We start from the raw sequence: 115,343 nt of genomic DNA, 5'->3' as shown, positions 1-115,343 counted from the left end.
GACTCGTTGCCGGCGAAATGTTTTATCGTGGCACCCACTTTCTTGGACTGCAGACCTTCGATATAGCCGACGGCAAGTTCCGCCGTCAGTATCGGATCCTCAGAGAAACACTCAAAGTTGCGGCCGTTTGTGACGCTGCGCTGGATGTTAACGGTCGGCGCCAACGAGACATGAGCCCCTTTGGAAAGAACCTCGTCACCTAGCGCACTGCCGATTTCCCTGGCTAGGTCCGGGTTCCAACTCGCTCCGATGGCAATGCCTACCGGGAAAGCCGCTGCAGTCACACCCCCGACAAAAGACCCCGCCCCGCGGGCGCCGTTGGGGCCGTCCGTCAAGCGCAATCTCCCTATCCCTAGGCGGTCGATGGGCGGTAAAGACCAGAACGTATCGCCGGAAAGTAGCGAGACCTGCTCGGCCAAGGTCATATTATCGAGCAATGCTCTCGTATCAGTCATCTTCTCTGCTTCCTCAATCTCAACACTTACCGTTCCCAGATCGGGCATCTCTATATGCATATTGGGAAAGCTGGTGAGGTCGGCGTCATCCGTGGAGCCGTCCATCCATGAGAAGGAAGGCCCGTTTGTTCACCAAGGCGCCGTCACCACGACGACGACATGTTCGCAGCCTTCACGTGGCCGAGATGACGTCACCGCTTTCCACTGAAAACAAGGACATCGCGGTTTGATCGATGTCAGCGGTGAAAGTTGTGCCGGCTGCGGCAGCGCCGGTTCTGGAGTTATTCCTCCGCAAGTTCGCGAGACAATTTGAAAACCTGAACATGCTATCAGACAATCTGTTGACAGACAATCCTCAGTCGCGCAGCCTCGTGTCGTCATTGATGATTCGATGTCTCCATCGGAGGCGGATCCCGATTGATGAAGCTTCTTCACCGCCTATGGACAAGGATGGACCACGATGGACAGGCTGTTGTCCCGTTTCCGGCTACAGACAAAAGTAATCATTTTCGTACTGCCTTTCATAATCAGCATTTGCGCGGTGGGATTTTTGGGGCACTACGCCGCGGGTCTCCTACAAAGCCGCCTGGAAACCTCGAGCCAGGTGATGCAGGTGCTCTCGGGTTTCCGTGACGTCTCCGCCTCGATGAGAGAGTTTCTCGATGAGGCGTCGGAAGAAAGGCGCGATCGCGTGAAGGCTGACCTGCTCGCCCAGCAATCGCATCTGCAAGCTTTAGTGACGAATGCCGGAGCTACGGGGGAAAGCGAAGGCCTCCTGTCGGCAAACGCGATTATGCGGGACGTGGTGGACAATTTTGGCTCTCTCTGGAGCATCCATGAAAGCGAAGAGCAACTGATAACCTCGATCGCCAATCATTCTGAATCGCTGGTTTGGTCGCAGGATGAAATGCTCAGGCTAGCTGACGAGTTGAGGAAGTCCGGCGAGCAGTCCGAGGGCGCCGCCAAATCGATGTTGCGCGATGCCGACAGGGTGACAGGCTATGCAACCTTCTTCCTTGATTTTGCCGCGGGCTACCAATCCGCCGGAACGACCGAGCTGAAACTCGAATATTTGCGCGGCAAAGTGGGCGAGTTGCGTCGAAGCGCCCGAAATCTGCGGGCTTCCTTGCCGTCGGACGCTACAAAACTGTCGAGCTCGGTCGACGGCGCGGTGAAAAGCGTAACAGAAATTCTGTCGCAGGGCGCCGCATCGGACAACGCCGTAGGCCTCGACACCGCAATGTCCGCGTTCAAGGAAATCTCCGTCGGGATTAACGCGGTGGCGAACCAGCAAACAAAGAAAGCAATCGTCGAGTTCGCAGGTCTCGACCAACGTTTGGCCAAGATCAGCAGCGCCTTGGACGGCAGCCGAAGACTTTCGGACTCCAGCTATCTCATCAGGATACACCTTGCGCGCTTCATAGCCGACCCTACCGAACAAAACCGCGCGCAACTCATCCAGAACTTCGACAGAACGAAGAAGGAGATATTGGACATCTGGAGTGCCGCTTCCGATCTCGACCTTTTCAAGGCAGTCCAGAATACGGTCCCTCCGGCGGTAGAGGGTATGACGCAGGACAGTGCGAAGCTCGTCGAGATCTCGGAAGTCAGGCGTGCGCAATATAGGCAAACGACAGACCAGTTGAACACCATATGGGGCCACCTCACGACGTTTGCCGACGCCCAGCGTGCCAGGGCCATCGAAGAGACGGCCCGTGCGAACGGCATTGCCCTCATCACGATATTTGCAGGCGTCCTCGTCGCGCTTCTCGCTGGCTTCGGGATGATTGCGACTTTCAAGAAACCTGTCGTCCGGTTGACCGACGACATGCGGCGTTTGTCCGAAGGGGACCTTGACATAGAGATCGGCGGTTCTGAGCGCGCTGATGAGCTCGGAGAAATGGCCCGGGCACTCTGTGTCTTCAGGGAGAATGCCGTAAGGAAAATCGAGATCGAGAACGACGCGGATCGTCAACGATCAGCTTCCGAAGCTGAACGTCGGCACAACGAGGCGGAGAAAGCCCAGATCGACAAACAGATCGGCGACGCCGTCGACAGTCTTGCCGCTGGGCTGGAGAGGTTATCCAACGGTGATGTTTCGAGCACGATCGATCAACCGTTCTCCGGGCGGCTGGAACAGTTGCGAAAAGACTTCAACAATTCGTTGCTGCGCTTGCAGGCGACGATGTCGGAACTTCGCGGCAACATCGTGCTCATTCGGCAAAATGCAGACAATCTCAGCAGTGGCGCCGATGATCTCTCCCGCCGCAGCGAGCGCCAAGCCGCGTCGTTGGAGGAGACAGCGGCTGCGGTTCATCAACTCACCGCGACGGTGCATTCGTCGACAGAGCAGGCGCAGGCCGCAGCCCGGCTTGTAAAGGAAACCAAGCAGGCCGCGGATGCGTCTGCTTCAGTGGTCACGAACGCGGTCGACGCTATGGGCCGAATAGAAGCGGCTTCCGGGCGCATTTCGCAAATCATCGGCGTAATCGACGAGATCGCTTTCCAGACCAATCTCCTGGCACTCAATGCCGGCGTCGAGGCCGCGAGAGCAGGAGAAGCCGGGCAGGGTTTCGCGGTCGTCGCCCAAGAAGTCCGGGAACTTGCCCAGCGGTCGGCTCTAGCCGCCCAGGAAATCAAGGGACTCATCGCAAGATCGACCGAGGAAGTCGCCTCGGGATCGCGATTGGTGAACGAGGCGGGCAGGGTGCTCATTGCAATATCGTCGAATGTTGCCGGAATTTCCGAAAGGGTTGAGCTTATCGCTGCGGCAAGCAGGGACCAGGCGGCTTCGCTTATCGAAGTGAACCAGGCCGTCGGCGAGATCGATGACAGCACCCAGCGAAACGCTGCCATCGCCGAGCAAGCCCACGCCGCCACTCAGGAACTCACAAAGGAGACCCAGCGACTGATGCAGCAGATAGAACAGTTCAACATCGGCAGGCCGAGGGGTCACATGCTTTCGATCGTTTCCTGACGACAGACTATCATCAATATTCTGTTGACAGATTTTCATACAATCTGTCAAATGGTACAGCCAATCTGGGAGGATATCCGGCGTGCTCAATGACCAAGCGCATCAGACTAAGTTGCCCTATTTCTATCCGTTCAAGTTCGGAACCGGCGAAATAACGGTGCTTTCGGACGGACCGTTGGAATTGGGCGACCCGCGGGAGAATTTTCTCGGAGTCGACGCGGCCACAGTGACGGAAATGCTCGACAGGAACTTCCTGTCCAGTTCGTCGGTAACCCTCGAGCAGAACATCCCGCTGGTCAAAATTAACGGAAAGACCATCCTGTTCGACACCGGGATGGGGACGTCGAAGATTTTCGGGCCGACGACCGGCCGCTTGCTGAAAAGCATGCAGGAGGCAGGCATCGACCCCTTGGAAGTCGATGCCGTGGTGTTGTCCCACGCACACATCGACCACACCGGCGGACTTTGCGATCAGGACGGCAAGCTTAATTTTCCGAACGCGAAGATCTTCATAAGCGAAAGCGACTTCGATGACTGGACCGACGGAGGCAAGCTTGATGCCGGTTTCAAGGCTCAGGTGGAAAATGCCCGGAGAAACCTTCTTCCACACCGTGATCGGATAGCGCATTTCGTGGACGGTCAGGAGTTCCTGCCGGGCGTGCAAGCGGTGCACGCTCCAGGCCACACCTTGGGCCACTTTTGCTTCCTCATGCAGTCTGACAACGATCGGCTCTGCTTCCTCGGCGATCTCACCCATCATCATATCCTGCTGATGGAACGCCCGTGGATGGAGTTCAAGTACGACACCGATCCCAAGCTCTCGGCGCGCTCGCGCACCCGGGTGCTGGATATGCTCGCGACAGACCGCATACCAGTGATGTCCTATCACTTTGCGTGGCCCGGGCTCGGCAACGTCGCCCGGGAGCGGGAAGGCTTCCGCTACGTACCCGCCGCCATGCAGATGCTCTCGAGATAGGAATACACGACAATGCAGATGAAATCCGTCATTCTCCGAGAGTCAGGGCTTCCCAAGCCGTATGCAAGTTCGCGACCTCTCAGTGTCGAGACCGTCGATCTGACGCCTCCGGGCAATCTTGAGGTCCTGGTCAAAATCAAGGCCGCTGGTGTGTGCCACTCCGACCTGTCGGCGATAAACGGCGACCGGCCCCGCCCGCTGCCTGTCGCGTTGGGGCATGAAGCATCCGGCATCGTCGAAGAAATCGGACCCGGTGTCGATACAGTGAAGGTTGGCGATCACGTCGTGATGTCGTTCCTGCCGATCTGCGGACACTGCGATTACTGCGCGGGAGGACGCGCTAGCCTCTGTGAGCCTGGCTATCGCGCAAACGCCGCCGGGACATTGTTGAACGGTAGCAAGCATATCCGTCTTCGCGGCTACGATATCAACCATCACAGCGGCGTATCGGCGTTTTCGGAATACGCGATCGTGTCGGCGCACTCGGTCGTCAAGATCACCAAAGATGTGGACGTCACGATGGCGGCCCTGTTCGGATGCGCCGTCATGACAGGCGTCGGTGCGGTCGTAAACACGTGTGGCGTGAAGCCGGGACAGTCGGTCGCCGTCATCGGCCTTGGGGGCGTGGGCTTGTCGGCGGTCCTCGGAGCGGTGGCCAGCGGAGCAAGCGAGATCGTCGCCATCGATTTGATGCCGGAAAAGCTTGAGCTGGCTAGGTCGCTGGGCGCGACGCGTACCTTCCTGGCAACCTCGCCGGATGTGGTCGGCGAGGTCAAGGAAGCGACACGCGGGGGAGTGGACTACGCCATCGAGATGGCAGGGTCGAGCAAAGCGTTCGAAACCGCTTATGGCATTACGCGGCGCGGCGGCACGACAGCCACAGCGGGTCTGGCGAACGTGAACACCAAATTCGAGATCTCGCCGCTTCCTCTTGTCGGGGAAGAACGCATCATCAAAGGCAGCTACATGGGGTCCTGCGTGCCTTCGCGCGATATTCCCCGTTATATCGACCTGTTCCTCAAAGGCAGGTTGCCCGTGGAGAGACTGCTGTCCAGCACTGGCCCGCTTGAGGAAATCAACGAGGCCTTCGACCGGTTAGACCGTGGCGAGGTGATCCGGCATCTGCTGGTTCCCTGAGCCTGCGGAAGGAGCGAGAATTTGAACGACTGGAAAGTCCTGGCGATACATTACGGCACTGCGGTTCGGCCCGTTAGCGAACTCGGCCTGGAAGCAGGAGATCCCCACGACGCCCCGGGCAGGATCGAGTATTTCGTCTGGTTGATCCGCCATGGTGAACGTCTGATCCTGGTTGACACCGGGTTTAGCCCGCAGGAGGCTGAAAGGCGCGGGAGGACCATGTTGATCCATCCGGTCGAGGCGCTTCGCCAGCTCGGGATTTCCGCATCGTCCATTACCGACGTCGTTATCACGCATCTCCACTATGATCACGCGGGAAACCTTGTGGACTTCCCCAAAGCCCTGTTCCACTTGCAGGATCGGGAGATGGCCTACGGTACAGGACGATGCATGTGCCATGATCGTCTTCGGCGTCCCTTCGCAGTGGACGCCGTCGTTGATGCGGTCCGCCTGACGTTTTCCGGCAGAATGCGCTTCCACGACGGGAACGGCGAGATTATGGAGGGACTCACCATCCATCTCGTCGGCGGTCATTCCAAAGGCCTTCAGGTCGTGAGGCTGGACGATGGCGATGAAGTCGTCGTCATCGCATCGGACGCACTCCATTTTCAACGCTATCTGGAGCATGACGACGTCTTTCCGCTTTTTGCCGATTACGCCGACGTACTGGAGGGATACCGAACGCTCCGTGAACTATCAGGACCGTCCGGCTTACTTGTTCCAGGCCATGATCCCGCAGTCCTGACGGGTTTTCCATCGCTGTCACCCGATCTCGCTTTTGCAAAGGTTCTACGGTAATGGGGACGCGTGGAATGTCCGGTAAGAGATAAAGCTGAGGCGTTCTTCGCTTTTGTCAGACAATCGGGTTGTCTCACCAGGATAACCCACCATATAGTACCATGACTTGCACGGCCGCTTTCGGCCTTGGTAAAACGGACTTTTGGATCCAATGGGTGATATGGATTTACAGATTGCACGACAGAGTGCCACATTGCGCACTCAGGTAGAAGATAAACTGCGGCAGGCGATATCAAGCGGCCGTTTCAAGCCGGGTCAGCGCCTCGTTGAGCGAGAACTCTGCGAGTCGATCGGTGTAGGACGGACATCAATCCGCGAGGCGCTTCGACAACTCGAGGCCGAGGGCCTCATTACCAGCTATCCGCACCGCGGTCCCGTCGTCAGCACTATCACTTACGAAGAAGCCGCTCAGCTCTACAGCGTCAGGGCTTTGCTAGAGAGCTATGCCGGAAAGGAATTCGCTGAAAACGGAACCGCCCAGGATATCCATACACTCAATGAGGCGGTTGCTGAGTTTGCGGAAGCGGCGGCAAGCGGCGGTGGGAGCAGGCTCATCAAGGCGAAAACCGCGTTTTACGATTGCCTGATGCAAGGGAGTGGAAACGTCTTCGTCAAGCAAATGCTGACATCGCTCCACAATCGGGTGACTCTTCTGCGCATGACGTCGATGACGCAGCCGGGGCGCTTGAACCACAGTGTGGAAGAGATAAAGGAGATCGCTGCGGCCATTACTGACCGAAACGGAGCGAAAGCCGCCGCAGCCTGCAAGTACCACATCGACATGGCGGCTAAGGTCGCACTGGACTACCTTCGTAAAACCTCCGAAAACGACGGCGATTAAAGGAAGCGGCAACAGCCGGTATTGACAGATTGTCTGATAATCTGCTTATTCGAAGTCATGGCGCTGCCGACGCGTGCGGCCTGGCGCTCGTTCGAACAGGGAGGTTGCTTTGGGCACTTTTAATGAATTGCGGTCCCGCATGGCGGAGGCTCTTGGGGATCCGGAATTGCCCCGGCTCACTCCGGACCTGACAATGGACATCGCCTTCTACGTCGGCGATCAGGTGATCGCCCTCAATTTCGCTGAAGGCGGCGCGGCGATCTGGGGGGAAAGCGATGACCCCCAGGTGACAGTGAGGGCCACTGCAGACGCCTGGGAGCAGCTTCTGATGACGCCGCCGCCCGCCACCTTTCATTCCTTCACGGCGTTACAGCTTGCAAACCCTCTCTTCGAGATCGCCGGCTCACCGCTCGCCCTCGCGAAAGCACGCCCGGCTCTGGAACGGGTGATTGAGCTCGTCGTAACGTCCCCCGAGATGAAAGCGGAGCATGCGCAACGCGACCTGCGTCAAATCCGGGGGCAGTATGCCGTCGTCGATATCGATGACGTCCCCCATGAAATATATTACGAAGAAGCAGGCGAGGGGGTGCCGGTCCTGTTTCTCCACACCGCCGGAGCGGATAGCCGCCAATTCTTGCCTCAGCTGGCGGACACCGAGCTTGCGAAAAACTACAGGCTGATCGCGGTTGACCTACCATTCCACGGTCGGTCCATGCCGCCGCTGACATGGGACGGCGCACCCTACAAGCTCACGGCATCGCTGTACCTGAAATGGTGCACGGCCATACTCGAACAGGTGGTTCGCGAAAAGGCGATTGTCGCGGGTGGGTCCATGGGCGCGGCAATGTCGCTGGTTCTCGCCGCGGAACGGCCGGAGCATGTCCTCGGGATCGTGGCGATCGAGCCACCTTTCCGCTCCAAGGGACGCCGGAACCCATACCAGCACAACGTAAACGTACACGGCTCACTTCATAACTCGGCGTATGTCAGAGGGATCATGAGCCCACTCAGCCCCGCAGGGGACCGCAGGAGGTCAAGCTGGATCTATTCGCAGGGAGCACCCGGAGTTTACCCAGGCGATCTTTCCTTCTACAGCGACGAGTTCGACGGAGCAGTGACAACTCCCCGGATTGACCCGTCGCGCACCCCGGTGGCGCTGCTCTCGGGCGACTATGACTACTCAGCCACTCCGACGGATGGGGCCAGGCTCGCCGAACTTATTCCGGGATGCCTCCACCTCGTCATGGATGGGCTGGGTCATTTCCCCATGTGCGAACACCCGAATTTCTTTCGGAGCTATCTTGTAAAAGGGCTCGAGTTCGTACGGCAAGCCGCGCGCTAAGCGGTCGCAGTGACTCTGGTCGCTCGGTGCAACACGCCGGGCGATCAAATTTGAAAGTGGGCGGGCGCCTACCGAGGCTTCGCAATTGGCGTCCCGGCGATGACACAGCCGGCATCGGGGGCGGCATCCTCACGCTCCCGAGAAATTCCGGTAAGAAATTGGAAAAATTCCCGCGATATCTGAGTGAAGGATCAGGCGCGGCGATGCGTTTAAAAAATGCCGTAGCGGCGCCTCATCGCAGGGTCCTGATCACGCAGCCTTGCGCGTGATCTCTATCTTCCCGCCGCGGCCTCTGTGTTTCCGACATGTAGTTGCCACAGTAAAGGTGCCTCCCCTTGGTCAAGAAGGAGGCACCCATCAGCACCCATGTGCTTTAGCGCACCAAGTGGTTCCCGATCGACGATCCTCCGTCGACGGTGAGAGTGCTTCCGGTCGCAAACCGCGAGCGGTCCGAAGCTAGAAAAAGCATCGCCTCGGCGATCTCTTCCGGGTCGCCCATCCGGTGCAGGGCTGCACGGGCGTTGAAGTCTTCCCGCAGGGCTTGCGGGTCTGCCGCTTCGGCGAAAATCTTGGTGAAATAGGGAGAGTCGATCGTTCCGGGGGCGACAGCGTTGACGCGGATCCCGTCTTTTGCGTGGTCCAGTGCCATGGCTCTCGTGAGTGCCGAGATCGCGCCTTTCGACGCCACGTAGGCCGTGCGGTTAGCGATGGCTGACACGGCCGTGTATGAGGTCGTGTTAATAATGGATCCGCTGCCCTGTTCCGCCATGATGGGAACCACGTATTTCGAGCATAGGAATATCCCCTTCACGTTCACCGCCATGATCCGGTCCCAGTCGGATTCGGCGATGGTCGTGACGTTTCCGGTCATTCCGAACCCCGCGTTGTTGACGAGAACGTCGATACGCCCCCATTTTTCCTTAACTGACCTAACCATCGCCTCTACTTCGGCGGACAAAGACACATCGGCCTTTAACGCGATCGCACCTGTCCCCATTTCTCGCGCGACGTCTCGTGCGGCATCGATGTTGACGTCGACGACGCCAACCTTAGCGCCCTGGCGCGCAAACAGTTCAGCTGTAGCGCGCCCGATCCCGCTGCCAGCCCCCGTCACCACACATACTTTCGATTCCAGATCCATAATCGTCTCCTCTTTCGCTGTATCGAGAAAACATTTTCGCAGACAATCTGTCAATGACGAATAAAACGTGTTGACAGATTGTCTGCTAATCTGCTTATCTTGGCTATCAAATGACTTGGGGAGGTAACCATGGCTGGTGCTGAAATAGCAGCGCAAGCGGCGTTCAAGACCGCTTTGCGCCGGTTCACATCGACAATTTGCCTGATCACAACGGAATGGGAAGGTGCCCGTTACGGAATGGCTGCAACCGCCGTCCAGTCGGTGACGGCTGACCCGCCGACCCTCCTGGTTTGCATCAACCAATCTGCTTCGATCAGCGGCCCACTCAAGCTTACGGGAAAATTCGCGGTCAACATGCTGCATCTTAGCCATGCGCCTTTGGTTCCGCTGTTTAGTGGAAAACTGAAGGGAGAGGAGAGGTTCGCGCATGGTGAGTGGATCACGGCTGGCGGCGTTCCCATCCTCGGCGACGCCCAGGCCGCATTCGTCTGCAGCCTCAACTCCGCAGTCTCCGTCGGCACCCATGATGTCGTTCTAGGGGAAGTTATCGAGGCCCGGTTTATCGAGAATATTGCCCCGCTCCTCTACGAGGACGGGAAATTGGTTAGATCGGCAGCGCTGATCGATGCTGCCGCCTGAAACGTTTGGCCGAGCTTTTTCGGCCTATCACATCCACCAGCCTTTCGGCCGATAATGAGGAGTTTGATCCGTGACTATTGCCACCGATGTGAAATCGCAAGTGAATGGGCGTCCCGTCAGTGAACGGTTCGAAAAGGGTCTGCAGACCCGTCGGGAGGTTCTCGGCGGTGCATATGTCGACGCTTCGGTAAACAAGGCGACCGAGTTCAACTGGCCGATGCAGGAGCTTGTCACCGAGTATTGCTGGAACGAGATCTGGAACAGGCCCGGCCTCGACCGCCGTTCACGCAGCCTTCTCAATCTGGGCATGATTTCCGCCCTTAACCGCCCCCACGAGTTGAAGCTGCACGTTCGCGGCGCGATCAATAACGGCCTCAGCAAGGACGAGCTTCGTGAAGTTTTCCTTCAGGTCGCGATCTATTGCGGCGTGCCCGCGGCGATCGACAGCTTCCGCGTCGCACAGGAAGTCTTCGAGGACATGGGCATCTAATCGGTGCCCCGACCTTCGGGCCGGGAACAGACCAACTCTGTGGAGGAGACTTCAATATGACGACCAGCGATGATTTCCGCGCCGCCGGAAACCCGATGTTTAACAGCAACAAGCTGAAGCTTGGCGTATTTGGAACAAATTGTTCGAGCGCATGCGCCATCACCACCGCGGAATCAACGTTCGAACCGACTTTCGAACATAATGTCGAAATTGCCAAAAAGCTCGAAGCGGCTGGGTGGGAATGCATGGTGCCGATCGCCCGGTGGCGCGGTTTCGGCGGGCCGACGAACTTCAACGGCGTGAACATGGACACGTTCACCTGGGCCGCGGCCCTGGCTGCCGTGACCACGAAGCTGCAATTTTTCTCGACGACGCATATCCCGACCCTGAACCCGATCGTCGCGACGAAGATGGCGACGACGATCGACAATATTTCGAAGGGCCGATACGGCCTGAACCTGGTGACGGGTTGGTTTACCCCGGAAATGGAGATGTTCGGCGTTCCGATGATGGAACACGACACCCGCTACGAATATGCCACGGAATGGATGGAAATCGTTGACACCTTGTGGAAGAAGAACGGTGTCACCTATGACGGCCAGTTCCTCAAGGTGAAAGACGCGTTCAGCGAGCCGAAGCCCTATAACAAGGAGACGGGCCGCCCGGTCCTCATCTGCGCCGGCTCCTCGGGCAAGGGCCTGCACTTCACCGCGAAGTTCTGCGACTTCAACTTCGGCTTCATGCAGGACATGGAATCGGGCGCAGCCTGGGTGAAGAAGGTGAAGGAACTGGCTCGCGAGGAATACAAGCGCGAACTCGGAACCTTCACCGCGTGCCCGGTCGTCGTTCGCGAGACCGAAAAGGAAGCCCAGGACTACTATGACTACTACGTGAACCAGAAGGGCGATTGGGAAGCCTGCGAAAACATCTGCGAGGTTCTCCAGGTTCAGTCACAGAACCACTCGGCGGAGATGTACCAGAAGTTCAAGGAGCGCTTTATCGCTGGCTGGGGCGGCTACCCGATCGTCGGAACGCCGGAACAGGTCGCCGACAAGCTCGTCGCGTTGAGCAATACGGGCGTCGACGGCGCGCTTCTCACAATGGTCGACTACAACGAAGAACTGCCGTTCTTCAACGACCGCGTCATGCCCCTGCTGAAACAGGCTGGCCTCAGGAACTGACCGTTCCGCGGGCGGCTAAGCCGCCCGCCACCGATCCGAAATCGAAACACGTTTCACCAATTCCGTGGCTCGACGCCAACGGCGTCGACTGCTGTAGCGGATGTACGAAGGGGAGGAGACCCTACACATGCTGAAGAAGGTTTACACCGCATTGAGCGTGATCATCGGGCTAGGCCTGATGACCACCGCCGCATTCGCGGACGGATTAGACTCGCTACCACCGGACCAGAAGCAGCTTTACCAGCTCGTGGACCCGGCAATTCCCCTCGGCGGTACGCCGCTCAAGGATTTTGTGGCGAAGCGGCCGCCGCCGTGGAAAATCGGCTACGCGTCCACTTATGCCGGCAACACGTGGCGTGCCCAGATCCTCACTGAAATGAACGAGGTTCTGCTTCCCAAATACAAGGAGGCTGGACTGGTATCTGACCTTGTCGTCACGCAGTCCGACCTGAAGGACGCGACGCAAATCCAGCAGATGCGCCAGATGGTCGACGACGGCGTCGATGCCATCATCATCTGCTGCTCGAACGTGACGGCCATCAACCAGACCATCGAATACGCGCATTCCAAGGGCGTCCCGGTTTTCTCCTTCTCGGGTTACGTGACATCGCCCTACGCGATCAATGCGACCGAAAACAACACCCAGGGCGGTTACACGGCCGCGAAATGGCTGGCGGAGGAAATCGGCGGTAAGGGCAACGTCCTGACGGTTTCAGGCATCCCGGGCTTCGCATCGTCCGACAGCTTCAATGTCGGTGCCAAGAAGGCGTTCGACGAGTATAAGGACATCACCGTCGTGGGCGATGTCGCTGGCAAGTGGACCGATCAGGTCGCCCAGGTCGAAGTCCAGAAATTCCTCGCGACCAACCCTACCGAAATCGCAGGTATCCTGGTCCAGTCGGCGTCGGAAAACGGTGTCGTCAACGCGGTCCAGCAGTCCGGGCGCGACATGATGCCAATCGTCCTCGGCGGCGAGGCGTCGGCGGCGTGCTACTGGCGCAACAATCCCGACTTCATCAGCCAGAGCTTCCATTTCTGGCCGCCGCGGGCCGATGCTCGCCTGGTGTGGGACGTGATGATGAGGACACTCCAAGGCCAGGGGCCGAAGATCCAGTCGATCCTGCGACCGGCTCTTCCCTACACGATCGACGATGTGAAGGAAGCAATTCCGGAAGATTGCGATCCGAACTCCACGGCGTGGATCGAGCCCAAGGGCGACGCATGGTGGCCCGCGGACGTAGCAGCACAGTACTTCGAGCGCCCGGAAGATCCGCTGGCCTGGCGCCCGAAGAAGTAATCGACGACCTCCCAAGTTGTCCAGCGACCTCCGCGCCGGCTTCATCCGTCGGCGCGGAGGACCTACGATAAGGAGCCAGAAGTTGGAATTCCACAAGATACAGCGTTTGCCTCCTTACGTCTTCGACCAGGTGAACCGTCTCAAGTCCAGCGCGCGCGCGGCCGGAGTCGACATCATCGATCTTGGAATGGGCAATCCCGATCTTCCCACGCCAAGCTGGGTTGTGGACAAGCTATGCGAAGCGGTGCAGCATCCGCGCACGCACCGCTATTCGGCTTCCAAGGGCATTATCGGGCTTCGCCGCGCCAAGGCTGCGTATTACGCCCGCCGGTTTAATGTGAAGCTTGATCCGGATACCCAGGTTGTTGCAACGCTCGGGTCCAAGGAGGGGTTTGCGAACATGGCGCAGGCCATAACCGCCCCCGGGGATGTCATTCTCTGTCCGAACCCTTCCTATCCGATTCATACGTTCGGATTTGTCATGGCAGGGGGCGTGATAAGGTCGGTACCGGTCGAGCCGGATGAGACCTTCTTCCAAGCTCTCGAAATGGCGGTGCGGCATTCGGTACCGAAGCCTCTGGCGCTCATCATAAGCTACCCGTCGAACCCCACCGCTCGCGTCGCGACGCTCGACTTCTATAAGGACGTCATCGCCTTCGCGAAGAAGCACGATCTCATCGTTCTGTCGGATATCGCCTACGCTGAAATCTATTTCGACGGTCCGCCGCCGCCGTCTGTTCTCGAAGTCCCCGGCGCGATCGACGTGGCCGTCGAGTTCTCCTCGATGTCGAAGACATTCTCTATGCCCGGTTGGCGCGTTGGGTTTGCGGTGGGCAACGAACGCCTCATCCGGGCGTTGACGCGCGTGAAATCGTACCTGGACTACGGAGCATTTACGCCAATCCAAGTCGCCGCCGCTCATGCCCTAAACTCGGACGGGGAGGACGCCGCGCGGGCCCGAGACATTTACAAGACGCGCAGAGATACACTGGTGAAGACCTTTGCCGATGCCGGTTTCGACGTTCCAGCTCCTGCGGCGACGATGTTCGCATGGGCTAAGATACCTCCGGATTTCCGACACCTTGGCTCGCTGGAGTTTTCGAAACTCGTGCTCGAGAAGGCACAGGTCGCGATTTCGCCTGGTATCGGTTTCGGCGAGATGGGTGACGAATTCGTACGGCTGGCTCTCGTGGAGAATGAAGACAGAATCCGGCAGGCTGCACGGAACCTGAAGCGGTGGCTTTCCGCGAGCGCGCGACCGCCACAACTCGATAAAGCAATGAAAGGATTTTGAAGATGCCGATCCTCGGATCTTGCCAATGTAAAGCGGTCCAGTACGAAGTGTCGGAACTGGACGGCCCGATGTGGAACTGCTTCTGCCAGACGTGCAGAAAGTCCCATGCGGCCGATCATAACACTGCCGCCAAGGTGAAGAGTGAGAACTTTAATCTGATTTCCGGCGATGACGTCCTTCACAGCTTTGAGTCGACGCCTGGAAAACTGAGGTGGTTCTGCTCACGGTGTGGTTCGCACGTTTATGCCGAACGGCCTGCCAACCCGGAGATGAAGGTGCTGCGGGCAGGCACTTTTGACACTGATCCTGGTTCAGTTCCTATGTCCAACGTCTGGCTGTCCCACGCCACGCCGTGGCTTGCCCACGACCCCGCGAAGGAAAACTTCGAAGAATTCCCGTGATCCTTTCACGGTTGCGCGCCCCTATGGGCTGATCGACAATGAGTGCGGTTTGCCCGGGCACGCCCGTGAAGGGGCTAAATCGAGTGGCACTTGCCGCGTTCGAAGCGTGGAGGTTGGGCTGTGACGTATCCCCCAATTGAAACGGTCGCCTTCATCGGAGTGGGTGCGATGGTAATTCCCATGACCGGACACCTTCAACAGCGCTTTGGTCTTGGCTTGATAGCGGAGGCCGCCAGATCGCTTCCGATCTGGCGGACGAGTTCCGGTTGAGAACCACTGACCGGACGTCAGGTGCGTGCCAACGCGCTTTCGCAAATATCGGGGCGTCTAGCGACCATATCATCGTGATTTCATCGAAACCAACTCGACATCCCGACAAGGGCATGACGTCTCTATTGACAGATTAGCAGACAATCTGTCATTCTGCAGTTCGCCGGGTGAGTACTCGGAGCATTCAAAGACGGCAGTCACAATCCAGCAAGAGGCCGGGCATCGGATGCCCTGGCGCGATTTGCTGCTGCCTAAAGGGAGGATGGGCATGACGAATGACGTCGCCGTAAGCATGACGGCCGTTGCCAAATCGTTTGGCGAAACGAAGGCTTTGAAGAAATGCGATTTTGTCGCCAGGGCAGGAGAGGTGCACGCGATCGTTGGCGAGAATGGCAGCGGCAAGAGCACCATGGCGAAGATCATGTCCGGCGTTATCGCTGCCGATGGAGGATCTGTCCTAATCCTTGGCAAGTCCATCACCTCGCCAGTCGATGCCAAAGAGGTTGGTCTCGCTACGATCTTCCAGGAAGTCCTTGTCGCCGATGAGGCAAGTGTCCTCGACAACCTTTTCGTGGGAAGCGAGGACCTGTTCTCGCTTCGGAAATCCTCCAAGGAACGTGGAAGCGTTGCGCAAAGCCTTCTGGACCGCCTGGTCGGAAAGCATATCGATCTCAGGCAGAACGTCGGTGATCTTCCGCTCAGCATCAAGCAATGGATCGTTATCGCCCGCGCCGTCCTGAGGAAACCCAAGGTCTTGATCCTGGACGAGTCCTCGGCTGCACTCGATCTCGACGCGACCGTCCGGCTCCACGAAGAGATCGATCGGCTCCGGTCCGAGGGGTGCGCGGTAATCATCGTCACGCACCGCATCGCTGAGCTCGTCCGTATCGCCGACCGGGCGACAATACTGAGAGACGGTTTCACCGTCGGTGTCCTTGAGAAATCCGAGATCACCGAGGCGAACCTCCTCCGCATGATGACCCCTCAAGACCGCCAGATTTCCGCCGCCGCTTCAACGTCTGCAGCGGGCCTGTCGGGTGATCGCAAGGAGGTTCTTTCCGTGCATGGCGCGCGCCCCCAAGAGGCATCGCAACCCTTCGACTTCGTCCTTCCGCAGGGATCTATCGTGGGCGTTGCGGGTCTGGACGGCCAGGGCCAGGACGCGTTCGTGCGACTGGTCGCCAGGATTATGTCGCCGTTCGGAGGGGAGGTCCGGATCCTGGATCGGGAAAGCACCGGTCTCGTCAAAGTCAGCACGCTCGACGACGCCGCGAATAAGGGCATTGTGTACGTATCCGGAGACCGGAAGCGGGAAGGAATTTTCCCACAGCAGAGCATTTTCGAGAACCTCGCCATCGGTATCTACCAAAAGAACCTGGGGCCGTTCGGTGTCATCAGGCGTAAAAGGCTGAAGCAGACGTTTGCCCGGGAGGTCGAGCGGCTCCGCGTCAAGATCGGGCACCCGGACAACCGCATTACGTCCCTTTCCGGGGGTAACCAGCAGAAGGTCCTGATCGGTCGTGCCTTCGCCAATGATCCCAGAGTGATCGTTCTTAACGACCCTGCTCGAGGCGTGGACCTCAACACCAAACGCGACCTGTATCGCGAGCTTCGGCTGTTTGCCGAAGGTGGCGGCTCGGTAATCTACCTTTCAAGCGAGATCGAAGAGTTTCTCGGTTTCGCCGATCGCGTTGATGTCTTTCACAAAGGGAGCATCCATCGTTCCCTCGACGGCCCCGACATCAACGAAGAAACCATTCTCGCTGCAATGTTCGGCCGCTCGGTTGCCGACACCATGGAATTCTCCAAAGAGAGAAAGGCACACTGATGTCGCAACGTTTTGGATTTCCTGCGCTCGACAGGTCGCTGACCGTACCGCTCGTTCTTTTCGGAGTGTTGCTCGTCGCCGCAGCCGTGCTCTCGCCGCGGCTGTTCACCGCAACCGGAATGGGCGGAGCAATCATCGTCGCAGCACCTTTGATCCTCACGACGCTGGCCCTGACACCGATCGTGATGGCAGGCCGCGGTTCGGTCGACCTTTCCGTTGGCCCGCTGATGGGTTTCGTGAACGTCACCCTGATCGGCTGGCTCTCAGCAAGGGGTTACACGTCTCCGCTCGCAGTGATTTGCTGGGTGGTGGCAGTCGGCGCACTGTATCAGTTGCTGCAGGCGCTCATCATCATCTACGTCCGGGTCGCCCCCATCATCGTCACGCTCTCCAGCTTCCTCGTCCTTTCAGGCTTGAACCTCATGGTCATGTCAAGGCCGGGCGGCGTTGCGCCGGACTGGATGATGACGTGGGGAGCAGGAACGACGATCTTATCTCCGGTGCTGATCATCGTCTTGGCGGCGTTGGCTCTTTGGGCCGTTATGCGCCGGACCACCTTTTACTCCCACCTTCGCATGACAGGCGCTGACGAACGGATGGCCTACACGAGCGGGGTGAAAGTCGACACCGTACGCATCTGCGCCCATCTCCTCGGCGGCGTCTTCGTCGGCCTTGCCGCGCTCAGCTATACGGCATTGATCTCTTCTGGCGATCCTACCCAGGGAAGCAGCTACACGCTCCAGGCGGTTACCGCCCTGGTGCTCGGTGGCGCAAACCTGGCTGGCGGGAGAGGAGGAGCTTTGGGGGCCACGCTTGGTGCGCTGAACATGTTCCTCATCTCGTACCTGCTTTCCGCCTTCAGCTTCGGAAGCGTGACGGGGTTCGTGACGCAAATGGCTTTCGGCCTGATCCTCGTGGCATCGCTCCTCGTCAACGTATTCATGACGGCCCGGCGCACGGCTTTCTAGAGAGGACTGGTAATGACTTCACTCACAACGGAACAGACGATGAGCCAAATCACAGGACGATCGGTAAAGCTTCAGCGCAGCATCGTAATTGGCTTTGGTCTGCTTGCCGCACTTCTCGTGTTGGGTACGATCCTTGTTCCGGGGTTTATCTCGCCCCGTAACGCGCGTTCGATATTGCTGCTTGCCGCTTTCCTGGGGCTTGCATCGTTGGGACAGACGCTATGTGCCATGGTTGGCGCGCTTGATCTCTCCATTCCATATGTCATCGGGGGAGCGAATATTCTCTTCCCAAGCCTGTTGGTCACCGGGATGCCTGCCTGGCTGGCCGTGATAGCGGTCGTTCTCCTGGGAGCAGCAATCGGGCTTGCGAACGGCTTTTTGAGCTTCAAGCTGCAGGGCCAGGCTCTCATCATGTCCCTTGGGGTCGGCTTCGCATTTGTCGGCGCGGTACAACTCTACACCTCCATCGGTTCCGACTACGGCGGAACGGTTTTCGCCCCCGTACCGGACTGGCTCCGCAATATCGCCGCGTTCAACGGGAAGACCTTCGGGCTGCCCCTGCCGCCAGTGGTACTGGTGTGGCTCCTCGTCACGCTCGTCACCATCTGGGCTCTGTATAACACATGGTTCGGCCGCTCCATCTACGCCGTCGGCGGCAGCAGGACTGCAGCGGCACGGCTTGGCATTTCCGAAACCAAGGTCTGGACCAGCATTCACGGTATCAGTGGGGCGATGTCGGCACTGACGGGCGTATTGCTGCTCGGGTTTTCCGGCGGCGGCTTCGTTGGCGTCGGAGACCCATATCTCTTCACCACCGTTGCGGCCGTTGTGATCGGCGGCACCTCGTTGCTCGGTGGCGCAGGCGGATACGGGGCAACCGTTCTCGGGGTACTCGTATTGACGATATTGACGTCCCTGCTGGTCGGGCTCGGCCTCAGCTTTGCCGCGCAACAGGCGATCGTGGGTTTGCTGATCGTGCCGATGGTGGCCGTCTACGCGCGTACCCCGCATATCCGCAACCAGATCTGATCGGAGGGCCGGCAAAATGAAGATTGTCGCGATAACCGGCAATGTCTCGCGCCCCTCCAAGACGCGGGCGCTCGGGGAATACGCACTCTCGAGCGTCTCGCCCGGCCACGGCCGGTATCTCTTTGACCTGGTCGATGTTCTCCCGGTGTTAGGAACCACGCTGTGGCGTTCGGAGGCTCCTGCTGGACTTGCGAACGTTCTTGACGCAATCCAATCTTCAGACGTCCTCGTTGTGGGGACACCGGTCTTCAAGTCCTCGATGACCGGTCTTCTCAAGCATCTTTTCGACCTCTTCGAAATGACAGCCCTGCAGGGTAGACCCGTTTTGATATTCGCAACGGGCAAGGCCGAGGCCCATGGCGAGCATGTCGAGGCTCACCTGCGCTCATTGATGGGCTTCTTCAAAGCCGAGGTTCGCGGTGACTTCATCTATGCGATGGACGGCGACTTCCCGGATTCGGCACCATCTGCGGAACTTCGGGAGCGGGTCGACCGCCAACTCGCACGCACTCTGGGCCATGGTTAGTTCAAGGAGAAGAACATGAAGTTTGCTTCCATCGAGAGCGCGGTTAAAGCAATCGCCGCCGGAGAGATGATCATCGTCGTGGACGACGAAGACCGGGAAAACGAGGGCGACATCCTCGTTGCCGCGGAGAAGGTGACGAACGATCATGTTGCCTTCATGATGCGTTATGCGCGCGGCCTGATCTGCGTTCCCTTGACCGGGGAGCGGTTGGACGAACTGGATATCCCGCTCATGGTGGAGCGCAACTCGGATTCCATGCAGACGGCGTTCACGGTCTCAGTGGACCTGATAGAAGGCGTATCGACCGGTATTTCCGCAGAAGACCGCGCCAAGACCATCAGGGCGCTTGCCAACGCATCGACGATGCCGGAGGAGCTGTCCCGGCCAGGCCACATATTCCCCCTGCGGGCAAACCCGTCGGGTGTTCTCGGACGCCCCGGCCATACGGAAGCCGCGGTGGATTTCGCTCGGCTCGCCGGGCTCGAGCCAGCGGGTGTTATCTGCGAAATCGCCAACGACGACGGCACTATGGCGCGTCTTCCCGAACTCAGCGAATTCGCCGCGCGCCACAACCTTCTCATGGTGACCATCGAAGCCCTGATCGATTATTGCCGCGAGATCGATGAACGCGGCCCTCGTTTAGAGGACGCGGGCGCGGCGGCGGCGCTGTCGAATGTTTCGTATCTGGCAAGCAGACGTACTACATGCCCCCAGCGGGAGAGCGGAACTACTGCGTTCGCAGTCTCTGATACAGCACAAGAAAAGTGCGTTTCGCAGGTGCCAACGGGGGGAACGGACCTTGGGTTCGCTGTGCGATGATTGGGCATGACAAACCGTGACCCGCTTTATCGCCCCCGCCGCTTTCCTGCTGAAATTATTGCGCACGCGGTGTGGCTTTCTTTCCGCTTTGCTTTTGCGCCTGCGGGTGATCGAGGCCATGCTGGCCGGTCCTGGGATCATTGTCTCGCACCAGACGATCCGCCTGTGGGCAGAGTAATTTGGTCATACCTCCGCCAACAACAAGCTTCGATCCTACCACGCTGTAAAACGAGAGTTCATGCCGGATGTAGCGCTTCGGCTCCACCCTGTTCCACACCCCACCCCATGACCTCACCACGAGCCATCGTCGCGAACTGGGAGTAGAAGCGATGAACCTATGGGCCCAAATTGCTCGCGCATCACTGACAAAATCGACCGGCGTCATGGGCTCGTCTCTTTGCCCTTAAGTCTAAGATTCCCGTCGAAGTGACGGCGAAGGACCGGCTGCAAACCCTCAATTGCCCTGTTCGCCCGTCGATGGCGAAAGGCCGACCTCATGCTTGGAAACCGTTTCGGGAAGGAAGTGATGATGTGGAGAGTTGAGAGTGTCCCCTCCAAGATTGACCATTTCTCGCTCAAAGGCACTTGCAGCGAGGAACTCGCGGAAGCGCTTTCCAGGCTTTCCCCGCAATCTCCAGCGCATGTACAGGGCGACAAGACGATCGCCTACGATATACATGCGATTACCAATGGCCCGATTGCAGTTATTGCCGCGCATTACGAGGGCGACCTAACGGTCCAGCACCAGGGACCGGCGGAGGCAAACATTATCATGCTTCCACTATATGGGCGATCGGTCGTTACCGTGGACGGCAGACAAATCCTGTCAGAGGGAAGGCGTGGCGTTTTCGTGAACAGTATGTCGGCGAGTACAACCCAATTCATTGGGCCCAGGAAACATTTGGGTCTTAGGATCTCCCATGATGAGCTGACGCGCCGTTTAGCACGTCGGCTCAATACGCCAATAAGAGGCAGCCTCGATTTTTCGCCAGAAATCGACCTATCGGTCGGGTTCGGCTCCCTTTTGGTGCAACTGGTACCAGTGCTTTATGCTGGATTACGAGACGGAACCCTCCTTCAATCGCCGATAGCACTTAATCTCCTCACCGAAACGACGATAGAGCTTTTGATCGAAGCTGCGCAGCATCGCTACTCACCTGAGTTATGCCGCGTTGCTGAACCACCCTTACCCAAGGCCGTTAAGCGGGCGGTCGACTATATGCGTGCCAATATTGCTCGGCCGCTATCTCTTGAGGAAATCGCAACGGCTTGTGGCGTGAGCCGACGCACTCTTCAGAGCGGTTTTCGCAACTTCCGAAATACGACCCCTCTGGCATTTCTGCAGCACCTACGGTTGGAATCAGTGCATCAGGAACTGATGACAGGCGAGCCTGGCATCTCGGTCAAGCAGGTCGCTCTGAAATGGGGCTTCATTCATAGAGGCAGATTTTCTGCGGACTATCGCAAGCGCTATGGAGTATATCCCTCTGAAACATTGCGTATATCGGAGGCGGATTGCGCCGACTGATCTACGATCAGTCAGCGCGCTCGACCGTCTTCGAGGCTTGATAGCAACAGAACTCTCCAGCAAACCGACTGGCTCGGCCCAAGATCTGTCTTGCAGATGATCCCCTGAACGCAACGATGTTCCGATCTGCGCAACGCAGTTTCAAATCAGTACAGGGGTTAATCATATGGTAAGTCTGCCGAGCTCATCTCATATGTAGCGGTCGATTTCACAATGTTCTTGACCGCGTCGCTAATGGAATCCGGTGTAATTTATAGTCCATGAGGAACGTATGTCCAGACTGCCGCTATCCCTACTTTTAATGATTTTGGCAATTATTCCGTTGACGGCGTTCGTACTCATCGGAGTATCAACATCACTGGGATATTACCACGAATATTCTATGTTCCGAAGCGCACAAACAACGCAGCAACTTGGGCGGGAAGGCGGATTCCTCGCCCAGGCTATAGCGGCGGAAGCGTTTGCAGGCGCCGACGTCCGTCGGGCGAAGCGAGCCGCATCGGACAGGGCTTTTACAGCGGTCTTTTCCGCTTACGACTCTTGGAAAAAGGCATTTGACGATCCGGCCATAGAACGGGCAGTGCAGATCATTCGTGAAAGGCGAGACAATATCGATAGCTTCCGCCGGCGCATCGATGACGGAACGGCGGGCGAGGCGGAGGGAGCCGTTGCCTTGCGCCCAGCTGCCGTTGCGGGTTTGGAGCTCGTCCGTCGCACTGGGGCGACTGTCAATAATTTGAATTTGGCACGCCAAATTACCGGTTTTCACGCGCTGATGCAGATCACGGAAGCTAGTTTGCTGGAGATCAGGCCCGGCCGAGCTTTCATCAAAAATTCAGCGATCTCCGTCGATCTATTTTCGTCCCTCTTACAATCAAAAAATCTAAAGCAGCTTTATGTGCCTACGATGCACGAATTTCTCCCTGCCGATCTCGTCAAATCTTATGACGACTTCGAGGCCAGCGCCGCAGGCAAGTTCATCGCGGGCGTTCGCGATCAGATGTATGCGAACCAGCCGGGCGTTTCCTTCCCCCCCGAGACGTTGGATCGATGGAATGAAATCACCCAACAGCGGGCTGCTTTGTTGACCGAGCTCATAATGCGCACCGGCGACAAGTTGGACGAGATGGCATTTCAGCGGTACGCCGATCTTCGCAATGCCTTTATCGGCTACTCCGGCGCCACGCTTCTGATCATGTCTACGGTACTCATTCTGTGCATTTCGGTCGTTCGGAGAATTTCAAATTCCATTCGGACTCTGACAAGCCGAATGAAGGCACTCGCAGAAGGCGATACGTCGGCGCCGGTACCCTTGACGATCCGACGCGACGAGATCGGGGACATGGCGCGTTGCCTTGAGTTTTTCCGCGGCGCGGCCATACAAAAAAATCAAATGGAGACATCCGCGGAAGCTGAGCGCATTCGTTCTGAGAAAGAGAAGCTGGATATTCAGATAAGGGCTGAAAAAGAAGCAGATGAGCGCCTCGTTCGAGCGACGACGGCATTGGCAACCGGGTTGAAGCGGATGGCGGATGGAGACTTGATTTATGAGATTGAGGAGCCGTTAGCGCCACAGTTTGAAAGGTTGCGCGGCGATTTCAACGCTTCCATTCGTCAGCTCCGGGACGCGCTTGTTACCGTCGGCCATTCAGTCGAAACGGTCACGAATGGCAGCTCGGGCGTCTCGGCCGCATCTGAAAATCTTTCAAGACGCACCGAGCAGCAGGCGGCTTCGCTCGAGGAAACTGCAGCGGCGTTGGAGGAAATAACCGTCAACGTTGCATCGACGACAAAGAGGACGGCCGAGGCGCGCGGAGCCGTCCAACAGATGCGAGATCATGCGGAAATGTCCGGTCGGGTTGTACGCAATGCTATCGGAGCCATGCATCGCATTGAAAACTCCTCCAAACAGATTTCGCAGATCATCAGCGTCATCGACACGATCGCCTTTCAAACGAACCTCCTGGCGCTGAACGCCGGCGTCGAAGCAGCGCGTGCTGGCGACGCGGGAAAAGGCTTTGCGGTTGTTGCCCAGGAGGTCAGGGAGCTTGCGCAGCGCTCAGCGACAGCGGCAAAAGAAATCAAGGATCTCATCGGCAATTCAGCTCTGGCCGTCGACGAGGGCGTAAGGCTCGTGAGCGAAACCGGATCGGGCCTGAGAACGATTGAAGAGCTTGTGCAGGATGTAAATCTTCATATGGACGCAATCGCAACGGCCTCCCAAGAACAATCGTCGGGCCTGCGCGAGATCAACGGCGCGGTTAATCATATGGACCATGCCACTCAAGAAAATGCGAGCATGGTCGCGGAGATGAATTCTGCAGGATCACACCTCGCCCAAGAGAGCCAAAGCCTAGCCGCGCTGTTGAGACATTTCCACTTCAAAGACGAGAGCGGGGATTTCAAGCCACAGAAGGTCTCGGGCGAACCTGGCAAGAGTTTCCCGGCCGGTCAGACAATGGTTGACCGCGGAAACTATCCGATGCGCCGCGGTAACCTGGCGCTCGCGCCTTCGAATGATGATTGGCAAGCGTTCTAAATCATATGGGCGGCGTCGCCGACCACAGTCAAATACACATCTTTGATGATTGTGAACGAGAGCGATATCCCGGTGGGGTAGCGGCATGGTACTCCGCCAAATGACTTGTGCGGTCCTAACAAAACCCTGGCTTGACGCATGATTGTTCAGCCACGTTACAAGAGGACTTGGCACATGAAACAGATACGTCAATCGGAACTAACATCCCGCCTCGGACAGCCTGTAGAAACGCAGATGGCGACTGATGCTCAAAACATCCAGGGGCGTCACGCCTTACGCAATGCGGTCAATGCCAGTCCTCCGCTTGCTACGGGCACGGCACCGCCATTTTCGGAGGCCTCCATTGTCCGGCCATCGCCCGGTCACGACGAGGATGTCGCGAGGCTTGGGCAACCCTTTGAGAAGTCTTTTCGGGCGCCCCCCCGGCAACCTGAGACAAACGTCGACATGCCATTCAACGCCGAAGAGATGTCCAGTGCCGTCGTACTCGACGCGATCCCGCTACCCGTCTTCTTCAAGAACAGAGATGGGGTACACCTTGGTTGCAACAGGGCGTTTGAAAGCTTCTCCGGTCGCTCAAGAGCAGAGATTATCGGAAAAACCGTTTTCGATTTGGTACCCGCACCCATAGCCGAGACGTATGCCGCGTTGGACGAGGCGCTTTTTGCAAATGGCGGTGTTCAGCAATATGAAGCAAAGGCCACCGCCGAAGATGGTGGCGTAGTTGATCTTTTACTCAGCAAAACAGCGATCACTGATATAGCTGGCAATAGGGTCGGCTTGGTTGGCGCGATGTTGGACATCACAGAGCGGAAACGTACGGAGCATGATCTCAAAGAGGCTCTTGAATTCGCAGAGGGAATTATCGCCGCCATTCCTGACGTTCTGTTCGAGGTAGATGCCGACGGTCGCTACCTGCAGGTCTGGGCCAGGGATCAGGAGCTCCTGGCGCAACCAAAAGAAGTGCTGCTCGGCAAGCTTGTCCGCGATTCGCTCCTTCCAGATCAGGCCGACATCGCTATGCTGGCTCTTGAAGAAGCCGATGAAACCGGCGCCTCCTACGGTCGATGTATCCGTATCGCCCTTCCAAATGGCGAATCCCGTTGGTTTGAACTGTCGGTCGCAAAGCGACCAAGCAGCAATCACTCAACCGTCACTTTTCTTGTGTTATCTCGCGATATTACAGAGCGAAAGCACGCCGAGGGAACAATCATTGAAGCTCGGACTCGCCTCTTGAGTGTACTGCAGACCATTCCGGACATGGTATGGCTGAAAGACGTAACAGGCAAATATCTGTTGTGCAATCATGCCTTCGAAGGATTGGTCGGCAAGGCAGAAGCGGAAATCGTCGGGAGAACGGATTATGATCTGTTTACTCCCGAACTCGCCCAGTTTTTTCGGGACAAGGATAAAGAGGCCATGCAAGCCGGCCGTATTCTCATCAATGAGGAACGGATCACCGATCACGAGGATGATCGATCAGTGCTTTTGGAAACTCGTAAGGTTCCGGTATTCGCGGGGGGAAAGCTGACCGGGATTCTCGGCGTGGCCCGCGATATCACCGAACTGGACACGTCCCGTAAGAAAATCCGTCAGATGGCATTCTATGATTCTCTGACCGGCCTCCCTAACCGGACACTTTTCAATGAGCAGTTACGCGAGATGATCAGGGACGCGGCTTCGGCGGGCCAGCGAGCCGGGGTGATGCTAATCGACATGGACCATTTCAAAGCAGTCAATGACACTATGGGACATCCCGTCGGTGACGAGTTGCTGCGGCAGGTGGCGACCCGCTTGAGAGAAGGCGTCCGTACTACCGACACAGTGGCGAGACTCGGTGGCGATGAGTTTGCTGTCTTGCTTCCGAATGTTAAGGACACTGAGGATTTGGCTCAAATTGCCAGCAGAATGCTCGCCGCATTCGGAGAACGTTTCATGCTTTCCGACAGGGAGTTCTTTGTATCCTGCAGTATTGGGATATCGGTATTTCCAAATGACGGCGACGCACCCGACGATTTGGTGAAATATGCGGATTCTGCGATGTATCTGGCAAAGCGTTCTGGGCGTAGCAACTTCCGCTTTTACTCAAGAGATCTCACGATTGGGGCTGAAAAGCGCCTGGCGCTCGAATCAGACCTACGCCTTGCTATGAAACGTGGGCAACTTGAACTCCATTATCAGCCAAAGGTCCTTTTGGACAACGGAAAGGTGATCGGTTCAGAAGCCCTGCTTCGATGGCATCATCCGAAGGTGGGAATGATCCCTCCGGGCGAATTCATAGGTGTCGCCGAGGAGACCGGATTGATCATCGATCTGGGACGCTGGGTGCTGCATGAGGCGTGTCTGACGGCTGCCGCCATGAACGCAGATGGACTGTCCCCGCACAAGATCGCGATAAATTTGTCTCCCAAGCAGTTTCAATGCCCGCATTTGTCGCAAACGATCGCGGACATATTACAGGAAACCGGTTGTCGTGCGGAGTGGATCGAGGTCGAAATAACTGAGAGCCTCCTGCTCCACAACTGTGAGGGCGTTTCGACGACACTCTCTCAATTGCATGCGAGCGGAATTTCCATAGCGATCGATGATTTCGGCACCGGCTACTCATCTTTGAGCTATTTGGCCAACTTTCCCATTGATACCCTCAAGATCGACCGGTCATTCATCAATCGATCCGACAAGCGTAGTCGGGAACTGGTGAAGGCAATTCTCTCGATTGCGCGTTGCCTAGGGCAAAATGTGGTCGCTGAGGGCGTGGAGACGGTTGAACAAGAAAAATTCTTGACTGAAAGCGGCTGCGCTGTGGCACAGGGCTTCTACTATAGTAAGCCCATTCCGAAGTCCGAACTTCTCGTCGCGAACGCACGCCCCTGAGGGCATCGTGACGGCAACGGACCTTGGGATTTGTCGTGCGATGATATGGCATGATGGATCGTGACCCACTTTGTCGCCGCGAGCCCTTCTTGCTGAAATTATTGGCTACGCGGTGTGGCTTTAGTTCCGTTTCGTTTTTGAGCCTGCGGATGGTCGAGGACATGCAGGGCCGCTCGTGGGATCATTGCCTCGCACCAGACGATTGGCCTGTGGGCAGGGCACTCTGGTCGTACCTTCGCCAACGACATTCGCCGCCGCAGTTCCGGTCGGCTCGCCCACAAGTGGCATCTGGATCAGACCGGTGTTTCGATCCGTAGCAATAAGCATTGGCTCGGACGAGCCGTAGATCAGGACGGATTTGTTCTGGATGTGCTCATACAAAGCCAGCGACGTACCAGACGGCCATGCGGGCCGCACATCAGCCGGCTGATGACCTCGTTCCATTCCAATCCTGATTGTTGCCGTGCCGCTGTTGATTGTGCGCGTGAAGCATGCGCTCGAGGCCGAAGCATAAATCTCACGGAATTTGATGTTCCGGCGTGAAGGGCGCGCCGGGACCATCAGTTCAGAGCGCAAATAAATGGTTATTTCACCCTTAGTTTCAACAGGTTAGAAAAAAGCAGATAAGGGTTATTATGGAACAGGATCAGTAATAGCCAGTAGAATATCCCCAGCATCCGGGGCGAGAGTGCCCAGGCCGGGCACATCGTCGTTCCTTCGGAACCGGATCGTTTCTAGAATTCCTGCTGACGCGACCAGCGGCATCTCCCATGTCATCAACCCCGCCCGAGGCCGGCCGGGGTAGCGTTTCACTGCCTACACAGCACGCAAGATCAGTTGGTGGGTCTCCAGGAAAGCGGATCTGCTGGATTGTCGAAAAATTTAGCGGCAGCGTCAGCAGTCCACCAAGCTGCATCCTTCGGTTCGAGCCAGTCTTCACTATTAGGGTCGCAATCAGCTGGCAGATCCGATTTTACATCATCAATCGTGTAAGGAATCGCCGGTCGCAGAATAGACTGTATCTTCGGACCTTGACCCTCCAGAGTGCGCATCATCACGTCCCATACGAAACGAGCCTCGGAGCGCGGCGGCCAGAAGTGGAAGCTCCTGCTTACAAATTCAGGATTCTTACGCCAGTAGCATGATGCCGAAGCCTCTCCGCCAAGCACGACCGGCACAATCTCGCGCCCGGACTGGCGGACGGCGTCGATCACACCAGACTCGGCTCCCGACTGAACAATAATACCATCAATTCGGCCAGGGTTGGCGGCAAGGAACTTCTGAACTTCGGATTGTGCGACGCTGTCTGTCCATTTCCCGTCAACTTGTCCCACGACGTTGATCTCGGGATAGTACTCCAAGGCTTTTGTGGCGCCGGCCTGAAAGCTGTCTGAGGAGGCGAAGCCAGTGATTCCGGACACAAGCAGCACATTGCCGCTACCTTCGATCTCTTCCGCCAACCACTTTGACGCCTCAAAACCGCCCTGCATGTTATTCTCTGTCGCATTGATTGCGAACGGCGACGTCACATAACCGGAGTATGAGATAACAGGCACGCCCTTCGAATGGGCGTACTCTATTGTCGGGTTGAGCGCTGTAAGGTTGGAGCAGCATATGATTATGGCGTCGACACCATCATCTACCATCTGCCGCATTTGGCTGATCTGGGCGCTATCATCGAGATTGGACTGCGTAACGACGAGCTCGGATACCAGCCCAGCCTTCTTGAAAGTCGGCAGAAGCTTGTTTGTAAATTCATCAAGGACGTTCGCACGCCATGTGTTATCAGCGTAGCTCGAGGCGTAACCAATTTTCCACGGTGGCGCTCGCTTTGCTCTGAAATTCCGAAACACAGACTCTCCCGTGGGCAACCGCGGGTCCAATAACTCGTAGGTCTTCCGCTCTTCCCGCGGCAGTTCACTGAGCCCGCCAGCCTTCGCCGTCAGCGGGATGGCCAGGGTTGCAGCGAGAAAAAATCCAATTATCAACTCACGTACGCACACGGATAGGCACCTTTCAAAGTCTGAGCACTGGATGATAGTTTCGTTGTCTTAAGGTTGGCCCGGGCCGTGCTGAATCCTGCGCGACGGAGAGCGACAAAGAGCTACCAGGAGAGAGACCGGCGCATCGAAGCGAAATCGTGCGCTGGGGTATGTGACTTTCATTCGATCGAATGGCGGCATGGCCCGCCATCGGCATGCTTCGAATCTCACTACGCCTGCCTTATGCAGCGAGACTTACCCGATGAGCTGGCCTGTCATCTGTCAACTTGAACCCAGCAAGCCGTTCGCTGAGTTCGACAGTCTGATCAGAAAGCGTCTTCGTTGCAGCGTTTGTCTGCTCAGCCATGGCTGCATTCTGTTGCGTCCCCTGATCAAGAACATTGACGTTGTTATTGATCTCGGCCAGCGAAGTCGCTTGTTCGCGGCTGGAACTCACAATCTGGTCAATGCGATCAGAAATCTGCACGATGGATGCCGCTATACTGTGCAGAGCCTCCCCGGTCTTGCCGACGTAATCCGAACCGACGGCCACCTCTGACGAAGATTCTGAAATCAACTGCCGGATCTCGAGCGCTGCGGCTGACGATCTTTGGGCGAGCTCGCGCACTTCTTGTGCGACTACCGCGAAGCCTTTTCCAGCATCGCCGGCACGAGCTGCTTCAACGCCGGCATTCAGCGCAAGCAAGTTCGTCTGGAATGCAATGGTATCGATCAATCCTATGATCTGACCGATCTTGTAAGATGCATCCTGAATTCGTGCCATGGCGCTTATAGCATCAGTTACAATGATGGCCGCGCCCTCTGCATGTTCCTTGACTGCAGAAACAAACGCTTGTGTCTCGCAGGCATTCTCCGAAGAGTTCCTCACCGTCGCAGTCACCTGCTCAACGGCTGCTGCGGTTTCTTCGAGAGAAGCAGCTTGTCGTTCAGTCCGTCGTGACAAATCATCAGAGGCTTTGAAAAGTTCGTCGGTTCCCCATTTGATTTGTTGGGTGTTTTCGTCGATATGGGACACGGTTTCCCTGAGGACGCACAGTGAGTGGTTGAAGTCACGCCGCAGTTGCTCGAGATTGGGATGGAAGTGGCGGTCGATGGTCTGCGAGATGTCTCCTCGCGCCAATCTAGAGAGTGCCTCCCCGAGTGTTTGTACAGCGCTGGACACTTCTTTCTCAAGCTGAGCACGTTCAAACTCACGATCCGTTCGCTCCTGATCAGCCGTTTTACGGTCGTCTTGCGCGCGGGCTTCAACCTCGAGCTTCGAGACCGCATTTCCGCGAAAAACTTCAAGCGCGCGAGCCATATCGCCAATTTCGTCTTTCCGCTGGCAGCCAACGATGTCTGATTGAAGATCACCGGTCGCTAGCCCCTGCATGCGCCTTGCGATCCGTTCGATTGGAGCGCGCAATGTCACCATCAGGCCGGCTCCGGCCAAGAGGGCGACCAAAACACCGGAGACGGTAGCAGCTGCGGACAATAGTCGGGCGAAATCACTTTCCCGGTGAGCGTCATGTTCCTGAGTCGACGCGAACGACACGAGATTTTTCCATATCGACTGGACGGTTTTATCCGCCTCTGCGTATTGCGCCTGCCGCCCTTCCGCGATCTTGACCAACTTCTCGGTATTCTGTTCGATGGCATCCCCCTGTAAGTAGAGGACCTCCTCCATTTTGGGGAAGTCTGGCAATGAACCGGCTACGCCTCCAACCGCTACGGTGTCACGAGTCAGTTTCGTAAGCTGCTCAATGAGTCGCTCCTGGTTTTCAGTGCTGGCCGCCCGCAACAGGTTGTTTATCTCAATTTCTATCGAATCGGCATCCTGGCCTACCGATGCCACTGCCGCAATGAGCGTCTCCGATTCCGCCAATGGCTTATCCAAGGCTCGAACTGCTTGGGTTCCCTCGATCATATGCTGTATGGCGTCATCTCGCAGTCGCGGGGCAAACGCACTAAGGTCGATCCCTAGGCTGTGAAGGAAAGCGCTATCCAGCCCGGAATTGGCGACGACGCTGGAGATTGCCTGTTCCAAGTTTGCGACTGCTTGTCCACCATCGCCCGTTGCAACGACGCGCTTGACGGTTTTCATCGCCTTTTTGATCATGAGCGCCTGTTGCTGTGCCTCGGGGGTTTGCATCGCGCTGGCCGGCAGATTCACCAAATTTTCCGACAACCGCTGCATAATTGCCGCCGTGTCGATTGAGCGGGTAGCCTCTCTGAGCATCGTTTTGCCAGAGTTTTCCTGGTTGCGGACCTGCGCACGGACTTTAACCGCGGCCAGCTTCAGGTCGGCCGCGACCTGCTTGATCTCGGTCAAGCTTGCGGCAACGTCACGACGAATGGACAGCTCATCGTTGTGCAGGGACCACATGCGGTCCATGCTGTCAGAAATCGCGGACATTGCGGACTCACTGCTTTCAAGAGCACGAGTGTCACTACCAACGTCAGTGGCGACTTCCTGAAGCGACAGCATCGTGGCGCCCTGCCCCCTTAGACTTGCCAGGGCCTCATCACGGTTCTCCGTAGAACTCTGCGCCAAAAACCGGTTCATGCTCTCAGAGACGTCCCGAAATCCGCTCAAAGTCTCGAGAACTTCGCTCGATAGCCGAAGGCGAGATTGCAGCAATCCGGTCGCCTGTAGGCTCACGACACCGACGGCCGCCAGGATCATGACCAGCGGCACCAGTACTAATAAGACTTTCGCTCTGATGCTGAAAGCGGATAGCAAGCGATCGACGAACATAAAACCTCCAGATGACTAAAGCGGGCACTGCCACCCATTTCTGGAGTTTTAGTTATTCGACCTAAACGAAGAGGAAGAAAGTTCGACTGCGGAAATGCAAAGTGCTTTACATCTTGTTAGGATTTCCACGTCGAATTGACGCTCAAACTATCAACCTTAACGACAGGTTAATGTCTTCTCGAATTATCGTCGGAAAGGACTATCGTCAGGTTTCAGGTCGATGTGCAGGACGTTCCCCGTGAGCTTTCCAGACAGTTCTGGATTTGCGAGGAATTGGACAGCTTGAACAAGTGTCCTAAGCGTCTCACTTTGAACGTAAGATGTAGAACGCGCATTTCTGGTATGAACAGCGTTTATACGAAGCCCCGAGTCGAAATACTTCTTCGCCATCGCACTCGTCGTAGTTCGTAAGGCCGCTTGGAGCACAGCTTCGCGGTCGGCCTCTAGCAGCGACTTCTCGTCGAACCAGGCGATATTCACAACAGCGAGTTCCTCTCCCTGGAGGCGGGAGCCGAAAGCACTTGTCACCCTTATCAGGTTGGAGACGGCATCAAGCCCAAGATCCGTAGCGGAAAGCGGTTCGGCGCATTCACGGCGACGGAAGGCTATGTTCACCAGAATATCGACCCGGCTCCAGCGTAGGTAGACCTGATCGACCATTGAATTGACATACACGTCCCTATTCAAATTGACCTTAACCGGAAACAAATTCGTCCCCGAGACTGCGGTTAAAGAACTGAAGTCTGAAGGGTCGAGGTCACCTACGGCGACACGGTAGCCAGTTTCGAGGAAAGACTGCGCAAGACAGAAACCGACCGGGTTTGACGCGCCCACCAACACGCATACTTTGCCTGCATGAGAGCCGGCATCGGTTTGTCCTCCTTCGATAAACCCTTCCGTCGGCGGTGTCCGGCAAGCGTTGTGAGTCTTAGATCCTGGTTTCACGCGGAAAACGGTCCATGTGTGAAACCGTGAGATCTAGCAACTCGTTCGTATCTCAACAGGGAGACCACCACACACTTATCTCCAAATTACGTTGTCTCCCGCCTCTCCGACCCCAAGCCAAGAGGACATGGAAGATGATCGACGGACAATCCATCGATCCGGTTTCACGAGGTCTTTGGCGCGCGCCGGTTTGGTCTCGCCGTGCCACAGTTGGACCTTCCATGGAACAGCCCATGGATGTCTCTGGGGAACGGCATCTTTCCGGAAAGTCCTACGCTTTCACACGCGGCTCTCTGACGCGTATGGCATTCGTTTGGCCCTCAACGCTTGCACGCGCAGCATCGTCGAGCGCGTCAACGTCTATTGCAGACTGGCCTTCAGATAGGCACTCGCCATTCTCGCGTTCCACGGTCGAGGTCGGTGGAATGATAATGCTGTCTTTCAAAAACTCGCTCATGTTTCGTTCCTTCAATAGCTGCAGGTGACAAGGTCGTTCCGCGCAATGCCCACGAAAGCGTGGCGTGCTTCCGCCACGTCACTGATAAATCCCTGCTAGACCTCGTCCTTCAGCGTCTCCTTCTGGGTAATAAGGCGGGCAGAGTGGTGTCCGGAGGTAAATGCCCAAAGCCAGCTCAGCGCGACCGCCATGCGGCTCCGTGTTCCGATCAAAAAGTAGATGTGGGCAAAGCCCCAGATCCACCAGGCGATGGAGCCCTTGAGCCGAAGCCTGCCGAAATCGATCACCGCGGAGCTTGGCCCTATGGTGGCAAGATTACCAAGATGCCTGTACTTGAAGGGAAGCGGCGCTGAGCGCTGCTTAAGGCGGGCCTTGATCACCTGGGCGACGTATTTTCCCTGCTGCTTTGCGGCAGGAGCGATACCAGGAACCGGCATTCCCTCGCCGGTCTTAACGCTCGCGGTATCGCCGACAACGAAGATCTCCGGGTGTTCTGAGATCGTGAGGTCGGGCTGCACGATAGCCCGCCCTGCTCGATCTGTCTCCGCCCCGACCCATACGGCGGCCTTGGATGCCTGCACGCCCGCCGCCCATATGACCGTACGGCTCGGGACGAACTCGTCCCCGATCGATATACCTTCCTCGGTGCAGTCGGTTACCGGCCGTCCCGTGCGAACCTCGACGCCCATCGACGCAAGGGATCGCTCGGCGTATTGCGATAACGCCTCGTGGAAAACAGGCAGAACACGCGGTCCTGCCTCTACAAGAAGAATACGCGCCAAAGTCGTATCGATGTTTCTGAATTCCTCGACAAGCGTCCTTTGAGCCAGTTCGGCGATGATCCCGGCCATCTCGACGCCTGTCGGTCCGGCGCCGATTATCGAGAAGGTCAGCATTGCGGCCCGCGCTTGGGGATCGGTTTCCAGCTCCGCCTTTTCGAACGCCAGGAGAAGACGACGGCGGATGGTGGTGGCGTCTTCCAACGCCTTCAGTCCGGGCGCGAAAGGCTCCCATTCATCCCGGCCGAAATACGCGTGACGGGCCCCTGTTGCGAGAACAAGGGTATCGTAGGGAATGGCATGACCGCCCTTGAGCGAGACAAGCCGCTTCTCGACATCGACGCCCACGACCTCGCCAAGAAGCGTTGTGACATCTTTCCTTCCACGGAAGACCGCGCGAATGGGCCAGGCAATCTCGGAGGTTGCCAGGACGGTCGTTGCGACCTGATAGAGCAGCGGCTGGAACAGGTGATGATTGCGTCTGTCGACGATCGTGATCGAAAGGTTTGGACATTTGAGATCCTTGGCCAATTGGAGGCCGGCGAAACCGCCTCCCACGATGACAACTCGATGCTCCATTTCGTCCTCCCGCGAGCCTTTGGAAAAAAACCCGCCTCGGATCGAAGCGCGTCCTTCGGTGTTGCACGATCGCAAGCTCAGTCGCTGATGCGACTGCTCACAATGATGGAAGGGGGGCTTACCAGCAACGGAAGCAGCGGTTCGAGAACACGCTTGACGTTCGCAGATTCTCCGTGACGCGCGGCTGCCTCCTCGTTTGCCCAACCATCGAGAATGAAGAACGTATTCGGCTCGTCGGAGCGCTGGTAGAGATTGTAGTAAAGGCAGCCCTCTTCCTCGCGGGCAGGGCCGACAAACTCCTGGAGCAGTGTGTTGACACGGTCCCGGTTACGCGTCGATGTTTTAAACTCAACGATGAGATGCTGTTCGTCGGACTTGCTCGATGGCATGTGGGAAGCTCCTATTGAAGACGATGACGGGCTTGATCACGCGGCCAGCTTCGGCATCGGCGATGGCCTCGTTGATTTTCTCGAACGGGTACTTTGTGATCAGCTTCTGGAACGGAAACAGGCCGGCCTGGTTTAGTTCGACCAGTTGGGGGATGAAGAGCTGCGGGATCTGATCCCCGAGGATGGCACCCTGAATTTTCCGGTTGAAGACCATGAGGTCCAGCGGGATTGGAATATCCTTGCCGAGCGCGTCGAGCCCGAGGAGGACGACATGACCCCCTGCCCGCGTGCATTTGATCGTGTTCAGGATGACGGGAACGATACCCACGGCGTCGATCGCAAAATCGGCACCGCCGCCCGTCAAGGCGTGGATCTGCTCCACGACGTCTGGGTCCCTGCCGTTGATAGCGTGGGTCGCGCCCAACGTCTCAGCCATGGCCAAACGCTGCTCGTTCAGGTCGATGATGATGATCTTGCTGCACCGCCGGACCTTGGCGGCCATCACCGCAGCCATGCCGACCGCTCCCGCGCCGAACACGGCAATGGTTTGACCGATCTCCGGCTTCATGGCGTTGATGACGGTACCTGCTCCCGTTGCCATGCCGCAACCGAGCGGGGCCGCATTCGTCAGGTCGAAATCCTTGGGAAGCTGCGCGGCGTTGTTTTCAGTCGCCAGGACATGGGTCGCGAAGGATGACTGGCCGACAAAGTTGCTGCCGATGCCGACTTCATCACACAGCAAGGCCTTCTTGCCGTTCGGACGAAGCCCCGTCAGATTGTACTGGGTGTAGTTCTGGCAGTTCATCGGGTGAGAGCGCCGGCAATCGCCGCAGAAGCCACATGAACTCTGGCTGAGCGCAACGTGGTCGCCCACCCTTAAACCTTGGACGTCCGCCCCGATGGCCTCGACGATACCAACACCTTCATGTCCTGGTATGACCGGGGCGGGAGGCCCAAATATCCCATCACGGAGCAACAGGTCGGTATGGCAGATCCCCGTGGCGACCGTCCGCACGAGAATTTCATTGCCTTCTGGATCCGCCAGCTCAAGTTCACGAAACTCAAGCGGAGCTTTCGGTTTTGCGGCCACGGCCGCCGTTATCTTCACCATTCTTATCTCCTGCATTCTCCCGCGTTGACACCGGGAATGACCTGTTTGGCAGATCCTTGCGGCTAGACGCGACCGACGCGTGCTCCGTAAATGATCGCAGCAAGCGCGATGATCCCGCCCTGGACGATCAGCTTGCCGGGCTCCTGGATGCCGAACACCGTCAACATCGCGAAGAGGAAACTGAAGGCGACGACCGCCACGAAAGGCCCCGCGACGCCACCGCGGTCGACGCCGAACGTCACCCCACCGAGGATCGTCGCGGCGAGAGCGTTCATGAAGGTGTCGAAGCCGGGCTTGATCGTGCCAACGGCCAGAGCCGACACCTGAACCAGGGCGGCGATGCCTGTCAGCGTGCCCGCAAGTGTATGGGAGACAAAAATCGTGCGGGCCAGAGGTATGCCTGTTATCTCCGCCGCCCTCGGATTGTCGCCGACAGCGCGGAAGTAGCGCCCGAGGATCAAGAAGCGGAACGCTAATGCGACGAGAACGGAAATCCCGATCCAGACGATCACGGAGTAAGACAGGCCGTAGATGTTCCCGCTCGTCAGGACGCGAAGCCAGCTTGGTGTCGAACCCGGTGCACGGCCCGAACTCATGAATTGGATGATCCCGATGAGGATCGCCGATACGCTCAGCGTCGCGATGACCGCGGAGGCGCGGACATAGGCCACGAGGGCGCCGTTGATCAGACCGACGGCAAGGCCGATGACGATCGGCATCAGGACCGTGACGAAGGGCGGGTAACTGTTGAGGAGCCCGGAGCTGGCGAGATAGATCGAAAAAGCAAACACGCCACTGACCGAGAGATCAATAGAACGCACCCGCATGACAAGAGATTGCGCCAGCACCGCGATCCCAAGCGGCGCTGACTGTTTCAGGATCACGAACCAATAGTTTGGATTGATCAGCGTCGCGCTTACAGCGGGGGCCACAGCGATCAGGATTGCGAGCACGTAATATGCCGGGGGCAAACCGAGCACCCAGGAAAGTATGCGCCTGGCGGTGAGAGTGCGCGATGGCGTCTCAATTTTCGCATCCGTTGTGGTCATCGAGAGGTCCATCTCTTTCAAAGTCCGATCGTTTTGCGACGCTGTGAGACGACGAGTGCTAGCAGCAGAAGGCCCTTCACGACCGACTGGAGGAATGCCGAGACGTTAGCGAGGTTCATCACGTTGTTGACGATGCCGAGGATAGCCGCGCCGGCTACAGTGCCGAGGATGCTGCCGATACCGCCAGCCAGGTGAACACCCCCGAGCGCTGCTGCGGTAACGGATTCAATTCCGAATGTGGCGCCCCCCTTGGGATCGCCCGAGGCAAGGCGACCTGCGAGGAACATCCCGGCAGCGCAAGCAAATAGCGCCGACAGGATGTAGGCCTTGATGACTGTGCGCTCGACCGGGACGCCATTCATGCGGGCATTGAAGTCGTTACCACCCGAAGCGAACAGGTAAAGGCCAAACGGTCTGCGATAAAGCAACCAGGCAGCAACGAACGTGGCGACGATCAGCCAGAGCAGCGAGTTTGGCACGGGCCCAACGGAACCCGCGACTGACGCCGAAAGCCATTCGGGCACCTTCCCGCCGGGGATAGGAAGAATGATAAGCGCCAATCCCTGGCCGATACCCATGGTTGCCAGGGTCATGATGATCGGATGGACGTTGAGCCTGGCTACGCCGTAGCCATTCGACAATCCGAATGCGATCGCAACCGCAATGCAAAGCATGACACGGACAACCTCGGGCATGTCGAGTGTCATGATCGTAGTCGTCACGCTGATGATCGAACCAACGGAAACGTCTAGGCCGCCCGTCAGGATCACAAAGGTCTGGCCTAGCGCAGAAATAACAAGAACAGTGGATTGGGCCAGCAGGTTCGACAGATTCTCCGGCGCCAGAAATTGTGGAAGCAGGATAACCGAGGCGACCACCAGCACGAATAGCGTCCCGATCGACAGCCGGATCGCACCCGCCCTATAGGGTGCCTTCAGGAACTTTGCGACGGTATTCATGTATCCTCCTCAATGAACAGCGGCGCGCGGATCGTGCGCGGAGTTCGAACCGAGTGCGGTTCCCAGGATGGTTTCCTCTGTGGCATCAAGCGCGGGCATCTGTCCGACGATCTTTTTGTCGTGAACGACCAGGATGTTGTCACAGAGCCCGATCAGTTCGGGGTGCTCGCGTGACGAGACGATCACTGCACCGCCACGATCGGCAAAATCGCGAAGGAGCTTATAGATTTCCGCTTTAGCGCCGACATCGACGCCACGTGTCGGCTCCTCGATGACAAGGATATCAACCCCCGAAAGCAGCCAGCGGCCAAGAAGGACCTTTTGCTGGTTTCCGCCCGAAAGTTTGCCGACGGGCGAGGCTGGGTCGGCAGCCGCAACACGGAGCGACTTTATGACATCGTGAACCCTGGAGATGGAACGCCATGCAACGCTCGCCATGTTCCGGTTCAACTGCTTGCCAAGTGCGATGTTATCGTAGATCGGAAGCCGAAGAAATAAGCCTTCCTGCTTGCGGTCTTCAGGAATGAAACCAATGCCGGCTGAGATCGCACTCGAAAAGCCGGAGGATACGTTCACACCGATCATGCTATCGTCGCGGCGACGCCGGACGGTCACAACTGCGGCGGTTTCGACCCCGACGACCGCACGCATGATTTCGCGCTGCCCCTGGCCTTCCAGCCCGGCCAGTCCGATGATCTCGCCCGTGCGTACGGAAAAACCGACTGGCGGGCCATGGTCATTGAGACGAAGCCCTGCCACGTCGAGCATCGGCGACCCAATGGTCTGCGCCCTCGGCGGAAAGAAATTCTGAAGCTCGCGTCCAACCATGTTTGCCACAAGCGTTTGGAGATTGAAGTCTTCTGCCCTGGCTGTCTTTACCCAAGCCCCATCCTTCATGACGGTGATGGTGTCGCACAGTTCGAACACCTCGTTCATCCGATGCGAGATGTAGACGACAGCCTTCCCTTGCGCCTTCAGATCGCGGATGACCTTGAAGAGATGAGCGACGTCCGTCGAGTTTAGTGCCGCGGTCGGTTCATCGAAAATGAAGACATCGGCATTGGATGTCAGACCTTTGGCGATTTCCACTGCCTGCTGCTGGGCAACCGTCAGCGTTTCCACAATCGCCGTGGCGTCCAGTTGAGGGAAAACGTCGACAAGCAGCTTGCGGGATCGCTCGACGACCTCGGCGGTGTCTATCGACCCGTCGGCACGCCGCGGTTCGTGTCCAAGAAACATGTTTTCGGCGACCGTGAGATTGGGGATGAGGGTGAACTCCTGAAACACTGTCGACACCCCGGCGAGACGCGCTTCCTTGGGGGAACGGAAGGTCACCTCTTCTCCTCGCAGACGGATGCGTCCAGCGGTCTGTTGATAGACGCCGGCCAGAATTCGCATCAGCGTGGATTTTCCCGCCCCGTTCTCGCCCATCAATGCGTGGACGGAGCCGCGTTCAAGCGAAAATTGAACATTCGACAGGACTTTGGCCGCACCAAAGGACTTGTTTATGCCGACCATCTCGACAAGCATACTCATGAACACTTCCATCTGCGAGGGTGAAGAGGGCGCGCTTTGTCCGCGCCCTCCATGCGTCAGGCCTTGAAGTACTCGAGGAGCTTCTCATTCGGCATTTCTGTCGGAGCCCAGTAAGCGTCCGTGAGATCGGAGCGGTAAAACTGTGCAAGATTGTCGTCGACGATCGGCTTGGGCCGGTTGGTCCAGTTGCGCTGGATCGGCTTGCCTTCGAGAAGCGCGAAGGCCGCACGCAGGGCTGCCGTCGAAAGAGCCGGAGGGCAAATGGGCCCAATCGAAGAGAGCTTTTCGTCATTCCAACGACGCATCCAACCGTTGAGCGCTTCTCCCGTGATCGGTGGAATGGTGGAAGCCCCGGCTTCCTGCAGCGCGTCCAAGACCCCGAGCGACATGTTCGCGCCGTCAGTCCAGACCCCGGCGACATCCGGATCAGACAGATAGAGGCTTTCGGCTATCTTCTTTGAGTCCTCGTAGGACCAGCTGCCGTGCTGGGTTGAGGTGATTTGGAGACCGGACTTGCTGAAGACCTCGATCGCCCCGGCGTAACGATCAGCATCGATCGGATGTCCGGCGACGCCACGCAGCACCCACACTTTTCCCTTGTTGCCGAGCTTATCGACCAGGAACTGCGCCATCACCCGGCCAAAGTAGAAGTCGTCGCCTTGGACCTGCACCGTGAATTCGTCGGTGTCGACGCGACCGAGATAGACGACCGTCGGAATGCCGGCAGCCTTCGCCTTCCTGATGCCTTCCACGGCCGAGCCTGTCGTAAGCGGCGCAATGATGATTGCATCTACCTTTTGTGCGATCAGATCCTCGATGTCGGCGACCTGTTTTGAGGCGTTGAGGTCGGCGCTTCGGAATTGATAGTCGCCGACACGGGCCTTGTTCCTGCTGATTTCGTATTCGGCCTCGAATGCGGTTTGATAGGTGTGCGTCGAACCGGCCAGGCCATAGTGGCTGTGACCAATCTTCCAGGGACCTGACTTGGCAAACTTACCAGCGTCGACGACGGGGTTTTCCCCTTCGGACGGCCAAGTGTCGGGCAGCAGGGTGATCGTATCCTCTGCCCGCAGGATGCCCGGTATTCCGAACGCGCCAGCTGCAATCAAGGCACTGCCCGTCTGTAGGAATGTACGTCTTTTCATCGAAATTCTCCTCCTCTTGCCACCCAACGTGGTCATTTTGTCTGCGATCTGGAGCGCCGCTATCCTCCAGACATCGCTGAATTCTCCCCACAAACGGCAGATCGCATCATTATGAATAAGCAGACAATCTGTCAATAAACTATATTGAATTTCAGCTTTTTGACGTGTCTTCTGTGTTATCATACTGATTTTTTTATTCTTTTATTGCTGCTTGGTTCGATATAGCAATAAGACAAAGCAGCCGCCCGTCACCTCACCCACGAGCACGCCAACAGGAACCAGAGGAGACCGCGCCTCGCCGGCGAGGTTCATAAAAAGGAAGTTGGGAGCCATAATCGCTACCATCACCCGGAAAGCGAGGCCGCGAGGCAGGAAATACGGGCACCACCGTCAGCCGGCGCGTTCGATGAATGCCACTTCTGAATCAGTCAATCTGTCAAGCGAATTCCAGTTTTAAGACAGCCAACAATTCGGACCAAGATCTAGATCGGCCGAATACCCTGAGGAAGCAATTGATATTACATCGATTTTTCTCTTTACATGTCCGTGTAGCGGGCTGGGATGGCCTCAGCGACCATTTTGGTTCACTGAAGATAATTGACTGATTGTCTGCGAACGCCTACAAGTGTCACCTACCGGCCGAGCGCGCACTGATGGAGTCATTTTATGAAAGAAGCATACGCTGCAATTTCGCGCGAAAAGGCAAAGCCTCTTGTTCTGGAGTGCATCGGTATCGATCAACCTCGCCCCGACGAAATCCTCGTCCGGATCGTGGCGAGCGGTGTCTGCCACACCGACATGGTTGTTCGCGACCAAGGATATGACGTACCGCAGCCCGTGGTTCTCGGCCATGAAGGCTCCGGCGTCGTGGAAGTGGTCGGGGCCGATGTAAAAGAGCTTTCGCCCGGCGACCACGTGGCTCTAAGCTACGCATATTGCGGGAAATGCGAGAAGTGCCGGGGAGGCACGCCTTATTATTGTGAAGACTTTTTCGGCAGAAATTTCCGTGGCACCCGGCCGGATGGCAGTTGCCCGCTACATGATTCACACGGTACCCAGATCAGCGGGTGCTTCTTCGAGCAGTCTTCTTTCGCCACCTATGCCATCGCCAGCGAGCGCAATGCGGTCAGGGTTTCCAAAGATGTTCCCCTCGAACTCATGGGACCGCTGGGCTGCGGGCTGCAAACTGGCGCCGGAGCGGTTCTCAACTGCCTCAAGCCCCAACCGGGATCTTCCATTGCAGTGTTCGGCGCGGGTGCGGTCGGCATGGCAGCCGTCATGGCGGCGAAGATTGCCGGATGCTCGACCATTATCGTGATCGACCTTAACGATGAACGTCTCGAACTGGCGATTGAACTGGGTGCAACCCACATCATAAACGCCCGCAATAGGGATAGCGTCAAGGCGATCAGGGAAATCATTCCCGAAGGCGCAGACTTCAGTCTCGAATGCACGAGCTCGCCGAAGGTGTTTCGCCAGGCGGTCGATTGCCTCGGCACCCCAGGAACCTGTGGACTGGTCGGATCGTCCGCGCTCGGAACGGAAGGGATCGTCGATATCGGCAACTTTCTGTTCGGCCGTACGCTCGTCGGTGTGGTCGAAGGCCAGAGCATTCCCTCCAAATTCATACCCGAGCTCATCGAATACTGGCAGCAGGGACGGTTCCCGTTCGACAAGCTCGTCCAGTTCTACGATCTCAACCAGATCAACGAGGCAATGGCCGATTCCGAGAGCGGCAAGGTCATCAAGCCAATCCTGCGCATGAAGCACTAAGCTCTCGTCACGAACATTGTCCAGAAGTCAGCCTCCCAAGGCAACGTCCGGCGGGGCCGTGGTCGTCACGGTCTCGCCCGGACACTCTGGAACGCAGGTGTGAGGCGCAACCCCGTTTCATCATTGCAACGCGACCAGGTCGCGGTAACGGTAGTGGGCTCTTCCAGGTCAAAATATTAGTCTGCGACGGCGCAATTTCTCGGCGATCCGTGACCCCCTCATCAAGGCCTTGCGGCAGTTGACGACCGCACGTCATTCAACTGATGCTGCCCTTGGGCCATAAGAGCACTCGGGCCGGCAGGCCGAGCGTCCCCCGACACGTGCGCCTTGCGTCGACGTGCCACCAGCAAAATGCCAGACAATCGGCGATGATCTTGCCAGCGAGTGGCCAGTGGCGCGCTTTCTCCGTCCCGTCGAAAAATACCAACGAAACTTTCGAGATGGGTCATCAGGCGTTGGGCCAACGGAAGCCTTAAGCAGACAGACCCACGACAAAGGCGAGTCTCGCCCCTGCCTCTCTCCGCACGTTCCGACGTTCCATTGCCGTTCTGCCCTCGACGTTCGCCTGGGCAGCGTGATCGGCCGGGTCCTGCTCGCGGTCGGCCGCCTCGTTTTGAAGGCTGTCGGCGCGGTCTTGACCAAGACTCTCCCCGCCTTCTGCAGAATGTGTCATCGGGCTTCCGTGACGAGCTCAAACCTTGCTGGTGGCGAGCCTTAAGACCCACCACCAGCCGTTGGACTATGACTGTATGCCGCCCATGCAGACGTATTTCATGGAAAGGAAGTCATCCATGCCGTATTTCGAGCCCTCGCGGCCGAACCCCGACTGCTTGACGCCGCCGAACGGTGCAACCTCCGTGGAGATCAGGCCCGTGTTGACGCCGACCATCCCGTACTCCAGGGCCTCCGTAACCTTCCAGACGTTTCGAAGGTCGTTGGCGTAGAAGTAGGCGGCGAGACCGAACTCTGTGTCGTTGGCCAGTTCAATGACCTCTTCCGTCGTTTTGAACCTGAAGACAGGAGCGAGCGGCGCAAAGGTCTCCTCTCGTGCGACCTTCATTTCCTTCGTGGCTTCCGAGAGAAGCGTCGGCTGGACGAAGGTGCCACCACGCTCGTCCCTTGCGCCGCCCACAACGATCTTCGCACCCTTACCGACCGCGTCATCGATGTGACTATAGAGCTTCGCCACCGCATCGTCGTTGATCAGCGGACCGATGGTGGCTCCATCCTCGAACCCGTCAAGGACCTTGAGCGCGGAAACCCGCGCCGCGAGTTTCTCTATGAAGCGGTCGTAGACCCCGCTCTGGACGTAGAGACGGTTGGCGCAAACGCAGGTCTGGCCGGCATTGCGGAACTTGGACAGCATCGCTCCTTCCACGGCCTCGTCGAGGTCGGCATCGTCGAAGACGATGAAGGGAGCGTTGCCGCCGAGTTCGAGGCTGAGCTTCATGATCTTTTGTGCGCCCTGCGCCATCAGGATGCGGCCGACCTCGGTAGACCCTGTGAAGGTCAGCTTCTTGACGACGGGGTTCGAGCAGACTTCTTCACCGAACATCCGGGCGTTGTCTGTCGGCAGGACGCTGAACAGGCCGCCGGGTATTCCCGCGCGCTCAGCGAGTATGGCAAGAGCAAGGGCCGACAATGGGGTTTCGGCGGCCGGCTTGAAGATGATGGCGCAGCCGGATGCCAGCGCCGGGGCGATCTTGCGGCAGACCATGGCGGAAGGAAAGTTCCAGGGCGCGATGGCCGCCACCACGCCGACGGGCTGTTTGATGACTATCAGGCGCTTGTCGGCCTGATGCCCCGGAATGGTGTCGCCGTAAACGCGCTTGGCTTCTTCCCCGAACCATTCAATGTAGGAAGCGCCGTAGGCGACCTCTCCGCGTGCCTCGGCTAGAGGCTTGCCCATCTCGGACGTCAGGATGATCGCGAGGTCCTCGGTGTTGGCCGTGACGAGGTCGAAGAACTTCCGCATGACGCCGGCACGTTCCTTGCCCGATCGTGCGGCCCACTTTTTCTGGGCGAGTTTGGCGACGTCGATGGCTTCGCGGACGTCCTGGAGTCCTGCGCTCGGGAGGCTCGCAATCACGTCCCCGGTCGAGGGATTGTGGACCTGGATCGTCTTGCCGCTCGCGCCCTCTTTTCGCCAGTCGCCTCCTACCAGCATTTCCTCGCGTACCAGGGAGGGGTCTTTCAGGCGATCCAGTAGAGCGGTGGAGATAGCCATTGGTATTCCTTTCGATGCAACGTTCAAATCTGATTACGGATGTGTGGTGAGCGGGCGTAGATCGCGACCATGGGGACGATCAGCAGCCCTACGACGGCCTGTTGTGCCGGGAAACTGAGCCCCAGGCCGACGAGAAGCGAGGTCAGGACAGTAAGGACGAGGACGCCGAGGACCGTCGCTCCATACCCGCCGGCACCGCCTAGAAGAGACGTTCCGCCGATAACGACCGCCGCCACGGTGGTGAACAGATAGGGATCACCGACCCCGACAAAACCGCCGCCGGAGAAACCGAGGAGCAGCATTCCGGTGAGTGCCGACATCGCCCCGCTGACGCTGTGAATCACTGTCCAGATCTTGAATTCCGAGATTCCGAGGCGGGCGGCGGCCGTGCGGCTCCCGCCAACAGCATAGAGGCTCCGGCCAAACCAGGTGTTGTGCATTATCCAGCCCAGAGCGACGGCGATGAAAGCCCATATGACGATAACCGGTGGAAACGGCAGACCGAAGAACCTGCCATTGAACGCCGAAAGGTTGCGAAGCCATCCGGGGACGGGCGCAAAGACGGTACCGCCGAACTGCGATCCGAGCGAGGTGTAGATCTGGACCGCCCCGACGGCGGCAAAACCAAGACCGAGCGACATGATCAGCGCCTGACCCTGCAGCCGGAAGCTGAGGGCGCCGTTGCAAGCCCCGACCAAAATGCCAAGGAGAAGCACGACGATCATGGCGACGGGGGCGGGAAGACCCGCCACCATGAGGCTTGGAAGCAGGATATTGGCGCCACCGATGATGTATGGGATGGAAAGATCCAGCGCTCCAACGAGCGCGCAGAGCGTCTGCCCAACAGACGCCAGCCCAAGGAAGGCGGCGAGAAGGAGGATCGATCGCGCGTTCTGCGGCGACACGAAGCCCGGCACGAGCAGGGCTCCAAGAATGAGCAGACACGCAAGGAGACAGAAGCCGATCGAAATACTCTTGTGCTTGCGCAAAGGGCTGGCGCCACGGGTCGCGCCGATTTCTGTGTTCAAGACAGTGGAGATCATTTCCTTACTCCTCACGCGACAGTGCGGCGGCTGATGACGAAGACGTTCACGAGAAGTGACCCAACGAGGATCAGGCCAAAGGCCATTTGCGTGACGAAGCCGGAAACCGTCCCGAAGTTGAAAGTGGACAGAAGATACGAGATGAGGAACATGTTGATCGCGCCGAGCGTCGAGCCGAGCGCACCGCCGCGGCCCCCGGAGAGACTAGCTCCGCCAAGGACCAGCGCCGTCACCGCTTGCAGCGTGTAGGTGCTGCCCTGGGTCGGGTCGCCGGATGAGATCAGCGCGGTGTAGCTCAATGCGGCCAGCCCGGCAAAAACGCCGCCGACCGTATGGGCGATGATGCGCACGACGTCGACCTGCACACCGCTGGTATAGGCCATCCGCTCGTCAGCGCCTGTCATCCGCAGGTTGCGGTAAAACATCGTGCCCCTCAGGACGCCCCAGATTGCGAAAGCGCCGAGCAGAAGCAACAGGACAGGCGAAAATATGCTCGTTCCCGCGCCCCAGCTTAGCATCCAGTCTGGAGCGACACCGCCGGGACGCGACATGACCATCAGGTTGACGCCCGACAGAACGAGGAAACCGGAGAGCGTGACGATGATGGGCGCGACGCGCACATAGATGATCACAAGTGCTTGCACCAGCTGGAACGCTGCTCCCAATCCCACCGCCCAGGCAATGATGGCCAACGGGTGCGTGATGCCGTTGCCGACCAGCCACGTAATGAGCGTGACGTTGACGAAGCCCATGAGCGGGCCCACGGAAAGGTCCACCGCTCCGCGGCCCGCCATGACGATCGGTGTTATCGCGAGCGTGGTCAGGATCAGCGGCGTTGCAACCAGAATGGCTCCGGCCAGACCATTGTTCGTGAACAGACCCTGGCCCCGGAAGGCGACAGCGCAAAGGAGGACGAGGAAAAGCCCGGCCGGAACGAACAACGAGCGGTCCTGCGTGACTTGACGGAAAGCGGTTACGGACATCATGCGGTCCTTTCCAGATCGAAATCAACGGAAGCGTCCCGGGCTTTCCCGAACATAGCGGCGAGGATTGGTGCCTCGGCGATTTCCTCGCCGGTCAGGGATCGAAACAACGTTCCCCCGAAGAACACGTCGACGCGATCGGCAAACCCGATGAACTCCTCGATCTCACTCGAGACGTAGATGACACTGCCGCCTTTTTCAGCGAACAGACGTAACTCCCGGTAGAGGTCACGCTTAGTGCCGAGATCGACACCGCGCGCGGGGTCATTCAGGAGGATGACTTGGGGATCGTTTGCGAAGGCGCGCCCGATAAGCACCTTCTGCTGGTTGCCGCCCGACAGTGAGGTGATCCTGTTCGACGGGCTGCCGATCTTGATGCGCAGACGATCCACTTCGCGCTTAAACATGGATTTCAGCGTGGGCTTGCGGATCACGCCCAGGGGTCCGAGCGTCTTCCTGTAGACACCGATGGCGAGGTTTTCGAAGATGCTTTGTTGCGGGAAGATACCCTCGCGCTTGCGATCCCCGGAGACGTAGGAAACACCGAGCTTCGCCGCATCGTCGAGCGATTGCAGCGCGATCATCTTGTCCGTATCAACCGAGCGGACCTTCACCTCGCCACCGAACGGCTGGATGATGCCGGCCAAGACGCGGATAAAAGCGTCCTGCCCCTGCCCATCAAGCCCGGCTACGCCGACGATGCTCCCCTTGGGAAGGTCGAAATCGAATAGGCGCGCCGACCTGTGCGCGGCGAGACCCGTCGCGGTTAGTATGAGAGGGGCCGATAGCGCCTTCTTTCGGGAGGCGTATTCTGTCGCATCGCTGGCGCGCCGATCTGCCGGCGTCATCATGGACAGCAGGTTTTCCTCGGTAATCTCATCCTTTCCGAGCGTACCGACAGTTATCCCATCACGCAGGATCGTCGCACGGTCGGCGATACGCACGAGTTCCGCGATCCGGTGGGTTACGATGAGGATCGTCGCGCCCTCGGCACGAAGGCGGTCGATTTCCGCGTGGAGCCGGAGGGTCGAGTCGAGGTCGAGCGCGGCCGAAGATTCGTCGAGGATCAGCACCTGCGGCCTGCGAAGAATAGCCCGTGCGATGACGATCCACTGTTTGATGCTGAGCGGCAGGCTGCCTGCCAGTTGATCGAGGTCTACGGATTTTCCAACGAGCCGCGCCAGGATTTCAGCTGCTTCGCTCCGCCGATCGCCGGTCGACTGCGAACGAAAGACACCGTCACGACCGACATAGAGGTTCTCGAATACGCTAGCCTCGTCAGCAACCAGGACTTCTTGGAAGATGGTGGTCAGGCCGGCCCGCTTGGCGTCGACGGGCGAGGCAACCTTTTCACCCAGGATCGTGACCTTGCCTGCGTCCGGGTGCAAAACGCCCGACATGATCTTGGCCATCGTGCTCTTGCCGCTGCCGTTTTCGCCAACGATGGCGTGCACCTCCCCGGCGCGGGCCTCGAAGTCGCACTTCTTGAGTGCCTTCGTCTCCCCGAACGCCTTGGCGACATCTACCATTCTGACTGTTATCTCGCTGCCCATCGCAGACCTCCCACCCGCAACGTCCGCCAAGGCGGCTTTTACGATCTTCCAACGGTCGCCCGGCAGTTAAGCCACCGGGCGGATCCGGCTTACTTGGCTACCGGCTTCCAGGGATCGGCAGGACGCTCGAAGTACTGGTCGGCAATCGCACTTGGGAACCATCCGTCCGCCTTCGGTTCGACGAAATCCGTCGAGTTCACATCGCAATCCTCGGGGATCGAAGCGCGAACGTCATCGATGGTGAACGGCAGGACAGGGCGCAGGAAGGACTGTACCTTCGGCCCCTGCCCTTCGAGCGTGCGAAGCATGATCTCCCACATCTGCTGCATCTCGCGGCGCGGCGGCCAGATATGGAAGCCAGCATCGACCCATTCTGGATTCTGGCGCCAGTAACATGCCGCCGAAGCCTCGCCGCCCAGCGTAATGGGCACCATGTCACGACCCGACTGGAGCATGGCATTCAACACGCCGTTCTCCTGCGCGCCCTGTGTCAGAATACCGTCAATCTGAATGGGGTTCGTCGCCAGAAATTTCTGCACCTCGACCTGTGCTACCTGGTCGGTCCACTTGCCAGCCACTTCGCCGACAATCTTGATGTCGGGATACTTTGCCAGCGCTTCTTTGGCGGCCTTGTCGAAGCTGTCGGATGAGGCGAAGCCAGGGATGCCCGACACGAGAAGCACGTTGCCTTTCTTGCCGATCTTGTCTGCGAGCCAGGTCGCCATCTCGCCGCCGCCCTGCGCGTGATTGGCAGCGCCGTTGATCGCGTAAGGCGACGTCACGTATCCCGAAAACGAGAAAACAGGAACGCCTGCCTTATAGGCGTACTCGATCGTCTGGTTGAGGGCGGTGACGTTCGAGCAGCAGATGATGATGGCATCGACCCCATCATCAACCATCTGGCGCATCTGCTGAATCTGGACGGCGTCCTTGAGGTCGGACTGAGTGACCACGACTTCAGATACAAGCCCCGCTTCCTTGGAGCGCGGCAAGAGGTCATTCATGACGGCATCGAGGGCGGCTGCGCGCCACGTGTTGCCGGCATAGCTACTGGCGTAGCCGATCTTCCACGGCGGTCCTTTCTTTGGCTTGAAGTCCTTATAGGCGCTCGCTCCGAGCGGAACCTGCGGGTCGACGACCTCGTAGATTTTCTTCTCGTTGGGGGGGAGCTGGTCGACGCCGTCAGCCCAAGCAGTGGTCGTCAGGGCGCTGACCGCGATCAGCGCCCCCATGGTTCCGGTTAAACTCCGTCTCATTGGATGCTCCTCCCAAGAGATTGTTTCAGGCGACCTTCGCCCTGGTTGCGGATGCCTGCTGGATTTCCTCGAGGATCGGCAGCAGGTATTTTCTGAACTCGGTGTAGTCTTCAGTGACCGGGAAATGTCCGAGCTTCTCCATCGTCCAGAACTTGCTGCCCTTGACGAGATCGGCGGCGATCTTGGTGTCGGCCGGGGAGGTATTCGGATCGTATTCGCCCGTCAGGAAGTACAGCATGCACTTCGACGTATCGATCTTGCTCGCCTCTTCGGGCGAGACATTGTGGTCATAGTAGTAATAATAGAGGTCACCTGCGAAGACGCCCGGACCGCCGCAGCTATATTCCCATTGGATTTCGCGGACATTGGCTTCTGGTGAGTAGGGCGAGATATTGAGCATCATGGCCGCGCCGATGGAGGTGCGGTTCACGTTTGGGTTGTCGAATTCTTTCCGAATGCCTGCCATGCCGACATCGACATATTCGGCAGCCGAGCGCAGTGCGCCTTCGACGGAGATAGTAGCGCGGAAGTTGTCGGGGTAATTCGATGCGAGATCGATAGCAAGATGTCCGCCCATCGAGCTACCCATATAAACGGGGCGGTCCAGACCAAGGGCCTTAGAGAGTTCCAGTTGGAAATCCATCATGAACTTCTTGGTCATGTTGTACTCTTTCTCCCACCAGCGAACGCCGTGGGGAGGAAGAGACTTCCCGTGATAGGGCAAGTCGAACGCGATGACGCGGAAGTTCTTGGTCACGTCTTCGTCGCAGAGCGTGTGCCGGTACTGGCGGCCGTCGGAGCCCGCCGTGTGACCGACAAGCAAGGGAATGCCCTCTCCGGCTTCCTCGTAATAGACGCGATATTCGATGCCTTCGATCGTCAGGTAGACGTAACGGCCCGTGATTGGATCATGCCTAGTCATGCTGCTACTCCTTCCGGGCGGGCTTCGCGCATCAGGTTCGTCATGCGATTGAGCGCAGGGAGATACGCGAAGGTTTCGTTATTGTTGCTAAGGTACAGACCGTGTTTGATGTTTGACGACTGCAGGCACTGATAAAACGGCCGCGGCTTCTTCTGGAGAAGCGCATCCCACTGTTCACCCGTGCCCCGGATGACGATCTTGCACGTCTCGTCGTCGTAGGCGGCTTCTTCGACCTTCACCATCTTGCCGTCTTCGAAGTGGAGTGCGACGCTGCGGGTCGGAAAATCGCATTTGATAATGCCGTTGAGATAACGGGTTTCGCGCTTGAACTCGAAGTCCTCCAGCGCCAGTTTTTTGAACTTCTCGAGATCGATGGCCAAGTTCGGCTCCTCCCTAGTTAAAACGGCGCGGCCGATCCACGCCCTTCAAAATTTTCCGCCACGCCTAGCGGCGGCGGCTTCAGATGCCCATTTCGTTGAAGACCTCCTGGGCGTTTCGGAAGCTGTCGATGCCCGCCGGTACGCCGGCGTAGATCGCGACCTGCAGGAAAATCTCCTGGATTTCCTCCTTGCTAAGGCCGTTGTTGATCGCGCCGCGCACGTGGCCCTTGAGCTCATGCGGACGATTGAGAACAGAGATCATGCCAAGGTTCAGAATGGACCGCGCGCGCCTGTCGAGGCCTGGTCGATTCCAGATCTCGTTCCAGCAATACTCAGTGACGAGCTGCTGCATAGGCCAGGTGAAGTCGGTCGCCTTACCGAGTGCTGCGTCGACATAGGCATCGCCCATGACTTCACGACGCGTCGCCAGCCCTCGAGCGAACTGTTCCGAAGGGACAGGCCGCTCCTTGCCGTGTGTTTTCACTTTCGTTTCTTTCGTGGCGGTCATTCGACAACGCTCCTAGCTCTACTGTCTACGACAAGATAAACTGATTATCAGACAATCTGTCTGTTTCGCCCGAATTCGCGAGTTTCCGAGGCTAATTGTGATCTTCGACGTATCGGATGATGCGGGTGTGGTCCTCGGATGGGCCTAGCGCCTTCTGTGCAGCATCCCAGGCGTCTGCCGTGCTGGCGAGAGCATCGAGGCGAAGACCAAGCGTCTTGGCGAGATCGGCGGCGATGCGGATATCCTTGGCCATCAGGCCAATGGCAAATCCCGACCCGAACGTCTCAGAGAGGATGAACTGCTTCATCTTCACTTCGGTGGCGTTGTTCTTTCCAGACGACGAGTTGAGAATATCGACGATCGTCGCCGGCTCCAGGCCGAAGGCACGTCCAAGAAGGACACCCTCGATCGCCGCCAGCACACCTGCACCGGATACGAAGTTGTTAATCGCTTTCATCGCGTGACCCGAGCCAACTGGCCCCGTCCGGAACACCTGTTGTCCCACTGCCTTCAGCAGCGGCTCGGCCTCCTCGATATCAGCATCCTCCCCACCGGCCATGATTGTCAAGGTGCCAGAAACGGCGCGCTTGACGCCTCCGGAGACCGGGGCGTCAACCAGCCGAAGGCCACGAGAAGCAAGTTCGAGACCGAGCTCCCTTGTGTCGTTTGGAGCAGACGAACTCATGTCTATGACGACGGCATTCTGCTTCAGGCCGCCACAGGCGTTTTCGCCCAGCAGCGCCTCGCGCACGATCTTGCCGTTCGGAAGCATGGTGATCACGAAACTGGCCCCGACCATGGCGTCAGAAATCGTTTCGGCGGCTCGCCCGCCCGCATCAGCGAGCTTTGTCTTGGCGTCTTTCGAGAGGTCGAAACCGACGACATCGAAGCCCGCCGAAATGAGATGTTGAGCCATAGGTTGGCCCATCGCGCCCAGCCCTATAAAGGCCACGCGCGTTGCGTTGAGTGTCGATGACATTTTTTCCTCCGGACGCGTGCGAGCAATGAAACCCGCCTTCCTTCAGAGAGGATTAAAAAGATTATCAGACAATCTGTCAATCGAAATTTTAAGTTTCTAGCGCTGCGTTCTTCCGGAGGTATTCAAGTGCGACCTTGGCAGCCTGGTCGATATGGAATTTGCAGGCCGCCGCCGCCAACGGCCCGTTGCGATTCTGGATTGCGTTCGCAATATCCTTGATTTCGGCAATGCTGTGCGCAAGGCGTCCCGGTTGCGTCATGGTTGTCATTCGAAGGAGATTGATCCGATTGTGCAGAGCTGTCAGCATTTGCCTTACGAACACGTTTTTGCTGCCGTCCATCAAACAGTTGTAAAATGCGTTTTTCGCATCTATGAGGCGCGCACCGACGCCACTTTCGGCGGCGGCTTCGAATTCGACCACCGCGGCTAGAAGTGTCGCTATGTCGGCGGCAGTGCCATGCTCAGCGAACTGCTGGCCCGCGAATCCTTCAAGAAGAGCCCGAACGGTATAGAGTTGCTGCGCTTCCTCGTAGGTGATCGTACTGACGACCGGTCCCTTATGGGGATAGCTTGTGATAATGCCTTCAGCTTCGAGCTGTCGCATTGCCTCGCGAACCGAGGTCCTGCCGACGCCCAGCATTTCGCAAAGTTCTCGCTCTACCAGTCGCTGGCCGGGCTTAAATCGCCCACTGGCTATCGCCTGACGTAGAGTCTCCTCAACTTTTACGCGCAACGTCGCACTTTGTCTGGATATCTGTAGGTCTGTCTGCATCGCCCGCCAACACCTGTAATCGGCTCACGCCGCGCTAAATCATTCTCTACATATGGAGGCATTCGCTCTTAATATCAATCCAGATTGTCTGAGAGCTGCCAGTCTCAGTTGATCTCTTCGCGACAGCTTTGCCTGCTCGTCGTGTCTGACAGCCATAGACTTGCGGGCTCTTAAGTCGCGGATAGCGCCGCCCGGAGCGCGATCTGACACGGTCCTACAGCTATGGCCTTGAAGTTGTCAGCGCATAGACTGGTGAGAAGGACAGAAGACGGCGCATATCGCGCTCGGTGGCCGCTCCCCTCGCAATCGCAAAAACTTCAAAAAATCTCGAGGCATGGCTAAGAGAAGGTTGGGCATCACGCATATTGCTGTCTCAGCGTTTCAAAGAACGCCGGACGATCTTGCTGCCCGTCAGAGGTTCGATCAGCCTCGCGCCCGCATTTCAGCCGAGGCAGCGTCTTCAAGCCATACGTTTTCCAGCCATTGCTTGAACGCGTTGACCTTTTCTGATCTGAGCCGCGAGCGGACATATGTGAGCGTGTGGCAACGAAGGTTGGGGCCTGTCATCCCGAACGGAAGGACGAGGTTACCTCTTTCCACATCCCGTTCAAGAAGCCGGTAGCTCTCCAGGCACACGCCGCGTCCTTCGACAGCGGTCGCGATCGCCATAAACGCATCGCGAAATCGAGCGCCGCGATTGACGTCAATCGCCAAGCCGTGGTCCTTCGCCCATTGTTGCCAGCTGTAAAGCGTCTGCTCCGACTTGATTAAGGTGTGGCCCACCAGATCCGATGGCTTGCGTATGGGCCGCTCGCCATTCGCCACCTCGGGAGAGCAGGCTACGACGATTGTCTCAAGGGGGAACTCCTCCGCCGCGATAGAGCCCAGTCGAGGAGCGCTGCCGTAGCAGATATCGACATCGACCGAGCCATCGGACAATTTTGCAGGATCCGATGTCGACAGAAGCCTGATTTCGATCGAGGGATACAATTCTTCGAACCGAGGCAATCTTGGCATAAGCCATAGCGAAGCCAGACTTGAAGCACAGCCGACGCTCAGGACGTCGACGCTGTTGCGCCGGCACACCTCATCGGTCGCCTGCTCAATCATCGAAAGCGCTTCTGAAAGATCACGGTGGTATCGCTCGCCAATCTCGGTGAGCGACACGTTCCTTCCAATGCGGTGAAAGAGTTTTTCCCCAAGGTCGTCTTCCATCAGCCTGATTTGGTGGCTGATCGCCGACGGAGTAAGCTGCAGCTGGGCAGCAGCCTCGAGAAATGAACCCTTTCTGCCGGCTGCGACGAACGACTGTATTGCACGAATGGATGGAAGTGACGTCATCACGTTCTCGATCCATAGACATCTGATCTAAGAGCACAGCGGGTCATAGCAATGCTACCTTGCGCGCGGCACGGTGGCCAAACTCGGACCGAATACTCTCACCTGCAGCAATCCGCTTGATGTCTCCGAGAACTTGCGAGAAGTCTGCGAGGCTCGAGGTGCCAAAGCCCATATAGACCTGCTTGAACAGCTGATAGAGGGTCTCATAACGTCCGCGCGTGCTCGGATCAGGCTCAAACTTTCTGTAGCCCACGCACATGGCTGCCTGAGCGCTCTCGATTGATCCATGATCTTTGGCTGCAAGAGCGGCGAATATTCCCGAACCGAGACCGGTCGGAATACCGTCGGGGACCAATATCGGCTTGCCTATAACATTGGCGTAGATCTGGTTGAGGATGTCGTTCCTTTGCGGGATACCTCCCCCATTAATGACGCGGTTCACTGGAACGCCGTGCTGCTCCATCCGCTCCAGGACAACCCGTGTGTGGAAAGCCGTACCTTCAATCGCGGCATACAGTTCGTCCTGCGCTGTATGGCCGAGATGCCAGCCAAGCGTCATTCCACCAAGGTCGGAGCGGACGAGAACCGTCCGGTCCCCGTTGTCCCAGGGGAGACGCATCAGACCGGTCTTTCCGCCTTCGATGCTTTCCAGGCCTTCAGCGAGCCTGGACACCGTCGTGCCGGCACGTCGTGCTATTGCATCGAACAGGTCGCCTGTCGCAGACAGGCCTGCCTCAACTCCCACAAGGTCTGGATGTGCACTCCCTGGGACGACGCCGCAAACACCGGGGATTAGCTTCACACGTTCACTAACGGCAATGATACAGGTCGACGTACCGATCACATTGACGACGTCCCCCAGACGGCAGCCAGCGCCAATTGCATCCCAATGGGCATCAAACGCACCCGTGGGAACTGGTATCCCGGAGGTCAGGCCGAGTCGTTCGCCCCAGTATGTGCTGAGCCCACCTGCGATCGAAGCAGAGGTCTGATATGTTCCGCCAATCTTCTCGCGCACGCCGTCGAAAAGCGGATCGACGCGGGACAAGAAAGCCTGCGAGGGCAAGCCACCCCATTTCGGGTTCCACATCCACTTGTGTCCCATGGCGCAGACGCTGCGCACCATGCGAGCCGTGTCGGTCACTCCGGTGAGGACCGCGGCCGCCATGTCGCAATGTTCCACGGCGGTCCCAAAGCGCTCGCGCTGGTCGGGATTGTGGCGCATCCAGTGGAGAAGCTTGGCAAAGCCCCACTCGTGGGAATAGGTTCCGCCGCACCATTCAATTGCTTCAATGTGCATGTCGTGCGCCATCGCCGTTATCTCTTCGGCTTCCGCTTTGGCGCGGTGATCACACCAGAGGTAGTAGTCCCCCAAAGGCTGCATATTTTTGTCGACAGGCAACACCGAGGACCCCGTCGTGTCGACCGCAATCGCACGGATCTCCTTGGAATCTACGCCGCATTCGTCGATCACTCGATGCATCGCCAGCACAAGCGCTTCCATATGATCTACGTGGGACTGCGTTGCCAGGTCGGGATCGGAACGACGCCGCTCGAGAGGATATTCCGCGACGCAGGTTCCAAGGGAACCCTTCTTGGAATCAGCCAGCGTTACCCGCACGCTCAAAGTTCCGAAATCAACTCCTGCTACAATCGACATGATAATCCTACTTGGAACTGTCTGGCTGGCCGTAGGTCGCCGACTGGCCGTGCTTGCGTTGATAGTGGAGGTCCAGCAAAGCGTCGGAAATTTCTGGATCGTCCTGGTTCAGTTGCCGGGCGTGGAAGGCAATCTTGGCGACAGCCTCGAGCATCTCCGCGTTATGAACGGCGTCGGCTGCGTCCTTGCCCCAGCAGAAGGGACCGTGATCGTTAACCAGGGCTGCGGGGACGGAGAGCGGCGCATTATTTCCGAGTGCCTCGACGATGACCTTGCCCGTGTTGCGGACGTAACCGTCTATGATTTCGTCGTCGCGCAGCTTGCGAGTAACGGGGATCGTTCCGTTGAAATAGTCGGCATGGGTCGTTCCCATGGCAGGGATACCCCGGCCGGATTGGGCCCACACCGTCGCGAAGAACGAGTGCGTGTGGACCACGGCACCGATAGACTTGAAGCTTTTGTAGAGTTCCAGGTGCGTATCGAGATCAGACGATGGTCGCAGCGTGCCCTCTAGGATATTGCCATCGAGGTCGGTTACAACGATATCTGCGACCTGCATTGCCTTATAGGAAACGCCACTCGGTTTGATGGCGACAACACGCTTCTCGCGGTCGATAGCGCTGACGTTACCGAACGTCGAGATGACAAGGCCGCTATCGTAGAGCGCGGCATTTGCATCAAGAACGGACTTGCGGAGCTCGGAATATTTAATCATCGTCTCCTCAGGCCTTTTGGCGGCGACTGAAACGATCGGCTGCCACGGCGATCAGGATGATCGTGCCGATGACGACCTGGTGCCAGAAGGTGTTCACGTTGAGCAGGTTGAGCGCGTTGCGGACGACCGCCATCAAAACGGCACCTACGGCGGTTCCAAAAAGAGTGGCGCGCCCGCCGGACAAACCCGTTCCGCCGATAACCACGGCAGCTATGACATCCAGCTCGTACCCCTGGCCGGCTTCAGGCATGGCGGCTTCAAGGCGCGAGGTGAGCAGAACGCCCGCGAAGGCCGACAGGACCCCGACCAGCACGTAAACGGCGATCTTGACCTTGTCCGTGGGGATGCCGACCAGCCGGGCAGCGTCCGGATTGCTGCCGATCGAGAGAACGAAACGGCCGAAACGCGTGTAATAGAGAAGGTAGAAGGCGATCGCGAAGACGATGGCGGTCAGAATGACCGGAACAGGAACACCGCCGGCATAGCTCTGGCCGATCATTCGGAAGGCGGGGTCGGAGGCTCCGACGATCGGAATACCCTGAGTGTAGACCATCACGATACCGCGGCTGATGACCATGATGGCCATTGTGGCGATAAAGTCCGTGATCCCGACCTTGGTGATCAGGATGCCGTTCACCAGTCCGATCACCGCACCGACCGCAATCCCCCCTGCGCATGCCAGAGGAACGGGATAGCCAAGCACAATCAGGTTTGCGGTCACAAGACCGCTCAGCGCAAGTGTCGAACCGACGGAGAGGTCGATGCCCCGCATCCCGATCACAAAGGTCGCTCCAAACGCGGTCACGGCAATGGGGACCGCCTGACGAAGAACGTCAGTCAAGTTGCCGAAGGTGAAAAACCGCGGAGCGGCAAAGCCGAGCGCCACCAGAAGAACGACGAAGGCCAGATAAACGCCGGCATTGCCGCCGCTGCGTGCGAGCGTAAGGGGCGAGCGCGGGCGTGTAGCTGCAATATCAGCCATGGATACCTCCCTGAAGATGATGGCCTTGCGGCGGCCTCACCGAATGAAGAGCGAGTGTTTCTTCCTTGGAGGTCGCCGCATCGACGACCGCCGAGATCCGTCCTTCGAACATGACCGCGACCCGGTGACACAGTCCAAGAAGTTCCGCGTTGTCGGCGGACACCACGATGACAGCACAGCCGTCCTTCGCAGCAGCCTGGATGAGGGTGTAGACCTCGGCCTTGGCACGCACGTCGACGCCACGCGTTGGCTCCTCAAGCATGAGCACCTTTGGCTGGGTGAGCAGCCAGCGAGCAAGCATGACTTTTTGCTGGTTACCGCCGCTCAGCGATGTGATGTCGGCACCGGGGCCGTCGCATTTCACGCCGAGCTTGGCGATGTAGCCGGAGGCAATCTCGCGCTCCTTTTTCGGCATCAACGTGATTTTGCCGAGCGTTCGAAGGTTGGCGATAGAGAGGTTCCAGGCGACATTGTGTTGTGGAAAAATCCCCTCGGTTTTACGTTCGGCGGGCAAGAAGGCGACGTGTTGACGAATAGCGTCCGTCGGGTCCGAAATCGCCGCTTGCTTTCCGTCGATCAGAATCGAGCCGGTCTCATGCGGGATCTGCCCGAAGATCGCCCGCAGGAGCGCGCTCTTGCCTGATCCTTCGAGACCCGTGACGCCGAGGATTTCACCCTGGGCTACCGAGAAGGTGATGTCTTCGAAGACACCCCTTTTCGTCAAACCGCGAACGTCCAACGAGGGTTCGGACCTTGCCGGGACGCGGGGAGGAAACTGTTTTGCGAGAGAGCCGCCGATCATCGCACTGACGACCTTGTCTACGTCGAGCTCCGATACGGGCAGGTCTGCGACCGCGCTGCCATCGCGCAAGACCATCACGCGGCTGACGATGCCGAGGAGTTCCTGGATCCGGTGAGACACATATATGAGAGCTTTACCGGCCTGCTGAAGCTTCTTGATGATGGCGAACAGCTGTTTGCGTTCGACCTCCTCGAGCGCTTCGGTCGGCTCGTCCATGATGATGATGTCGGCGTTGCTGCTAATGGCTTTGGCGATCTCGATCATCTGCCGATGCGAGAGGCTAAGCTCTCGAACTGGCCTGTCGAGAGGTACGTCGACGCCTAACTCGCCCTTCAGGATACGCGAGGCGGCTGCCCGCATGGCCGAATGGTCAAGCGGTGATGCACTTGCACGCCCGTGCCGCAGCTCCCTGCCCGCGAATATATTTTCGGCGGCGTCAAAGTCCGGAAACAGGCTCAGCTCCTGGTAGATGATCGCGATGCCGGCCCTGGACCCGTCTTTGGGATTGTTCAGATCGACCCCCTTACCTCTGACAGCAATGGTGCCTTCGTCGCGTGCATATGCACCAGAGAGGATTTTCATGAGCGTCGACTTGCCTGCGCCGTTCTCACCGACCAGGCCGAGAACCTCGCCGGGATTGAGTACGAGCTCGATGCCATCAAGCGCCTTCGTGTTGCCGAAGCGTTTGGCAATGCCTTTCATCTCGAGCAGCGGAGCGTTTGTCATTCAGGTCGCCCTTTTTGAGTGGGCGGCCCCGCGCGAGGCGGGGCCGCGTACTGTCACATCTACTTCTGCTGGACGTAGACGTAGTCGTTCTGATCGAAGGTCTTGATGTTCTTCGCATCGTAGGTTTTGGGCGCCACGAAGATCTTCTTCGGCAGGGCGGTGCCCTTCATCACGAACTCATCCACCGCTCGAATGATGTTGCGACCTTCTTCCTTGGCCCCGGTGTCGACCGTTGCTGCAAAGTCGCCGGTGAGGATCGCGTCGTTGGCTTCCTTCATATTTTCGTAGCCGACGATTGCCACCTTGCCGTTCAGCCCCTTAGCCTTGAGGGCCTGCAGACCGCCAAGGGCCATCTCGTCGTAGAGCGCGACGAGGACTTCGATATCGGGGTTGGCGGTGAACATGTTTTCAGTCACCGACAGGCCTTGGGCACGCACCCAGCCAGCCGGCTGCTGAGCGACGATTTTGAAGTTGGGGTGCTTCGAGATGACCTCATTGAAACCCTTCATGCGCTGGCTCGTATGCGGACCGGGCAGGCCCTCCAGGATCCCGAGCTTGACTTCCTTGTCGCCATAGGTGTCAACCAGCCATTGCGCCTGCGCACGACCACCGTCACTCTGGTCGTAGCCGATATCGCTGACATAATATGGGTTGTCGGCGACGGGTGAATTGAAGAGGAAGATCGGAATGCCCGCCTCGGTGGCGCGCCGGATGGAGGGCAGCAACGCGCCTTCGTTGTATAAGGCAACCGCGATCGCATCCACACCGTCGTTGATCCAGGCTTCCATGGTCCTGATCTGGTCGTCCGTGGCAGACTGGCTGCTCGGAGCTTGCACGAGAAGCTGGATAGTGCCGTCGCCACCGCGCTTATCGATTTCTTCTTTCACGCCAGCCAGAACACGCTGATAGTAGGTGTCCATCGCCGTCGGCAGGAAGCCGACCTTGAGCGGGCGGTTATCCTTCTTAGCGGGTTTGACTTCCTGGCCTGTGGGCTTGATGTCCTTGTCCATCAAGATGCCAGGAAACACCTTCGAATAATCCAACTGCTGTGCAAGCGCTGGGCTGAAGGAAAGCGAAGCGGTGAGCCCGAGAGCAGCACCGAAGATTAACGTCCGTCTGAAAATTGTCACATGATCCTCCCTGGTGGTGACAAGACAAAGTTTTCCCAACCGCGGAACGGGTCCGCGGCGAAGCTTGGCAATCTGAGATTCAAATCTTCGGCTTACAGTCCCGGTGCGATCGTGAAGACCATCCGGATCGGGTTGGAGCCGTAGTTTAGGCACTGGTAGCTGATGCCGCCGGGCAGGAAGAAAGACTCGCCGTCACGGATGTGAAAGGTTTCGTCGGTATCCGCCAAATAGAAGGTTGCGGGGCCTTGCAGAACGTAGAAGACTGCGTCCCCTCCATGGCTGTCGGGTTCGCTCGCGCGCGGTCCAACGCCACCCACAGGGATAGTCAGCTCTCCGACGTGCATGTAATCGTTGCTGACGCAGAACTGGACGAGAACGGGATGATCGCGGCCGGAGACGATGTTCAGACGATCGCTTTTTGCGACCTTCACCAGGTCGCCCCTCTTGCGCGCCTGAGCGCCGTCTACTGGATAGGCTCCGAGTTTCTCAAGGCTCATCACGCTCTCCCTTCGTGCTTATAGAGGCGCGTCGGCCCGTCATAGCCGGTCGGAGGGCCATTCTCGTCCCAGATACGCGGTGCGATGCAAAACAGGATAACTGCAGCCTTGTCGCTGAAGTTATAGCCGCGATGCGGAGCGCCCTTGGGGATAAGCACCGCGTCACCGGGTCCGAGTTCCTCTGTCTGCCCGGTTTCGGGGTTTAGGAGATGCACAACACCTTCGAGGACATAGTACACCTCGTCACCCGCGTGAATGTCGGCCGGGTCGAAGTTGCTTCCCGGCGCGAGCTGATAGATGCCAGTGGTCTGCTGGTCCGTGCTGGCGAGCAGGTAGTTGAGGTCGCTCGAGTACGGCTTCGTCCCCGTATAGATGAACATCTTGTAGCTATCGCGCGTCAGATGGACCGGCTTCTTTTCGCTGGGCGGATGTGGGAAATTGCCGAAGTAGCTTGGCAGTTTTGGCATTTTAGTACCTTAGGTCCGGAGTTCGCGGAGCAGCGACTTGAGAAGCCGCCAGGTCGGATCGACTGTCGTGTGGTTGAGGCGCTCGCGCGTGGTGTGGACGTCGAACGCTTCCGGTCCGATCGACAGCATGTCAATGTCAGGAACCTTCTTTCGAAAAAGGCCGAGCTCGAGACTGGAGTGAGAGACTTCCACATGTGGCTGCTCGCCGAACTCGCGCTCGTAAGCGGCTTTGGCGGCGTTGAGCATTCGCGAATGAGGATTGTATGGCCATTCCGGGCAATCCGCGAATGTCTCCACGCTCGCGCCGTTGCCGATGAGTTCTGACAGCTGCCGGATTTTGTCGACGATGTTGTAGCGACGGGAGCTGACGGCGCTTGGGACCGTATTGACGATTTCGATGGCCTCTTTATCGCTTGAAAGCAACGCCACGGTGTTGGAGCTCTCGACGAGGCCCTCGACTTGAAGGCTCTTGCTCTGGACGCCGTTGGGAAGCAGGTTCAGGGCATCGACCAGCGCCCGGGCGGACTGAGCCGAGAAGACTTCAGTAATCTGCCTCCCTGACTCGCTGACTGTGACCTTGAGGTTGGGATCGCTTGCTTTGTACTCAAGCGCAATCGAAGCCGCTTCCGCTTCAATTCTCTGTCTGAGATCGACAATCCGCGAGGCATCGATCGAAATGATCGCCTCCGCCTCACCCGGGATAACGTAACGGTTCACGCCACCCTTGACTTCGGCTACGCTGGCCCCAGCATCCCGGATGGCAATCCGGAGCAGCCGTCCGAGCTGGACGATCGCGTTAGCGCGTTCAAGATGGATGTCGAATTCGGAATGACCGCTGCTCAGGCCGGAGATCCGCAGCGAAAGGGCGGCCTGCCCCGAAACGCGCGGTTCCCACTGAACCGGAATCTTGAAGCGCACTGAAATATCGCCAGCGCAGCCTGCGAAAAGCGACTTGGGATCGTGCCAGTTCATGTCGAGAAGGCGCTTACCGCTAAGCTTTGTGCCGTCGAAGTGTTGTGCGCCGCCCTTGCCGACTTCTTCTTGAACCGTCAGGATGACTTCAAGCGGCGGATGCGAGATATCGTCGGATGCCAGCAACGACATTGCGAAAGCCACACCAACGGTGTTGTCCGCCCCAAGGGTTGTCCCCGTCCCATGGATGAAATCGCCGATAACCTGAAGTTTGATGCCTTCGTTCTCAAAGTCGTGGTCAACACCCTCGTCGCTCTCGCAGACGATGTCGGTATGCCCATGAAGAATGACGGTCGGCGAGTTTTCGTAGCCGGGTGTGCCCGGCTTCTTGATGAGGAGATTGTAGATCTCGTCCTGGTAAACCTCGAAGCCGCGTGCCCGGGCAAAATCGGCGATGTGATCGCTGACCTGCTTTTCGTTGTAAGAACCGCGCGGGATCGCACTCAGCTCTTCGAAAAAGCCAAAGAAGATCGCCGGTTCGAGACCAGCAAGAATAGAATTGTCGCGTTTATCTACAGTTTTTCCAGCGGGGAAACTCATTCGGCCCTCCTCCTAATACGGCATCTGCGCAATACTTCTTCCCTCGCCGAACATAGTCCGGCGACCTCGTAAACCGTATTGCATCTCATCTTACGCGCTAAGGCGATCCAGGTTCAGATGCCCTCCACGCATCGAACCATCTCTGCTTTCAGCTCCTATTTCAAACGCAATATTTCATAAAATAGATGAGCTTTTTTCATCTGAATTCGTTATAGTATAAGCTAACGCATCCATTGAAGCGCAGGCCGAAACCTCTACGAGTTTCGGATACCATGTAGGCATCTGCGTAATTTGGAGCTGGCTCGCGAGGTCGCTTCAATCGTCCGGAAGCGGCGCCTTAAGGTGGTCGAGAAACGTCCGGAGCGCGGACGGCACCTGTCGGTGCGAAACGTAGTATGCATGAAAACCCGGCCCAGTAGACGACCAGTCCGGCAGCACCACTTCGAGCAGACCAGCCGCCAGTTTGTCCTCGACGCGTGCGCGCAGGCAGTAAAAGAGACCGCCCCCCTCCTGCGCCATGCGGATGGACAGTTCTGAATCCCCGAGCGTGAGCAGTCCAGGGACGTCTAGGGTAACCATGCGGTCTCCGTCGCCAAGTTCCCATTTGCAGACGTGGTCTGTACCGGTTCGGATCCGGATGCACTCGTGCGTCAAGAGATCTTCCGGCCGCTCCGGCCGCCCTCGTTCGTTGAGATAGGTTGGAGAGCCGACGACGATCCATTCAAGTTCGGCAGTCAGACGCGACGCGATCATCCCCTCGGGAACTGTTCCTCCATAGCGGATGCCCGCGTCGAAACCCTCGGCGACCATATCGATAAAGCGATCCTCGACGCTGACTTCGATCTCGACATCTGGGTAGTTGCTGCGAAAACTGTGCAGTCGAGGAGCGATCAACAGCTCGGCGGCGTCACGCAGCGTGGTCACTCTCACCCTGCCCGTAGGACCGCTCCTGAAACTGTCCAGGAGATCCATCGCAGCCTGGATGCCGAGGAAACGGGGCTCTAGTTCGGCAAGCAGTACTTCGCCGGCGGCGGTGAGACTGATGCTCCTGCTTGTCCGATGAAACAGACGGACGCCGAGACGGGCCTCCAAACCCCTGATCGAGTGGCTGAGAGCGGAGCCGGAAACGCCGCGAAGCGCGGCCGCCTTTCGGAACCCCCCCGCCCTCGCGATCGCGACGAAAGTTTCAAGGTCGGCCAGATCGGCCCGCGTGGATACCATGAGTTATGGATACTCCCACTTCGACTGAATAAGATCGCCCTGGCCGACGCCGACCTTGCTTCAGACGGCTGGTATCTTCAATCCTTATTCATCTAACCTGGCTTTGGTATGTGATGACCACGGAAGCAGTCAAAAATTTGACATTAGTTGATCCATGTCGGATCCGGGGAGCTACGACGGGAGATGGGCCGGGTCGCTGAATAATAGCACCTCCGGGATTAATCGTCATGCAATGAAGATCATCTTGTCCACAGCCACGAGAGACGGCACCGGTTGGAACGGATACCACCTCCGCGCGGGCGGCCTGACGGTCCCGGAGGTTCAAGTTCTGAGCTTTCGAAAACGCCGGCTACCAGTCCTGCCGGGTTGGATGGACGACAATGTCGTTGATCGTGATCTCCGGGGGCTGATCTAGGGCATAGACCACGGCTTCAGCCACCGACGACGGCGGAATACCTTGCTTGTTGAGCTCTCCGGCGATCTTTCTGCCCGTCTCGTCATGAACCTTGTCGGCCCAGCCGGTATCGATCACGCCAGGGCTGATCATAGACACCTGGATCCCACTTCCCACGCCCACCTCCTTTCTGAGGCTTTCGGTGATACCGCGTATAAAGAACTTCGTGGCTCCATAAACGCCTGCCGCCTCGCCGACATGAACGCCGGCGATAGAGCTCATATTCAGGATGCGGCCGGACCGGCGCTCCAACATCGACGGCAGCACGGCGGCAATCGCATGTAGATAGCCACGCAGGTTGGTATCGATCATCTTGTTCCAATCGCCGACCGCGGCATCCTTCCAATAGGAAAAGAGCATGAGGCCCGCATTGTTGACCAATATATCGACCGGGCCGTACGTCGTCGTGGCGAACGGGACGAGGGCCTTGGTACTCTCAAAATCCGTGGCATCGGCAACCTTGTAGCTGGCAATACCTCCGGAACCGGCGATGTCTTCGACAATCTGACTGAGGCGTTCCTCATTGCGGCCGGCAAGGACGACGCGCGCACCTTTTTCCGCCAATCCTTTGGCGGTCGCTGCTCCAATGCCCGAGGAAGCTCCCGTGACGATTGCGACCTTGTCTTTCAGATGTGCCATGATGTGCTCCTTCACTGCGGTTGGGTCAGTTCGGCTTGCCGGGCGGCTTTAACAGGCTCCGGGGTCGTCCGGTTTTCCAACACCTGCCGCTTGGTTTTCTGGTCTCCGCCGACGACATGGTCGATGTCGTTCATGAGGGCCTCGAAGCCCTGCTTGGCGACGAGCGTCTTGTCGTTTTTCTGCTGGCCACCGAGCTTAGTATCGCCCATCCCAGCGTTCGCGTGGAAGTCGCTGTTGGTGGCGCCCGGAAGGAGTGCCGTCACCGTGACCCCGGTCGAGCGCAACTCCTCGCGCAGAGATTCCGCGAACATGTAACCGAATGCCTTCGACGGGCCGTAGACGGTTTCGTATGGCGTGGGCAGGGTCGCCGAAACCGAGGAGGTGATGAGGATCCTGCCGCGGCCGTTCTTGACCATATGTTGGACGACGCGTTTGGCCATATGGACGGTCCCAGTGACATTGATTGCAAGCAGGCGAAACTCATCCTCGAGATCGTTATCGACGAAGGCGCCGCCGATACCGATACCCACGTTCAGAGCCGCGGCTTCCAGTGGGCGCCCCAGCCCCTGCGTGAAGGTCCAGAACCCCTCAACGCCATCGTATGTCGAGGCATCCGCTTTGAACGGATACGCTTCGGCGTCAAGGCTTCGTAGCGCATCGGCGGCCTCGTTTACCTTGTCGCTTGAGCCTGAAATAGCGACGTCAAATCCATTCTTGGCGAATTGTTTGGCAAGCTCGAAGCCTATTCCAGATGAGCCGCCCGTGACCATTGCGAGTGGTTTATTACCAGTCATGATTTCACTCCTTTGGTTTTATCAGCACCTCGATCGCCTCGAGGCGCTGGTGACCTAATGCCCGTGGAGCCGGTTGGTTACATGAGCAAAATCGATCGGGGCGGTGAGCAAAAATCAACCACCGATCTGGCAGACACCAGAAGTGAGGGACCTTTTGGTCGCGTCCGCAGCCAAATTGACGAGGCATTCCCGACGTCACGAAGGCACCCAAGAGTGAACACGGCTCATCGGTGCGTGCGATCCAGCTCACTTCAAGTGGTCGGCGGAGTGCCCTATGTTGTTAGGGAGGTTGAGCTGTCGTTCGCAGCCAGCAGATATGGTCCGAGCACACAAGCGCCCGCGTAGCGCTGACGCACTTCTTGCGATGGTGCCGTCGGCCGAGAAAATCCACGCGACGGCGTGTCCGGCCCACCTTCCAGCGGTGACGGCCAATGACGGGAAGACAATGATGAGCGAGAGAATGAACAGCATCGTTGCTCCTGGCCGCGTTGCGGTCATCACGGGAGCTGCGAAGGGCATCGGCTTGGCGATCGCGAGGGCTCTCGCGGCCCGCGGCATGAAGCTCGCATTGCTGGATCTCGACGCCGACGCACTTGAGGATGTTGCCTCGGCACTCGATACGGACATCCTGATCGTGAGCGGCGACGTATCAGATCTGTCGGCACTAACTAGGTTGCGGGACAAAACGATTTCGCGGTTTGCTGACGTCGCCGTCCTTGTCAACAACGCGGGCATTACGCAAGGAGCCGGCCCCTGGGATGATCCTGCAAAGTGGCGACGCCAAATCGATGTAAACTTCGGAGGTGTTTTAGCCGCACAACACGTCTTCGTGCCCCACATGATCAAGGCAGCCCGACCATCGGCGGTCGTCAACCTCGGCTCCAAGGAAGGAATTACAACTCCTCCGGGCAATGCCGCCTATTCGGTGGCAAAGGCAGCTGTCAAGGTCCTGACCGAACAGCTGTCGCACGCGCTTTTGAAGGAGACGGGAGGTCGTGTATCGGCTCATCTCCTCGTCCCTGGCTACACGTGGACGCCCATGAACATCGCACTCAAGCCGCATGGCGCTGCCAAGCCCGATGAGGCATGGACCGCTGAGCAGTTGGTGGAATACTTCCTGGCCCGTCTGCTCGAGGAGGACTTTTACATCATTTGTCCCGATAATGCGGTTACGTCGGAGATAGATGCCAGACGGATCCGCTGGGCGGCCGACGACATGATCCTGAACCGGCCGGCGCTTTCACGTTGGCACCCCGACTGGATGGATAAATTCGCAGCCTGGTTGAAGGCAGACCACTGACGGTGGAATGTTTGTAGAGGAGTAATCCAATGCCCAGACCCCATGTAATCTGTCACATGATGTCGCCACTGGACGGTCGATTGATCGTCAATGATTGGGCTGAGGCGACCGGCCATTCGGTGGAGGAACTCGTGAAGGTCTATGACGACCTGCATGAGAAGATTGGTGCCGACGCCTGGCTTTCGGGAAGAGCGACAGGCGAGGAATTCGCAGACGCCGTCGACCGTCCCTATGAAACAACCGGCACAGTACCGCGGCCGATCCATAACGCCAACCCGGATGCCAACGAGTTCGCTGTTATCGTTGATAAGGACGGTCGGCTACGCTGGGACAAGAACGACATTGAGGGTGCTCAACTTATCGTCCTGACAGGATCTGACGTGGATGATGCTTACCTGGCGGGCCTCACCCAGGCTGGCGTTTCCTATATCGTATCCGAGAAAGATGGCGTCGATCTGAAAAACGCGCTCGATGTTCTCGGCACCGAATTCGGTGTGAAGCGCTTGATGCTGGAAGGCGGGGCGCAAACCAATGGCCATTTCTTGAATGAGGGTCTTGTTGACGAGGTCAGCCTAGTCATCTTCCCTGCGATCGGAGGCAAGTCGGATACACCGGCCATATTTGAGGGCGGCGAGGATGGGCTTGCCGGCGGGGCGAGGCTCACGTTTATGAGCGCCGAAGCCGCTGGCCTCGGCTCCGTCCATCTGAGATATCGCGTTGAACGTCCATAGGAGAAGCCCACAGGAGAAGATTGTGGAAGGGCTCCCCCCATCAAGGGCCGAACTTGAGATTCGGGGACGGGTGCCGCCTTGCGCGGCATCTACCCGAAGGATCGTTGGCCATATTCACTTCCTCTCCTGCGATGCCACTCTAAGCTGCACATTGGATCCTTCCAAAGCCGCGCGGACGTCGATTGTCGGTTCCTGGTCGGTGATGATAACTTCGAACTCGTCAATGGTGGCCAGGACATGAAGAGCAGTATGATTGAAGCGCTTATGGTTTAAGAGCAAGCAGCGACGCGCGGCGCTTGCAATCATCGCTCGCTTCGAGCGGACAACGTCATCATCCATATGGTAGACGCGCAATCCAGAAACTGCCGGCGTTGAGATAAAGGCGATGTCGGCGCTGAGACGCGACAATGCCTGTTCGGCGACGACGCCGAAAAAACCATTGAACTTCATCGAATAGCGTCCACCGACCGCAATCAGGTTGATCCCTGATTCCGTCTTGAGCCGATCGATGACCGCCGCATTGTTGGTGATCACCGTCAGCGGTCTCCTCTGTGGCAGCAATTCCCCGAGCACCGACGCCATAGATCCGTCGTTGACCATCACCGTCATGCCGGGCTCGACGAGTTCAAGGGCGGCCTCTGCCATCCGGCGCTTGGCCTCGCCCTCCTGCTGCTGGCGAAACCGGAAATCGCTTTCGAAATGGCCTCCTGCCTCGATCGTTGCCCCGCCGCGGACCTTGCGAAGCATCCCTGCCTGCTCAAGATCATCCAGATCCCGGTGGATGGTCATCTTGGATACAGCGAACCGATCGGATAGGTCGTCCAGATCCACTACCCTCTGCGCGACCAACAGGTCCATAATGGCCTGCCTCCGATCATCTCTCTTCATATTCTAGTCCTCCGGCGCACTAATCCGATCCTTTAACATCAAGATCCGACGCTACAAATCACATGCAAACATCATTTTTCGTTAGTTTGTGTTGCTCTATTCGACAACGCCCCTGACGCTGCTGGCATGATGGGACACGTGAAGACGCATGATGGTGCGATTGCACCACTCCATGCATGGCCGAAGGCGCTCATTTTCTAACGAAACAAGGATGGTTTGGAGGTTCAAGCGCAAATGTCGTCGCCATGGAGAATGGTCCCGCGCGTCAGCCGCGCACGGAAGATGGAGGCCTTGTCCTCCAGGGTGAACATCGCGGACTACCGGGCCGTCATCAAAGCGGGCGCGAATATAGGGCTTCTTCACCGGGCAGATCACCGTAGCGGGCAAGGTGTTTGGAAAAGGCCGGAGTCACTGTGAACTGACACCCGGCCTTTTCTCTGCTTATCGCCTTGGGAGGACGATTGTGAACGATGCAGCTTGGCGTTCGCGCTGCTTCAAATCGATCAAACTCTTGATACGTCTCCGTCGGCCACACAAATCTCGACGAGCATGAGCTGGCGAGCCGTCAGACGCGACGGATAGATTTTTGACAGCTGCTCCTCGTGCATGGGAACAATTCGTCGTTCGTCCATACCAACGATTTTGAGCATCTCCTCGGCGGACTCGATCAGACGTGTCTGGCTGCCATTGGCAAGGCCCGGCGGCACAAAGCAGGGATCGGTGGCGTCCTCACCCGTGAGGTTGCTGTAGGTGTAGATGACGTCGCCGGACAGGATAAACTTGCCGTCTCCACCGCCGGTCTCCACCACCACATATTGCGATCCTGCGGTATGGGTGTCGAATGCCGGATAGACGTGAACGCCTGGCACCAGGTTTTCCCGCTCTCCCTCCACCAGCTCCAGGCGGCCTTCGATATTTGCCTGGGTCAGATAGAGGATATCCGCCGGATTCAGTCCGGCCTGCAATGAACGGAAGCGCCGACCCTTTGCCAGAATCCACATCCAGGATTCCAATTCTTTCTTCTGAATGAAAATCTTAGCATTTGGGAAGAACTTTAGGCCGCCAATGTGATCGAAGTGCGCGTGCGTGAGGATGACATGCGTGACGTCCTGGGGCCTGATCCCGCATTCCCCGAGAACGATTTCCGGAGGCGTCCAACCGGTAACGCCAATCGAATTGGCGATCTGGCCTCCGAAATCGGCGGCGTCGTGACCGGCATCAACCAGAACGACTGCATCTCCTGTCTTGATGAGAATGTATGCGAACGGCAGGTTCATCGTGCCCTGATTATGGGCGCCGTAAAAAACCCCGCTGACCGGGTGCACCGGGCTTCGAGAGTATTCAAGCACCCAGATCGAATGCGTTCCCATGGTCTTCCTCCCCATGTCCAAGGGACCCTCCACAGCATGCTGTCGTGTCGAAGGTCGACGTGCCTAAGATGGCGGCCGATCGTTTCAGCTGGATCGCCGCATTTGAAAGCAGCCCCAGCAGGGATGCATCTGAAACCAGGACACCGCGCTGCAGGTGCTCCTCCGCCTCGACAAGCAGGCCATCTGCCCGTCCAAGATGGTAGACTGCGTGGCCCTGTCCTGCGAGAAAGCGCGAGCCCGCAAGCGAGGAACGGACGGATCGCTTTATCTCTGTGGCGCGATCGGCGAGTTCTCCAATCAAGAGGCGCATGCTCTTCTCCCTCAATGCCATATGCATGAAGGAGTAGATCGCGAGAAGCTCGCCATAAGTCCTGACGAGCGCCTCGAGGCATGCGCGCGCCTCCGGCGATGGAACCGAACCCACGAGCGCTTCGCAGCGGAAGCCGCCGAAAACGGTGCCTCCGCGGGCCATCATCGTACAGCCGTCGGCAGCGGAGCGTTTGACGGAAGAAGGCTCGCTTCAGTCAAAGCGTCCCAAAATGCAGGGGGTATTGTCTCGTTGATCGCCTTGACGTTCTGCTCGACTTCCAATGCGCTCTTTGCACCCATGACCAGCGTGGCCACTGCCGGATGCGCATAAACGAATTGCATCGCCGCTGCAGGCAAGCTCACCGCAAATCTCGAGCAAATGCTCTCGATGGCCTTGACCTTTTCGACGACGGCCGCAGGAACCTTGCCGTAATCGTAAGTGGCCGCGGGACCGCCGACGCCTGTCGCCAGAATTCCGGAATTGAAGATCCCGCCGGCGATCACGGAGACGTTCCGCTGGAGCAACTCGTCGAACGCGGCCTCAAGCGGGGCATGATTCAAAAGGGTGTAGCGGCCGGCGATCAACGAGCAGTCGATCGGAAATTCACGAGCGACACCGACCACGGAGTCGGTTTCGTTGACCCCCAAGCCGATGGCTGAGACGGCTCCGCTGGAGCGAAGCTCGTCCAGTGCCTTATAACCGGAGGCCCGCAGCTGATTCCAATAGAACTCGCTTTGGTCGCCGTGCCATGCCCGACCAACGTCATGCACGAGAAGAACGTCGATATAGTCCAATCCGAGGCGCTGCTGGCTGTCTTCGAATGCGCGCATCACGCCATCATAGGTGTAATCGTAGGTATCGAGAAACGGAAGCGGGTCGATCCACTCGATGCCGTAGACGGTTTCAAGCTTCTTTGTCCTGCTGGCGGGCTTCAATACACGACCAACCTTGGTGCTCACCACCACGTTTTCGCGCAGCTTGTTCGCCCTGAGGGCATGGCCAAGATAATGCTCCGATTTCCCAAAGCCATACATTGGCGCGCAATCGAAGTAGCGGATTCCGACCGCGTAGCCAGCGAGGATCGTCGCTTCGAATTCGCCGTAGGAGACATCGGCGTTGAAGCCAGAGAGCGGCACCGTGCCTAGCCCCAGCGAAGTTACCCGCACTTTGCTTTTTCCGAGCGGTCTAGTTTCAAGTTCGGTCATGTGATCATCCCTAGATGTCGGTAGGAGGCGTCGAAGCGATGTAGCTTCCGCCATGCCGTCATTGTTTGATTAAAGCCCGTGCCCCAATGCGTGCCAGGTCGCGCCGGCGTCTGCCGCCAACCTCACCAGAAGGACCTCCGTGGCCTGACTCCTCAATCAGCAAGGTGTAAGGTATAAGGTCATACCTATAGAGGCAAGCGTTTTTTGCATGCCGCCATCCGCATTTGGCGAATCGCTTAAAAATGCCGCCTACGCGCAACGGGGCGCGGCAGCTCGTCTCAGCCGATCGTTGATTGCCCTGCCAAGGCCAATCAGAGGCACAGGGGCGAATGCAATCACGTCACCCGCGCCGGCCAAGGCGTCGGCTTCACTCATGGCGGTGTAGAGGTTGCGGGCAGCTTCCTGAAGGTCACCGGAAGAAGACAGCGTCATTTGACAGCCCTCGCACCCCGGTCCGAAACCGACCCAGACCATATTGGCGGCAGGACGGTCGACATTCATCTGAACGGCGGCTTCCGGAGCATAATGGCTCTTTAGCTGGCCTGGTGCCGAGACCTTTTGGGGGCCAGTGTCCTCGTCAATCGGGCCGAGTAACGCTTCCAGTGCCTCCCGCGGAACTGACCCGTGGCGTAGAATGATCGGAGATCCGACCAAAGACAGAATAGTCGATTCCAGGCCGTGATCACATATGTCTTCTTCCACGATTCCCGAAATCCGTCCGTCCAACTGGCGGACAACTTCCACGAAGCGGGTCGAGGTGACCTTCCCGGAACGATTGGCTGAAGGCGCTGCCACCGGAAATCCGACGGCCCGGATCAGCCGTTGGGCGACACTCGACGAGGGAAATCGGATTGCGACATTTTTCATGCCCGCGGTAACTGCGGTTGCGAGCCCCGCGTCTTCCCGCTTTGGCAGGAGCAATGTCAGAGGTCCCGGCCAAAAGCTGGCAGCAGCCAACTCTGCCTCCGGATTGAAATGTGCCATCCTGCGCGCCATTTCCACGTCCGAAACGTGGATAATCAGGGGATTATGCCGCGGGCGTCCTTTGGCTTCATAGATGCGCTCGATCCCGGCGGGGCTGCTGGCGTCCGCGCCGAGCCCGTAAACCGTCTCCGTCGGAAACGCGACAACTTCGCCATTTCGCATGAGCCGGGCGGCAGCTTCAATCGCGCTGTCGCTGACGTCAAAATGACGGGTGGTGGTCATCTTTTTCCTCGCGCTGGTTCTGGAAGGGAGCAGAGATCGATAGACCAAAGCCATTGGCTCAGGAGGCCCGGTTCGGCGTGCCTCCTGACAGCCTCAACGTCGTCCCCGCTGAGCCAAACTCAGTTCAAGCCGACTACGCTATGCGGCACGTATGGCTCCTCGAGTTCGCGGACCTCGTCGTCGCTTAGCTTGACGGCCAAGGAAGCGACGGCATCCTTCAGATGCTGTAGCTTCGTTGCGCCGATTATAGGAGCCGTCACGCCCGCCTTTGTGTTAAGCCACGCCATCGCAACGAGGGATCGCGGGACGTTCTTGTCGTCTGCAATCTTTGCGACGACGTCTACGACGCGGCGATCCGCCTCGTCCGCGTGACCGTAGAACCGAGCGGTGACATTGTCGGTCTCGGACCTCAAACTGCTTTCCTCCCAAGGCCGGCTGAGGCGCCCGCGAGCCAGCGGACTGAACGCGATGATCCCCACCCCTTCAGCTTTACAGAGCGGCAACATCTCCCGCTCTTCCTCGCGATAAAGGAGGTTCATCTGAGCTTGCATCGAAACGAAACGCGACCATCCGGCAGCGTCCGACTTGTAGAGCGCGCGCGCAAATTGCCATGCGTAACAATTGCTGGCTCCGATGTAGCGAACCTTGCCGCTTCGAACGAGATCGGTCAGCGCTTCCAGCGTCTCTTCGATCGGGGTCGAATTGTCCCAGAAATGAATTTGGTAGAGGTCGATGTAGTCGGTCGCCAGCCGCTTGAGGCTGGCCTCAGCCTCCGCGATGATTGCCTTGCGGGAAAGTCCGACCGCATTCGCTCCGTTGCGCATCTTGCCGTAGACCTTGGTGGCAATGACAACCTCATCACGCTGCACCATCTCCCTGAGCAGCTTGCCGATGATCTCCTCGCTGGTGCCGTCCGAGTAGGCATTGGCCGTGTCGAAGCAGTTTATGCCCTGTTCGAGTGCCTCTTTGATAAATGGCCTACTGTCGTCTTCGGACAATGTCCAAGCATGGTTGCCGCGATCGGCGACGCCGAAACTCATGCAACCGAGAACCAGTTGCGAAATTTTGAGACCTGACCGGCCAAGCTGACGATATTCCATCTGTCATCTTCCTTCTGATACGGTTTTAGAGCCGAACTTGGCGAGCGACTGCGCCAGCTCTGGATGAGATTTGGCATATTCATGGAGATCGATCCCGGCGACCGCGGCATCCCAGGCCGCACGAACCGCTCTGACACCCGCCGACGGCCCGCCGGGATGGCTGACGACGCCACCACCACAAAGGTAAAGGTGGTCAAGCGTCTGCTCCGTCCTTCGATAGGTCTCAGGCGCCTGTCCACCCCATTGACCCGAACAAACGACCGGTAACGGGCGGTCGGCATCACTGAAGATCGGTTTCTGGAGATCATGGAACGACTGAACGAAAGACGCGTCCGGCTCCCAGTATTTGGCGGCAATGCCGTTGATCTGGAATTGGTCGACGCCGAGAAGTCGCCAAAGCTGTTGGTAGACCGAGAAATCGAACCCAAGACCAGGATGTCGGGTGAGAAGATCCCAGCCGTTGCGATGGGCGTGCAAGACAAGGGACGACCGCCGACGCAGGAACAGAAAAGCGCCCTTGCCGATCGAATTGATGTTGATGACGGCGGCGTTTCCACCCTCGCGCACGACCAGGTCGTGCTTGCGAACCATCTCGTCGGGATCGACGTCGGAAATGCCGAAGGCATACATCACCTTCTTGCCGGTGCGCTGCTCCTGATCCCGGACGATCGGCATGATCGCTTTCACCCGCGCCTCCAACGAGGAGTACGGTGGCGACATCAGTTTCTCGTCGTCCTTGATGAAGTCGACACCGGACGCGACGAGTTCAGCAACCACCTGCGCCGTTTCGTCCGGGGTGAGGCCGAGCGCGGGCTTGATGATCGTGCCGATGATTGGCCTATTGTAGACGCCGGTCAGACGCCGGGAGCCTTCGATCCCAAATTGAGGCCCCGGGTAGACGCCTTCAAACTCTGGAGGCAGCTGCAGGCCGACGACCCTCAGCCCGGTGAATTCCTTGATCGACCAGACCCCGCCCAATGCAACCGTGGTGACTGCCGCGAGGTCAGTTCCGACGGCCTCCAGGGGATAGGCGATTGTTGTCTCCGCTCGGTTGAAGACTTCGCCCGCTGCAGGGAGCGAGGGAACCTCGACAGAGTCCAGTTTCTCGAAAGCGACCACGCGCGCGGCCGCGCGCGCCTTCAGTTGCGGCGTCTCTCCGGGCAGGTCAACAAATGTACCCGTCGACTGGTCGCTTCCGATCTTGACCGCCAAGGCCTCAGCGCTCCCGGCGGTCTCAATCCGATAGGTGACCAGAATGTCCGAGGGCCTGCGCTGAGCCAGATCCATCGCGATCATGCCTCCGGAACTGGCGCGGCTTCAGGGATGAGGCCGGACGACTTCAGGTCGGCCCAGAACGCAGCCGGAACCGGCGTCGAGATCGCGGCGACGTTTGCGACGACGTGTTCGGGCGCCAGCGCTCCCTGTACCACCGCGGTCACTGCAGGATGTGCGTAGACAAATTGTGTCGCTGCAGTCGCAAGCGAGACGCCATGGCGCTCGCAGACGGCTTCGAGCGCCTCGACCTTGCGGACGATCGCTTCAGGCGCGGGCTGGCAATCGTAGGTGCGGGTGGTTGTCATCGACTTGCTACCCTCGGCGAGGATGCCGGAGTTGTAGATGCCAGCCGCAATGATACCGATGCCGCGACGCTGCATTTCTGGATAGAAATGGTCGAGAGCGCCGTGGTTGAGCAGGGTGTAGCGCCCGGCGACCATGGAGCAGTCGAGATCAAATTCCTCTGCCACCTGCAGGACCGACGCGGTTTCATTGACGCCGAGGCCGATGGCCTTCACGGAGCCTGTGCTGCGCAGCTCGTCACACGCCTTGTAACCGCTCGATCTCAGCGCCGAAAGGTGGGTGCTATACGCCTCGCGGTGCCATTCGCCGCTCACGTCGTGGAGATAGAGGATGTCAATGTGGTCCATACCCAGGCGCTGCTGGCTATCTTCGAAAGCGCGCATGATGCCGTCATAGGAATAGTCGTAGTCATCGACGAATGGCAGCGCCTTCACCCAGTCGATGCCGTAAAGGCTCTCGGCGCGCTTTGCGCGGCTTTCCGGCTTGAGTATCCGCCCCGCCTTGGTGCTGACCACGACCTTGCCGATGAGATCGTTGTTGCGAAGGACATGGCCGAGGGAATGCTCGGACTTTCCAAGGCCGTAAAGGGGCGCGGTGTCGAAATAGCGGACACCCAAGTCGTATGCCTTGAGGACGACCGCTTCGAAAGTCTGGAAGCTCACATCGACATTGCACCCACCGAGCGGCGAGGTACCCAGCCCTAGCGAGGTCAGCGTCACATCGGTCTTTCCAACTTTTCTCTTCAACATGATGGTCGATCCTATTTCCCTGGTGTAAGGCGGACGGCCGTACGGGCCGTCCGCCGTTGTCCGATTACATGTACTTCTCGACATTGGTGGAATCGAGCACGAGCCACGGCACGACGTAGTCCTTCTCGGTGCCGCCCTTCCATTCCATCAGCGAGCCCCAGATTTCGGACTGCGGCTTGTAGCTCTCGCCCTTGATCGCCCGCAGTGCGAGGTCGACCGCGCCCTGGCCTTCGGCGCGGGCGTACTTGTAGAGGCTGACCGCCATCTCGCCCTTCTTCACGGCGCGCTTTGCGTCCGGAATGCCGTCGATCGCAAGAACGGGAACGGTCTTGAGATCGATGCCGGCGCTCTTCATGGCTTCGATCGCGCCAAGCGCCATCTCGTCGTTTTCCGCAAGGACGCCGTTGATCTCACCCGGGTGTGCGAGCAACCAGTTCTCCATGAGCGCCTGACCCTCGGCGCGGCTCCAGTTGCCTGTCTTGTCTTCGATGAGCTTGAGGTTCGGGAACTTGGCGAGACCAGCGTCTATGCCTGCGCGGCGCTCGATCTGGGCCGACTGGCCGATCGGACCCTCCATGAGGACGACGTTGCCGCCGTTCGGAAGGCGCTTGGCGAGTTCCTCAGCGATGATCCGGCCGCCTTCGGTATCGTTAACGATGATGGACGCGGTGTATTTCGTCGACTTGGTCTTGAGCGCCGACACGATAAGCGGGATTTTCGCTTCGGCGGCCTTTTCGATCGGCGGCGCCGAGGCCTCGAGGTCGAAGGGTGACATGATGATCGCGTTGAATTGTTGGGTGATCGCTGTGTCGATCTGGTTCGCCTGTGTCAGTGGATCATACTTGCCGTCGAAAACGGTGATCTCGACCTCGCCCGATTTGACGGCGGGATGGTTCTGGATTTCCGTCGACCAAGCCTTCATGTACTCGCCGGACTCACCGAACGAGAGAGCCGCGATCCGAATTTTGTCCTGCGCGAAGGCGAAGTTCCCGCCAGCCAACGTCGCTACGGCGATTGCCATACCCACACCCGCATTGAGCAGGTTCCTCCTAGACATCTGCATTTCATATTCTCCTCTGGTTTAAGATACGTCCGGACGCGACACGCTGGGCCGGACATTGTCGCCGGCCTTCCCCGGCGGCAATTTCGGGATTGGTCTTATTTGCGGATTTGGTCGGCGATGACCGCGACCACGATGATCGTGCCCTTGAGGACCTGCTGGTAGTATGAAGACACGCCCATGAGGTCCATGCCGTTGTTGATCGTGCCGATGATGAGCGCGCCGATCAGTGTGCCGAGCAGCGATCCGCGGCCGCCCGCAAGGCTCGTCCCGCCGATCACGACGGCGGCGATCGCGTCAAGCTCATAACCGATGCCCGCTTGCGGCAGCGCAGCGGTGGTGCGAGCCGTCAGGACAAGCCCCGCAAGACCAGCCAGGAGGCCCGAGATCACATAGGTCGCACCGACGATCACCTTGGTGGAAATGCCGCTCGTGCGAGCCGCCTTCTCGTTGCCGCCAACTGCGTACACATAACGGCCGAAAGTCGTATAGTTTAAAACGGTCCATCCAATCAGGAAGACGACGAACAGGATGACGATCGGTACCGGGATATACATGATCTGCCCGGAGCCGATCCACTTGAAGGGATCCGACAGATTCGGGATGGGGCGTCCTTCCGAAAAGATCAAGGTGAGACCGCGGGCCACGCTCAACATGCCAAGCGTCACTACGAACGGCGGGACCTTGACCGCGGCAACAAGCACGCCGTTCACCAAGCCGAGGCCGGCTCCCGCCGCGAGGCCCGCAAAGATACCGAAAAGCACGAACTGCTCGTTGGTCTCCGTTACGAGGCTGGCGGCGATCATGCCCGCGAGCGCCATTACGGAGCCGACCGATAGGTCGATGCCCTTAGTAAGGATGACGAAGGTCACTCCGATCGCCAGAATGCCGTTGATCGACGACTGGCGAACGAGATTCAGCCAATTCAACCATGTCATGAAGTACTGGTTCGCGAACGCGAAGAACGCGACGATCAGGAAAAACACGAGAACGATGCTGAACTGCCTGATCATTTCCCCGGCGCGGAAGTTTCCGGGCTTCGCCGCAGCGATGGTATTCATTACTCAAGTCCTCCCGTGAATGGGGCTATGACCGCTCATCAGCTCGCCATGTCCATAAGCGTCTGTTGCGTTGCTTCGGCACCGTCGATGATGCTGAGGAGCTGCCCCTGTTTGAAAATCGCGATCCTGTCGCTGAGCTGCATGATCTCCGGTGCCTCCGAGGAGACCACGAGGACGCCGTTGCCCTTTGCCGCGAAGTCTCGCAGGAACGCGTAGATCTCCTGCTTGGAACCTTCGTCGATGCCACGCGTCGGTTCGTCGCAAATGAGAAGCTTTGGATTTGTCAGAAGGCACCGGGCCAGCACGACTTTTTGTTGGTTGCCCCCTGACAGAGTTTCGACGGCAACATCTGGCGACGCCGACTTGATCCTCTGTGAGACGATCATGTCTTGAACTGCGCTGCGCTCTTTGTCCCCGCGGATGAAACCGCTGATGGCCATCAAGGCCAGCGATGAAAGCGTGATGTTGTGGGCGATCGATGCCGAGAGCACGAGACCACTGTCCTTGCGATCCTCGGTCACCATCGCCATTCCACGTTGAATTGCGTCCTTAGGACTGCCTGGCTTGACCTTACCGCCGTTGAAGACAACTTCGCCTCCCGTTGGTGAGTGCAGCCCGAATATTGTCTCGAGGAACTCGGTTCGTCCGGACCCAAGCAGCCCGTAGATTCCGACCACTTCGCCGGACGCCACGTCTAGCGAGATGTCTCGGAAATGAGGCCCGCGCGCCAAGTTCGAGACCGAAAGCAGGATTGGCGCGTCTTCGAGAGGCTTGCCCTTCTCGACCAGCTTGACTTCACGGCCGACGATCTGTGTCACAAGATGACGGCGGTCGATGTCTTTGATGTTTCCAGTCTCGATGAAACGGCCGTCGCGGAAGACTGTGTACTCATCCGCGATCTCGAAGATTTCGGTGAGTTTGTGAGACACGTAGATAATTGCGGAACCGCGCGCGGTGATCTTGCGGAGCGCGTTGAACAAGACATGGACTTCGTGTTCGCCGATAGCAGATGTCGGCTCGTCCATGATGACGATATGTGCCCGATAGCTGAGAGCCTTCGCAATTTCGACGAGCTGAATCTGGGCGAGGCTCAGCTCCCCCATCTTCTTGGCAGCGTCGACTTCAAAGCCGAGTTCATCGAGGAATGCCTGGGCGTCCCTGCGCATCTGGCTAAAATCGACGAGCACGCCAAGTCGCTTCGGCTCGCGGCCAAGGTAAAGGTTCTCGGCGACGGTCATCTCGGGGACGGGGGAAAGCTCCTGCGTGATGATCGCGATGCCGTGACGCAAGGCGTCAGCGGCGCTTTTGAAGTCGACCTGCTCGCCATCGATCTCCACTATCCCTCCATCGCGGCGGAGCAGTCCCATCGTGATGTTGAGGAATGTCGACTTGCCGGCGCCGTTACCGCCGCACAAGGCATGGACGGTCCCGGCCTTTAGAGTTAGTCGGCCATCAACGAGCGCTGGGACGCCGTTGAACGACTTTTCCACGCCCTCGGCCCGCAGAAGCACGCGTGCCGAAGACGACTGCGCGGTTCCCTGAACTGTTATCTTCTCAGTTGCGTTGACCATGATATGACGTCATACCTCGTAAAAATCCAAATCTATGCCTCGTGTGTGCGGATCGCATGCCTTATTGGATCTACGCGGCGTCCAGTTCGAGGATCGCGCGTGCCTCCTGGGGTGTAGCGGGCTCACGTCCGACCTTTTGGGCAATCTCAACAGCGCGCGATATGACTTCCGCGTTCGTGGGTGTGCCGAACTCGCGATAGGGATAGTCGCCTATTCCAATAGCCATGTGGCCGCCCAGACGGCAGATCGCAGGAGCAATGTTCAACAGATTGCCCCCAAGGCAATTGACCGTCCATTCGATCGGCCGGTCGTCGGGCAGAAATGCAAGATGCGCCATGAGACCCGCCTCGGTCGGCGGATGCCCGGTAATGTATCGCCCTCCCGTTAGGTGCAGGAGAAAGTAGGCGGGCCCCCTCACAAGGCCCGCGTCCATCAGAGCGATCGCGCGGCGCGTGAACCCGACAGACCAGGAAACCAGCTTCGGCTTTACGCCCTTTTCGGCCAAGGTACGCGCGTAGTGCGCGAGACTTTCGGTCGTGTTGAGATACAAACGTTCTGGATTTTCGAACCTGCGCGTCTCGGCATCCCAAAGCTCGAGATTGGCCGAACCGGTATCGATGGGCGCAATATCGGGCTTCGTAGCAGGGTCCAATGCCAGGGTTGCGACCGTGTCGATGCGCTTCATGGCGTCGGCATCATTCGAGATAAAGCCGAGCGTGGGAAGGATGAGTAGATCGGTCGCCTGCCTGACTTCGCGGATGATTTCGGCGTTTGCCTCAACGGTGTTTGTCGCACCGCCGTCGGCTGTCCTGGCATGATAGTGGAGAATCGCCGCTCCCGCCTTGCGGGCTGCAACGGCGGCCTCAACGATCTCGTCGGCGGTGTATGGGATATTAGGGTTGGATGTGCGCGGCGCGTACTCGTTGACCCTGGCTTCGAGGATGATTTTCTTTTGCATCTTTCGCTCCTTACGCCGCCAGATAACCCGAGGTGCCCGCCTTTGCCCGCAGGAAGAAGTCATCGGCACCAATCTGCCCGCCCTTCAGCATGACTTCGAGGCCATCGACTTCGGCGTCGCCCGGCGCATCCAGGCGGCAGACATGGCAATTTTGAACTTCGTCAAAAACGGCGATCTCGAGCGCTTCGGCGCCGATTGTCCGCACCGCATAGCTCGAACTGTCACCGCCCGAAAACACGATCCGCGGCAAGGAAACCGCGCGGCGCACGGCACGCGCAACGTCACAGTAGATGGCGCCCAAGCGTTCCGCGGGAACATCGCCGCCGGCCAGACGGCCGGTTTCCCCGCGAGCCGTGTAGATGATTGTAGATCGACCGCGCACAAGGCTCTCGATCGCCTTCAAAGCAGCCTCCCGCGCAACTGCCTCAGCATCATCATCGGACCGGACTGTCGAGACATCCAAGTGGACAAGGTTCCACCCGGAAGCTTCGGCCACCGCAATCTGGCGCCCGGTTTGCAGGGCGCAACTACCTGATAAGACGAGTAGATTTTCGACGCCGGCAATCTCCGTCTTGACGGGCTCCGCCGACGATAGCAGGCCCAAGCGGGCCCAAAGAGCGCCGAGTTGTTGCGCCAAGCCTTGAGCTGCTAGCGCGAACATCGGACGTGTCGGATACCGCGCCCAGAGCAGATCGGCGACAGCCGCAAGATCCGCATTTTCGAGCCCATCGAAAATGACCCCTGCCCCCTCTTGGAAGGCCTTGAAGACACGCTCCTCCATTGCCGAGCGGTTCCGGATTGCGGGAAGCGTGACGTTGACGAATTCCTTATCTGTCTGCCCAGCCAGATGCATGCGCAGATCCGCCTCGTGCATCGGCGTCCTGGGGTGGCGCGACATGCTCGGGTGCCGGTCGAGCCGCTCAATCCTGTCGGCAAAGCGCGCGAAATGATTTCCGAAACAGGTGTAGCGCCCGAAGTCCGGGGTCGCGGCGAGGACTGGAACGTCCCTCTTGCCGAAGTGAGCCGCAGCGCGCGCCAGAACAGCACCATAGCTTCCAACGGTGGGCGACGAGTCGAACGTCGAACAGATCTTGTATTGGATAAGCGGACTGTTGAGGGTGCGCATGATCGAAAACGCGCTGTCAAGCTCCTCGTCGAGCTCGACGCCGGACAACGCCCTTGCGGTACCGGCGAAGCCAAGCACATCATAAGACAGAGCATCTGTTGACGCCGTCTGTGCTGAAGGGCGTGCGAGATAGAGTTTTCCCTTCACACCACTGCGATGGAACTGCGCCAGGTTTTCGGAAGAACCCGTGAAGTCGTCGCCGTAAAACACGGCCTTGAGCTTGCCAGCTGATGTCATCGGATCCTCCCAATATCCCGGCCGAGGATATCTTCCTCCATACATCAGCCGGGCTTCACTCTTGACAATACTCATAGAAGCAGCTCATAACTCTGTCAAGGTCATACCTTATACCTTATACCTCATATCGAGAAAATTGGAGGACGACGAGATGAGACTTTCTGGACGCACTGCCGTGGTGACGGGCGCTGGCCGGGGCATCGGACTGGCAATCGCTGAAGCCTATGTTCGCGAAGGCGCGAATGTCGTTATCGTCGACCGCGATCTGGAAGTGGCGAACGAAGCCGCCGAGCGGCTTGGGGAGCGGGCTTTGGCCGTCCGCGCCGATATTTCCGTCAACGAAGACGTTGAGACGATCGTTAAGGAAACGATTGGCCGATTCGGCACGGTCGACATACTCGTGAACAACGCGGGCGTGGGCGCAACCACTCTGTTTCTCGAAAGCTCACGGGAGGAATTCGAACGCGTCGTCCGGATCAATCTGACCGGAACATTCCTCGTGGCGCAAGCCTTTGCTCGGATCATGGCCGCCAAAGGCTATGGGCGGATCATCAATATCGCTTCGCTGTCCGGTCAGAAGGGAGGTGTCGGGCGTTCGGCCTATGGAGCCTCAAAGGCCGGCGTCGAACTCCTCACGAAGGTTATGGCGGTCGAACTCGCGGAATCGGGAATCAATGTGAATAACATCGCACCGGGCCCGATATTGACCGAGGTCTCGAAAGTCATGCACACGGTCGAAACGCGTGACGCCTATCATCGGCTCGTTCCGCAACGCCGTTATGGCGAACCATCGGAAATCGCTGATGCCGCGGTGTTCCTGGCGAGCGACGATGCTGCCTATATTACGGGGCACACCCTGAACGTCGACGGCGGCTTCCTGGCCGCTGGCCTCATGTTCCCATTCGATCCAAAAGCCTCGAAGCGGCTGGGACAAATCAGCGAATAACCTGGAGAGGTGGCCAGTTCGACGTTCGGCATTTGTCGCAAGCGGGAAAACGCGGTATGACCTCGTACCTTTTCGATTTCTGATTGGAGCGTGACCAGGAATGCTGTCTGTTGACCCAAAGAAAATCCCAAGCCGGCTGGACATAGCGCTCGACTACATTACGGGCGAAATTGCCAAAGGCAACCTCGGGCCTGGTGACAAACTTCCCAATGAAAAAGAGCTGGCCCAGCTTCTCGGGATCAGTCGCACTCCAATCAGAGAGGCGATCAAAACGCTCGCGGTCTCGGGTCTTGTCGAGACGCGTCATGGCTTTGGAAATTACATCCGTAAGGACGAAGGCCTTCCGGCGATGCCGCTCGCGATGTTTCAGCTCTATCTTCAGAGCTCGACGCCTGAGATGCTGATGGAACTGCGATACATTTTCGACCGCAACTGTTCAGAACTCGCGTCGCTGCGGCGTACGGACGAAGACCTCGCCACGATGAGAGAGTGCATCGACCGACTAAAAAGGCTGTCGGAGGATGCGAACTCCGCGATCGAAGATCTCCTCAAGGCCGATCTCGATTTCCACCGAGCAATATACAAAGCCGCCGGAAACCCGTTGATCGTCGTGATCGCCGACTTCGTGCTGACGATGGTCGCGCCTTGGGTGCAAAAATCGCTAGAGGTCAGTGGCAAATGGCGCGCAGTCGATCTCCACGAACACATGTTTCAGATGATCCGGGACAGAAAGACCGGTGACCTCAGCCGCGAGAGCGTCGAGGAAAACATGGAACACTTCCGCACATCCCTGCTGAAATGACAGCCAGGGCATCACGTCAAGGCGTGGCGCATCTTACATTTCCCGCAGGTCGCACTGCGATCATCACCGGCGGCATCTGAAGGCGGACGCGAAGCCCGGATACCGTATGCCGCCCGGCCTATTCGCCGGGTTCTGAAAATTGCCAGAAAACGATAATGCGCCAGGCTGATTGCGCCTGGCGCATCGACCGCGAGCAATGCATGCCCAGCCTTCCAACTAGCGGGCGTGGTATTTCGTATCGACCTCGTCGATGGCGGCAACATTGCTGGCCGAGCGACCGTTCTCGTCGAACCTCTGGGCGAGGAATGAGTCGACGATCGTCTTCGCAAGTTCCGATCCAATGACGCGGGCGCCCATGGTAATGATCTGGGCGTTGTTCGACAACGCCGCCCGCTCGGCGGAATAAGTATCGTGTGTGAGGGCTGCCCTAATACCCGGCACCTTGTTTGCCGAAATGCAGACGCCGATCCCGGTGCCGCACACCAGGATGGCCTTGTCATAGGTGCCGTCGAGCACGCCGTTGGCGACCCTGTCGGAGAGGTTCGCATAGAAATCGTCGAGACCGGCGTCCGTCCGGGAGACCTCGAACACCTCAAAACGGTCCTTGAGATAATCGGCGAGGACCTTGGCGAGGCCCTCGCCCGCGCTGTCGCCTGCTACTGCAATTTTCATCTTCATCACTCCTCAGATTTTGGCCGCGCACTTTTCGAGGATGTCGAGGTAGCCCTCGATCTTCCAGGCCGAGCGGCCGATGAACAGCCCATCGACATGAGGGCAGGATATGAGCTCTTCGCAGTTGTCTGCGTTGACCGAACCGCCGTAGAGGCAGGGAATGCGCCGGCCGAGCACGGCTTCCGCGAACGCGATGATCTCGGCCTGGCGGGCGTCGGCGTAGTCCGCTGTCGCGGGGATCCCATCGACGCCAATGGCCCAAACAGGCTCGTAGGCAAGCAGTATCGGTTTGTGCTTCTGGTCGGTAGAAAGGCTTCCCAACGCGCCACGAACCTGGCGCTCGAGGACGTCGCGGGCTCGCCCGGCCTCGCGTTCGGAAAGTGTCTCCCCTATGCAGATGAGCGGGATCAAGCCGTGGCGAACCGCCGCCTCGACTTTCAGTCCTACCGTCACGTCCGTCTCACCGAAATGTTCACGCCTCTCGGAGTGACCAAGCTCGACGATGTCGAGGTTGCAGTCTGTAAGCATCAAGGCCGAAATCTCGCCCGTCCAGGCGCCCTCCTCGTCCCAGTGCATGTTCTGCGCGCCGACCTTTACCGACGTGCCCGCCAATGTGGTCTTCACTTCCCGGACAACAGTGAAAGGAGGGATGACAAAGCGCTGGATGCGCGGATGGGACGTGATGTCTGCGGCCCTGAGACCGTGCGCAAATTGCGCGGCATCGGCAAGCGTCTTGTTCATCTTCCAGCTGGTGCCAATCCAGAGGGTTTTCTTCTCGGTCATGTCCCGCTTCACCACGTTTGCGTTCGAACTGCTGTGACCTACCTAGAGCGAGCCGGCTCGATACCGCTTCGCCATTTCCGCGAGTGGCACGACGTTGATAGAGCTTGCGCGCCCTGCCGTTCCGAAAGCTTCGAATCTTTCGCGACAAAGCTTCGAAAGCGCCGTCATTGCGGGCTTCAAATATTTGCGAGGGTCGAATTCTGTCGGATCTTCGGACAGCACTCGGCGCACCTGCCCGGTCATTGCCATGCGGCAATCCGTGTCGATGTTGACCTTTCGCACACCATGCCGAATGCCGCGCAGGATTTCCTCGAGCGGCACGCCCCAGGTGGGCTTCATCCGCCCGCCGAAGCGATTGAAGATTTCCTGCAACTCCTCCGGCACGCTTGACGAACCGTGCATGACGAGATGGGTATTCGGAAGTTTCCGGTGGATCGCCTCGATAACATCCATTGCCAGCACGTCACCGTCCGGCCGGCGTGAGAACTTGTAGGCGCCATGGCTGGTGCCCATTGCGACGGCAAGCGCATCCACCTTGGTCTCCGCGACAAATTTCGCCGCCTCCTCCGGATCGGTCAGAAGCTGATGCGGATCGAGCTTGCCTTCGACGCCGTGACCGTCTTCCGCCTCGCCCGCACCGGTCTCAAGCGAGCCCAGAACGCCAAGCTCCCCTTCCACCGAAACCCCTGCCCAATGGGCCGTGTCGCTGACGCTTCTCGTGACCTTGACGTTGTAGTCCCAATCCGCCGCGGTTTTCCCGTCAGCAAGGATCGATCCGTCCATCATTACGGACGTAAAACCATGCTGGATCGCGGTGACGCAGGTGCTCGGTTCGTTTCCGTGGTCAAGATGGACGCAAACGGGGATATGCGGATAGATTTCCGTCACCGCCTCCATCATGTGCTTGAGCATGATGTCGTTGACATAGGCTCGCGCCCCACGGCTCGCCTGGAGGATGACAGGCGAATCCGTTCCGTCGGCCGCTTCCATGATGGCAAGCGCCTGTTCCATGTTGTTAATGTTGAACGCCGGGACGCCGTAGCCGTGTTCGGCGGCATCATCCAGCAGCTGGCGGAGAGTAATCCTGGCCATGACATGTTACTCGCTGGTTGGATTGGAATTGAGATAGCTTGCGATCACGTCGACCTCCGTCGCCGAACCGAAAACCAGCGGCGTGCGGCAATGGTGAGAGGTCGGGATCTTGTCCAGGATGGCGGTCGTGCCGTCGGTGGCCCGCCCCCCGGCCTGCTCCATCAGGAACGCGATCGGATTCGCTTCATACACCAGTCGAAGGCGCCCATTTTCAAAGCCGGGTCGCTTGTCGCCGGCGTAGAAGAACACACCGCCCCTGATCAGGATCCGGTGGAGCTCTCCGACTGCCGATCCGAGCCAACGCATGTTGAAATCACGGCCGCGCGTTCCCTCCTTGCCGGTCAGACAATCCTGAAGATACAGGCTCATGGCAGGGTGAAGGTGACGGTGGTTGGAAGCGTTATATGCAAGCTCGGACGTGTCGCAAGGTATCAGAACCTGCCTTTTGACGATCAGGAACTCGCCGGTTTGGGGATGCATCGTCGCCAGCAGCACACCCTCACCGACCGAAAAGCCCAAATCGACGGTGTTGCCGAATGAGACATAACCGGCCGCGGCCTGGCGCTTTCCAGGGGTTAAAAAGGGATCTTCAGCTTCGCAGAAAGGCATGATCGAGAAGATCGTGCCGACGGGCGTGCCCAGCCCGACATTGCCTGAACCGTCGATCGGGTCGATTGCGACCGCAAAATGCTGGCCATTGAGCATAACTGGCGCGTCGGCCTCCTCGGACAGGACCCTGGCAGCGCCTGCGCGTGCGAGTATTTCGATGAACAACTCGTGCGACGCGATGTCGATTGCCTTTTGCGCATCACCGTCGGTATTTGATCCGACAAGGTGGGCCAGATCGCCCTCCAGGGAACCGGCTGCGATGCGTGCGGATAAAAGACAGGCGGCATCCAACACACCGTTGATTAGAGCCGCCACCCCCTGACGGGACAAATCTTCACCAGCCCAGGTCGAGAGGTACTCATCGACAGAACCATACTGGACGCCCGCTTCGTCATTTCCGGGTGTCGCCGGCGCGCTCATTGCTTGCCCCTTATCCTTGCTAGGGCGCGCGTGACGATTGCGTCACGCGTGATCCCAAATTGCTCGTACAGCGTCTCGGCCGGCGCAGACGCTCCGAAGCCGGACATCCCGATCACGTCGTCTTCGCTGTCGACATACCTAGTCCAGCCGAACTTCGAGAGCGCTTCCACGGCAATGCGCGGCGCGTTGCCGAGGACCGAGCTGCGGTAATCCTTGGGCTGCTTTTCGAAGAGATCCCAGCTCGGCATCGAGACGACAGCGGCGGGAACGTTTCTCGCCTCAAGCTCGTCGGCAGCCTGGATCGCAAGCGCGACTTCCGTTCCAGTGGCGATGATTGTGACGGCACGTTCGCTGCTCGCTTCCCGCAGCACATAGGCTCCCCGTGCGCAGCGATTGATGCCGTCACGCTGGGCGCGCAGTTGCGGGACATTCTGCCGCGAGAGCGCCAAAACCGACGGCGTGTTCTTGCTGGTTATTGCAAGATCCCAGCATTCCAGCGTCTCGATGGTGTCGGCGGGCCGGAATACATGCAAGTTCGGCATTGCCCTGAGGCTGGCAAGATGCTCGACCGGCTGGTGCGTCGGACCGTCTTCGCCAAGACCGATCGAGTCATGCGTCATCACGAAGATAGAGCGGACGCCCATCAGAGCCGCCACACGAATGGCATTGCGGCAATAATCCGAGAAGACGAGGAACGTGCCACCATAGGGTATGACGCCGCCGTGAGCCGCCATACCGTTCATCGCGGCGGCCATGGCAAACTCTCTAACGCCATAGCTGACATACCGCCCGCTTGCAGCGGCGGTGAAATCGCTGTCGACGGCCGGAACCCGGGTCAAGTTTGAGTGGGTGAGGTCAGCGGACCCGCCGATCATTTCCGGAAGCAGCTCCGTCAGCGCTTCCAGTGCGATCTGGCTTGCCTTACGCGTTGCCACTGATTGCGGCTTGTCGAGCAGCTTTGCCTTGGCGGCGTTGACCGCTTCCTCATATCGCGCTGGCAATGAGCCGGCGGTGCGGCGTTCAAACTCACTTCTGACATCTGCGCCCGCTGCTTCGAGCCGCGCTTGCCAGTCCTTGCGCGCCTTGGCGCCCTTCGCGCCGACTTCGCGCCAAGTTTTGAGGATTGGAGCAGGAATCTCGAAAGTGTCCGCCGTCCAGCCATAGACTGCCTTCGTCGCGGCGGCTTCGCTGGCGCCGAGCGGTGCACCATGTACGGAGCTTGTTCCTGCCCTTGACGGAGAGCCGTATCCAATGATGGTTTTCAGGGCTATGAGGGATGGTCTGGATGCTTCCGCCTTCGCCTGCGAGATCGCCGCGTCGATCGCATCCGGATCATGACCGTCAACGCGCTGCGTGTGCCATCCGTACGCGTCGAACCTCGCGAGCACATCTTCTGAAAACGCGATTGCGGTCGAGCCGTCGATGGTGATGGAGTTGTCGTCGTAAAGGACGATCAACTTGCCGAGCTGCAGGTGGCCGGCCAGCGAAGCAGCTTCCTGACCAACACCTTCCATGAGACACCCATCTCCACAGAAAACGTACGTCCGGTGATCGACAAGCGCTGCGCCAAATTCGGTTGATAGGCGCCGCTCCGCAATAGCCATTCCGACAGCCGACGCGATCCCCTGTCCGAGCGGCCCGGTGGTCGTCTCGACGCCAGCGGTGTGCCCATATTCGGGATGACCTGGCGTTTTGGAGCCCCATTGGCGGAAGTTGCGAACCTGCTCAATGGTCATGTCTTTGTACCCGGTGAGGTGCAGAAGGCTGTAGAGCAGCATCGAGCCATGGCCGTTCGACAGGACGAAACGATCGCGGTCCGGCCAGCCAGGTTCGCTTGAATCGAACTTGAGGTGCCGGCCGAACAGCACCGCCGCCGCATCAGCCATGCCCATGGGCATTCCGGGGTGCCCGGACTTTGCGGCCTCAACCGCGTCGATCGACAGGACACGGATAGCGTTCGCGAGATCGCGGATCGAAACTGCTGCTGTCAATTCTTCCTCCCCATAAACCGCGACCAATGTGGCGCATTTTTCTGGACATCACAATATCAGAACACAAAATAACGCAATACACACGATAAACATAACAATATCACATTCCGCTGCGACTGCGAAGAGTCTGCCCATCGACATCATACCTCATACCTTATACCTCTGTATTTGCGCAATAGCTTTTATTTGGCTACCGCGTCCATCGGGAGCCGGAAGGATCGTCCCGGGTCGCTTTCACGGGGGCGGTCTGCCTCGATCCGTTTGGTGGCAAACGGACAAGACGACCACCGTGATGACTACCGCGTTGGGCACTCACGGGTGGTTGAAACCATTCCAAATGCGGAATGCTCGATGCGGCTCGCCGATGTTTCCCGACATTTCTTCAGTTGACAGCTTTTACAAATGCATTAACGTATACGTTATTGAACTCAATAGGCCTTAAAGGGAGGAACCGAAATGCCTTTGACGATGCGCAAGTCCTTACAGATGATCGCCCTTGCCACTGCCCTCGGCGGTAGCGCTGCCTATGCGCCGAGCGCCTTCGCGGTCGATATCGATAAACAGATCAAGGATATTGAAAGTCACCCGGCAAGCGGGCCCAACGGCGAAAAAGCGACCCTCGCGAGCGACCTGAAGCTATCCGCCGAAGAGATCGAAAAGATCAAGGCGAAGCATGCCAAAGCGGCCATTGTGATGCACTACACGGCGTCTGACTGGGCCAAGGCCCAGATGGCCGGGCAAAAGAAGGCCCTGGAAGAGCTCGGCGTCGAAATCGTTGCGACGACTGATGCTGGATATCGCGCGGAGCAGCAAGTTTCAGACATCGAAAGCGTCATGGCGCTCAAACCTGACGTCATGATTACCGTTCCCGCCGAGCAGTCAGCCACGGCCGCAGCATACAAGAAAGCTGCTGCCGCTGGCATTAAGATCATCTTCCTTGACCAGACCGGCGCCGGGATGAAGGCTGGCAAAGACTATGTGAGCCTCGTCTCTTCCGACAACCGCGGGATGGGAAAGGTCGCCGCACTGCTCATGGCCAAGGCGCTCGACGGCAAGGGCGAAATTGGTCTCATCCCGCATGCGTCCGACCTTTTTGCCACCAAAGAACGCGTGGTCGGCTTCGAGGAAGCGATCAAGGATTATCCGGATATTAAGGTCGTCCAGGAGACCGGTGTCGGAGGCCCTGATTTCTCAAGCGAATCCGAGCGCGTCGCCTCCGCAATGCTGACGGCCCACCCCAACCTCAATGGCATCTGGGCCGTGTGGGACGTGCCAACAGAAGGCGTCCTGTCAGCGGCGCGCGCAGCGGGCGCGTCCAAGAGCCTCGTCATCACCACTTGCGACCTTGGCGTCAACATCTCGATCGACATGGCTAAGAAGGGTTACGTCAAGGGAACCGGATCCCAGCGTCCGTACGGCGCCGGTTATGCCGAGGGCATCCTTGCCGGATACGCCCTTCTCGGAAAGGACGCACCTCCCTACGTCGTGCTCCCGGCCCTTGCGGTGACCCGCGATAACCTGATCGAGGCGTGGCCGCAGTCGAACGGCGACCAGGCACCGAAGATTCTCACCGACGCAATGAACTAACGGTGCGCGGGAGCGGCTCCGACCGCTCCCCGTGCCCCAGCGGCGGACAACGACCATGAACACTCAAGCAGTCACCGAAACCCTCGCCGCCGTCAGGATGAGCAACGTGAGGAAATCGTTTGGCGGCGTGCACGCATTGCGCGGTGTCAGCCTGACGATCCAACCCGGGACAATCCATGCGCTGGTCGGCGAAAATGGCGCCGGCAAGTCTACGCTGTTGAAGATCCTGCAGGGCGTGGTCACACCCACGGAGGGATCCATCGAGGTTTTTGGCGAGCACATGTCGTCCAGCTCTCCGGAGAATTCCCGCAGGCTCGGCATTGAGATGATCTTCCAGGACCTCAGCCTGATCCCCACCCTCTCGGTCGCCCAGAACATTTTCCTGAACCGGGAGCCCCGCCGCCTGTCGATCTTGGTCGACGAACGCAGGGAAATCGCACAGGCAGCCGAGATCATCGGCCAGCTCAACCTCAGGGTTGATCCGAGGACGCCTGTTTTTGAACTCAGCCCCGGCCAGGCCCAGCTGACCGAGATCGCCAAGGCCATCCACCAAGACGCCAGGATCCTTATCCTTGACGAACCAACCTCGTCGCTGAGCGCACAGGAAGCCGACACTCTGTTCGGCATGTTGAAGAAGCTCACTGCGGCGGGAACAGCCGTGATCTACGTTTCCCATCGCATGACCGAGATCATGACGATCGCCGACGAGATTACAATTCTCCGCGACGGTCAGAACGTGACCTCCGGGAAGACATCCGAATTCACGCTCGACTCGATCGTGCAGCACATGGTCGGCAAGCGTGTCACCGGCTTCCAATACCAGGCGCGCGCCATTGATCGCAGCGGCAAACCCGCGCTGAGCGTACGTGGCCTTTCGGGCCCTTCGGGAAAACCCAGCGATGTCAGCTTCGACGTCCACAAGGGCGAGATTGTGGGAATAGCAGGCCTCATGGGCGCTGGCCGGAGCGAGCTTGCCCGCCTTCTTTTCGGCGTCGATAAGAAAACTGCGGGAACCGTAGAACTCGGCGACACTGCCGTTGAGTTCAAGTCACCTTCGGATGCGATCAAGGCAGGCATCGTCCTTGTTCCGGAGAGCCGCCACGAGGAAGGTCTGGTTGTCGAGCACAGCGTCGGCGACAATCTTGGACTGCCGCAGATCGGTCAGCTCGTCCGCGGTCCCTTCATCGATCGTCGACGCGAGGGAACACTGACCTCCGATCTCATCAAGCAACTGAGGATCAAGACGCCGTCCGCTGACAACAAGGTCAGGAACCTTTCCGGCGGCAACCAGCAGAAGATCGTTATTGCCAAATGGCTAGCGATTGATCCTTCGGTTGTCATTCTCGACGAACCGACAGCAGGCGTAGACATCGGTTCAAAGGCCGAGATCGTAGAACTCATTCGGAGCGTCGCCTCCTCCGGAAAGTCCGTCATCGTCATCTCGTCGGAACCAGCCGAGCTTCTGGCAACGAGCGACCGCATCCTGGTCATGAACAACGGACGTCTCGCGCGCGAAATCGAGCGCGACGAAATCGAAAGCTGGGCCACGATTGCCGGCGACGAAACTCAATCTCCGCTGATCCGCACCGAACTCGGTCTGCAGGTCGCGATTCAGAAGGCAACCCAAAATGTCCACTGAAGCCAAGACATTGAACACAGAGACGGATGCAACCCACATGCGGCCGTGGCACAGCAACTGGCGCGACTACGTCGTCTACATCGGCTTCGTCGTCATCTTCATCGTCTTCGCGATCTTGCTGCAGGATCGCGGATTCCTATCTTCAAACAACCTGCTCAACATCCTGCGGCAGACTGCGATCGTCGCCATCGTTTCCATGGCAATGTCGTTCGTACTCTCGGCGGGCGAGATCGACCTCTCGGTCGGAGCCATTGCCGGATTGTCGTCGGTGGTCGCTGGCCTGGTGCTGAGCAAGTACGGTCTATTCCCCGGCATTCTCGCGGGCTTGACCCTCGGGCTGCTGGTAGGCGCCATAAACGGCGGCCTGACTGCCTATCTCAACATCCCGTCGTTCTTGGTGACGCTCGGCATGATGGGGATCGCGCGAGGGGTCGGAATGTGGGTAAGCGGCACTTCGCCTGTTCCAATTATCAACGACCCGTTCATTTTCGTCTTTGGTTCCGGCAACATCGGCCCTGTTCCTGTCCTCGTTGTCTGGGTCGCCGTTCTGGGCATGATCGCCCATATCGCGCTCCGAAAGACACCGTTCGGCCGCAAGGTCATGTCGGCAGGCGGAAACTCGGTCGCAGCTCGCTACAGCGGAGTCGATGTCCGGAAAATCAAGTTCCAGGTGCTGCTACTGACGGGGATGGCCGCTGCGATCGCTGGCATGCTCTATGCTGGACGCCTGCAGTCTGGACGCTTCCAGCTTGGCGAAGGTGATGAGCTGTCTGTCATTGCAGCCGTGGTTCTCGGCGGTACCAGCCTATTCGGCGGACGCGGCACCGTGATCGGTTCCATCGTCGGTGCCCTGCTCATCGGTGTCATCAACAACGGTCTTATTCTTGGCGGCCTCGACTACAGCCAGCAGCTCATCGCGCGCGGAATGCTCATCATCCTGGCTGTGGCGGTCGGCCGAAGCCGCTAACCTGGAAGGTTCTACGGAGGTATTAGGATATGAGAGTTTTAGTCACAGGCGGCAGCGGCAAACTGGGTAGAGCCACGATCAAGCATCTGGTTGAGAGCGGCCACGACGTCATCAACGCGGATACGATCGCTCCGCCAGAAAACCTCTGCCCCTTCGTCAAGGTCGATTTCGAGGATATGCGCGCCACGATCGAGGCGATCAGTGGCTTTGATTGGGACCACAATCGCAACACTGAAGCCGTCGTCCATCTGGCCGCTGTGCCGATGCCGGGGCGCGTTGCTCCTGCGGATGTTTTCCGGGTCAACACCATCTCGACGTTCAATGTTTTCGAGTCATGCCGCTTGCTCGGCATCAAGAACATCGTGTGGGCGTCGAGCGAGACCCTGCTCGGCATTCCTTACGAGATCAAGCCTGACTATCTGCCGGCGGACGAGAATTATCAGTCGCGCCCGGAAACCTCCTATTCCCTCTCGAAGCATCTCGGCGAGGAGATGGCAAAGCAGTATTGCCGCTGGGACAGCGAGCTCAAGATCGTTTGCCTACGCTTCTCCAACGTTATGGACGAGAGCGAGTATGCCGACTTCCCGGCCTTCGAGCAGAACCCGGGCAGCAGACGCTTCAACCTTTGGACCTATATCGACGCCCGCGACGGGGCACAGGCGATCCGTCGCTCGCTCGAGTGGAGCGGCAAAGGTGCCGAGGTGTTCATCATCGCAAACGACGATGGGGTCATGACCACCTCCAACGAGGAACTCGTCAGGAGGTGGTATTCGGGGGTCCCGTTCAAGAAGCAGATCGGGAACAACGAAACCTTGCTGTCAATCGACAAAGCAAAGAGCGTTCTCGGATACCAGCCTGAACATAGCTGGCGAAAATATGTAGGCTCCTGAGAAATCAGCCAGCTTGAAGGGAAAGAAAATGCCGACCAGGAAACAGACAGCACCGGTCTCAGAGATCAAAGAGGACGCCTTCGCGAAAACAATGACCGCGACAGCGCACCTTCGGTTGCGCCAGCTCATCCTGGATAACAAGTGGGCGCCCGGTTACCAGGCGACCGAACAGGAAGTCGCCTCCCAGTTGGGAATGAGTCGGACGCCCGTGAGGGAGGCGCTCATGCGCCTCCAGCAGGACGGACTTGTTTCGGTTATCCCGAGGCATGGAATGCGGGTCCTGCCGATTTCTATTTCTGACATGAAGGAAATTTACGAAATCCTGACGTCGCTGGAGAGTACGGCTGCAGAGCTGGCCGCCAGCCGCCAGCTTTCCGAGGATCAACTCCGGGGTCTCGAAAAGGCTACCGCCGATATGGACCATGCGCTTTCGCAAGATGACTTGGAGCGCTGGGCGCAGGCGGACGCGAGATTTCATGAGCAACTGCTCGAACTTGGCGGCAACCAGATGCTCAAGTCGGTCGTCCTCAATTTCATCGACCGCGCACATCGCGTCAGGATGGTGACGCTGAAGATGCGTCCTAAGCCCGTCAACTCAACCCGCGAACATGCAGAACTCGTGCAAGCAATCCGCGAAGGCGATCGCGAAAAGGCACGAAACATTCACAAGGCGCACCGGGAGCGGGCAGGCAAGGAACTGCTCGACCTCCTCGAGCGCCTCGGCCTCAACCACCTCTAGGACAGGTTTCAAATGTCATCGTTGAACAACACTCTCAAGATCGCAGTCCTTCCCGGCGACGGGATCGGCAGGGAAGTCATGCCTGCCTGCATGGAATTGATCGACGCCGCCGTCGGCCAGGCGGGCGCGCCACCGCTCGTGTTTGAGACGCATCAGGCCGGTGCGCAGCACTACGCGGAGACCGGCCAGGCCCTGCCCGCCGCCGCGCTCGAGGCCTGCCGGACATCCGACGCAATCCTCTTCGGCGCGATGGGCTGGCCCGACATCCGCTTCCCGGACGGGACGGAAATCATTCCGCAGCTCGACCTGCGCATGGAGTTCGGCCTGTTTGCAGGTGTCCGTCCGATCCGGTGGTTTCCGGGCCTTCCGAAAGTGCTGTCCGATCCTCGCGCCGAAGGAATCGACTTCGTGCTGGTCCGCGAGCAGACAGAAGGCCTGTTTTATGCGCGCGGGCGCGGCGAGGTCCTGAACAACCAGGAGGCCTACGACACGATGCAGATCACGCGGGCCGGCACCGAGCGCGTTACCGAATTCGCTTTCCAGCTCGCCGCCCAGCGCAAACGTCGCGGCAAGCCCGGCACGGTGACCTGCGTCGACAAGGCGAATGTCTTCAGTTCGATGGCTTTCTTCCGCAAGGTCTTCGATGAGATCGCTGCAAAGCACCCTGAGTTGCACAGGGACTATGCCTACGTCGACGCGCTAGCGCTCAACATGGTGAAGAAGCCCTGGACGCTCGACGTGCTGGTGACAGAGAACATGTTCGGCGACATCCTTTCCGACCTTGCGGCCGGCCTGATCGGCGGCATGGGGATGGCCCCTTCGGCGGACATCGGTGATACCCACGGCCTCTTCCAGCCGGCACACGGGACCGCTCCCGATATCGCGGGTAAGGGCGTCGCCAATCCGGGCGCAATGTTCCTGTCAGGAGCGATGATGCTCGACTGGCTAGCGGTAAAGCACGGCGATCAGCGGCTTGCTGACGCCGCCGGGCTGATCGAGGCGGCGGTCGAGCACACCTTGTCGACAAAGATCGCGGTTCCAATGGAGTATGGCGGAAGCGCCAATTGCGCGGAGATGACGCGCAGCGTGATCGGCGCTCTGGGTGCCGTCCGCGAGGAGGTCGCATGAGTTCGGCATCCACAGGCTTCGTCGTGGTCGTTGAGTTCGTCGTTCGGAGCCAGTTCGCCGATAATTTCCATGCGGCGATAATCGAGAATGCGGCGACGTCGCTGCGCGACGAACCAAACTGCGAAGTGTTCGATGTCTGCCGCGATCCTGAGCGGCCGGAGCGCACCTACCTCTATGAAGTCTACGGCTCAAAAGCCGATTTCGACTTCCACCTGAAGACGCCGCACTTCCTGAGCTTTGATGCGATGGTTCGAGACTGGGTGGCCGAAAAGCGAGTGGAAACGTTCGAGCGCGTTTCGTCCCACAAGAAGGAGGGCGCTAGATGACCAATAGCGTCAAGGCCATTGTCTTCGACACGTTCGGCACGGTCGTCGACTGGCGGGGTTCAATCATCCGCGATCTCACCGGCTGGGGCGCGACGGAAGGCGTGGAGATCGACTGGCCCGGCCTCGTCGACCGCTGGCGAGACCGTTACAATCCCCAGAAAGCGCGGGTGCGCAGCGGCGAGTTGCCGTGGACGAACCTGGACGAACTTCACCTCGATGCCTTGAAGGCAGTGTTCGCAGAGATGGGGCTGGCCGAACTAGACCACGACCGGATGATGCACGTCAACAAGGTCTGGCATCGCCTGGACGGCTGGCCCGACGCATCGCGCGGGCTACACCGGCTGAAGTCGAAGTTTATCATCGGCCCGCTGTCCAACGCCAATGTCGCGATTCTCGTCAACATGGCAAAGCTTGCCGACTTGCCGTGGGACAACGTGTTCTCCTGCGAGCTTTTCCAGCACTACAAGCCCGATCCGGAGACCTACCTCGGGGTCTGCAAACTCCTTTATCTGGAGCCCGGGGCCGTCATGATGTGCGCTGCCCACAACTACGATCTTGCCGCCGCGCGCAGCCTTGGCCTTAAAACCGCATTCATCGCACGACCCACCGAATACGGCGAGGGTCAGACGACCGACCTCACAGCCGAGCAGCGCTGGGATTACGTCGCCGACGATCTCGAAGACCTCGCCCGACAACTCGGATGCTAGAAGAGAGAAAGACAATGCAGACATACAAGATGTTCATCGACGGCAAGTGGGAAGACGCTGCCAATGGAGATACGTTCGAGACGAAGAACCCTTTCAACGGGCAGACCTGGGCCGCTATTCCGAAGGGCGGCAGGGAAGATGCGGAACGAGCAGTCGAGGCTGCGCACCGCGCCTTCACGAGCGGTCCGTGGCCGAAGCTCACCGCGAGCGCCCGCGGACACCTTCTTCGGCGTCTTGGCGACCTGATCGCCGAGAAAGCGGAGCATCTCGCGACGATCGAGGTTACGGACAACGGCAAGCTCATCAACGAGATGCTGTTTCAGCTCAAGTACATCCCGCAGTGGTACTACTACTTCGGCGGGCTGGCGGACAAGATCGAAGGAGCGGTCATCCCGATCGATAAGGCGGACACCTTCAACTTCACTCGTAATGAGCCGCTCGGCGTCTGCGTCGGGATTACGCCGTGGAACTCCCCTCTCCTGCTGCTCGCCTACAAGCTGGCACCGGCACTCGCCGCAGGGAACACCTTCGTGGCAAAGCCCTCGGAGTTCACGTCTGCTTCGACCCTTGAGTTCGCAAAGCTCGTCGAACAGGCTGGCTTTCCCGCGGGCGTCTTCAACGTCGTCACAGGGTTCGGCGCGGATGTCGGCGAGACGCTGACGACCCACAAGTACGTCGCCAAGATCGCTTTCACGGGAAGTGAAGGCACCGGGCGCAAGATCGGCGAGCTTGCAGCGCGCAACTTCAAGAAGGTTACGCTTGAACTCGGCGGCAAGAGCCCGCACATCGTCTTCGACGATGCGGAGATCGACAATGCCGTCAACGGGGTGATCTCCGGCATCTTCGCTGCCACCGGTCAGACATGTATCGCGGGCTCACGGTTGCTCGTGCAGCGAAAGATCCACGACCAGTTTCTCGAGAAGATCGTCAACCTCGCAAAAACGGCGAGAATGGGCGATCCGCTATTGACGTCGACGCAGGTTGGCCCCGTGACGACGCCGCCGCAACTCGAGAAGATCCTCGGCTATATCGACATCGCAAAAGGCGAGGGCGCCGAATGCGTTCTCGGTGGGGGGCGGCCGGACAATGCCGAGCTCTCCAGGGGCTGGTTCGTCGAACCTACGATTTTCTCCGGGGTCCGAAACGACATGCGCATCGCGCAGGAGGAGGTCTTCGGCCCGGTTCTGGCGGTCATCCCCTTCGACAGCGATGAGGAAGCCGTGCATATTGCCAATGACACCAATTACGGGCTGGCCGCGGGCTTCTGGACCCAGGACATGCGTCGTATCCTGAAAGTTTCGGCCGCCATCCAGGCTGGCACGGTCTGGGTCAACACTTACCGCGTCATCAGCTATATGTCGCCTCTTGGAGGCTACAAGCACTCCGGCATCGGTCGCGAGAATGGCATCGCGTCGATCCAGAACTACATGCAGACGAAGAGCGTGATGATCTCGACCGCTGACGACGTCGCCAACCCCTTCATCATGAGGTGATCCGTGGTGGCCGCCGGAAAGTTGCTGGTCGGCTGCGTGGCCGACGATTTCACGGGAGCGACCGACGTCGCGAACATCTTCGCGCGCGCCGGCCTCAAAACGACGGTGCTGATCGGCGTTCCTGAAGACGACCGGGACATTGACGCCGACGTGAGCTCGGCTCTAATGGGCTCGCCCGGGCTACGGCACGCTTTGAAGCCGGCGAACGCTGCGAGACATTGTCACTGGATTCCCAGTCTCGCTCGGGCCCCAAGCTCTGATACGGAAACTGAAAGGACGTCTCCCTTTTCCGCGATACGCACCAATAGCGTCATCGCAGAAGCCACCCGAACAACGTCAATCCCGATCCGCGGCGCGGCTGACCGCTTCTCGCTTCGCGATCTCCTGACGGACCTGCTCGAGTTTATTGAGAATGCCGTCATAGCTGATATTGCCAAGCGGCAGTCGCAGAGGCTTGTCCTCGTCATGAGCGACATTGACAATCGCCACGGCCGCCTTTGCCGGATCCCCTGGCTCGTTGCCGACGTTCTGTCGGAAGGACGCGCGCTGGCCACCCGCCGTATTGCCGTAATCGGCGATTTCACCGTCCGGTGGTACTTCATGTGCTGAGTTGCCAGCCCAATCCGTCGCAAACGGGCCGGGCTCGATGAGGACGATGTCAATACCGAGCGGCTGCAATTCCTGCGAGAGCGATTCAGAAATAGCTTCCACAGCGAACTTGGACGCGCAGTACCATCCGACAGCCGGAAAAGCTCGGATGCCTCCGACGGACGAGACGTTTATGATGGTACCTGAGCGCCGCGCCCGCATGGCAGGAAGAAACGCATTGGTGACGTTGACAAGACCAAAAACGTTTATCTCCATCATTCGTCGAATTTCCGCCTCCTGGCTTTCCTCGACCGCAGCGAAATAGCCAATCCCAGCGTTGTTGAAGAGGAGGTCGATGTGGCCAAAGCGTGCTTGGGCAGCGGCTACGCTGTGCTTGATCTCTTCGGAATTGGTGACGTCGAGTTGAATCGCCGCGACGCCTTCGGGAGAAAGTGCCACAAGGTCTTGAAGCGCTTCGACGGAACGAGCGGTTGCGGCGACTTTATCACCGCGGCGAATGGCTTCCTCGGCGACAGCGCGACCGAAACCGCGGGATGCACCTGTGATGAACCATGTTTTCATTTGCTAATACTCCACATTGCTGAGGTGGTGCCGCTACCAGCGACGCATCAGCGATATGGGTTGGATTTCGATTTGGTTGAGATCACATGACATCATCACTGCGTTGAGCTAAGCTCATCTGCAATCCACAAAAGCCGCGCGACGCGTGCGTTGGCCGGCGACAATTCCGCAGACAAGGCAGTCGTCGCACGGCTCTATGACCAGTTCGGCTTCAATAGGAAATGATGTAGATCTTTGGACAATGCGGAACTGTCCGCTGGCGCGCCATATGTTCTACCGCCGGAGTCGGTTATTATGTGCAAATGTCCGTGGATCTGACTGAATCCTGTTGCCCTGTCTGTGGGCTTTTGTGGCCTCTTCTTAATGAATTCCAAAATCGAGAGCAATCCAATGTCCCGACCTCTTTCGCTTCCGCGCGACCGGATTTCCGTACTTCTGCTTGAAGGGATCAGTCAGAGCGCGGTGGACTACTTTTCGTCATCAGGCTACGTCAATCTCACGCATCTGCCGAAGGCTCTGGATGACAAGGATCTTAAAAGTCATATAGCCGAAGCACATATTGTGGGAATTCGCTCACGCACATATCTGACAGAGGAAATCTTCAGATCGGCTAAGAAGCTCATGGCCGTCGGCTGTTTTTCTGTGGGGACAAATCAGGTCGATCTGGATGCGGCCCGCCGACGCGGGATACCCGTGTTCAACGCTCCCTATTCAAATACGCGCTCGGTCGCCGAGCTTGTGATCGGTGAGATCATCATGCTGACCAGGCGGATCTTCCCGCGTTCGGCTTCGGCTCATGAAGGCGGATGGGAAAAATCTGCCGTCGGCAGTCGTGAGGTTCGCGGGAAAACGCTGGGCATCGTTGGCTATGGCAATATCGGTTCGCAGCTTGGCGTTCTTGCGGAAAGTATGGGCATGAACGTGCGCTATTTCGATCCCTCGGACAAGCTTCGCCACGGCAATACAGAATCGATGGCGACGCTCGGGGCACTGCTCGAAATCTCAGATTATGTGACGATGCATGTTCCAGAGACCAGATCAACGCGAAACATGATCACTGAGGCTGAACTGCGCCGAATGAAAAAGGGAGCCGTTTTTATCAACAATTCCCGCGGGACCGTGGTCGATCTTGAGGCGCTTGCGACGGTTTTGAAAGAAGGGCATCTCGCAGGCGCGGCTGTGGACGTGTTCCCGAAAGAGCCGGCATCCAATAAAGAACTTTTCAAGACGCCGCTACAGGGTTTGGACAATGTAATTCTGACGCCACATATCGGCGGCTCAACCGAAGAAGCGCAGGAGCGCATCGGAGGGGAAGTCTCAAGGAAGCTCGTCGAATATTCGGACGTCGGTTCGACGCTGGGCGCGGTCAATTTTCCCCAGGTTCAACTGCCTCCGCGACCGAACGGCACACGTTTCATCCATGTTCATGAAAATCGCCCTGGCATCTTGAACAGTTTGAATATGATTTTTTCGTCCCGCGGACTAAATATCGTCGGCGAATTCCTGCAGACCTACGGCGAGATGGGTTATGTGGTGATTGAGGCCGAGAGCATTGGCCAGAGAGCGGGTGACATCCTTGATGAAATTCGCCAGATTCCGGGAACGATACGCGCTCGATTGCTTTACTAACCCGGTGGATTGCGCGTCATTTCGCTTTGGCCTAAACGTTTGCGAATTTGCGACTTATGCTGGCGCTATGTCCGTTGTCGATTCATTGGTCCGCGATCTCTGGAGGCGGACCGGTGGTCGAAGAAGAACTGGCCGTAAGCAGCGTCCCCTGGCACGTTGGCTGAAACTCGTTGATTGTCGTCGGAGATTTCGGCCATCAACACATCGCAAGTTGCGCCACATGTCATCGTCGCCTTTACATGCACTCCCAGCATCTAGCCCACTATGCAAGTTGACCAGGGTCGAACGCCCATTCAAATGCGTAGAGCAAAATCAACTCGGCCCCACGTTCACCGTTCAAATCGCTCCAGCATTTTTCTTAACTGCGCGTTTTGCAGCGTTAGCTTTCTCGCCAGCTGCCCCCTGAGCACCCTGATCTCTTCATCGAGCCTTATCTCCTCTGCAATGTGTGCGATCTGGGATACGGGCGAAACGTTCGCAACCGCTACCGCTTCCTTGCTGCGACGTCTTTGCTTTCGCGGTGCCACTTTGACAGTTCGCCTGATCTGCGTAGTATCATCATGTGCAGCGGTGACGTCGATACCAGTACCGCCGGATAAAGCCTGATTAGCGGCCTGCCCAATTTTTGCTGCACCGCGTTCGACCCTATCGCGGGCACCGTTTTTGGCTTCATCCGAATGCACCGGCTCTACGGAAATTGCAGCGGCTTGACCATGACGAGGTAGCTCCTCGCTAACCGGTCGATCAGCGCCATTCACGCTCTCCTCGGCAGGCGCTTCAGTCGGACCGGAAATAGGCAACGCCACCGACGTAACCTTCTCGTTCGAGCCGCTTTCTCTTTTTTGTTGGCGTCCAGGTGAGATCAGACGGGCAAGAAATTTCCAGGGAGACGCCATCTATCCGACCTCGCGATTTATCCCGCAAGCAGGCAGTGAGTTTTAGTTCCGGCAACAGCATTCACCGTTGCCAAATTGTATCTCTCGATAAGCATGGAAATGCGGCCGGCGATTGACCAGCCGCTTTTGTCAATCGAGCTTGAGCCGTTTGCGCAGATCGGCATTTTCAGCGCGAAGTTTTTCAGCCAGAAGCTTGCGCAGTCGCTGATTTTCCTCTTCCAACTGCAGGAGATCCGCCATCTCATCGATCGCCGTCATCGGCGCGACCGGCGCTGTCTGCACAGCCTTTGGAGTGCGGCGCACAGGTGCGCGTTTGGCGCTCGCCGTAACTTCGATCACCTTTGCCTTGCGCCTTCTCCTTTTCACACCACCGGCGGCGACCAGAGCAACTGCTGGCTCTGCCGCAGCGTCAGCTGACGGCGTCTCAAGTGCCGCGGTTTTCTTGGCCCGGAGTTTGCGCTGTTTCTTCGGCGCAATAGGCGTTTCGACAACGGTCGGCACATCGGCACTGGTTGCAGTATCAGTCTCGTCGGCCATGCTTATCTCCTGTGTGTCTGATGCAGTTGTCGACGGCCCGAGAGGCGCTGTCAACAACGGCTCGACCTGATCTGCTTTTGGTAAAGACATTTCGCAGTCGGATTTGCCACTCTGAGAGCTACCCGACAGAAACGGCATTGCCTCTTCCTCCAGGTCGCGAGCGACGGATTTCAAATCAACGTTGCCCCAGATCGAGTTTGACCTGGTATCGAGTTTTCGCCTGCCGGTTTTGTACTCGACGGCAAAACTGCGTTGCACTTTTTTCAATACAAGAGGCCTTGGAGAATCCACGGGATGGTTTGCTGATGTTGGTACATCACGAATAGCGCCTACCGGACCACGCGTCTATACCTACCGTCATAATCGGTCCACCCCACCATTTCGGGAGCAGAATATGTGGCCAATCGAATGGGGCTGATGGCGGTCCATACTGAAAGGAAGCGGCGACCTGTAGTTTGTCCGAGACATACATAGGTTCCCGACGATCCATTATGCGATCTTCCTGGCCTAAAACGCGAACTCTATGGCAACAAGCCGGTCGCTGGCCTCGAGAGCTCTGGCCTGCCGGCGACGTTCGACGCCTTGCATAGGCAGCGGGCGCCTTCCTCGATCTTCCCAGAAAGAATACGAACGCGGCAAAAAAATACCAGTATGACACGCGTCGTCTTCCCCTCTCATTGCAAACTGTCAGAAAACTGTATATATTTCTGACAGGAGACATGCCATGCAAAAGCTGACGTCACAAATCATGGGCCATGCTGAACGACTGCCGGAAGGGTCCGCGCTTTCGGCAAAGAGCTTTTTGCATCTCGGAAATCGTGCCGCCCTGGACCAGGCTCTGTCGCGCCTGGCCGAGCGTGGCGAGCTCGTCCGGGCCGGCCGTGGTATCTATATGCGGCCCGTCAAAAGTCGTTTTGGCAGTCGGCTGCCGACGGTCGAACAGGCCGTAGAGGCAGTGGCGCAGCAGCGCGGCGAGGTCATTGTCTCAAACGGCGCCGCCGCTGCGAATTCCCTGGGCCTGACCACCCAGGTCCCGGTCCGCTCCGTCTACCTTACATCCGGCCGCAGCCGGACGATGAACCTTGGACAGCAAACGGTCGAGCTTAGGCATGTCCCTCGCTGGCAACTGGCCTTGGCCGATCGGCCCGCCGGCGTGGCGGTCCGTGCGCTCGCCTGGCTTGGGCCCGAGAAGGCCGATGAAGCACTGTCGCGGATCAAGCGAAAGCTGCCGCCAGACGCGTTCGGCGAGTTAGTGGCGGCGGCTCCGCAGTTCCCGACTTGGCTTGCAAGAAGCGTGGGAAAGGCTGCGCATGGCTGATCAGTTCCTGACCTTGTCAAAGGACGACCGGCGCGAAGCCTTGGCCGTGGCGGCCGACCGCACCGGACGGCCCATTCACCTGCTCGAAAAGGATGTCTGGGTCGTCTGGACGCTGCAGACGCTCTTTTCGTCCAAGCTCGGCGAGCACCTCGTCTTCAAGGGCGGCACTTCGCTTTCGAAAGGCTACGGCGTCATCAAAAGGTTCTCCGAGGACGTCGACCTGACCTATGATATCCGCGCCCTGGCGCCGGACCTGGTCGGCGATAATGATGAGGCGCTGCCGAAAACCCGCAGCGAAGAGAAACGCTGGACCAGCGAAGTACGGAAGCGGCTTCCGGTCTGGGTTTCGGAGTCGGTGGAGCCGGTCATCGCCGGTGCGCTGCGCGATCAATCTCTTCCGGCGGCAATTCGCCTCGAGGATGATACGCTCTATCTGGACTATGACGCGGTGAGCAGCGGATCCGGTTATGTCGCCCGGAGCGTCATGCTCGAATTCGGGGCCCGATCCACCGGCGAGCCAGCCAGTATTCGCGATGTCGACTGCGACGCCGCGGGTCAGGTCGATGGTGTCGAATTTCCGAAGGCGAGCCCCCGCGTCATGCACGCGGAGCGGACGTTCTGGGAGAAGGCGACGGCAATCCATGTCTTCTGCCTGCAGGAGCGCCTCCGCGGCGATCGTTTTGCTCGTCATTGGCATGACGTCGTCCGGTTGAACGATGCTGGTTTCGCCGACAAGGCATTCGCGGATCGGCAGCTCGCCAATGCCGTGGCGAAACACAAATCAATGTTCTTTGCGGAAAAGGCGGCCGACCGCTCGCCCATCGACTACGCCGCAGCCGTCAATGGCAATCTGGTTCTGACACCCTCCGGAGAAGGTCTGCGCGCACTCGGTGAGGATTACGCGCGCATGGTCGACGACGGTCTGCTGCTCGGCGATTCCGAGCCGTTCGAACACCTGATCGAACGATGCACGCAAATTCAGGCGCGCGCCAACAAAGCCGACACGCCGAAATAGCCGAAATTTGAAAGGAACAGGACCGTCGACCCCGCTATTTTCAGTGTCAGTGGCGTAACCGGTATTTATGGAACGACTTTAATGGAAGTTTCGCTACCTCAGTCACCCGACACTATCCTACGCGGCCCCAGGGAATGCCGAACGGTCGAGAGTGTCGGCATTGGTCAGCTGTCTTTCTTCCCCCGGTCGGTGATTAAGGCGCCGCATCTTTTTATTCTTCCTTGAAGGCTCGCGCGACCTGATCCATGAGAGGCTTCGTCAAATATGCCAGCGCCGTTCGTTCGCCGGTCTGTATGAAGGCTTCGACCGGCATGCCGGGAACGGGCGTGACCTGGCCAAGCCTCTGCCATTCGCCATCGGAAACCTTGGTACGGACGACGTAGTAGCTGAGGCCCGAGCGCTGATCGCTCGTCAGGTCTGCTGCAACACTGGTCACGACACCATTCAGCTCCGGCGTGTTCCGCTGGCTGAAGGCAGAAAATCTCAAATGCACCATCTGTCCGATGGACACTTGATCGATATCGGTCGGCATCAGCTTGACTTCGGCAACGAGGGCATCGCGATCCGGAACGATCTGCATGATCGCTTCTCCCGGAGCGATGACGGCGCCGGATGCGTGCACGGCAAGCTGATGCACAATGCCGCCCTGCGGCGCGCGAATGTCGATACGTTGCAAATCATCCTGAGCAGCGACCAGGCGTTCGGAATATTCGCCGATATCTCCCTCGGCCTGTCGAAGCTGGTCGGAGACCTCGCTACGCTGGTCATCATCGATCTGGATGATCTGGAGTTCTGTTTCCGTGACCTTACCCTTCGTCTGTGCTTCGGTCGCGACGAGGTTGCCGAGCTCGCCAGTGAGGCTCGCGGCCTCACGCTGCAACGCATATACCCGGTTGGCGGGAACGAGCCCTTGATCGAACAAGCGCTGAATGCTTTCCAGTTCCTTTTCGATCAGCGCAATCTCCTGGCGCTTGCCGGTTTCCTGGGCGACCAGACCCTCGGCTTCCTGCTTGAGTTGCTCGATCCGCTCACGCAATTGCGCCTTTCGCCCCACCAGCGATGACCGGCGGTTGGCAAAGAGGCGTTTCTCGCCCTCGATCGAGCGCGCGGCCTCTGGATCGCTGGCCTTTGCCAGCAACTCTTCGGAAAAAGCGATCGACTGTGTGCCGTCGCGTTCCGCTACAAGCCGAGCCGTCCTTGCGGAAAGCTCGTTCAGCCGCTTGGTTACGATGGCGAGATTGGCGCGGGTCTGGGTATCGTCCAAATGGATGAGGATCTGGCCGGCTTCCACCAGATCTCCATTCTTGACGAATATCTGGCCGACGGTACCGCCTTTCTGATGCTGTACCGGCTTCACATAAGTGTCAACGACGACCATTCCGGAGGCGATGACCGCGCCTGAAAGGTGGGTGGTGGCAGCGAGACCGCCCATCACACCGCCGAGTAGGACGACGATGCTGAGGGCGGCTACCGTCAGCTTGCGGATGGCGCCTTCCGCCGATGGCGCTCCGACATCGCTCATGTTCCCGTCTCCTCGCCGCCGATCAGCAGGCGCATCGGCTGCGGGGTCGCCGTGGCTGGCCTCGCCGTGGTCTTTTTCAATACTTCGTCCTTCGGACCGAAGGCCTGCATCTGGCCATTGCCCATGACAAGAACCTGATCGACTGCCGTGAGCGCGCTCGGCCGGTGTGCGATCACAATCGCAATCCCTCCCCTCGCGCGAACCCCAGAGATCGCTTTCGTCAGGGCCGCCTCGCCATCGGCATCAAGGTTGGAATTAGGCTCGTCGAGAACCACCAGAAACGGCTCGCCATAGAGTGCGCGAGCAAGCGCTATGCGCTGGCGCTGACCGGCCGAGAGCACCGATCCCTGTTCTCCGACCTTGGTGTCAAACCCATCTGAAAATTGCACGATCATGTCGTAGACGCCAGCTGCCTTCGCTGCGGCGATGACAGTCTCGGAGTCGGCCTTTGGGTCAAACCGTGCAATGTTCTGCGCGATCGACCCATCGAAAAGCGAGACATCCTGTGGCAGATAACCGAGATGGCGGCCGAGTTCGTGCGGATCCCACTGGGTAAGGAGAGCCTGGTCGAGCCTTACCGCGCCGCCCAAGGGCAACCAAAGGCCGGTGATTGCGCGGGCGAGTGTGGATTTTCCTGATGCGCTCGGACCGATAACGCCAACTGCCTCTCCTGCCGAAACCTTGAAGGAGACGCCGCGAAGAATAGGGCTGCGCCCGCCCGGCGCGGCGATCTGCAGGTTCTCGACGATCAGGTTTTCCCGCGGCGCCGGTAGATCGACCTCGCGCTGCTCCGACGACATGAGCGTCATCAGCTTAGTCAGCCGCCCCCAGCTTTGCCGGGCGGCAACGAAGCCTTTCCATTGCCCGATGGCGAGTTCTACGGGCGCCAGGGCGCGGCTCACCAAAATGGAACTAGCAATCATGATGCCGCCAGTTGCCTCCTGACGGATCACCAGAAGGGCGCCGACGGCGAGCACGCCCGACTGCAGCATCATGCGCAGGATTTTCGATGCCGTCGCCAGCCCGCCCGTGACCGTGCTGGCGGCAACGTGGTTTGCCAGATATTTTCGGTTGAGCTCGGTCCAACGCTCACCGATGAAATGGCCGAAGCCCATGGCGAGGACGGCTTCCGAGTTCCGTTTGGTCGCTTCGGCAAGATTGATGCGCTCGGCGGCAAGCTTGGCTGCTTCCTTCGCCGGCTGCCGCGACCGAACCTCGGTAAGCATGGTCAAGGCGATAAGGATCAGTGCACCGGCAAGCGCAGTCACTCCGATCCAAATGTGGAAGAGGAAACAAAGGAAAAGATAGAACGGCATCCAGGGCATGTCGAACAGCGCGGTCGGCCCCGGTCCCGACAGAAAACCGCGGACGGTATCGAGATCCCGCACGCACTGTAGCCCGTCGCCCGGCATCTGCATGCGCGACGGCAATAAGACGAGAGAGCCGTAAACGCGGTCACCGAAACGTTCGTCGACCGCAGTGCCAACCCGGACGAGCAACATCGACCGGATCAATTCCAAGACGCCCTGGAAGACGAACAGCGTTGCGGCGATGATCCCGAGTCCCACCAATGTCGGCAGGCTACGGCCGGGAATGACCCGGTCGTAGACCTGAAGCATGAAAAATGAGCCGGTCAGAGCAAGGATATTGATGACGCAGCTTGTCAGGCCGACTCCGAGGAAGGCCTTTCGAAGCGACGAGAGAACCGCCACAAGGAATACTTGTGACGACTGTTCTGCAGCCTTGTTCAAGACGATTTCCTCTTTCTCACGCTGCAGCCGTGAAGCGGAAATCATCCTGGTGCAGGCTTGTCAGCGCGACGTTCTTCAAAGTGATCGACGTGTTGGCGTCATGAGTAATCAACGTGTCTGCTCCGACCTGGGTGGCGGCCGCCATCACCGATGCAAAATCCGCGAAGAGGTCGTCACTGATGTCGAGGACATCACCAATGCCCGCACCGGCGGAGAAATCTGTCACCGTATCTTTGCCGAAGTCAGCCTTGAACACGAAAGTGTCATTTCCACCCACCCCGCGAAGAGTGTCGTTGCCAGCCCCGCCCTGGATTGTATCGGCGCCATACGTCCCCCAGATGATGTCGTCGCCGGCGGTCTGCTGGTCGGCTACATAGCGTGCCGCGATCTGAGTCTTGTTCCAGACGGTGCCGTCGGCAAAACGAACGAATTCGACACCAGCATCGCCCCAGAGCTGGTTATCGACAACGATGGAGCCTGTCATCCCTTGGAATGACAGCTTCATGTCGTTCACATCGCTCGTGACGTGTGAGAAGACAACGTCTGTTACCGCAATTCCGGCACCAAACTCGAGGACGTTGTTGCGGCTGCTTTGGTAGTCGAAGATAGCGTCGTCGCCATCGCCGACGTTGTACACGTAGACGTCGTTACCGCCGCCGCCGTCCAGGCGGTCGTTGCCCGCCCCGCCGGCTAGACGGTCGTTGCCATCGTAGCCGGCAATCGTGTCATTGCCGGCGCCGCCGACTACATTGTCGGATAGGTTCGTTGCCCAAATGGTGTCATCACCATCCGTCGTTTGACCCGCGACATATCGACGAGCGATCTCGGCATCATCCCAGATCGTGCCGTCGGCGAACCGAATAAACTCGACGCCGGCGTCGCCCCAGTGCTGATTATCGAGCACGATGGAGCCAGCCATCGATTGAAATGTCAGTTTCATATCGGCCGCATCGCTCGCGACACGTGAAAACACTACGTCCGCTGCCGAAATTCCGGCACCGAATTCGAGAACGTTGTTGCGGCTGCTTTGGTAGTCGAAGATAGCGTCGTCGCCATCGCCGCCGTTGTACACGTAGACGTCGTTGCCGCCGCCGCCGTCCAGCCGGTCGTTGCCTGCCTCGCCGATAAGACGGTCGTTGCCGTCGTAGGCTACGATCGTGTCATTGCCGGCGCCGCCGAATACGTTGTCGGATAGGTTCGTTGCCCAAATCGTGTCGTCACCAGCCGTCTTTTGATCTGCAACGTATCTGCGAGCGATCTCGGCATCGTCCCATAGGGTGCCGTCGGCAAACCGAATGAACTCCACACCGGCGTCACCCCAATGCTGATTGTCGAGCACGATCGAGCCGGACAATGAGCGGAACGTCAGCTTTATGTCGGCCGCGTCGCTCGCGACGCGTGAAAACACCACGTCCGCTGAAGAGATCCCCTGCCTGAACTCCAAAACATTGTCGCGACTGCCGGTGTAGTCGAAAATCACGTCGTCCCCATCGCCTGCCTCGTAGACGTAGACGTCGGTACCGCCGCTGCCGTCAAGGCGATCGTTACCTGTCCCGCCGACCAGACGATCGTTGCCGCCAAAGGTAGTCAGGGTGTCATCGCCCGCACCACCCGTTGCCAGGTCGGATAGATTCGTACCCCAGATGATGTCGTTGCCGGACGTCTGCTGGTCCGCAACATACCGACGCAACATCTCTGTTTCGTTCCAGACCGTACCATCGGCGAACTGAATGAACTCAACACCCGCATCGCTCCAAAGCTGACCGTCGAGCGTGATCGATCCAGACATCGAGCGGAAGGCGAGCTTAATATCGTTCGAGTCTGCGGCAACGCGCGCGAAAACAACATCGCTGGCGTCTATTCCAAGTCCAAGTACGAGTCGATTATCACGAGACCCTCGGTAGTCGAAAATGACATCATTTCCGTCGGCGGGTCGATAAATATAGGTGTCGGTGCCTTCCTTGCCTTCAAGTCGGTCGTCGCCCGCACCCGCATCGATGATGTCATTCGCCGTCGTTCCGGCAAGTGTATCGTTACCTGAGGTTCCATAGATTGCCAGCAGCCCCGTGAGCGCAGTATCCAACGCGCCCGCGGCACCACCGAGAACCTCGCCATCCTTGAAGACGATCGACTCGACGCCTCCGGCAGTATCGAATTGGTTCTTCAGCGTAATCGTTTCGCCGGTTGCGAGGACTGTGATGATCAAGTCGCTTGCGGATGTTGTCGACCGAGCAAAGAGAACTTGACTCTTGAGCAAGTCATCCAGCCTGAGAACATCGCTATCGGTTCCCGACGTCGGCTCGTCGATGATGTCGTTGCCATCACCTGCAAGATAGATGTACGCATCACTGCCGGCCCCGCCCTTCAAGGTGTCGTTGCCCAGTCCTGCACGCAACACATCTGCGGCCGAAGATCCGGTGATGATGTCGTTGCCGACGGTGCCTCCAGTATAGGCGATATGTGTCAGCATGTCCGCCCGCGTCCAAATCGTGCCGTCGGCAAAGACGATCTTCTCAAGGCCGCTCTGATAGTACTCGTTGAGATTGCCCTGGAGCAGGATGGAGCCGCCATCGCCCGCACCCGCCGCACTCTCGGCGATGACAAGCGTCACATCGTTGCCGTTGCGCACCAGCGTCACGTCGCCGGGATTGATGCCGGACAACACCAGCCGGTCGTCGGTATCCCACATGCCCGAATCCGAGATCGTTTCGTTGCCGTCGCCGCGGGAATAATAGATCGTGTCGTTGCCCCAGCCGCTGTCGATCGTGTCGTTGCCGATCCCGCCGGTGATCGTGTCATTGCCATCACCGGCATTGATCGTATCGTTGCCGGCGCCGGCATTGATGATGTCGGCCGCGTTGAAGCCGGTGATCACGTCGTTGCCTGACGTCGATGCCTCGGCCAGCACTGCTGCCCGCATCGTGTCACGCGTCCATATCGTGCCGTCGGCAAAGACGACTTTCTCAAGGCCGGTCTGATAGTATTCGTTGAGATTGCCCTGGAGCATAATGGAGCCGCCGTCGCCCGCACCCGCCGTACTCTCGGCGATGACAAGCGTCACATCGTTGCCGTTGCGCACCAGCGTCACGTCGCCGGGATTGATGTCGGACAACACCAGCCGGTCGTCGGTATCCCACATGCCCGTATCCGAGATCGTGTCGTTGCCGTCGCCGCGGGAATAATAGATCGTGTCGTTGCCCCAGCCGCTGTCGATCGTGTCGTTGCCGATCCCGCCGGTGATCGTGTCATTGCCATCACCGGCATTGATCGTATCGTTGCCGGCGCCGGCATTGATGATGTCGGCCGCGTTGAAGCCGGTGATCACGTCGTTGCCTGACGTCGATGCCTCGGCCAGCACTGCTGCCCGCATCGTGTCACGCGTCCATATCGTGCCGTCGGCAAAGACGACCTTCTCAAGGCCGGTCTGATAGTATTCGTTGAGATTGCCCTGGAGCATAATGGAGCCGCCGTCGCCCGCACCCGCCGTACTCTCGGCAATGACCAACGTCACATCGTTGCCGTTGCGCACCAGCGTCACGTCGCCGGGATTGATGCCGGAGAGCACCAGCCGGTCGTCGGTATCCCACATGCCCGTATCCGTGATCGTGTCGTTGCCGTCGCCGCGTGCGTAATAGATCGTGTCGTTGCCCCAGCCGCTGTCGATCGTGTCGTTGCCGATCCCGCCGGTGATCGTGTCATTGCCATCACCGGCATTGATCGTATCGTTGCCGGCGCCGGCATTGATGATGTCGGCCGCGTTGAAGCCGGTGATCACGTCGTTGCCTGACGTCGATGCCTCGGCCAGCACTGCTGCCCGCATCGTGTCACGCGTCCATATCGTGCCGTCGGCAAAGACGACCTTCTCAAGGCCGGTCTGATAGTATTCGTTGAGATTGCCCTGGAGCATAATGGAGCCGCCGTCGCCCGCACCCGCCGTACTCTCGGCAATGACCAACGTCACATCGTTGCCGTTGCGCACCAACGTCACGTCGCCGGGATTGATGCCGGAGAGCACCAGCCGGTCGTCGGTATCCCACATGCCCGTATCCGTGATCGTGTCGTTGCCGTCGCCGCGTGCGTAATAGATCGTGTCGTTGCCCCAGCCGCTGTCGATCGTGTCGTTGCCGATCCCGCCGGTGATCGTGTCATTGCCATCACCGGCATTGATCGTATCGTTGCCGGCGCCGGCATTGATGATGTCAGACGTGTTTGATCCGGTAATCACATCGTCGCCTGGAGTACCGGCAAAGTTCACCAGCATCGCTCTGAGATCAGCTCTGCTCCACACCGTGCCGTCGGCGAAGACGATCTTATCAAGGCCGCTCTCAAGGTATTCGTAGAGATTGCCCTGGAGCAGGATGCTGTCGCCATCGCCCGCACCCGCCGCACTCTCGGCGATGACAAGCGTCACATCGTTGCCGTTGCGCACCAGCGTCACGTCGCCGGGATTGATGCCGGACAACACCAGCCGGTCGTCGGTATCCCACATGCCCGAATCCGAGATCGTTTCGTTGCCGTCGCCGCGGGAATAATAGATCGTGTCGTTGCCCCAGCCGCTGTCGATCGTGTCGTTCCCGATCCCGCCGGTGATCGTGTCATTGCCATCACCGGCATTGATCGTATCGTTGCCGGCGCCGGCATTGATGATGTCGGCCGCGTTGAAGCCGGTGATCACGTCGTTGCCTGACGTCGATGCCTCGGCCAGCACTGCTGCCCGCATCGTGTCACGCGTCCATATCGTGCCGTCGGCAAAGACGACCTTCTCAAGGCCGGTCTGATAGTACTCGTTGAGATTGCCGCTGAGCAGGATGGAGCCGGCGTCGCCCGCACCCGCCACACTCTCGGCGATGACCAGCGTCACATCGTTGCCATTGCGCACCAACGTCACGTCGGCGGGATTGATGCCGGACAACACCAGCCGGTCGTCGGTATCCCACATGCCCGTATCCGTGATCGTGTCGTTGCCGTCACCACGGGCGTAATAGATCGTGTCGTTGCCCCAGCCGCTGTCGATCGTGTCGTTGCCGGTCCCGCCGGTGATCGTGTCATTGCCACTACGGCCATCGATCGTGTCCGCTCCCGCACCTGCGGCGATGACATCGTCGAAATCAAAAGCCGTGACCGTGTCGTCACCCTCGGTCACCTGGGCAGCGATCAACCGAACGATGATGTCGAACTTCGATAGAATCGTGCCGTCAGCGAACGCAAACTGCTCGACATCGTTCATGTCCCAGACGGCGATATCGTATTCGTTCCGAATGAGAAGAGAGTCATTCGATCCGGCAAGCGTTATCAGCAGGTCGTAGTCGCCGACACGTTGGAATGTGACGTCATCAACGTTGACGTTGCTGTTGAACCGGACTGTGTCGTTATCGGAATAGAGCACAATGCCATAGCTCTCTTGGACGATGTCTTGTCCGTCGCCATAGCCGAAGAAATAGGTGTCATCGCCATCGCCACCTGCGAGGTAGTCGTTGCCTGCCCCCCCATCCAGGGTGTCATTTGTCCAGAATCCGTAGATGGAGTCGTTGCCTGCCGTTTTCATCGAAAGCAGATATTGGCTGCGGATGTCGGCGGCGTTCCAGACAACGCCATCTGAGAAATGGATCTCATCGACCTGGTCTGGTCGATAATTTATGGCATTGTAAGAGAATTGGCCGATCAGCGTCAGCGTTTCGCCGCTGTCGCGAAGCCTTATGACGAGATCGCTGCTACCTGCATCTCGAACTAGCTGAATGTCAGATGCGACTACCTGATCGTTGAAAATGATCTTGTCGAAATCGCCGCCATTCAGAGCGCCGGCGCCACGCTCCTGGATCGTATCGTTGCCGTAGCCATGGCCCCATACGTAGGTGTCGTTGCCGTTGTAACCGTACAGGGTGTCGTCGC

At 58.4% G+C, this 115,343-nt stretch carries 96 protein-coding genes and 4 pseudogenes (2 of these 100 cut by a window edge); 41 read left to right on the top strand and 59 right to left on the bottom strand.

Features of this window, described 5'->3' with window-relative positions:
* Positions 1-455: the beginning of a beta-glucosidase gene (locus AB8B31_RS34435; protein ID WP_064843817.1), read on the bottom strand. It extends 1,990 nt beyond the left edge of the window; the window shows 455 of its 2,445 coding nt (coding positions 1-455); it begins with the start codon at positions 453-455; the stop codon falls past the left edge of the window.
* 460 nt (positions 456-915) lie between these two features.
* Between AB8B31_RS34435 and AB8B31_RS34430 the strand changes: the two genes are divergently transcribed.
* From AB8B31_RS34430 to AB8B31_RS34405, 6 genes are all read left to right on the top strand, one after another.
* Complete coding sequence (locus AB8B31_RS34430) at positions 916-3,432, top strand: methyl-accepting chemotaxis protein (protein WP_064843775.1); 2,517 nt, start codon at positions 916-918, stop codon at positions 3,430-3,432.
* Between the two features lie 82 nt (positions 3,433-3,514).
* Positions 3,515-4,408, top strand: a complete 894-nt coding sequence (locus AB8B31_RS34425; protein WP_096771800.1) for an MBL fold metallo-hydrolase — start codon at positions 3,515-3,517, stop codon at positions 4,406-4,408.
* A gap of 12 nt (positions 4,409-4,420) precedes the next feature.
* The gene (locus AB8B31_RS34420; RefSeq protein ID WP_064843773.1) at positions 4,421-5,545 is read left to right on the top strand and encodes a zinc-dependent alcohol dehydrogenase family protein; all 1,125 of its coding nucleotides are present in this window, start codon (positions 4,421-4,423) and stop codon (positions 5,543-5,545) included.
* Between the two features lie 21 nt (positions 5,546-5,566).
* On the top strand, positions 5,567-6,343 hold the full coding sequence (locus AB8B31_RS34415) for an N-acyl homoserine lactonase family protein (protein ID WP_064843771.1): 777 nt from the start codon (positions 5,567-5,569) through the stop codon (positions 6,341-6,343).
* Between the two features lie 151 nt (positions 6,344-6,494).
* Entirely contained in the window at positions 6,495-7,184 is a 690-nt protein-coding gene (locus AB8B31_RS34410) for a GntR family transcriptional regulator (protein WP_007636440.1), read from the top strand.
* Between the two features lie 109 nt (positions 7,185-7,293).
* Positions 7,294-8,526 carry an alpha/beta fold hydrolase gene (locus tag AB8B31_RS34405; RefSeq protein ID WP_064843770.1) on the top strand — a complete coding sequence of 411 codons (1,233 nt, stop codon included), beginning with the start codon at positions 7,294-7,296 and terminating at the stop codon, positions 8,524-8,526.
* A gap of 373 nt (positions 8,527-8,899) precedes the next feature.
* On the opposite strand, the gene AB8B31_RS34400 is transcribed toward AB8B31_RS34405, so the two are convergent.
* Entirely contained in the window at positions 8,900-9,667 is a 768-nt protein-coding gene (locus AB8B31_RS34400) for an SDR family oxidoreductase (RefSeq protein ID WP_040114027.1), read from the bottom strand.
* Between the two features lie 129 nt (positions 9,668-9,796).
* Here AB8B31_RS34400 and AB8B31_RS34395 point away from each other — a divergent pair, with 129 nt between their 5' ends.
* From AB8B31_RS34395 to AB8B31_RS34320, 16 genes and pseudogenes are all read left to right on the top strand, one after another.
* A complete protein-coding gene (locus AB8B31_RS34395) occupies positions 9,797-10,306 on the top strand; it encodes a flavin reductase family protein (RefSeq protein ID WP_064843768.1) in 510 nt (169 codons plus the stop codon).
* Between the two features lie 70 nt (positions 10,307-10,376).
* Complete coding sequence (locus tag AB8B31_RS34390; RefSeq protein WP_007636445.1) at positions 10,377-10,796, top strand: carboxymuconolactone decarboxylase family protein; 420 nt, start codon at positions 10,377-10,379, stop codon at positions 10,794-10,796.
* 56 nt (positions 10,797-10,852) lie between these two features.
* Positions 10,853-11,977 (top strand): LLM class flavin-dependent oxidoreductase, encoded by a 1,125-nt coding sequence (locus tag AB8B31_RS34385; RefSeq protein WP_064843766.1) that lies wholly within the window; start codon positions 10,853-10,855, stop codon positions 11,975-11,977.
* A 127-nt stretch (positions 11,978-12,104) separates the two neighbouring features.
* The gene (locus tag AB8B31_RS34380) at positions 12,105-13,274 is read left to right on the top strand and encodes an ABC transporter substrate-binding protein (RefSeq protein WP_064843764.1); all 1,170 of its coding nucleotides are present in this window, start codon (positions 12,105-12,107) and stop codon (positions 13,272-13,274) included.
* Between the two features lie 82 nt (positions 13,275-13,356).
* Entirely contained in the window at positions 13,357-14,568 is a 1,212-nt protein-coding gene (locus AB8B31_RS34375; RefSeq protein WP_064843762.1) for an LL-diaminopimelate aminotransferase, read from the top strand.
* Between the two features lie 2 nt (positions 14,569-14,570).
* Positions 14,571-14,969: a GFA family protein gene (locus AB8B31_RS34370; protein ID WP_064843760.1), complete on the top strand. Its 399-nt coding sequence runs from the start codon at positions 14,571-14,573 to the stop codon at positions 14,967-14,969.
* A 538-nt stretch (positions 14,970-15,507) separates the two neighbouring features.
* A complete protein-coding gene (locus AB8B31_RS34365; RefSeq protein WP_064843758.1) occupies positions 15,508-17,067 on the top strand; it encodes a sugar ABC transporter ATP-binding protein in 1,560 nt (519 codons plus the stop codon).
* The gene (locus tag AB8B31_RS34360; protein ID WP_064843756.1) at positions 17,067-18,035 is read left to right on the top strand and encodes an ABC transporter permease; all 969 of its coding nucleotides are present in this window, start codon (positions 17,067-17,069) and stop codon (positions 18,033-18,035) included. Before AB8B31_RS34365 ends, AB8B31_RS34360 begins: the two co-directional genes overlap by 1 nt.
* 12 nt (positions 18,036-18,047) lie before the next feature.
* Positions 18,048-19,064 carry an ABC transporter permease gene (locus AB8B31_RS34355; RefSeq protein ID WP_064843754.1) on the top strand — a complete coding sequence of 339 codons (1,017 nt, stop codon included), beginning with the start codon at positions 18,048-18,050 and terminating at the stop codon, positions 19,062-19,064.
* A gap of 16 nt (positions 19,065-19,080) precedes the next feature.
* The gene (locus AB8B31_RS34350) at positions 19,081-19,590 is read left to right on the top strand and encodes an NADPH-dependent FMN reductase (RefSeq protein WP_064843752.1); all 510 of its coding nucleotides are present in this window, start codon (positions 19,081-19,083) and stop codon (positions 19,588-19,590) included.
* 15 nt (positions 19,591-19,605) lie between these two features.
* The gene (gene ribB, locus AB8B31_RS34345) at positions 19,606-20,409 is read left to right on the top strand and encodes a 3,4-dihydroxy-2-butanone-4-phosphate synthase (protein WP_081284273.1); all 804 of its coding nucleotides are present in this window, start codon (positions 19,606-19,608) and stop codon (positions 20,407-20,409) included.
* A gap of 6 nt (positions 20,410-20,415) precedes the next feature.
* Positions 20,416-20,578: pseudogene (locus AB8B31_RS34340) on the top strand (IS6 family transposase); the annotation flags it as partial.
* A gap of 327 nt (positions 20,579-20,905) precedes the next feature.
* Complete coding sequence (locus AB8B31_RS34335; RefSeq protein WP_170961507.1) at positions 20,906-21,937, top strand: AraC family transcriptional regulator; 1,032 nt, start codon at positions 20,906-20,908, stop codon at positions 21,935-21,937.
* Positions 21,938-22,208: 271 nt separating this feature from the next.
* A complete protein-coding gene (locus AB8B31_RS34330; RefSeq protein ID WP_064843750.1) occupies positions 22,209-24,476 on the top strand; it encodes a methyl-accepting chemotaxis protein in 2,268 nt (755 codons plus the stop codon).
* A 174-nt stretch (positions 24,477-24,650) separates the two neighbouring features.
* Positions 24,651-27,350: a sensor domain-containing protein gene (locus tag AB8B31_RS34325; protein WP_064843748.1), complete on the top strand. Its 2,700-nt coding sequence runs from the start codon at positions 24,651-24,653 to the stop codon at positions 27,348-27,350.
* Between the two features lie 50 nt (positions 27,351-27,400).
* A pseudogene (locus AB8B31_RS34320) lies at positions 27,401-27,740 on the top strand (IS6 family transposase); the annotation flags it as partial.
* 443 nt (positions 27,741-28,183) lie between these two features.
* Here AB8B31_RS34320 and AB8B31_RS34315 read toward each other — a convergent pair.
* The 11 genes from AB8B31_RS34315 to AB8B31_RS34265 all read right to left on the bottom strand — a co-directional run bounded on the left by AB8B31_RS34315 (position 28,184) and on the right by AB8B31_RS34265 (position 41,039).
* On the bottom strand, positions 28,184-29,353 hold the full coding sequence (locus AB8B31_RS34315; protein ID WP_064843746.1) for an ABC transporter substrate-binding protein: 1,170 nt from the start codon (positions 29,351-29,353) through the stop codon (positions 28,184-28,186).
* 220 nt (positions 29,354-29,573) lie between these two features.
* Positions 29,574-32,090: a methyl-accepting chemotaxis protein gene (locus AB8B31_RS34310; RefSeq protein ID WP_096771276.1), complete on the bottom strand. Its 2,517-nt coding sequence runs from the start codon at positions 32,088-32,090 to the stop codon at positions 29,574-29,576.
* 183 nt (positions 32,091-32,273) lie between these two features.
* Entirely contained in the window at positions 32,274-32,930 is a 657-nt protein-coding gene (locus AB8B31_RS34305; RefSeq protein ID WP_183621733.1) for an SDR family oxidoreductase, read from the bottom strand.
* 376 nt (positions 32,931-33,306) lie between these two features.
* Entirely contained in the window at positions 33,307-33,492 is a 186-nt protein-coding gene (locus AB8B31_RS34300; protein ID WP_013984708.1) for a hypothetical protein, read from the bottom strand.
* Between the two features lie 95 nt (positions 33,493-33,587).
* Positions 33,588-34,850 (bottom strand): NAD(P)/FAD-dependent oxidoreductase, encoded by a 1,263-nt coding sequence (locus AB8B31_RS34295; protein ID WP_040140070.1) that lies wholly within the window; start codon positions 34,848-34,850, stop codon positions 33,588-33,590.
* A gap of 77 nt (positions 34,851-34,927) precedes the next feature.
* Entirely contained in the window at positions 34,928-35,239 is a 312-nt protein-coding gene (locus tag AB8B31_RS34290; protein WP_013984706.1) for a putative quinol monooxygenase, read from the bottom strand.
* A complete protein-coding gene (locus AB8B31_RS34285; RefSeq protein ID WP_064843743.1) occupies positions 35,199-36,350 on the bottom strand; it encodes an NAD(P)-dependent alcohol dehydrogenase in 1,152 nt (383 codons plus the stop codon). Before AB8B31_RS34285 ends, AB8B31_RS34290 begins: the two co-directional genes overlap by 41 nt.
* A gap of 62 nt (positions 36,351-36,412) precedes the next feature.
* Positions 36,413-37,411 carry an ABC transporter permease gene (locus AB8B31_RS34280; protein ID WP_013984704.1) on the bottom strand — a complete coding sequence of 333 codons (999 nt, stop codon included), beginning with the start codon at positions 37,409-37,411 and terminating at the stop codon, positions 36,413-36,415.
* 5 nt (positions 37,412-37,416) lie between these two features.
* A complete protein-coding gene (locus AB8B31_RS34275) occupies positions 37,417-38,358 on the bottom strand; it encodes an ABC transporter permease (protein WP_013984703.1) in 942 nt (313 codons plus the stop codon).
* Positions 38,359-38,367: 9 nt separating this feature from the next.
* Complete coding sequence (locus AB8B31_RS34270; protein ID WP_170961474.1) at positions 38,368-39,894, bottom strand: sugar ABC transporter ATP-binding protein; 1,527 nt, start codon at positions 39,892-39,894, stop codon at positions 38,368-38,370.
* Between the two features lie 56 nt (positions 39,895-39,950).
* Positions 39,951-41,039: a substrate-binding domain-containing protein gene (locus AB8B31_RS34265; protein ID WP_013984701.1), complete on the bottom strand. Its 1,089-nt coding sequence runs from the start codon at positions 41,037-41,039 to the stop codon at positions 39,951-39,953.
* 666 nt (positions 41,040-41,705) lie between these two features.
* Here AB8B31_RS34265 and AB8B31_RS34260 point away from each other — a divergent pair.
* Positions 41,706-42,812 (top strand): NAD(P)-dependent alcohol dehydrogenase, encoded by a 1,107-nt coding sequence (locus AB8B31_RS34260; RefSeq protein ID WP_064843739.1) that lies wholly within the window; start codon positions 41,706-41,708, stop codon positions 42,810-42,812.
* A gap of 739 nt (positions 42,813-43,551) precedes the next feature.
* On the opposite strand, the gene AB8B31_RS34255 is transcribed toward AB8B31_RS34260, so the two are convergent.
* From AB8B31_RS34255 to AB8B31_RS34150, 22 genes are all read right to left on the bottom strand, one after another.
* A complete protein-coding gene (locus tag AB8B31_RS34255) occupies positions 43,552-45,039 on the bottom strand; it encodes an NAD-dependent succinate-semialdehyde dehydrogenase (protein WP_013984698.1) in 1,488 nt (495 codons plus the stop codon).
* Positions 45,040-45,062: 23 nt separating this feature from the next.
* Positions 45,063-46,082, bottom strand: coding sequence for an ABC transporter permease (locus AB8B31_RS34250; protein WP_013984697.1), 1,020 nt, complete (start codon positions 46,080-46,082; stop codon positions 45,063-45,065).
* 11 nt (positions 46,083-46,093) lie between these two features.
* Positions 46,094-47,068, bottom strand: a complete 975-nt coding sequence (locus tag AB8B31_RS34245; RefSeq protein ID WP_050577727.1) for an ABC transporter permease — start codon at positions 47,066-47,068, stop codon at positions 46,094-46,096.
* A complete protein-coding gene (locus AB8B31_RS34240; RefSeq protein WP_064843738.1) occupies positions 47,065-48,618 on the bottom strand; it encodes a sugar ABC transporter ATP-binding protein in 1,554 nt (517 codons plus the stop codon). The genes AB8B31_RS34245 and AB8B31_RS34240 overlap by 4 nt, the downstream gene beginning before the upstream one ends.
* A gap of 89 nt (positions 48,619-48,707) precedes the next feature.
* On the bottom strand, positions 48,708-49,874 hold the full coding sequence (locus AB8B31_RS34235) for an ABC transporter substrate-binding protein (RefSeq protein WP_064843736.1): 1,167 nt from the start codon (positions 49,872-49,874) through the stop codon (positions 48,708-48,710).
* A gap of 25 nt (positions 49,875-49,899) precedes the next feature.
* Positions 49,900-50,796, bottom strand: coding sequence for an alpha/beta fold hydrolase (locus AB8B31_RS34230; RefSeq protein ID WP_064843734.1), 897 nt, complete (start codon positions 50,794-50,796; stop codon positions 49,900-49,902).
* Positions 50,793-51,176, bottom strand: a complete 384-nt coding sequence (locus AB8B31_RS34225; protein ID WP_064843732.1) for a hypothetical protein — start codon at positions 51,174-51,176, stop codon at positions 50,793-50,795. The genes AB8B31_RS34230 and AB8B31_RS34225 overlap by 4 nt, the downstream gene beginning before the upstream one ends.
* 79 nt (positions 51,177-51,255) lie before the next feature.
* Positions 51,256-51,684, bottom strand: a complete 429-nt coding sequence (locus tag AB8B31_RS34220; protein WP_170961475.1) for a carboxymuconolactone decarboxylase family protein — start codon at positions 51,682-51,684, stop codon at positions 51,256-51,258.
* A gap of 91 nt (positions 51,685-51,775) precedes the next feature.
* Positions 51,776-52,663: an NAD(P)-dependent oxidoreductase gene (locus tag AB8B31_RS34215; protein ID WP_064843728.1), complete on the bottom strand. Its 888-nt coding sequence runs from the start codon at positions 52,661-52,663 to the stop codon at positions 51,776-51,778.
* Between the two features lie 88 nt (positions 52,664-52,751).
* Positions 52,752-53,435 carry a GntR family transcriptional regulator gene (locus tag AB8B31_RS34210; RefSeq protein WP_040140051.1) on the bottom strand — a complete coding sequence of 228 codons (684 nt, stop codon included), beginning with the start codon at positions 53,433-53,435 and terminating at the stop codon, positions 52,752-52,754.
* Between the two features lie 423 nt (positions 53,436-53,858).
* A complete protein-coding gene (locus AB8B31_RS34205) occupies positions 53,859-54,776 on the bottom strand; it encodes a LysR substrate-binding domain-containing protein (RefSeq protein WP_040140048.1) in 918 nt (305 codons plus the stop codon).
* A 43-nt stretch (positions 54,777-54,819) separates the two neighbouring features.
* Positions 54,820-56,436, bottom strand: coding sequence for a ribulokinase (locus tag AB8B31_RS34200; RefSeq protein ID WP_064843727.1), 1,617 nt, complete (start codon positions 56,434-56,436; stop codon positions 54,820-54,822).
* A 7-nt stretch (positions 56,437-56,443) separates the two neighbouring features.
* Positions 56,444-57,151 (bottom strand): L-ribulose-5-phosphate 4-epimerase AraD, encoded by a 708-nt coding sequence (gene araD / locus AB8B31_RS34195; RefSeq protein WP_064843725.1) that lies wholly within the window; start codon positions 57,149-57,151, stop codon positions 56,444-56,446.
* Positions 57,152-57,158: 7 nt separating this feature from the next.
* On the bottom strand, positions 57,159-58,133 hold the full coding sequence (locus AB8B31_RS34190; RefSeq protein ID WP_081284272.1) for an ABC transporter permease: 975 nt from the start codon (positions 58,131-58,133) through the stop codon (positions 57,159-57,161).
* A complete protein-coding gene (locus AB8B31_RS34185; RefSeq protein ID WP_064843723.1) occupies positions 58,126-59,661 on the bottom strand; it encodes a sugar ABC transporter ATP-binding protein in 1,536 nt (511 codons plus the stop codon). Before AB8B31_RS34185 ends, AB8B31_RS34190 begins: the two co-directional genes overlap by 8 nt.
* A gap of 59 nt (positions 59,662-59,720) precedes the next feature.
* Positions 59,721-60,791: a sugar ABC transporter substrate-binding protein gene (locus tag AB8B31_RS34180; RefSeq protein WP_004129729.1), complete on the bottom strand. Its 1,071-nt coding sequence runs from the start codon at positions 60,789-60,791 to the stop codon at positions 59,721-59,723.
* 92 nt (positions 60,792-60,883) lie between these two features.
* Positions 60,884-61,288, bottom strand: a complete 405-nt coding sequence (locus tag AB8B31_RS34175) for a cupin domain-containing protein (RefSeq protein WP_064843721.1) — start codon at positions 61,286-61,288, stop codon at positions 60,884-60,886.
* Positions 61,288-61,755: a cupin domain-containing protein gene (locus AB8B31_RS34170; protein ID WP_004129736.1), complete on the bottom strand. Its 468-nt coding sequence runs from the start codon at positions 61,753-61,755 to the stop codon at positions 61,288-61,290. The genes AB8B31_RS34175 and AB8B31_RS34170 overlap by 1 nt, the downstream gene beginning before the upstream one ends.
* Positions 61,756-61,764: 9 nt before the next feature.
* On the bottom strand, positions 61,765-63,267 hold the full coding sequence (locus AB8B31_RS34165; RefSeq protein ID WP_064843719.1) for an aminoacyl-histidine dipeptidase: 1,503 nt from the start codon (positions 63,265-63,267) through the stop codon (positions 61,765-61,767).
* A gap of 315 nt (positions 63,268-63,582) precedes the next feature.
* Entirely contained in the window at positions 63,583-64,488 is a 906-nt protein-coding gene (locus tag AB8B31_RS34160; protein ID WP_004129742.1) for a LysR family transcriptional regulator, read from the bottom strand.
* Between the two features lie 349 nt (positions 64,489-64,837).
* Complete coding sequence (locus tag AB8B31_RS34155) at positions 64,838-65,596, bottom strand: SDR family oxidoreductase (RefSeq protein WP_245303124.1); 759 nt, start codon at positions 65,594-65,596, stop codon at positions 64,838-64,840.
* Positions 65,593-66,375: an SDR family NAD(P)-dependent oxidoreductase gene (locus AB8B31_RS34150; RefSeq protein WP_028753504.1), complete on the bottom strand. Its 783-nt coding sequence runs from the start codon at positions 66,373-66,375 to the stop codon at positions 65,593-65,595. The genes AB8B31_RS34155 and AB8B31_RS34150 overlap by 4 nt, the downstream gene beginning before the upstream one ends.
* Positions 66,376-66,823: 448 nt before the next feature.
* Here AB8B31_RS34150 and AB8B31_RS34145 point away from each other — a divergent pair, with 448 nt between their 5' ends.
* Both AB8B31_RS34145 and AB8B31_RS34140 read left to right on the top strand, forming a co-directional pair.
* Entirely contained in the window at positions 66,824-67,675 is an 852-nt protein-coding gene (locus AB8B31_RS34145) for an SDR family NAD(P)-dependent oxidoreductase (RefSeq protein ID WP_040140034.1), read from the top strand.
* Between the two features lie 29 nt (positions 67,676-67,704).
* Positions 67,705-68,406: a RibD family protein gene (locus tag AB8B31_RS34140; protein WP_064843716.1), complete on the top strand. Its 702-nt coding sequence runs from the start codon at positions 67,705-67,707 to the stop codon at positions 68,404-68,406.
* Positions 68,407-68,520: 114 nt separating this feature from the next.
* Here the strand turns inward: AB8B31_RS34140 and AB8B31_RS34135 are convergent, their stop codons facing one another.
* Positions 68,521-69,294 carry a DeoR/GlpR family DNA-binding transcription regulator gene (locus AB8B31_RS34135; RefSeq protein ID WP_040140030.1) on the bottom strand — a complete coding sequence of 258 codons (774 nt, stop codon included), beginning with the start codon at positions 69,292-69,294 and terminating at the stop codon, positions 68,521-68,523.
* A 230-nt stretch (positions 69,295-69,524) separates the two neighbouring features.
* On the opposite strand from AB8B31_RS34135, the pseudogene AB8B31_RS34130 reads away from it, so the two are divergent.
* A pseudogene (locus tag AB8B31_RS34130) lies at positions 69,525-69,685 on the top strand (Re/Si-specific NAD(P)(+) transhydrogenase subunit alpha); the annotation flags it as partial.
* 112 nt (positions 69,686-69,797) lie between these two features.
* On the opposite strand, the gene AB8B31_RS34125 reads toward AB8B31_RS34130, so the two are convergent.
* The 12 genes from AB8B31_RS34125 to AB8B31_RS34070 form a co-directional block, all read right to left on the bottom strand.
* Positions 69,798-70,664: an N-acyl homoserine lactonase family protein gene (locus AB8B31_RS34125; RefSeq protein ID WP_040140026.1), complete on the bottom strand. Its 867-nt coding sequence runs from the start codon at positions 70,662-70,664 to the stop codon at positions 69,798-69,800.
* The gene (locus AB8B31_RS34120; RefSeq protein ID WP_237359381.1) at positions 70,636-71,139 is read right to left on the bottom strand and encodes a hypothetical protein; all 504 of its coding nucleotides are present in this window, start codon (positions 71,137-71,139) and stop codon (positions 70,636-70,638) included. The genes AB8B31_RS34125 and AB8B31_RS34120 overlap by 29 nt, the downstream gene beginning before the upstream one ends.
* On the bottom strand, positions 71,136-72,179 hold the full coding sequence (locus AB8B31_RS34115) for an aldo/keto reductase (protein ID WP_096771277.1): 1,044 nt from the start codon (positions 72,177-72,179) through the stop codon (positions 71,136-71,138). The genes AB8B31_RS34120 and AB8B31_RS34115 overlap by 4 nt, the downstream gene beginning before the upstream one ends.
* Before the next feature lie 249 nt (positions 72,180-72,428).
* Positions 72,429-73,385, bottom strand: a complete 957-nt coding sequence (locus tag AB8B31_RS34110; RefSeq protein WP_064843713.1) for an L-threonylcarbamoyladenylate synthase — start codon at positions 73,383-73,385, stop codon at positions 72,429-72,431.
* A 119-nt stretch (positions 73,386-73,504) separates the two neighbouring features.
* Positions 73,505-74,485, bottom strand: a complete 981-nt coding sequence (locus AB8B31_RS34105; protein ID WP_064843712.1) for an aldo/keto reductase — start codon at positions 74,483-74,485, stop codon at positions 73,505-73,507.
* 3 nt (positions 74,486-74,488) lie between these two features.
* Positions 74,489-75,772 carry a 3-oxo-isoapionate-4-phosphate decarboxylase OiaX gene (gene oiaX / locus AB8B31_RS34100; RefSeq protein WP_096771285.1) on the bottom strand — a complete coding sequence of 428 codons (1,284 nt, stop codon included), beginning with the start codon at positions 75,770-75,772 and terminating at the stop codon, positions 74,489-74,491.
* Between the two features lie 5 nt (positions 75,773-75,777).
* A complete protein-coding gene (locus AB8B31_RS34095; RefSeq protein ID WP_064843711.1) occupies positions 75,778-76,812 on the bottom strand; it encodes an aldo/keto reductase in 1,035 nt (344 codons plus the stop codon).
* Between the two features lie 64 nt (positions 76,813-76,876).
* Positions 76,877-77,875 carry a substrate-binding domain-containing protein gene (locus AB8B31_RS34090; RefSeq protein WP_004129775.1) on the bottom strand — a complete coding sequence of 333 codons (999 nt, stop codon included), beginning with the start codon at positions 77,873-77,875 and terminating at the stop codon, positions 76,877-76,879.
* Positions 77,876-77,970: 95 nt separating this feature from the next.
* Entirely contained in the window at positions 77,971-78,933 is a 963-nt protein-coding gene (locus AB8B31_RS34085) for an ABC transporter permease (protein WP_004129777.1), read from the bottom strand.
* A 38-nt stretch (positions 78,934-78,971) separates the two neighbouring features.
* Entirely contained in the window at positions 78,972-80,504 is a 1,533-nt protein-coding gene (locus tag AB8B31_RS34080; RefSeq protein WP_040140011.1) for a sugar ABC transporter ATP-binding protein, read from the bottom strand.
* 70 nt (positions 80,505-80,574) lie between these two features.
* Entirely contained in the window at positions 80,575-81,462 is an 888-nt protein-coding gene (locus AB8B31_RS34075; RefSeq protein WP_028753509.1) for a 3-keto-5-aminohexanoate cleavage protein, read from the bottom strand.
* Positions 81,463-81,472: 10 nt separating this feature from the next.
* Positions 81,473-82,825 (bottom strand): four-carbon acid sugar kinase family protein, encoded by a 1,353-nt coding sequence (locus AB8B31_RS34070; protein WP_064843710.1) that lies wholly within the window; start codon positions 82,823-82,825, stop codon positions 81,473-81,475.
* Positions 82,826-82,976: 151 nt separating this feature from the next.
* On the opposite strand from AB8B31_RS34070, the gene AB8B31_RS34065 reads away from it, so the two are divergent.
* Positions 82,977-83,771, top strand: a complete 795-nt coding sequence (locus tag AB8B31_RS34065; protein ID WP_004129782.1) for an SDR family NAD(P)-dependent oxidoreductase — start codon at positions 82,977-82,979, stop codon at positions 83,769-83,771.
* 100 nt (positions 83,772-83,871) lie between these two features.
* A complete protein-coding gene (locus AB8B31_RS34060; protein ID WP_004129783.1) occupies positions 83,872-84,573 on the top strand; it encodes a FadR/GntR family transcriptional regulator in 702 nt (233 codons plus the stop codon).
* A gap of 216 nt (positions 84,574-84,789) precedes the next feature.
* On the opposite strand, the gene derI is transcribed toward AB8B31_RS34060, so the two are convergent.
* The 5 genes from derI to tkt are packed head-to-tail and all read right to left on the bottom strand — an operon-like array spanning position 84,790 to position 90,140.
* A complete protein-coding gene (gene derI / locus AB8B31_RS34055) occupies positions 84,790-85,245 on the bottom strand; it encodes a D-erythrulose-4-phosphate isomerase (RefSeq protein ID WP_040140203.1) in 456 nt (151 codons plus the stop codon).
* 12 nt (positions 85,246-85,257) lie between these two features.
* Positions 85,258-86,028: a triose-phosphate isomerase gene (locus AB8B31_RS34050; RefSeq protein ID WP_064843709.1), complete on the bottom strand. Its 771-nt coding sequence runs from the start codon at positions 86,026-86,028 to the stop codon at positions 85,258-85,260.
* A gap of 42 nt (positions 86,029-86,070) precedes the next feature.
* Complete coding sequence (gene fba / locus AB8B31_RS34045; RefSeq protein WP_064843708.1) at positions 86,071-87,120, bottom strand: class II fructose-bisphosphate aldolase; 1,050 nt, start codon at positions 87,118-87,120, stop codon at positions 86,071-86,073.
* Positions 87,121-87,126: 6 nt separating this feature from the next.
* Positions 87,127-88,149 carry a class 1 fructose-bisphosphatase gene (locus tag AB8B31_RS34040; protein ID WP_064843707.1) on the bottom strand — a complete coding sequence of 341 codons (1,023 nt, stop codon included), beginning with the start codon at positions 88,147-88,149 and terminating at the stop codon, positions 87,127-87,129.
* Positions 88,146-90,140 carry a transketolase gene (gene tkt, locus AB8B31_RS34035; protein ID WP_064843706.1) on the bottom strand — a complete coding sequence of 665 codons (1,995 nt, stop codon included), beginning with the start codon at positions 90,138-90,140 and terminating at the stop codon, positions 88,146-88,148. Before tkt ends, AB8B31_RS34040 begins: the two co-directional genes overlap by 4 nt.
* Before the next feature lie 456 nt (positions 90,141-90,596).
* On the opposite strand from tkt, the gene AB8B31_RS34030 reads away from it, so the two are divergent.
* From AB8B31_RS34030 to AB8B31_RS33985, 10 genes and pseudogenes are all read left to right on the top strand, one after another.
* Positions 90,597-91,727 (top strand): substrate-binding domain-containing protein, encoded by a 1,131-nt coding sequence (locus AB8B31_RS34030; RefSeq protein WP_096771278.1) that lies wholly within the window; start codon positions 90,597-90,599, stop codon positions 91,725-91,727.
* Between the two features lie 55 nt (positions 91,728-91,782).
* On the top strand, positions 91,783-93,366 hold the full coding sequence (locus tag AB8B31_RS34025; RefSeq protein WP_064843704.1) for a sugar ABC transporter ATP-binding protein: 1,584 nt from the start codon (positions 91,783-91,785) through the stop codon (positions 93,364-93,366).
* The gene (locus AB8B31_RS34020) at positions 93,356-94,333 is read left to right on the top strand and encodes an ABC transporter permease (RefSeq protein WP_064843703.1); all 978 of its coding nucleotides are present in this window, start codon (positions 93,356-93,358) and stop codon (positions 94,331-94,333) included. The genes AB8B31_RS34025 and AB8B31_RS34020 overlap by 11 nt, the downstream gene beginning before the upstream one ends.
* Positions 94,334-94,362: 29 nt before the next feature.
* Entirely contained in the window at positions 94,363-95,223 is an 861-nt protein-coding gene (locus AB8B31_RS34015; protein ID WP_064843702.1) for an NAD-dependent epimerase/dehydratase family protein, read from the top strand.
* 28 nt (positions 95,224-95,251) lie between these two features.
* Positions 95,252-95,962 (top strand): GntR family transcriptional regulator, encoded by a 711-nt coding sequence (locus tag AB8B31_RS34010; protein WP_040113969.1) that lies wholly within the window; start codon positions 95,252-95,254, stop codon positions 95,960-95,962.
* Between the two features lie 12 nt (positions 95,963-95,974).
* A complete protein-coding gene (locus AB8B31_RS34005) occupies positions 95,975-97,090 on the top strand; it encodes an isocitrate/isopropylmalate dehydrogenase family protein (protein ID WP_064843701.1) in 1,116 nt (371 codons plus the stop codon).
* Positions 97,087-97,416 (top strand): putative quinol monooxygenase, encoded by a 330-nt coding sequence (locus tag AB8B31_RS34000; RefSeq protein WP_064843700.1) that lies wholly within the window; start codon positions 97,087-97,089, stop codon positions 97,414-97,416. The genes AB8B31_RS34005 and AB8B31_RS34000 overlap by 4 nt, the downstream gene beginning before the upstream one ends.
* Positions 97,413-98,123, top strand: a complete 711-nt coding sequence (locus AB8B31_RS33995) for a haloacid dehalogenase type II (RefSeq protein WP_064843699.1) — start codon at positions 97,413-97,415, stop codon at positions 98,121-98,123. The genes AB8B31_RS34000 and AB8B31_RS33995 overlap by 4 nt, the downstream gene beginning before the upstream one ends.
* A gap of 14 nt (positions 98,124-98,137) precedes the next feature.
* A complete protein-coding gene (locus AB8B31_RS33990) occupies positions 98,138-99,616 on the top strand; it encodes an aldehyde dehydrogenase (RefSeq protein WP_064843698.1) in 1,479 nt (492 codons plus the stop codon).
* Positions 99,617-99,619: 3 nt separating this feature from the next.
* Positions 99,620-99,700 (top strand): annotated as a pseudogene (locus AB8B31_RS33985) (hypothetical protein); the annotation flags it as partial.
* A 252-nt stretch (positions 99,701-99,952) separates the two neighbouring features.
* On the opposite strand, the gene AB8B31_RS33980 reads toward AB8B31_RS33985, so the two are convergent.
* Positions 99,953-100,786, bottom strand: a complete 834-nt coding sequence (locus AB8B31_RS33980) for an oxidoreductase (protein WP_096771279.1) — start codon at positions 100,784-100,786, stop codon at positions 99,953-99,955.
* Positions 100,787-101,176: 390 nt separating this feature from the next.
* Between AB8B31_RS33980 and serA the strand changes: the two genes are divergently transcribed.
* Positions 101,177-102,415, top strand: coding sequence for a phosphoglycerate dehydrogenase (gene serA, locus AB8B31_RS33975; protein WP_096771280.1), 1,239 nt, complete (start codon positions 101,177-101,179; stop codon positions 102,413-102,415).
* Between the two features lie 329 nt (positions 102,416-102,744).
* On the opposite strand, the gene AB8B31_RS33970 is transcribed toward serA, so the two are convergent.
* Both AB8B31_RS33970 and AB8B31_RS33965 read right to left on the bottom strand, forming a co-directional pair.
* Positions 102,745-103,311, bottom strand: coding sequence for a hypothetical protein (locus tag AB8B31_RS33970; RefSeq protein WP_088395843.1), 567 nt, complete (start codon positions 103,309-103,311; stop codon positions 102,745-102,747).
* Between the two features lie 129 nt (positions 103,312-103,440).
* Positions 103,441-104,115 carry a transcriptional regulator gene (locus tag AB8B31_RS33965; protein WP_081284270.1) on the bottom strand — a complete coding sequence of 225 codons (675 nt, stop codon included), beginning with the start codon at positions 104,113-104,115 and terminating at the stop codon, positions 103,441-103,443.
* A gap of 457 nt (positions 104,116-104,572) precedes the next feature.
* Between AB8B31_RS33965 and AB8B31_RS33960 the strand changes: the two genes are divergently transcribed.
* Together AB8B31_RS33960 and AB8B31_RS33955 are read left to right on the top strand one after the other, a co-directional pair.
* Positions 104,573-105,166, top strand: a complete 594-nt coding sequence (locus tag AB8B31_RS33960; protein WP_096771281.1) for a DUF6088 family protein — start codon at positions 104,573-104,575, stop codon at positions 105,164-105,166.
* Entirely contained in the window at positions 105,159-106,181 is a 1,023-nt protein-coding gene (locus tag AB8B31_RS33955; RefSeq protein ID WP_096771282.1) for a nucleotidyl transferase AbiEii/AbiGii toxin family protein, read from the top strand. Before AB8B31_RS33960 ends, AB8B31_RS33955 begins: the two co-directional genes overlap by 8 nt.
* A gap of 211 nt (positions 106,182-106,392) precedes the next feature.
* On the opposite strand, the gene AB8B31_RS33950 is transcribed toward AB8B31_RS33955, so the two are convergent.
* The 3 genes in view from AB8B31_RS33950 to AB8B31_RS33940 are tightly spaced (each overlapping or abutting the next) and all read right to left on the bottom strand, a layout consistent with a single transcriptional unit that may run on beyond the window.
* Positions 106,393-107,703 (bottom strand): HlyD family type I secretion periplasmic adaptor subunit, encoded by a 1,311-nt coding sequence (locus tag AB8B31_RS33950; protein WP_096771283.1) that lies wholly within the window; start codon positions 107,701-107,703, stop codon positions 106,393-106,395.
* Positions 107,700-109,499 carry a type I secretion system permease/ATPase gene (locus AB8B31_RS33945; protein ID WP_245424573.1) on the bottom strand — a complete coding sequence of 600 codons (1,800 nt, stop codon included), beginning with the start codon at positions 109,497-109,499 and terminating at the stop codon, positions 107,700-107,702. Before AB8B31_RS33945 ends, AB8B31_RS33950 begins: the two co-directional genes overlap by 4 nt.
* Positions 109,471-115,343, bottom strand: partial view of a calcium-binding protein gene (locus tag AB8B31_RS33940; RefSeq protein WP_439007669.1) — the 3' portion only. It continues 5,254 nt past the right edge of the window; only the last 5,873 of its 11,127 coding nucleotides appear in the window; its start codon lies off the right edge, out of view; it ends in the stop codon at positions 109,471-109,473. Before AB8B31_RS33940 ends, AB8B31_RS33945 begins: the two co-directional genes overlap by 29 nt.

This window comes from Rhizobium sp. 62_C5_N11_2 (assembly GCF_051811185.1).
GTDB lineage: Bacteria > Pseudomonadota > Alphaproteobacteria > Rhizobiales > Rhizobiaceae > Rhizobium > Rhizobium leguminosarum.
The sequence above is the reverse complement of the archived record's forward strand: the minus strand, read 5'-3'. Positions and strand labels throughout refer to the sequence as shown.

What these genes read in the sequence shown, in the direction of transcription:
- AB8B31_RS34430 (WP_064843775.1), top strand. Translation starts at nt 916, where the DNA reads ATGGACAGGCTGTTGTCCCGTTTCCGGCTACAGACAAAAGTAATCATT.
- AB8B31_RS34420 (WP_064843773.1), top strand. Translation starts at nt 4,421, where the DNA reads ATGCAGATGAAATCCGTCATTCTCCGAGAGTCAGGGCTTCCCAAGCCG.
- AB8B31_RS34410 (WP_007636440.1), top strand. Translation starts at nt 6,495, where the DNA reads ATGGGTGATATGGATTTACAGATTGCACGACAGAGTGCCACATTGCGC.
- AB8B31_RS34400 (WP_040114027.1), bottom strand. Translation starts at nt 9,667, where the DNA reads ATGGATCTGGAATCGAAAGTATGTGTGGTGACGGGGGCTGGCAGCGGG.
- AB8B31_RS34395 (WP_064843768.1), top strand. Translation starts at nt 9,797, where the DNA reads ATGGCTGGTGCTGAAATAGCAGCGCAAGCGGCGTTCAAGACCGCTTTG.
- AB8B31_RS34385 (WP_064843766.1), top strand. Translation starts at nt 10,853, where the DNA reads ATGACGACCAGCGATGATTTCCGCGCCGCCGGAAACCCGATGTTTAAC.
- AB8B31_RS34380 (WP_064843764.1), top strand. Translation starts at nt 12,105, where the DNA reads ATGCTGAAGAAGGTTTACACCGCATTGAGCGTGATCATCGGGCTAGGC.
- AB8B31_RS34370 (WP_064843760.1), top strand. Translation starts at nt 14,571, where the DNA reads ATGCCGATCCTCGGATCTTGCCAATGTAAAGCGGTCCAGTACGAAGTG.
- AB8B31_RS34365 (WP_064843758.1), top strand. Translation starts at nt 15,508, where the DNA reads ATGACGAATGACGTCGCCGTAAGCATGACGGCCGTTGCCAAATCGTTT.
- AB8B31_RS34360 (WP_064843756.1), top strand. Translation starts at nt 17,067, where the DNA reads ATGTCGCAACGTTTTGGATTTCCTGCGCTCGACAGGTCGCTGACCGTA.
- AB8B31_RS34355 (WP_064843754.1), top strand. Translation starts at nt 18,048, where the DNA reads ATGACTTCACTCACAACGGAACAGACGATGAGCCAAATCACAGGACGA.
- AB8B31_RS34350 (WP_064843752.1), top strand. Translation starts at nt 19,081, where the DNA reads ATGAAGATTGTCGCGATAACCGGCAATGTCTCGCGCCCCTCCAAGACG.
- ribB (WP_081284273.1), top strand. Translation starts at nt 19,606, where the DNA reads ATGAAGTTTGCTTCCATCGAGAGCGCGGTTAAAGCAATCGCCGCCGGA.
- AB8B31_RS34335 (WP_170961507.1), top strand. Translation starts at nt 20,906, where the DNA reads ATGCTTGGAAACCGTTTCGGGAAGGAAGTGATGATGTGGAGAGTTGAG.
- AB8B31_RS34330 (WP_064843750.1), top strand. Translation starts at nt 22,209, where the DNA reads ATGTCCAGACTGCCGCTATCCCTACTTTTAATGATTTTGGCAATTATT.
- AB8B31_RS34325 (WP_064843748.1), top strand. Translation starts at nt 24,651, where the DNA reads ATGAAACAGATACGTCAATCGGAACTAACATCCCGCCTCGGACAGCCT.
- AB8B31_RS34310 (WP_096771276.1), bottom strand. Translation starts at nt 32,090, where the DNA reads ATGTTCGTCGATCGCTTGCTATCCGCTTTCAGCATCAGAGCGAAAGTC.
- AB8B31_RS34300 (WP_013984708.1), bottom strand. Translation starts at nt 33,492, where the DNA reads ATGAGCGAGTTTTTGAAAGACAGCATTATCATTCCACCGACCTCGACC.
- AB8B31_RS34295 (WP_040140070.1), bottom strand. Translation starts at nt 34,850, where the DNA reads ATGGAGCATCGAGTTGTCATCGTGGGAGGCGGTTTCGCCGGCCTCCAA.
- AB8B31_RS34290 (WP_013984706.1), bottom strand. Translation starts at nt 35,239, where the DNA reads ATGCCATCGAGCAAGTCCGACGAACAGCATCTCATCGTTGAGTTTAAA.
- AB8B31_RS34285 (WP_064843743.1), bottom strand. Translation starts at nt 36,350, where the DNA reads ATGGTGAAGATAACGGCGGCCGTGGCCGCAAAACCGAAAGCTCCGCTT.
- AB8B31_RS34280 (WP_013984704.1), bottom strand. Translation starts at nt 37,411, where the DNA reads ATGGACCTCTCGATGACCACAACGGATGCGAAAATTGAGACGCCATCG.
- AB8B31_RS34275 (WP_013984703.1), bottom strand. Translation starts at nt 38,358, where the DNA reads ATGAATACCGTCGCAAAGTTCCTGAAGGCACCCTATAGGGCGGGTGCG.
- AB8B31_RS34270 (WP_170961474.1), bottom strand. Translation starts at nt 39,894, where the DNA reads ATGAGTATGCTTGTCGAGATGGTCGGCATAAACAAGTCCTTTGGTGCG.
- AB8B31_RS34265 (WP_013984701.1), bottom strand. Translation starts at nt 41,039, where the DNA reads ATGAAAAGACGTACATTCCTACAGACGGGCAGTGCCTTGATTGCAGCT.
- AB8B31_RS34260 (WP_064843739.1), top strand. Translation starts at nt 41,706, where the DNA reads ATGAAAGAAGCATACGCTGCAATTTCGCGCGAAAAGGCAAAGCCTCTT.
- AB8B31_RS34255 (WP_013984698.1), bottom strand. Translation starts at nt 45,039, where the DNA reads ATGGCTATCTCCACCGCTCTACTGGATCGCCTGAAAGACCCCTCCCTG.
- AB8B31_RS34250 (WP_013984697.1), bottom strand. Translation starts at nt 46,082, where the DNA reads ATGATCTCCACTGTCTTGAACACAGAAATCGGCGCGACCCGTGGCGCC.
- AB8B31_RS34245 (WP_050577727.1), bottom strand. Translation starts at nt 47,068, where the DNA reads ATGATGTCCGTAACCGCTTTCCGTCAAGTCACGCAGGACCGCTCGTTG.
- AB8B31_RS34240 (WP_064843738.1), bottom strand. Translation starts at nt 48,618, where the DNA reads ATGGGCAGCGAGATAACAGTCAGAATGGTAGATGTCGCCAAGGCGTTC.
- AB8B31_RS34235 (WP_064843736.1), bottom strand. Translation starts at nt 49,874, where the DNA reads ATGAGACGGAGTTTAACCGGAACCATGGGGGCGCTGATCGCGGTCAGC.
- AB8B31_RS34230 (WP_064843734.1), bottom strand. Translation starts at nt 50,796, where the DNA reads ATGACTAGGCATGATCCAATCACGGGCCGTTACGTCTACCTGACGATC.
- AB8B31_RS34220 (WP_170961475.1), bottom strand. Translation starts at nt 51,684, where the DNA reads ATGACCGCCACGAAAGAAACGAAAGTGAAAACACACGGCAAGGAGCGG.
- AB8B31_RS34215 (WP_064843728.1), bottom strand. Translation starts at nt 52,663, where the DNA reads ATGTCATCGACACTCAACGCAACGCGCGTGGCCTTTATAGGGCTGGGC.
- AB8B31_RS34210 (WP_040140051.1), bottom strand. Translation starts at nt 53,435, where the DNA reads ATGCAGACAGACCTACAGATATCCAGACAAAGTGCGACGTTGCGCGTA.
- AB8B31_RS34205 (WP_040140048.1), bottom strand. Translation starts at nt 54,776, where the DNA reads ATGACGTCACTTCCATCCATTCGTGCAATACAGTCGTTCGTCGCAGCC.
- AB8B31_RS34200 (WP_064843727.1), bottom strand. Translation starts at nt 56,436, where the DNA reads ATGTCGATTGTAGCAGGAGTTGATTTCGGAACTTTGAGCGTGCGGGTA.
- araD (WP_064843725.1), bottom strand. Translation starts at nt 57,151, where the DNA reads ATGATTAAATATTCCGAGCTCCGCAAGTCCGTTCTTGATGCAAATGCC.
- AB8B31_RS34190 (WP_081284272.1), bottom strand. Translation starts at nt 58,133, where the DNA reads ATGGCTGATATTGCAGCTACACGCCCGCGCTCGCCCCTTACGCTCGCA.
- AB8B31_RS34185 (WP_064843723.1), bottom strand. Translation starts at nt 59,661, where the DNA reads ATGACAAACGCTCCGCTGCTCGAGATGAAAGGCATTGCCAAACGCTTC.
- AB8B31_RS34175 (WP_064843721.1), bottom strand. Translation starts at nt 61,288, where the DNA reads ATGAGCCTTGAGAAACTCGGAGCCTATCCAGTAGACGGCGCTCAGGCG.
- AB8B31_RS34170 (WP_004129736.1), bottom strand. Translation starts at nt 61,755, where the DNA reads ATGCCAAAACTGCCAAGCTACTTCGGCAATTTCCCACATCCGCCCAGC.
- AB8B31_RS34165 (WP_064843719.1), bottom strand. Translation starts at nt 63,267, where the DNA reads ATGAGTTTCCCCGCTGGAAAAACTGTAGATAAACGCGACAATTCTATT.
- AB8B31_RS34160 (WP_004129742.1), bottom strand. Translation starts at nt 64,488, where the DNA reads ATGGTATCCACGCGGGCCGATCTGGCCGACCTTGAAACTTTCGTCGCG.
- AB8B31_RS34150 (WP_028753504.1), bottom strand. Translation starts at nt 66,375, where the DNA reads ATGACTGGTAATAAACCACTCGCAATGGTCACGGGCGGCTCATCTGGA.
- AB8B31_RS34145 (WP_040140034.1), top strand. Translation starts at nt 66,824, where the DNA reads ATGAGCGAGAGAATGAACAGCATCGTTGCTCCTGGCCGCGTTGCGGTC.
- AB8B31_RS34140 (WP_064843716.1), top strand. Translation starts at nt 67,705, where the DNA reads ATGCCCAGACCCCATGTAATCTGTCACATGATGTCGCCACTGGACGGT.
- AB8B31_RS34135 (WP_040140030.1), bottom strand. Translation starts at nt 69,294, where the DNA reads ATGAAGAGAGATGATCGGAGGCAGGCCATTATGGACCTGTTGGTCGCG.
- AB8B31_RS34125 (WP_040140026.1), bottom strand. Translation starts at nt 70,664, where the DNA reads ATGGGAACGCATTCGATCTGGGTGCTTGAATACTCTCGAAGCCCGGTG.
- AB8B31_RS34120 (WP_237359381.1), bottom strand. Translation starts at nt 71,139, where the DNA reads ATGATGGCCCGCGGAGGCACCGTTTTCGGCGGCTTCCGCTGCGAAGCG.
- AB8B31_RS34115 (WP_096771277.1), bottom strand. Translation starts at nt 72,179, where the DNA reads ATGACCGAACTTGAAACTAGACCGCTCGGAAAAAGCAAAGTGCGGGTA.
- AB8B31_RS34110 (WP_064843713.1), bottom strand. Translation starts at nt 73,385, where the DNA reads ATGACCACCACCCGTCATTTTGACGTCAGCGACAGCGCGATTGAAGCT.
- AB8B31_RS34105 (WP_064843712.1), bottom strand. Translation starts at nt 74,485, where the DNA reads ATGGAATATCGTCAGCTTGGCCGGTCAGGTCTCAAAATTTCGCAACTG.
- oiaX (WP_096771285.1), bottom strand. Translation starts at nt 75,772, where the DNA reads ATGGATCTGGCTCAGCGCAGGCCCTCGGACATTCTGGTCACCTATCGG.
- AB8B31_RS34095 (WP_064843711.1), bottom strand. Translation starts at nt 76,812, where the DNA reads ATGTTGAAGAGAAAAGTTGGAAAGACCGATGTGACGCTGACCTCGCTA.
- AB8B31_RS34090 (WP_004129775.1), bottom strand. Translation starts at nt 77,875, where the DNA reads ATGCAGATGTCTAGGAGGAACCTGCTCAATGCGGGTGTGGGTATGGCA.
- AB8B31_RS34085 (WP_004129777.1), bottom strand. Translation starts at nt 78,933, where the DNA reads ATGAATACCATCGCTGCGGCGAAGCCCGGAAACTTCCGCGCCGGGGAA.
- AB8B31_RS34080 (WP_040140011.1), bottom strand. Translation starts at nt 80,504, where the DNA reads ATGGTCAACGCAACTGAGAAGATAACAGTTCAGGGAACCGCGCAGTCG.
- AB8B31_RS34075 (WP_028753509.1), bottom strand. Translation starts at nt 81,462, where the DNA reads ATGCAAAAGAAAATCATCCTCGAAGCCAGGGTCAACGAGTACGCGCCG.
- AB8B31_RS34070 (WP_064843710.1), bottom strand. Translation starts at nt 82,825, where the DNA reads ATGACATCAGCTGGCAAGCTCAAGGCCGTGTTTTACGGCGACGACTTC.
- AB8B31_RS34065 (WP_004129782.1), top strand. Translation starts at nt 82,977, where the DNA reads ATGAGACTTTCTGGACGCACTGCCGTGGTGACGGGCGCTGGCCGGGGC.
- AB8B31_RS34060 (WP_004129783.1), top strand. Translation starts at nt 83,872, where the DNA reads ATGCTGTCTGTTGACCCAAAGAAAATCCCAAGCCGGCTGGACATAGCG.
- derI (WP_040140203.1), bottom strand. Translation starts at nt 85,245, where the DNA reads ATGAAAATTGCAGTAGCAGGCGACAGCGCGGGCGAGGGCCTCGCCAAG.
- AB8B31_RS34050 (WP_064843709.1), bottom strand. Translation starts at nt 86,028, where the DNA reads ATGACCGAGAAGAAAACCCTCTGGATTGGCACCAGCTGGAAGATGAAC.
- fba (WP_064843708.1), bottom strand. Translation starts at nt 87,120, where the DNA reads ATGGCCAGGATTACTCTCCGCCAGCTGCTGGATGATGCCGCCGAACAC.
- AB8B31_RS34040 (WP_064843707.1), bottom strand. Translation starts at nt 88,149, where the DNA reads ATGAGCGCGCCGGCGACACCCGGAAATGACGAAGCGGGCGTCCAGTAT.
- AB8B31_RS34030 (WP_096771278.1), top strand. Translation starts at nt 90,597, where the DNA reads ATGCCTTTGACGATGCGCAAGTCCTTACAGATGATCGCCCTTGCCACT.
- AB8B31_RS34025 (WP_064843704.1), top strand. Translation starts at nt 91,783, where the DNA reads ATGAACACTCAAGCAGTCACCGAAACCCTCGCCGCCGTCAGGATGAGC.
- AB8B31_RS34020 (WP_064843703.1), top strand. Translation starts at nt 93,356, where the DNA reads ATGTCCACTGAAGCCAAGACATTGAACACAGAGACGGATGCAACCCAC.
- AB8B31_RS34015 (WP_064843702.1), top strand. Translation starts at nt 94,363, where the DNA reads ATGAGAGTTTTAGTCACAGGCGGCAGCGGCAAACTGGGTAGAGCCACG.
- AB8B31_RS34010 (WP_040113969.1), top strand. Translation starts at nt 95,252, where the DNA reads ATGCCGACCAGGAAACAGACAGCACCGGTCTCAGAGATCAAAGAGGAC.
- AB8B31_RS34005 (WP_064843701.1), top strand. Translation starts at nt 95,975, where the DNA reads ATGTCATCGTTGAACAACACTCTCAAGATCGCAGTCCTTCCCGGCGAC.
- AB8B31_RS34000 (WP_064843700.1), top strand. Translation starts at nt 97,087, where the DNA reads ATGAGTTCGGCATCCACAGGCTTCGTCGTGGTCGTTGAGTTCGTCGTT.
- AB8B31_RS33995 (WP_064843699.1), top strand. Translation starts at nt 97,413, where the DNA reads ATGACCAATAGCGTCAAGGCCATTGTCTTCGACACGTTCGGCACGGTC.
- AB8B31_RS33990 (WP_064843698.1), top strand. Translation starts at nt 98,138, where the DNA reads ATGCAGACATACAAGATGTTCATCGACGGCAAGTGGGAAGACGCTGCC.
- AB8B31_RS33980 (WP_096771279.1), bottom strand. Translation starts at nt 100,786, where the DNA reads ATGAAAACATGGTTCATCACAGGTGCATCCCGCGGTTTCGGTCGCGCT.
- serA (WP_096771280.1), top strand. Translation starts at nt 101,177, where the DNA reads ATGTCCCGACCTCTTTCGCTTCCGCGCGACCGGATTTCCGTACTTCTG.
- AB8B31_RS33970 (WP_088395843.1), bottom strand. Translation starts at nt 103,311, where the DNA reads ATGGCGTCTCCCTGGAAATTTCTTGCCCGTCTGATCTCACCTGGACGC.
- AB8B31_RS33960 (WP_096771281.1), top strand. Translation starts at nt 104,573, where the DNA reads ATGCAAAAGCTGACGTCACAAATCATGGGCCATGCTGAACGACTGCCG.
- AB8B31_RS33955 (WP_096771282.1), top strand. Translation starts at nt 105,159, where the DNA reads ATGGCTGATCAGTTCCTGACCTTGTCAAAGGACGACCGGCGCGAAGCC.
- AB8B31_RS33950 (WP_096771283.1), bottom strand. Translation starts at nt 107,703, where the DNA reads ATGAGCGATGTCGGAGCGCCATCGGCGGAAGGCGCCATCCGCAAGCTG.
- AB8B31_RS33945 (WP_245424573.1), bottom strand. Translation starts at nt 109,499, where the DNA reads ATGATTTCCGCTTCACGGCTGCAGCGTGAGAAAGAGGAAATCGTCTTG.